Origin of the sequence: Labrys monachus (assembly GCF_030814655.1) — a bacterium.
GTDB lineage: Bacteria > Pseudomonadota > Alphaproteobacteria > Rhizobiales > Labraceae > Labrys > Labrys monacha.
The window spans coordinates 512,121-627,463 of record NZ_JAUSVK010000001.1 but is presented as its reverse complement, the minus strand read 5'-3'; the positions used below and the strand labels follow the sequence as shown (position 1 = coordinate 627,463).

Here is a 115,343-nt window from a genome sequence, read left to right as displayed (position 1 = left end):
CCTGCGTCCCGCCAGGCAGAAGATCAATGGCGGCCCCTCGGTGCTCTACGACGCCGTCGCGGTCCTTCTCTCGGCAGAGGGTGCGAAAACGCTTCTCAACGAGGCCACCGCCAAGGATTTCGTCAGCGACGCCTTCGCGCATGCCAAGTTCATCGCCTTCTCGGCTGCAGCCCAGCCGCTTTTGGACAAGGCCGGCGTCCTGCCCGACGGCGGCTGCCTCGCGCTGAAGACGCCCGACGACGCCAAGCGCTTCGTCGCCCTGTGCGGCGAACTGCGGTTCTGGGAACGCGAAGCCAAAGTCCACGCGGTGTGACGGCACCGCGAACGAGGAATGGAGCGGCGGACAGCGGCGCCGCTCCGGGCGAGACGAAGCCGGCGCTCGACGGGCGCCGGCGCGGCCTCGGCGCTACTGCATCAGCCGGGGCACGCTGCCGCTGAGGCCGGCGGCCTCCTTGATGAAGAAGCGCTTGGCCATCGGCAGCCGTTCGACCAGGCCGAGACCGACGTCGCGCACCAGGCGCAGCGGGTCGAGATCGTTCGAGAACAGGCGGTTGAGCCCGTCGGTGACGAGGCCCATCGACACGGTGTCGAAGCGGCGCCAGCGCTGGTAGCGTGCCAGCACGTCCGGCGCGCCGATATCGAGCCCGAGCGTCGCCGCGTCGATGATGCATTCGGCCAGCGCCGCGGCATCGCGTATGCCGAGATTGAGCCCCTGCCCGGCGATCGGATGCACGATATGGGCGGCGTCGCCGACGAGGACCAGCCGGTCGGCGACGAAGCTGCGCGCGATGCGCATCGCCAGCGGGAAGGCCGCACGCGCGCCGATCACCGAGATCTCGCCGAGCCTGAGCCCGAAGCGGCGCTCGAGTTCGGCATGGAAGCCCGCATCGTCCAGGGCGACGATGCGTTCGGCCTCGGCGGTGCGCTCCGTCCACACCAAGGAGGAGCGGCGCCCGGTCAGCGGCAGGATGGCGAACGGGCCGGCGGGCAGGAAATGCTCCTCCGCGCGGCCTTCGTGATCGCGCTCATGCGCCACGGTGGTGACGATGCCGGATTGCCCGTAGTCCCAGCCATACATGGCGATCCCCGCCTGTTCGCGCAGGCGGGAGCGGCCGCCGTCCGCGGCGGCGATCAGCCGGGCCGCGAGCGTCTCGCCGGTCGAGAGGAAGGCGGTGACCCCGCCGCCTTCGACGGCGTAACGGGCGACCGAGGCGCCGCTGCCGACCAGCCTCACCCCGAGCGCCGCCGCGCGCGTCGCCAGGGCGTCGAGCAGGAGGCGGTTCTCCACCATGTGGCCGAAGGGCTCGCCCGGCTCGACATCGCCGCCGAAGGTCAGGAAGGTCGGCCGGATCGGGTCGTCGACCCGTGAATCGGTCACCACCATGTCGAGGATCGGCTGGCTTTCCGCGCGCACGCTGTCCCAGACGCCCAGGCGCTCGAAGAAGCGGCGGGCTCCGGCAGCGATGGCCGAGGCGCGGGCGTCGTGCGGCGGGGCGCGGCCGAGAACGGGATCGACGACCGCCACCTCGAAATCAGCGCCGAGTTCCGCCTTGAGCGCGATCGCGAGGCCGAGGCCGGCAAAACCGCCGCCGGCAATGACGAGATCGAGCCGGCTGTTCATTGTGCCTCCTCACGCTTGACAATCCTTCGAAGCCGGGGCTCGTCTGACCCATCAAGGAAAGTCAAATGCCCGACCCCGTCGACAATCTCCTCTCGATACTCGATCTCGAACAGCTCGAACACAATCTTTATCGCGGCAGGAGCCCGCAGGTCGGCTGGCAGCGGGTCTTCGGCGGCCTGGTGATCAGCCAGGCGCTGGTGGCGGCGAGCCGTACCGTCGACCCGGAGCGCCGCGTCCATTCCCTGCACGGCTATTTCCTGCGGCCGGGCGATCCCTCCGTGCCGATCATCTACGAGGTCGACCGCCTGCGCGACGGCAAGAGCTTCACCACCCGCCGCGCCATCGGCATCCAGCACGGCGAGCCGATCTTCTCGCTGTCCTGCTCCTATCACCGGCCCGAGGAAGGCTGGCATCACCAGGCGCGCATGCCCGAAGTGCCCGGCCCCGAGCAATTGCCGAGCGACACCGAGCTCAAGGAGCGCTTCCTGGCGCTGATGCCCAAGAGCGTGCGCGACTATTGGGAGCGCGAGCGGCCGATCGAGCTGCGGCCGGTCGACCTCACGCGCTATGTCGCCCGCATTCCGCAGGAACCGCGCCAATATGTCTGGATCCGCGCGGCCGGCGCGCTGCCGGCCGACCGCGCCGTGCACGAGGCGGTGCTCGCCTACGCCTCGGACATGACGCTGCTCGACACCACCCTCGTCGCCCATGGCAGGAGCGTGTTCGACCTCGACGTGCAGGCCGCCTCGATCGACCATGCCCTCTGGTTCCACGGGCCCCTCAAGATGGACGAATGGCTGCTCTATGCCCAGGAGAGCCCGTTCACCGGCGGGGCCCGCGGCTTCGCGCGCGGGCAGATCTGGCAGGACGGCCGGCTCATCGCCTCCGTCGCGCAGGAAGGCCTGGTGCGGCCGCGGCGGGAGAAACCATGATCCGGCGCGCCGCCGACGGCCCTATTGCGCGGTGAAGAAGGTCAGCAGCACCTTGCCCTTTTCCCCGATGAGGCAGACGAAGCGGTCCGGCTTGCCGGTGCTCTGGCCGCGCTTGATATAGGCCTCGCCCATGATCACCGACTTGACCGGCACGTCCTCGATCTCGGTGTTGGCGGACGACACCGCGAGGCTCTCGGGATCGACGATGAGGTCGGTAATCTCCGGCGCCTTCTGCTTCAGCGCGATCAGCCCCGTCGACTTGCAGGCGGTGACGGCCGGATCCTCGGCGGCCTGGGCCGCGCTCGCGCCGGCCAGCCCGGCCACGCCGATCACCATGGACAAAAACAACTTCATGCCGGTTCTCCCGATTGTTCCAGGCAGGAAATTGCCTGAAATATTCGAGACTTAACGCGGGCGTGGCCGTTTATGTTCCTACGGGTCCCATCCCAAGGGCAAGGCGATCGCCTCCGGCCGACGATCCCGGATCTGCGATGCGTCACGGCGCGCCGCGTCGCGTCCGGGACGACATCGCGTCAGAGGCGATCGCCCTGTCCGACGAGCGAGGCCAGCATCCGCTCCGCCGCCCCGCCGTCGCCCTCGATCAGCACGGTCTTCACCCGACTGGAGGCACCATGGGCGATCGACACCCGTGAGGCCGGCACCTTCAGGGCCTTGGCGAGCAGCTTGGCCAGCGCCTGGTTGGCCTCGCCGTCCGTCGGTGCGGCGCGCACCCGGGCGGTGAGGACGGCCTTGCCGTCCGCCAGGACCTCGATGCCGCCGAGGGCATCCCTGCCGCCGCGCGGCGTCAGCCGCACGGTGACGAGCAGGCCTTCGGCGACGAGCCGCCAGGGAGGGCCGGCTGCGGCCGCGGCCGACACCGGGCCGCTCAGAACACGTTGGGATAGATGTAATAGACGATGACGCGCTCGATCAGCATCACCAGGAGGATGACGATGAACGGGGTGAAATCGAGCGCGCCGAAACTGGGCAGCCGGCGGCGTATGGGCGCGTAGACCGGTTCTGTCAGCCGATACAGCGCGTCGCCGATGGCGACCACCATGGCATTGCGCCGGCTGATGATGTTGAACGCGATCAGGTAGGAATACACCACGGACGCCAGCACGACATAGACGTACAACTGAAGAAGAATGAGGACGATGTCGAGAATGGCGCGCATCGAAGCCTTCCGGGCAGATCACACTGGCTATGATCTAACGACATACCCCGCATCCGGCAAGGGCGCCCGGAACGATTGCCTCGCGCGGCGATCTCTGCGAAACAATGGCCAGAGGACATATCGGCCATGAGCGCGCATCACGACCACGACGACGACGGGCACGACCATCACGGCGCGCCGCCTTCGGCCATGGCCGAGCGCGTCCGGAAGCTGGAAGCCGTGCTGGTCGAGAAAGGCTATGTCGATCCGGCGGCGCTGGACGTCTTCATCGACACCTATGAGACCAAGGTCGGTCCGCGCAACGGCGCCCATGTCGTCGCCCATGCCTGGCGCGACGAGGAATTCCGCCATTGGCTGCTGGAGGATGCCACCGCCGCCATCGCTTCCCTCGGCTATTCCGGCCGCCAGGGCGAGCATATGAAGGTGGTCGAGAACACGCCTTCCGTGCACAACATGATCGTGTGCACGCTGTGCTCCTGCTATCCCTGGTCGGTGCTCGGCCTGCCGCCGGTCTGGTACAAATCGGCGCCCTACCGCTCGCGTGCCGTGATCGACCCGCGCGGCGTGCTCGCCGAATTCGGCGTCACCCTGCCCGCCGGAACCGAGATCCGCGTCTGGGATTCGACGGCGGAGCTGCGCTATCTCGTGCTTCCGCTCCGCCCCGACGGCACCAAGGGTTGGAGCGAGATGGCGCTGGCCCAGCTCGTCACCCGCGATGCGATGATCGGCACCGGCCTCGCCATCCAGCCGGGCGGGCTGTGATGGCCGCCTTCATCGCCAATGCCCGCATGTATGCGGTGACGCCGGAGGTCGAGGAAGCCTGGAAGGCGCTGCTCGGCCACGTCTTCGCCATGGCCGGCACCGATTTCGACTATGTGCCCTACCCGGCGCCCCAGCCGCTGGAGGTGCTGTGGGAGCGCGAGGATCTCGGCTGCGTCTTCATGTGCGGCTATCCCATCGCCTTCCAGCTCTCGGCCGTGGTGCCGATCGCCGCGCCCATTCCCGCCGGGCCCTGGGCCGGCGGCAAGCCGCTCTACCGCTCGGACCTCATCGTGCGGGCCGACAGCCCGTTCCAAAGGATCGAGGACACCTTCGGCCATCGCATCGGCTGGACGGTGGAGCATTCCCATTCCGGCTTCAACGCGCTGCGCCACCATTTGCTGGCCTACCGCACGCCCGACCGTCCGACGCTCTATGCGCAGGTGCGCGGCAACCTCGTCACCGCGCGCGGCATCCTCGACAAGGTGCTGGCCGGCGAGATCGACGTCGGACCGCTCGACGCCTATTGGCACGACCTGATCCGCGCGCACCGCCCCGACCTCACCGACGGCATCCGCGTCATCGGCAGCACCGGCATGGCGCCGATCCCCTCCTTCGTCGCCGTGCCCGGCCTGCCGGCGGAAACCGTCCTGCGCCTCAAGGCCGCCTTCGCCGCGGCGCATCGCCAGCCCTGGTTCGCCGATCTCGCGGCGACCTTGCGCCTGCAGGGCTTCGCGGCAGTGGAGCAGGACGATTTCGCCACGACGCTGGCCTGGGATCGCGAAGCCCGCGACCGCGGCTATCCGACCATCGCCTGAGCAGCGTCGCACCGATCGACCTCTTCCCATCCGGCCAGCGCGGCGTCTCCAAGACGGGCGATCGGTGATCGCCCCTCCATCCGCGGCAGTCTGCGCCGGGATGGACGCGGGCCGGGTCGATCACCGATCGACCTCTTCCCATCCCGCCAGCATTGTCATCCCGTGCGCACCTTGCAAAGGTGCGGTGCAGACACGGGACCGCAGGCGGAAGCAGCGCCTTCCTGCAGTGTCCGGATTCAATATAGCGGCTGCGGCTCCAGCGCCGAGCGCGGCTTGGCCGGACGGGGGGCGGACAGGCCGCCCATATCCGCCTCGACCGGCACGCTCTCGATCCGCACCGTCGGCACGGCGCGCGACTGCGCCACCACGGCGCGCGGTCGCTGGACCTTCGCCGGCTCCCGGCCCGGGGAACGCGGCTCGATGCCGCGCGGGCCCTGCTCGAAGCGGAACTGGGCGCCGGCAGGCTGCGCCATCTCGGACTCCGCCATGCGGCTGTGCCGCGGCGGCTCGGCAAGGCGGACCTCGCCGACCGAACCGCGCGGCCGCAAGGGCGGCAGCGCTTCCGGCAGCCTGTCGGCGTCCTGGCGATCATTCTGGGCGACCTGCATGCCGGAGGCACGGGCCCGCTTGGCCGGCTGGCCATGGCCGCGGACCGGCGGCAGCGCCTCAGGCGCGAAATCGGCGTCGTCCTGCCGATCGATCCGCGCCATCTGGGCGGAATGCGGCCGAACATGCTTCGCCGTCGCCGCACGCATCGGCGGCAGCGCGTCGCGCTGCCCGTCGTCATCCATGGTGTCGGCGACGAGCCGCGGCAGCGGCTGGGCCGCCACCGGCCGCGCATATTTGCGCGTCTCGCGCACCGCCACCGGCGCCGGCTCGGGAGCCGGCATCGGATCGGCCTGGGCCAGCAGGGTCGGCGCCTCCACCGGCTGTCCGCCCGGCGAGCGGCGCTTCTCGTAGAAGGCGTTGCCGCCCGCCACCGCCACGTAATGCATGTTGGAATAGGGATAGGTGTAGCCGGCGGTGTGGAAGAAATAGACACCGTTCATGCCCGGATAGCGCTTGCCGGCCAGGACGGCATCGGCGACGCGGTAGGCGCGGCCCCGGCCGGCATCGTTCATCTGCCGCGACAGCACGCCGGGGGCGAACTGCACGCGCTGCCCGACGACGCCGCAGATCGACCGCGGATAGCGGCCGGAATCGCGACGGTTCATCACCACCGTGCCGACCGCGAGCATGCCGTCGTCGCTGCTGCGGTTGGACTCGAAATACATCGCCCGCGCCAGGCAATCACGCTCATTGGTGACCTGGGCCGTATGCACGGCGGGAAAGAGGGCGCAGCCGCCAAGGCCGGACGTCGCCAGCGCAATCGCGAAGAGGCGTACGGCAGATTTGATGGTGTCTGTTTTCATGCGCTCGTTTGTGACCGTGGAAGGTTAACGACGGGTAATCTTTTATGTGGCGAAAATACAACCGAACTGCAAAACTTCTTCACATCGGTGGCTTTTTAACAGAATGGTTAGCTCTTCGTTGCCGCCGCGCCACAGATGAGCCGCATTTCATCCGGGCGCAAAAAAGGCGAACCCAAAGGCTCGGCCGGGCAGCGAGGCGTCTTTCCACCACCAGGACGACGTCTGCCGAACTCTGGAGAAAAACCATGGATGCTCCCGCCTCGAAGGCGCGCGGTGCCAACCGCACGCAGACCGACGAACTCCTCGAACGGCGCGCCAATGCCTTTTCGCGCGGCATGAGCGCCGGCCAGCCCGTCTTCGCCGCCAAGGCGAAAAATTCCGAGATCTGGGACGTCGAGGGCCGGCGCTTCATCGATTTCGGCGGCGGCATCGCCGTGCTCAACACCGGCCACCGCCACCCCCTGGTGATGAAGCGCGTCTATGAGCAGCTCGAGCGCTTCACCCATACCTGCCTGATGGTGACGCCCTATGAGCCGGCCGTGATGCTGGCCGAGAAGCTCAATGCGATCGCGCCCATCGCCGGCCCGAAGAAGACCATGCTGGTGACCACCGGCGCCGAAGCCGTGGAGAACGCCATCAAGATCGCGCGGGCCGCCACCGGCCGCTCGGACGTGGTGGTGTTCAGCGGCGCCTTCCACGGCCGCACGCTGCTCACCATGGCGATGACCGGCAAGGTGGTGCCGTACAAGACCAGGTTCGGCCCCTTCCCGCCCGGCATCTGGCGCGTGCCCTACCCGATCGAGCACAAGGGCATCTCCGTCGACGACACGTTCGAAGCCTTCAAATGGCTGTTCAAGACCGATGTCGACCCCAAGGCCGTCGCCGCCATCGTGATCGAGCCCGTGCAGGGCGAGGGCGGCTTCTATGTCGCCTCGAAGGAGCTGCTCCAGCGCCTGCGGGCGCTGTGCGACGAGCACGGCATCCTGCTCATCGCCGACGAGATCCAGTCGGGCTTCGGGCGGACCGGGAAATGGTTCGCGATGGAGCATTCCGGCGTCGAGCCCGACCTCATCACCACGGCCAAGAGCCTCGCCGGCGGCTTTCCCCTCGCCGGCATCGTCGGCAAGGCCGCCGTCATGGACGCGCCGGAGCCGGGCGGCCTCGGCGGCACCTATGCCGGCAATCCCGTCGCCTGCGCCGCCGCGCTCGGCGTGATCGAGGCCTTCGAGACCGAGGACCTCCTCGAAAAATCGCTCCGCCAGGGCGAGGCGATCCTCAAGCGGCTGAAGGCGATCAGGCGCCGCAAGACCGGCCGGCCGATCGGCGACGTCCGCGGCCTCGGCGGCATGACGGCGTTCGAGCTCGTCACCGCCCATGGCGGCGGCGACCCCGATGCCGCTGCGGCGAAGGCCCTCGCCGCCGACTGCCTGGACCGCGGCCTGATGATCCTCACCTGCGGCGTGTTCGGCGAGACGGTGCGCCTGCTCGCCCCGCTCACCATCCAGCCGCGCGTACTCAAGGAAGGCCTCGACATCCTGGAAGAAGCGCTGGTCTCGCCGAAATGACGCCGGGAGCGGGCTTGCTGTCGCTCTTGAAACACCGCGCCTGCCGCATGGGAAGAGCGACTGGAAGTCCGTAGGCGCAGACATATGCGCGAGATGGAGGGGCGATCACCGATCGCCCTTCTTTTTTGTCGCAAGCTCTGCATTTCCAGGATGGGCGATCGGTGATCGCCCCTCCATCGTCGCGCCTCCCACGGCAAGCTTGGCGCCAACGGACTGGAAGTCCGCGCTCCCTACGGCGTCTCCCACCGGCCGCTCTTCTCCGAGCGGAACAGCGCGTCGATGATCTTCATGTTCTGCACGGCGTCGGCCGGGCCGTAGGGCAGGTCGATCTCGCCGCGCACCACGGCCGAGAACACGTCCGCCTGCTCGGCATACTGGTCGACGGGATCGATGCGGGTGGCGACGGCCGAGGCGTCGCCGAGCTCGGAGCCGTCGTCGGTGAAGACCGTCACCGCCTCGGCCTGCGGCGCGTTGAAGGGAATGGTAACCTCGAAGCGCTTCCTGGTGCCGACGATGTCGACCCGCTGCAGCGGCGTCAGCTGGGTCGAGACGGTGAAGTCGGCCCGGCGGCCGTCGCCATAGTCCAGGATCGCCGAAGCGATGCGGTCGACGCCCAACACCGGGTCGCGGTCGATGAGGGCGATCACCCGCTGCGGCTCGGCCTCGAAGATGAAGCGGCTGGTGACGATCGGATAGCAGCCGATGTCCATGATGCCGCCGCCGCCGATATCGGCCTGGTTGCGGATATTGGCGGGGTCGGTGTTGAAATAGGAAAAGAAGCACTGGATAGCCCGGACCTCGCCGAGCTCGCCGGAGCGCGCCGCCTCGCGCGCCCTGAGCCATTGCGGATGGAAGCGCACCATAAAGGCTTCCATCACATGGATCCCCTTCGGCACCGCCAGCAGCCTTTCGGCATCCGTTGCGTCGAGCCCGATCGGCTTTTCGCACAGCACATGCTTGCCGGCGGCAGCGGCCTGGAGCGTCACCGGCACATGCAGGTGGTTGGGCAGGGGATTATAGATCGCATCGATGTCGGGATCGGCCAGCAGCGCCTCGTAGGAGCCATAGGCCTTGGGAATGCCGAGCGCATCGGCGGCGGCCCTCGCCCGCCCCTGGTCGCGTGAGGCGATGGCCACCACCTCGGCCGTGCGCGCCCGCTGAATGCCGGGAATGACCTTGCCCGTGCCGATCAGCGCGGTGGAAATGATGCCCCAACGTGTCTTCGCCATGCCGGCTCTCCAGGGATGGGATGAAAGCCCATCCATGCCATGGCCGCCGGAAGGGGGAAAGAGCCTTTCCCTGGACGGCGGGCGTCTCGCCCATAGGCGCTGACCTTGCGGGGAAAAGCGCGACCGTGGCGGGGCGATCACCCGATCGCCCCTCTTGGAAACGCGGCGCCTGCAGGAGAGAGGAAAAGGTCGATCGGGGATCGACCCTCCATCGCGTGTCTACGTCAGCGCCCATGGACTGGAAGCCGACGCTCTAATCCTCGCCCATGGCGATCAGGCTGGCATTGCCGCCGGCCGCCGCGGTGTTGACGGCGACGACCTGCTCGGTGGCGAAGCGCTTGAGGTAGTTCGGGCCGCCCGCCTTGGGGCCGGTGCCGGAGAGGCCGGTGCCGCCGAAGGGCTGGGTGCCGACCACCGCGCCGATCATGTTGCGGTTCACATAGACATTGCCCGCCGGCATGCGCTCGGCCACCGTCTCGATCGTCGTATCGATGCGGCTGTGCACGCCGAGCGTCAGGCCGTAGCCGCTGGCGGCGATGGCGTCGAGCAGGGCGTCGAGGCCGCCGGCCTTCCAGCGCACCACATGCAGCACCGGGCCGAACACCTCGCGGGTGAGATCGCCGACCTTGCCGATCTCCAGGATATGCGGGCCGACGAAGCTGCCTTGATCGAGCGCCGGGGTGGCGAGGTGGATCTTCGCCGTCCCGGCCATCGCGGCGATATGCGCTTCCAGCCCGGCCTTGGCCTCGGCATCGATCACCGGGCCGATCTGGACGGAGAGGTCGCGGGGGTCGCCGAGCTTGAGCTCCTGCGCCGCCCCCTTGATCATGGTGACGATCTTGTCGGCGACGTCGTCCTGCACGCAGAGCAGGCGCAGCGCCGAGCAGCGCTGGCCGGCCGAGCGGAAGGCGGAAACCACGACGTCGTCCGCCACCTGCTCGGGGAGCGCCGTGGCGTCGACGATCATCGCATTGATGCCGCCGGTCTCGGCGATCAGCGGCACGATGGCGCCGTTGCGCGCCGCCAGCGCCCGGTTGATCGCCCAGGCCGTCTCGGTCGAGCCGGTGAAGGCAACCCCGGCCACCGCCGGATGGGCGACCAGCCCCGCGCCGATGCGCCCGTCGCCCGGCACATACTGCAGCGCCGAGCCGGGCACGCCGGCCTCGATCAGGATCTTCACCGCCTCATAGGCGATGAGCGGCGTCTGCTCGGCCGGCTTGGCGACGACGCTGTTGCCGGCGGCGAGCGCCGCCGCGACCTGGCCGAGGAAGATCGCCAGCGGGAAATTCCACGGGCTGATGCACACGAACACCCCGCGCCCGCGATGGAGGAGGCGGTTCTCTTCGCCGGTCGGGCCGGGCATGACCTCGCCGGCCCCGAAGATCCGCCGCGCCTGCGCCGCGTAATAGCGGCAGAAATCGACGGCTTCGCGCAGTTCCGCGACGGCGTCGTCGATGGTCTTGCCCGCCTCGGCCTGCAGCAAAGCGAGCAGAAGGCCGCGCCGCTGCTCCAGGAGATCGGCAGCCTTTTCCAGCGCGCCGGCCCGGCGCGCGACGTCGCTGCGGTCCCAGGCCCGGAAGCCCTCGGCCGCCGCCTGCATGGCGGCCCGCGCGCCGTCCTCGTCCGCCTCCGCCACGGTGCCGACCACCGTCGTGCCGTCGGCCGGGGCGCAGACCGGCCGGGCCTGCCCTGCCGCCGGCCTGCCGCCGATGAGCGGCGTCGCCGCCACCGGCCTCGCGCCGGCCGCAAGGTCGGCCTGGAGGGCGGCCACGGCCTCCCGCGAGCCGAGCTCGACCCCGGCCGAGTTGGCGCGCTCGGCGCCGTACAGCGCCTTCGGCAGCGGGATGCGCGCGTGCCGCGCCCGGGCGGCGCTGCCGATCTGGGCTGCCGGCCGGCGCAGGAGGTCGCTCACCGGCACCGCCGGATCGGCGGCGACGGAGACGAAGTTCGAATTCGCGCCGTTCTCCAGGAGGCGCCGCACCAGATAGGCGAGGAGATCGGCATGGCCGCCGACCGGCGCATAGACCCGGCAGGCCGTGCCCGGGCGCTCCTTCATCAGCGCCTTGTAGGCGAGGTCGCCCATGCCGTGCAGGCGCTGGAACTCGTAGCCGTCCACCCCGCCGGCGATCTCGATGATGGTGGCGATGCTGAGGGCGTTGTGGGTGGCGAATTGCGGGTAGAGATGCGGACGCGCCGCCAGCATGCGCCGGGCGCAGCGGATGTAGTTGAGATCGGTCACCGGCTTGCGGGTGAACACCGGATAGTCGTCGAGGCCGCGCTCCTGCGCCCGCTTGACCTCGGTGTCCCAATAGGCGCCCTTGACGAGGCGCACCATCAGCTGCCGGCCCAGGGCCTTCGCCAGCGCCTCGACATGCTCGATCACCGCGAAGGCGCGCTTCTGATAGGCCTGGATGGCGAGGCCGAAGCCGGTCCAGCCCTCGAGGGCGGGATCGGCGAGCACGGCCGCGATCACCTCCAGCGACAATTCCAGACGGTCGGCCTCCTCGGCGTCGACGGTGAAGTTGAGCTCATAGCCCCGCGCCTTGCGGGCGAGGTCGCGCACCAGCGGCACCAGCTCGGCCATCACGCGCTCGCGGCTCAAGGCCTCGTAGCGCGGATGCAGCGCCGAGAGCTTCACCGAGATGCCCGGCCGCGCGGGCAAGGGCTCGTTGCCGGCCGCCCGGCCGATAGCGTCGATCGCGTCCGCATAGCTCTTGAAATAGCGCCGGGCGTCCTCGGCGGTGCGGGCGCCCTCGCCCAGCATGTCGAAGGAATAGCGAAAGCCGCGGGCCCCGCCCGACGCCGACCGCTTCAGCGCCTCGCCGATGGTCTGCCCGAGCACGAAATGCGAGCCCAGCACCTTCATCGCCTGCCGCGTGGCGGTGCGGACCGCCGGCAGGCCGATGCGCTTGGCGAGCGAGGCGACGATGCCCTCCGGCGTCTCCCCCGGGTGGATCACCCGGGCGGTCATGCCGAGGGCCCAGGCCGAGGCGGAGACCAGGAAGGCGTCCGAGCGGGTCTCGCGATGGCGCCAGTCGCCCTGGCCGAGCTTGTCCTCGATGAGGGCATCGGCGGTCTCCTTGTCCGGCACGCGCAGCAGCGCCTCGGCCAGGATCATCAGCGCGAGGCCTTCCTTGGTCGACAGCGAATATTCGCGCAGGAAATCCTCGATGCCGCCGATCGAGCCGGCGCTGGCGCGGATGGCCTCGATCAGGCGCGTGGCGGCGGCGTCGATGCGCGCCTCGCCGGCCTGGTCGATGACGGGATCGGCCAGGAGGCGGGAGACGATGGCGCCGTCGTCCTCGGCATAGGGAGCGTGGAAGCTGGGCAGGGCGGACATGGGGGAATCCCTCGAAGGAGAACCTCAATGTGGCATCGATGTCCTAGTTTTTCGACGGTGATTTTTGCCATTTTTTAGCGCCTTTCACTATGATTTATGTATTTTATAGTGATAGTGGCGGAGACCTCCATCCGCCCGCCTGCCGGCCCCAAGACCGAGGATTTCCCATGACCGCGCCCTCCCCGATCGATCGCACCGACCGCAGGATCCTCGCTCTGCTGCAGGCCGACGGCCGGCTCGCAACGGTGGATCTCGCCGAGCGCATCGGCCTGTCGCCGACGGCGACCACCGAGCGGATCAAACGGCTGACGCGCGAGGGCTTCATCACCGGCTTCGGCGCGCGGCTCGACGCCGCCAAGCTCGGCCGTTCCTTCCTGGTCTTCGTCGAGGTCCTCCTCGACAAGACGACGCCGGACGTCTTCGACCGATTTTCGGACGCGGTTCGCCGCACACCGGACGTAATCGAGTGCCACATGGTCGCCGGCGGCTTCGACTATCTCCTCAAGGTGCGCGTCGCCGACATGGCCGCCTATCGCCGTTTTCTCGGCGAGGCGCTGTGGACCCTCGCGGGCGTGCGCGAGACGCGGACCTATACGGTGATGGAAGAGGTCAAGGCCGATCAGGGCCTGCCGGTCTGAAATCAAAGGCCCCCGGCCGCTTTCCGGCGACGCCATCCGCCGCGGAGCGCCGGTAACACCGTGCCGCAAATGCCGGTCCGGAGGCCGCGGATAGAAGGGTCTCCCAAGATTATACACGGCGTAAAGGAAATAGTTACCAACTTTCGTCAGTCTATCGGTCACGGGCGGGTGCGACGGAGCCTGGAGAGCAGGCATTCATCGGCCGACGCAGGCTGTCTGAGTACGAGGACAATGACGTATACGACCACCCTATCGAGCAACACCGCTTCCTTCGACAGTAGAACCTTGCGGCGCGGCAAGTCTCGTCTGGTCGTTTTCGCTGCGGTCCTCCTCGGTTCCGGTACCGTTGCCTCCGGCCTGGTGGTGGCGGCGACGGCGATCGGCTCCCTGGCGGCGTCTTCTCTCGGCTCGGTCCCCGATATCCGCACGCAGGACTTGTCCGCCCAGAAGGCGCTCGCCTTGGCCGCCCGGCGCCGGATGCAGGAGAGCGTGGCGGAACTCGGACGCGAGATCGCGGCCGAAAAGCCGCCGGCGCCCCAGAACCTCGCGGCCAGCGACGCGCGATCCGCGCCGACGCCGGCGCTCGCGGCGGCTTCCGTCGTGGCGGCCAACGACGAGCCGACGCCCGCCATCCTCGCCCCGGTCGAGATCCATGCGCAGGTCGCGACGCTCCCCGACCCAGCGCCGGCCGCGGCAACCGCGCCGGCTGCAACGGCCGCCGCCATCGTCCCGGCCGCAGCGCCCGCGCCGGCGCTGCCGATCCCCCTCCCGCCGAGGCGCGAGGTCGTCGCATCGGCGGACAGCCTTCCGCTGCCGCCGGTCCACGCCGCCGTCCTCACCGACACCGGATCCCGGCACGGCTCGACGCGGTCCTTCTCCCGCGGCGGCGACGAGCGCGCCAAGGCCGAGGCCGCCATGGCCAGCATCGGCGCTCCCCCGCGCGACGACCGCGGCCTCATTCCCAGGCTCTTCGATGCCTTGAAGCCGCCGACCGAAAGCGTGCTCGCCTATGCGCAGCCGGACGACGCGCCCGCGCCGCCCGCCAAGCCGAACTGGGCGCCGAGCCTGGGCAACCGCACCGCCTATTACGACATCGCCGCGCACACCGTCTATCTGCCGAACGGCGAGCGGCTCGAGGCCCATTCCGGCCTGGGCAGCAGCTTCGACAATCCCCGCCTGGTCACCCAGAAGAACCGCGGGGCGACGCCGCCCAATGTCTACGAACTCTCCCTGCGCCGGCAGCTCTTCCACGGCGTGCAGGCGCTCAGGCTCACCCCCGTCGGCAATGGCAGCATGTATGGCCGCGACGGCATTCTCGCCCACAGCTACATGCTCGGCCCGCAGGGCGCCTCCAATGGCTGCGTGTCCTTCAAGCACTATCCCCGCTTCCTGCAGGCCTATCTGAACGGCGAGGTCTCCCACCTGGTGGTGGTGCCGCATATGACCGGCGGCTGAGCGCCCGCCAGCGCTCGCGGCGCGGTAATGGAACTCGACGCCGGCCGCCCCTTCTCCCCGCTGGCGGGGAGAAGGTAAGGATGAGGGGCTGCGCAACCGAGATGCGGCAGATGTCTCGGCCGATCATTACGGTCCGGCCTCGGTGCTGCCCCTCTCCTCTATCCTCTCCCCGCTCCGCGGGGCGAGGGGACATCGGCGTCGCGGCAGGGACGGAGAGGCCGCCGTCTCGCAACGCGTTGATGGAACGTGGCGCCGCATCAATCGCCGAGCGGATGCAGGTCGCGCACCATCGCCTTCATGCGCTCGTCCAGCACATGGGTGTAGATCTGCGTCGTGGCGATGTCGGCATGGCCGAGCATCATCTGCACCGAGCGCAGGTCCGCGCCGTTCTGCAGGAGATGGCTCGCAAAGGCATGGCGCAGCACATGCGGGCTGATGCGGTCCGCCCGGATGCCGGCGGCGGCGGCGAGCAGCTTCAGGTCGCGGGCGAAATGCTGGCGGCTGAGATGCCCGCTCTGCCCGAAGGAGGGAAACAGCCAGGGTGAGGCCTTGTCGCGGCCGGCCTCGGCGAGGAGGTCGAGCCAGACCCGCATCGCCCGCCGTGCCGCCTCCGTCAGCGGCACCAGCCGCTCCTTCGAGCCCTTGCCGACCACCGACAGCATGGCGAGGTCGGGCCGGGCCGCGCCCCGCCGCAGGGCGACCAGCTCCGACACCCGCAGCCCCGACGCGTAGAGCGTCTCGAGCAGCGCGCTCATCCGGGCCGCCCGCAGCCTTTCGAGCACGGAGCGCCCGGCGTCGCCGATGCCTTCGGCCGCGGCGCCGAGCAGGCGGTCGACCTCCTCGACGCTCAGCACCTTCGGCAGGGTGCGCCCGCGCTTCGGCCCGTCCAGCACCGAGGTCGGATCGTCGCTGCGATAGCCTTCGGCATAGAGGAACTTGTGCAGCTGGCGGATCGCCGACAGGTGCCGCGCCATCGTCGTCGCCTTGAAGCCGAGCTCCGAGAGGGCGGCGAGATGGCCGCGCGCCTCCTCGGCCGTCGCGGCCGCGATCGAGCTGCCGCGGCCGGCGAGGAAATCGTGCCAGTCGGTGAGGTCGCGGCGATAGGCCTCGAGCGTGTTCTCGGCGCCGCCGCGTTCGGCGGAGACCATGTCGAGGAAGGCGTCGATCAGGCGGGCGTCGCTCGGGGGCTTCGGCATGGCGGCAGCCTAGTCCGAGGGGGTTAACGGGCGGAAAACAGGCCCGGCGGCGGCCATCGCGGGACCGTCCTCAGAAATAGAGGGGGTGGTCTTCCAGCACCGCCGCGATCACCCGCAGGGAAGCCGCGGCCTGCAGATGGCCCGAGGCATGTCCGTCGGCCATGCCTGCCGACAGCGTCCGAAGGGCGAGGATCATGTCGCGCAGGGCCTTGGCATGCGGGCCGCGCATCATCAGGAGATGGGCGAGCTGTCCCAGGGCGGTGGTGACGCTGCCGGCGTGGCGGTGCGACAGCTCGCCGGCGGCCGCGAGGCGGCGCAGGCGCAGGATCTCCAGCCCCATGCTCACCGCCGCCAGGCTGCCGTCGAGCGTGTATTGGCTCGCGCCGCCGACCCGCTCGAGCGGCGCCATCAGCTGGTTGATGCGGTCATAGGCGAGGCTCTCGAAGGCCGAGGCCTTGGGCAGGCGATCATGCAGGCACAGTCGCGTCAGGTCGGCGCGAAAGGCCTCGACCACCCGCTCGATGACGCGCTCCGGCCGCGGGGGCAACACCACCATGAAGACGAGCAGGCTGAGCAGGATGCCCCCGAGCACCGCCGCGACGGCGTTGACGAACAGCCCCGGCGCCGCGACCATCGGCTGGTGCGGATTGACGAAGAGCAGGAAATTGATGACCACCGACGTCGCGATGCTCGAGAAGCGCGGATTGGCCATCATCAGGGCGGCGGGCACCAGCACGGGCGTCACCGCCGCCAGCACCCAGCCGAAGCCCGGCAGGGCGGGCAGCACGAGCTGCCCGACGACGAAGGCCGGCAGGATGGAGATCACCCCGCCCTTGAAATAGTCGAAGGCCGAGCGCATCGGGTTCGGCATGGTGGCGAACAGGCTCGACACCACCGAGACCATGACGGCGGCGCCGCCGAGATCGGCCCAGCGCGTGGCGATCCAATAGGCGGTGACGATGGCCGTGGCGATCGCGGCGCGGGTGGCGTTGATGAGCGCGCCGCTCTTGTCGCGGTCGATCAGGAGGGCCGGCGGCCGCCAGTCCCGCTGGGGATCGGGCGCGCGCAGCCGGAGGGCGGCGAGCCCGTGGAGGACGGCCTTGACGGCGGCCAGGAACTCGACCAGCAAGGTCAGGCGCGCGGCGGCGCCCACCCGGTCCTCGTGCGCCGGCACCGGAGCCTCGCGCATGGCCTGCGCCTCCGCCGCCGCCGCCTCGATCCGCCGCAGCCAGGGACGGACGTCCTCGGTCTGCCAGGGGCGCTGCACCATCTCGTCGAGCATGGCGGCGATCCGTCCCAGCAGCGGGCGCCAGGTGCTGTCCGGCGCGCTGGCATGGGCCAGGAGGGTGTGGATGGCGGAAATCGAGGAGAGCATGTGGCCGATGGTGTGCCGGGCCATGCGCCCGTGGGTGACGAGGCCGGGCGCCTCCAGCCGCGCATAGGCGCGCATCGCCGCGAGGGCCTCGATATCGACGATCAGCCGCTGATAGGCCATGTCCAGATCCGCCGCCGGCGTGCCCTTCATGGCGCCGCTGGCATAGCGCGCGATGTCGCGCAGCCCCGCGCCGACGCGCTCGACGAGGAGGTCGCGCGCGAGCTGCGGCAGGAACAGCCGGCTGGCGATGCCCGCGCAGGCGATGCCGAGCATGATCTCGATGCAGCGGGCCGTGGCGAGATCGGTCACCAAGGCGGCATTGTCATAGGCCGGCAGGCCGATGATCGCGACGGTATAGCCCGCCAGCACGGCGCCGTAGGATTCCGGATTGCGCAGGATCGAGGCGACATAGGTGCACATCGCGATCCAGATCGCCAGCGTCGCCACGAAGGCCGGATGGAAAGCGCCGGTCAGCTTGACCATGGCAATGGAGGCGAGCGCCCCGGCCAGGGTTCCGCCCAGGCGGAACAGGCCCTTGGCGAGCACCATGCCCGCCACCGGCTGGCTGACGATGAACACCGTCATCATCGCCCATTGCGGCTGCTCCAGGCCGAGAGCCTGCGCGATCGCCAGCGCCACCAGCCCCGCCGCGGTGCTGCGCAGGGCGAAGATCCAGTCCGCCCGGGGCGGCATCGAGACGCGCGGGGCCAGAGCCGCGGCGCGCAGGCGGAGGGATATCCGGTCAGGCATCATCATGCCCATAACATCCGCCGTGCGAATTGGAACCGCGCTGCCCTCGAATTTTCGTCATGCCCCAACCCCGCCCATCCCGCGCCCGCCGTCATCGCCCGAGCCTCGTCAGCGGCACGTCGACGCTCATCGGCCGCGTCGCCGGCCTGACATAGGTCCCCAGCGCATAGACGAGGCCGAAAAGGACGAGGCCGATCACGGCGAGGACGATCAGGAAGCGGGTGAGGCTTGGCATCGCGGAACCTCGGACCAACGAAAATGGGGAGCCTGATGCGAAAGCATGAAGGAAACGTGTCACGCCGCACGCCGGGCGGGTTCGATTTCGCCGGCGCCCCGCAGATCGGAGCATGCGAAGGAAATCCGGTTGACTTTCAATATCTTGCCGCATGTCGCCGCTTCGGGCAATCCGCCCCGCGAGGCCGTCGCGGGGCGGCGCTGCGCGGCGTCGGCCTCGCGCGAAGGGGCGTCCGGCCCGCTGCGGGGGTCTTGCGCGCGGCGGGCTCTCCGGTTCAATAGAGCGATGACCTTGTTGATGCAGGACGAAATGGGCGAAGCGGCGACATCCCTTGCTCCGGCCGAGCGCGAAAGGAAGCTGGCCGCCGCGCTGGCGGGACGCTCCATCGTGCTCGTCGGCATGATGGGCGCAGGCAAGAGCGCCGTGGGAAAACGGCTGGCGATGCGGCTCGGCCTCGACTTTCGCGATGCGGACACCGAAATCGAGGAAGCGGCGCAGAAGTCCATTCCCGAGATCTTCGCCAGCGACGGCGAGGCCTTCTTCCGCGACAAGGAGCGGCGCGTCATCGCCCGCCTGCTCGCCTGCGACCGGCCGATCGTGCTCGCCACCGGCGGCGGCGCTTACATGAACGAGGAAACCCGCGCCCTCATCGCCGAGCGCGGCATCTCGATCTGGCTCAAGGCCGAACTCGACGTGCTGATGCGCCGCGTGCGCCGCAAGCCGACCCGGCCGCTCCTGCAGACGGCGGACCCCGAAGCGACGCTGAGGAAGCTGATCGAGCTGCGCTATCCGACCTATGCCCACGCCGATGTCACGGTCCTGTCACGGGACGTCGCGCATGACAGCGTGCTGGAGGAGGTCGTCGGGGCCCTCGAAGCCCATCTCCTGAAAGCCAAACCGGACGCCACGCCATGACTTCGCCGATTACCGTTCCCGTGGTCCTGGGCGAGCGCTCCTACGAGATCTCGATCGGGCCGGGGCTGCTGGCGGAAGCGGGGACGCGCATCGCCGCTTTGGCGCCGCAGGCGCGGCTCGCCATCGTCACCGACACCAATGTCGCCGGCCTTCACCTCGCAACCCTCGCCGAGAGCCTCGACCGGGCCGGCCTGGCGCACCAGACGGTGACGGTCGAGCCCGGCGAGGCCTCGAAGAGCTTCACCACCTTCGCCCGCGTCTGCGAGGACCTGATCGCCACCCGCGTCGAGCGCGGCGACCTCGTCGTCGCCTTCGGCGGCGGCGTCATCGGCGATCTCGCCGGCTTTGCCGCCGCGGTGATCCGGCGCGGCATGCGCTTCGTCCAGATCCCGACCAGCCTGCTGGCCCAGGTCGATTCCTCCGTCGGCGGCAAGACGGGCATCAATTCCCGCCATGGCAAGAACCTCGTCGGCGCCTTCCACCAGCCGAGCCTCGTGCTGGCCGACACCAGCGTGCTCGACACTCTGTCGAAGCGGGAATTCCGCGCCGGCTACGCCGAAGTCGCCAAATACGGCCTGATCAACGACGCCGCCTTCTTCGGCTGGCTCGAACGCCGCTGGCGCGACGTCATGGCCGGCGGCGCCGCGCGCGAGGAGGCGATCGCCATCTCCTGCCGGTCGAAGGCCGGCATCGTCGCGCGCGACGAGACCGAGACCGGCGAACGCGCGCTGCTCAATCTCGGCCATACCTTCGGCCATGCGCTGGAGGCGGTCACAGGCTATGATTCGCGCCGCCTGGTGCATGGCGAGGGCGTGGCGATCGGCATGGTGCTCGCCCATGAATTCTCCGCCCGCCTCGGCCTGTGCTCGCAGGAGACGCCCTCCCGCGTCGCCGCCCACCTCGCCGAGGTCGGCCTGCCCACGCGCATCGGACAGATCCCCGGCGGCGCCGGCTCGGCCGATGCGCTGATGACGGCCATCACCCAGGACAAGAAGGTGAAGCGCGGCCGGCTGACCTTCATCCTCACCCGCGGCATCGGCGAGAGCTTCATCGCCGACGACGTCGATCCCGCCGCGGTGAGACATTTCCTGGCCGAGAAGCTCGCCGACGGGCCCGACGCTGCCGCTCCTGTGACGGGACCCTGAAGGCCATGCACGCGCAGACGTGGATCTCCGCCTTCATCATCTTCCTGCTGCTGGCCGCCGGCTTCTTCTTCGCCGGGTCCGAGACCGCGCTGACGGCGGCCTCCCGCGCCCGGCTGCTCAGCCTGGAGCGAAGCGGCAGCCGCCGCGCGCGCGTCGTCAACGGCCTCCTCGACATCCGCGAGGCGATGATCGGCTCGCTGCTGATCGGCACCAGCATCGTCAACACCGCCGCCGCCGCGATGACGACCGGCGTGCTCCTGGAGATCTTCGGCGACGTCGGCATCTTCTATGCCACCATCGTCATCTCGGTGCTCAGCATCGTCTTCGTCGAGATCATGCCGAAGACCATCGCCATCAACTATCCCGAGCGCTTCGCGCTCGCGGTGGCCTGGCCGGTGCGCTTCGTCATCACCGTCTTCTCGCCGCTGACCGCGACGCTGAGCTGGGTGGTCCGCCTCATCCTGCGCATCTTCGGCCTGCGCATCGGCGAGCACACCTCGCTGCTTTCCGCCACGGAGGAGCTTCGCGGCACCGTCGACCTCCTGCACAAGGAAGGCTCCGTCGAGAAGACCGACCGCGACATGTTCGGCGGCCTGCTCGACCTGCAGGAACTGACGGTCGGGGACGTCATGGTCCACCGCACCACCATGTTCTCGGTCGACATCGACGAGGGCCCCTCGCAGATCGTGCAGGCCGTGCTGGCCGCGCCCTATACCCGCATCCCCGTCTGGAAGGACACGCCCGACAACATCGTCGGCATCCTCCATGCCAAGGACCTGCTGCGCGCCCTCGACGCCGTCGGCAACGACCCGGACAAGCTCGATATCGGCGACATCGCCCTGCCCGCCTGGTTCGTGCCGGACACCACGCCTCTGGTCGACCAGCTCCGGTCCTTCCGCCGCAAGAAGATGCATTTCGCCTTCGTCGTCGACGAATACGGCTCCGTGCTCGGCATCGTCACTCTCGAGGACATCATCGAGGAGATCGTCGGCGACATCTCCGACGAGCACGACCTCGTCGTCACCGGCGTCCGGCCGCAGGCCGACGGCGCCGTCAACGTCGACGGTTCGGTGCCGATCCGCGATCTCAACCGCGCCATGGACTGGCAATTGCCGGACGAGGAGGCGACGACGATTGCCGGGCTCGTCATCCACGAGGCCCGCACCATCCCGGAAGCCGGGCAGACCTTCACCTTCTACGGCTATCGCTTCCAGATCCTGCGCAAGCAGAAGAACCGCATCGCCTCCCTCCGGATCACGCCGGTCGAGCGGGACGGCGCCAAGGAGACGTGAGCGGGGCCGCCCCCCTGCGCCACGACAGGAAGGGACGCAATGTTGTCCTACCCGGGCTTGTCCCGGGGTATCCGGACTTCGTCCGGGATAAGGGCCAGCGGCCCGGCTGGCGTGCCGGGGCGAGCCCGGCAATGACAAATCCCGAACCGTCACGGTCCAAAACCCCTTGTCCCACCGCCTGGCAAGGGCGGCCTGCACAAGATGACCCCGAATTTGCCGGCTTGTCGCCTGATTTAACCCGGATGTAACTTGACTTTTTTATTTTATCCGGGTATTTATATCTGCATCCGTTGTGCAGGATGATGCCCATGATGAACGCTGCCCTCATTGCCTTCGCCGGCACCCGCCGCCTCGCCAGGGGTGAGGCCCTCGCGGTTGCGCTCGCCGTCAAGGATGCCCAGGACGCCGGCGAGGAAGCCCCCATCCTCATCTTCGACTGCGCCACCGGGCGGCCGGTCGATCTCGACCTGCGCGGCACGCCGGACGATATCCGCGCCCGCCTCGAAGAGGAGGCGCCCGAGCCGCCGCAGCCGCGCGGTCCCGGCCGTCCCAGGCTCGGGGTGGTCGCGCGCGAGGTGACGCTGCTGCCCCGCCATTGGGAGTGGCTGTCCTCCCAGCCGGGCGGCGCCTCGGTGATGCTGCGCAAGCTCGTCGACGAGGCCCGGCGCACGAGCGAGGCGCAGGACCGCATCCGCGAGGCCCGCGAGGCGACCTATCGCTTCATGGTGGCGACGGCCGGCAACGAGACGGATTTCGAGGAGGCGTCTCGCGCCCTCTTCGCCGGCGAGGCCGGGCGATTCGCCATGCTGGTGGAACCCTGGCCGGAGGATATACGCGAGCAGGTCATGGAACTGGCGGAAGACGCCTTTTAGGCAGGCGCCGCCCGCCGTTCTGCCTCGGACTCGGGATTTCACCGGCCGGGAGCCATTTTTTTCATCGGGGCCGCGATTTTTTCTTGCATATGACGGCCCGATTCCATATCTCCCGCCTTGCCCAATTTCGCACGTGCCTGTGGCCGCGTGCCGGTCGGTGGACATCCAGACAAGAGGCTGGACGGTCGCCAGGGGTGCACAAAGGTTGCGGCAGTGACCTTTGAGGTGGCGTAAGTCACCGAGCCCCGAACAACGATCGGCAGCCGGAGGCGACCGGTGAACCCCGTACTCCGCGGGGGACGCAGCTTGAAGCAACGACGAAGCGGGCTTTTTTGGTCTCGGCTGGATTCCAGATCCAGCGACTGAAGAGGCTTGTTTCTCATTGCCAGGCGTGCGGACCGGGTTTCCCGATCCAATCCAAGGCAGTTCCAACCATGCAGCGGTTTGCTCCGTTGCGTGGCGTTTTGCATCCCGTCGCGGTGAGGCTCTGGCCTGACCGGCGGTGGGCGGCGCGCCTTCATCTGTCTGCCGCGGCTCCACCCCGCGGCGGCAAGGAAGACGCTCCGGTCCATGACACCTTTGGATCTGGGGAGACCCATCATGACCGACCGCATCCGCGACTTCCTGCGCGCCAACCCCGCCGACGGCCCCCGCCTCGTCGTCGATCTCGACGTCGTCGAGCGGAACTATCATGCGTTCGCCCATGCGCTGCCGGACACGCGCGTCTTCTACGCCGTGAAGGCCAATCCGGCGCCGGAGATCCTCAACCTCCTGGCCGGGCTCGGCTCCTCCTTCGATTGCGCTTCCGTCGTCGAGATCGAGCAGGCGCTGGCGACCGGTGCCGGCGCGGACCGCGTCTCCTTCGGCAACACCATCAAGAAGGAGCGCGACATCGCGCGTGCCTTCGACTATGGCGTGCGCCTGTTCGCGGTCGACTGCGAGGCCGAGGTCGAGAAGATCGCCCGCGCCGCCCCCGGTTCCCGCGTGTTCTGCCGCATCCTGTGCGACGGCGCCGGTGCCGACTGGCCGCTCTCCAAGAAGTTCGGCTGCGCCCCCGAAATGGCGCCGCAGGTGCTCGAGCACGCCCAGCGTCTGGGCCTCGTCGCCCATGGCGTGTCGTTCCATGTCGGCTCGCAGCAGGGCAACGTCCAGGCCTGGGACAGCGCGCTGGCGATCGCCGCGGACATCTTCCGCGAGATGGCCGAGCGCGGCATCGTGCTGTCGATGGTCAATATGGGCGGCGGCTTCCCGGCGAAATATCTGCGGGCGATGCCGGGCGTGCCGGCCTATGGCGATGCGATCTTCGAATCGCTGCGCCAGCATTTCGGCAACCAGCTGCCCGAAACGATCATCGAGCCGGGCCGCGGCATGGTCGGCGATGCCGGCATGATCGAAGCCGAAGTCGTGCTGGTGTCGAAGAAGGCCGCAAACGACGAGATCCGATGGGTCTATCTCGACATCGGCAAGTTCCACGGCCTCGCCGAGACGATGGACGAGGCGATCCGCTATCCGATCCGCACCGAGCGGGACGGCGACGCCAGGGCGCCCTGCGTCCTGGCCGGACCGACCTGCGATTCGGTCGACGTGCTCTACGAGAAGACGCCCTATGATCTTCCCGTCAGCCTGTCGATCGGCGACAAGGTCCTGATCGAGGCCTGCGGCGCCTACACGACGACCTACTCGACCATCGGCTTCAACGGCTTCCCGCCGCTGGCCTCCGTCGTGATCTGAAGCCGGGCGGGCCTCCCGCCCGCGCCGTCCAAGCGCACCGGTTCCAGGGCGGACGCCTGTCCGCTCTCCCGGATCCCCTTTCATCGTCCCGTACGGCCGCTTTGTCGGTGCGAGGGCTGTCGCTCTACCCTCTGAGGAGCCACGGCCATGATCCGTATCGTTTCCGAAACCTTCTCCCACCTCGACGCTCGCGAGAAGCTGCTCGACGCCGCCTTCGGGCCGTCGCGCTTCGCCAAGACCTGCGAGCGCCTGCGCGAAGGCCGCCTGCCGGCCGCCGGCCTCGCCTTCGCCGCCGTCGACGACGGCCGGCTGATCGGCACGCTGCGCCTGTGGAACATCTCGGCCGGCCCGGGCCGTCCCGCGCTCCTGCTCGGGCCGCTGGCCGTCGACGGAGCCCGGCGCAGCGAAGGCCTCGGCGCGCGCATGATGTGGCATGCCCTCGGCCATGCCCAGGAGCTCGGCCACAAGGCGGTCCTGCTGGTGGGCGATGCGCCCTATTACAGCCGGTTCGGCTTTTCCACCGACCTCACCGAGCGCCTCTGGCTGCCCGGGCCGGTGGAGCGCAACCGCTTCCTCGGCATGGAGCTGGCGCCGGACGCGCTCGTCGGCGCCCATGGCCTCGTCAATGCCACCGGCGATTTCGTGGCCGCGCCGGACTTCGCCGCCCTCGTCGCGAATGTCGCCAATGACAGCGCGCTGCGCTTCGCAGCCTGATGCGAGGCCGGCCGCGCTGAGACGGGTCCACACCGCCCGCCGCAGGCCCGGGGCACCGTCCCGGGCCTGCCCTTTCCGATGCGCCGCGCATCCGGACGAGCCCGGGCGGGCGCTCCCGCGATCCCGTCATCGTGCTTTCACACAGGCAGACAAAGACTTGCAGCCTGCGGCGGCAGCCCGTAAACGCTGTGTATCGAGGATTTCTGGAGGATTTGATGGCTCAGTGGCCCGTCTATGGTACGATTTCAGGCCCCATCGTCATGATCGGCTTCGGCTCGATCGGGCGCGGCATGCTGCCGCTGATCGAACGTCATTTCACGTTCGACAGAAACCGTCTCGTCATCATCGACCCGGATCCGCTCGAGGGCGACCTCAAATTCCTCAAGGACCATGGCGTCCGCTTCATCCAGAAGGCGGTGACGCGTGACAATTACGTCGACCTCCTGCAGCCGCTGCTGACCGAGGGCGAGGGCCAGGGCTTCTGCGTCAACCTGTCGGTCGACACGTCCTCGCTCGACATCATGGAATTGTGCCGGAGCATCGGCGCGCTCTACATCGACACCGTGGTCGAGCCCTGGCTCGGCTTCTATTTCGACAAGAGCGCCGGGCCGGAGGTGCGCTCCAATTATGCGCTGCGCGAAACCGTGCTCGCGGCCCGGCGCCGGAATCCGGGTGGCACCACGGCGGTTTCCTGCTGCGGCGCCAATCCGGGCATGGTGTCCTGGTTCGTCAAGCAGGCGCTGATCGACATCAACCGGGATACCGGCCACCACGCCCCCGAGCCGAAGAGCCGCGAGGAATGGGCCGCCCTCGCCCAGGCCCTCGGCATCAAGGGCATCCATATCGCCGAACGCGACACCCAGCGCGCCCGCGACCCCAAGCCTTCCGGCGTCTTCGTCAACACCTGGTCGGTCGAGGGCTTCGTCTCCGAGGGCATGCAGCCGGCCGAGCTCGGCTGGGGCACGCATGAGAAATGGATGCCGGAGAACGGCCGCACCCACAGCGAGGGCTGCGGCGCGGCGATCTATCTCCTGCAGCCCGGCGCCAACACGCGCGTGCGCAGCTGGTGCCCGACGCCCGGCGCGCAATACGGCTTCCTCGTCACCCACAACGAATCGATCTCGATCGCCGACTTCCTCACCGTGCGCAAGGACGGCGAGGCGGTCTACCGGCCGACCTGCCACTACGCCTACCATCCCTGCAACGATGCCGTGCTCTCGCTGCACGAGATGTTCGGCCGCGGCGGCAAGCCCCAGGAAAAGCACGTCATCCTCGACGAGCGCGACATCGTCGACGGCAAGGACGAGCTCGGCGTGCTCCTCTACGGCCACAGGATGAACGCCTATTGGTACGGCTCGCAGCTGTCGATCGAGGAAACGCGGGACCTCGCCCCCCACCAGAACGCCACCGGCCTGCAGGTGACCTCCGCCGTGCTCGCCGGCATGGTCTGGGCGCTGGAAAATCCGAATGCCGGCATCGTCGAGGCCGACGACATGGATTACCGCCGCTGCCTCGAGGTCCAGCGTCCCTATCTCGGTCCGGTCAAGGGCTTCTACACCGACTGGAACCCGCTCGAGGACCTGCCGGGCTTCTTCCCCGAGGACATCGACACCTCCGATCCCTGGCAGTTCCGCAACGTCCTCGTGCGATAGCCCGGAGGGTCGATCACCGATCGACCTCTTCCTCTCCGGCATGCTCTGCGTTTCCAAGAAGGGCGATCGGTGATCGCCCCTCCCTACCCGCCTTTCGCGGCGAGGCCCTTGGCGGCCATCATCTTCTCCAGGGCCGACAGCCAGCGCTCGTAATAATGCGAGCCGTCGTCGGCGGGCGCGGCGCGAATCTCCGCGCCGAGGGCCTGCGCCCATTCGGGCCAGGTGAAGACGCCCTTCTCATGCAGCGAAACCGCCAGAGCGAAGGCCCGCGCCTCCCAGGGCTCGCGGAACACCGGCTCGCCGCGGTCGCGCGGAATGGAGGGAACGGCCTCAAGCGGGGTCAAGATAGCTCTCCCAGAGATCGAGCATGACGGTCAAGGCGGGGTCGGCCTGCGGCCCCCACAATTCGGTGCCGGCGAACTTCACGGTATAGAGCCATTCGGGGTTCTCGCCTTCGTCATGGGCATTGGTGTCGGGCAGGACGAACATCGTATGCGCCGCCACCACCGTGCCGAGGCGCCCGCGCGCATAGCGCGGCAGCCTCGTATGGGTGAGCTTGTGCTCGTTGCGGGCGCGGACGACATCGCCCCCGGCAAAGCGGGCGGGCCGCGTCGCCGGCCGGTCGCAGCGCGTGCCGGCGGCGAGCGCCGCGGGCACGTCGGCGGCCCGCAGGACGCGCTTGACCGGCGCCGGCGGCCCGACGGCGCGGCCTTCGGCCAGTTCCGCCTCGCTGGCGAGCCCGCGGGCGACGACCAGCTTGGCGAGCGCCTTGATCCAGATCTCGTAATAGGACGAGGTGAGATACTCCGCCGGCGGCAGCGTCTCGCGGGCATAGCGGCCGGCATCGAGCGGCCAGGCGCCCGTCGCCCCCATCGCCAGCGTCACCGCCAGCGCCCGCCGCTCCCACGGCGCGTGGAAGAGGGACTCGTCCTTTTCCGGCGCGATCGGCCCGAAGCCCATCATGCCGCCGAGATCCTGAGCACCGTTCATGAGGGCCTCCACCGATCCGATCGCCCTTCTTTAAGCCATCCGGACGCCGATGGGGAGAGGCGCCGCTCCCGCCGTCGCGCAGATCGGGAGGCTCCATTCACCGAGTCGGCATCCTGTCGAATGTCGGCACGGCCGGATCGAGGCGATCCCAGGGCTGGCCGACCGCCGTCCAGGACACCAGTTGCGGCCTGTAGCGGCTCGGGTCGTCGAGGCTGGCCGGGGTGACGATGAACACGTTGGGCATGGCGGGAAAGGTCAGGTAGACGGAGGAACCGCATGTCGGGCAGAAGGCGCGCCGCTTGACGGTGCCGCCGTCGCCGACGGTCTGCCAGTGCGACGCCTCGCCCTCCACCGTCACCGCCGCCGCGACGAAAGTCAGATGCGACTGATGCCCGGTGCCGCTGTCGCGCTGGCATTGCCGGCACTGGCAGTCGACCATGACGGCCGGCTCGCCGGCGATCTCGTAGCGGATCGCGCCGCAGGCGCAGCCGCCGGTATAAAGCGTGTTCATGGCGATCTCCTCTCGCTTCAATGCCGCGTCTGCGACGCCTCTTCGGCGGCCACGATGTCGAGCTTCCTGACCACCTTCTTCCAGCCTTCGCTCATGCTGCGATAGGCGGTGTCGTTCTTCGGGAGCACGAAGCCGGCATGGACGAGGCGCAGGCGCGTGCCCGTCCCGGTCCTGGAGAGGGTGAAGGTGACCACCGTCTCCAGTTTCGAGCCATAGCCGTCATTGCCCTCATGGCCGCCCTTCCACGCATAGGACAGCCGCTCCTGCGGCACGACTTCCAGCACCTCGCAATGAATGGTGCCGTCCCATGCGCCGGCCGGCGTGGTCTGAAAGGTGAAATGGCTGCCCGGCACGGGCTCGAAGCCCTTCGGCGCCATCAGCCAGCGGCCGACCAGATCGCCGCTGGTCAGGGCCTTCCAGATCACCGCCGGCGCATGCGGGAAGACCTCGTCGACCACGATGGCCTGCGTGTCCGGATTCACGGCTTGGTTCATGGATCGATTTCCTTCAGCAGGTTTCTCAGATCGGCGAAACGTTCGCGCCAGAAGACGCCGTAATGGCTCATCCAGTCGGCCAGCGGCGCCAGGCCGCCCGGCTGGGCGCGGTAATAGACGTTGCGCCCCTCGGGACGCTCGCAGACGAGGCCGGCCTGTTTCAGGGATTTGAGATGCTGGGAAATGGCGCCCTGCGTGACGTTGCTGCCGCGGGTCAGCTCGACGACGGTGATCTCGTCGGCCTTGACGATGCGCTCGAACACGGCCCGCCGCGTGGGATCGGCAAGGGCGCGCATGACGGCAGTGACGGTTTCGGCCTCGGTCATGGGGAATCAAATAGCGAATACTAATCAATTAGTCAATGCTATTTGATTTGGCTGTGCCCATGCATGGGAAACCGCCGCCCGCCATAGCGCCAAGATACGAGAACAAGGCGCCTTCTCCCGGGCCGGGAGAAGGTCCCGGCAGGGGGGATGAGGGCCTAAATTTTGACGCAGATAGCTCGACAAAAGTGCTTCAATCGTCGAAGTTGAGGCCCTCATCCGGCGCTGCGCGCCACCTTCTTCCGAATGGGAGAAGGAAAATCGGGCGCGTGAACGGTGCCCTCCCCTCAGCGTGTGCCGGGGACGAGCTCCTCTTCCGTCCGCCGCGCGATATAGGCGTCCACCGCCTCGCGCACGGCGGGGTCGAGCGGCGGCGGCACATAGGCGTCGCGGGTCTTCTTCCATATGTCGAGGGCGCGGTCGGTCGCGGTGCGCTCGCCGGCGTCGCGCCAGTTCTCGTAATTCGACCAGTCGGACAGGATGGGCCGGTAGAAGGCGTTTTCGTAGCGGGCGAGGGTGTGGGGCGAGCCGAAGAAATGGCCGCCGGGCGCCACGCCGCGGATGGCGTCGAGGGCGAGCTCGTCGTCGCCGAACTCGATCGGCTTCAGGATCTCGGCCCAGCCGCGCAGCAGTTCGGCGTCGATGACGATCTTTTCCAGGCTCGCCGACAGCCCGCCCTCCAGCCAGCCGGCCGCATGGTTGATGAGGTGGCTGTGGCTCATGATCGCCGCCCACAGCGAGAAGCTGGTCTCCCACGTCGCCTGCGCGTCCGGCGCCGGGCTGGCGTTGACGGCGCTGGTGCGCACGGGCACGCCGAGGCGGCGGGCGATCTGCGCGGTGGCGAGCGCCGCATTGACATATTCCGGCGTGCCGAAGGCGGGCGAGCCCGTCTTCATGTCGACATTGGAGGTGAAGCCGCCCATCACGCAGGGCGCGCCCGGCCGCAGCATCTGGCACAGCGCTATGATGGCGCAGGCCTCCGCCGTCTGCTGCACCAGCGCGCCGGCCAGCGTCACCGGCGCCATCGCACCCATCAGGGTGAAGGGGGTGATGACGACGCATTGGCCGTGGCCCGCCATCGTCATGATGTTGTCGAGGATCTCCTCGTCCACCACGCGCGGCGAGTTGACGTTGGTCACCGTCATCAGCGTCGGCCGTTCGGCGAGCGCTTCCACGCTGGTGCCGTGCTCGATGGCCGAGAGCGCCAGCGCGTCGCGCGCCTGCACGCCGCCGACGCCGCGCGCCGCCCAGACGAGGTCGGACAGCTCGATATGGGCGCGGTACATTTCGAGATGGCGCACCGGCACCGGCACGTCCACCGGCTCGACCACCACCCCGCCCTGCCAATGCAGCAGGCCGAGCCCGTTGGTGATGCGGAGGATGTCGCGGAAGCCCTCGATGTCGCCGTAGCGGCGGCCGCGATCGAGGTCGCGGATGTTCGGCGCGCCGTTGACGGGGCCGAAATTCACGACATGGCCGCCGACATGCAGGTCGCGCGCCGGGTTGCGGGCATGCAGCACGAAGCTCGACGGCGCCGTGGCGAGCATCGCCTCGACGATGTCGCGCCCGAGGCGCACGATGCGGCTCTCCTCGTCGACCATCGCCCCGTGGCGGCGGTAGGCCTCGCGGGCCCGCGGGCTGAGGATCTTCATGCCGTCGGTCTCGAGCAGGGTGAAGGCTGCATCGAGGATGCGCTCGACCTGCTCCGGCGAGAGGATGTCGACGGGATTGAAACGGTTGACGAGGCGCGGCATCGGCGGCGTCGCGGCCCCGGTGTTGCGGGTGCCGCGCTCGCGCCGCCCGCCTCGGCCGCCATGGCCGGGAGGTGCGTTCTCGCCCGCCGCGCGATCCCCGCTCATCCGCGCAGCCTTCCCCCGTTCGGATCGTGCAGCGGCGCCTTGCGCAGGATCGCCGGCCGGTCCTGCCCGAAGATGTCGATGGTGAATTCCGCGCCGTCCTCGGCATGCTCGGCCTTGACGTAGCCGATGGCGAGGCTCTTGCCGACATAATGGCCGTAGCCGCCGGAAGTGACGTGGCCGACCACCTCGCCGCCCTTGAGGATCGGCTCATAGCCGATCACCTCGGTGTCGCTGTCGACCTCCAGCACGGCGAAGCGCTTCTTCGGCCCCTTCTCGCGCTCGGCCAGCACCGCGTCGCGGCCGGTGAAGCCGGGCTTGGCAAAATCGACGAAGAGGTCGAGGCCGGTCCCGGCGGGCGTATAATCGGGCCGGAAGTCCTTGTTGAAGGAGCCATAGGCCTTTTCGAGCCGGAGCGAGGACAGCGCGCGGCCGCCGAACAGCGTCAGGCCGAGATCCCCGCCCGCCTCCATGATCTCGTCATAGAGCGTCGCCTGATAGTCCGGCGTCACCCAGATCTCATAGCCGAGCTCGCCGGTGAAGCCGGCGCGCGTGAAGATGGCGGGGGACATGCCGACAGCGGTCTCCTTCACCGCGAACAGCCTGAACGCGTCGGGGGCGAGGTCCTCGCGCACCAGCCGCTGCATCAGCGTGCGGGCATTGGGGCCGGCGACGGAAAAGCCGGTCAGCGTCGAGGCGGCGGAGCGCACATGCACGTCGGCCGGCGGCTTGCGCTGCCAGAACCAGCGCAGGTGGAAGGCCTCGGCGAAGCCCGAGCCGATCAGGAGGTAGCGATCGAAGGCGAGGCAGGCGATGGAGAGATCGCCGACGATGCGGCCGGCCTCGTTGAGCATCGGCGCGATCGCCATGCGGCCGGGCTTCGGCAGCCGGCAGGCGAGCAGCGTGTCGAGCCAGGCGCGGGCGCCCGCGCCCGATATCTCGTATTTGCCGTAGTTCGAGGTCTCGTAGAGGCCGACGGCCTCGCGTACCGCCAGGCACTCCGCCTTGACATGGGCGAAGGCGTTGGAGCGCCGATAGGTCGGCTCCTCCCGGGGCTCGACACCGGCGGGGGCGAACCAGAGCGCATGTTCGAGGCCGAAATTGGCGCCGAACACCGCGCCGGCCGCCTTCAGGCGGTCATAGACCGGGGTGCGGCGCAGGGGGCGCGCATCCGGCAGCTCCTCGTTGGGATAAGCGAGGCGGAAGCGGCGGCGATAATTCTCGATCACCTTGGCCTTGGTGTAGCGCGGCGTGGCGAAGGTGCCGAAGCGGGCGACGTCCATGGCGATGACGTCCTGGCCCGGATCGTTCTCCGCCATCCAGCGCGACAGGATGAGGCCGATGCCGCCGCCCTGGCTGAAGCCGGCCATGACAGCGCAGGCGACCCAGAAATTCGGCAGGCCCTTGACCGGCCCGACCAGCGGATTGCCGTCGGGCGCGAAGGTGAAGGGGCCGTTGACCGACTTCCTGACGCCGGCCCGGCCGACGGCGGGGAAATGCTCGAAGCCGACCTCGAGCTCGGGCGCGATGCGGTCGAAGGCGTCGGGCAGGAGCTGCGTGGCGAAGTCGTCCGGCGTGCGGTCGACCGACCAGGGCGTGCAATTGTGCTCATAGGTGCCGAGCAGCGCGCCCTTGCCCTCCTGGCGCACATAGATCTCGCCGGAAAAATCGGTGGTGTTGATGATCTCGCGTTCGAGGCCTTCGAGCTCGGGGATCGCCTCGGTGACGATGTAGTGATGCTCCATCGCCAGCACCGGCAATTCGATGCCGACCATGCGGCCGACCTCGCGCGCCCACAGGCCGCCGGCATTCACCACATGCTCGGCGTGGATCGTGCCCTTGTCGGTGGCGACGTCCCAGGAGCCGTCGAGGCGCTGGCTGAGCCCGGTGACGCGGGTGAAGCGGTGGATCTCGGCCCCGAGCTTGCGCGCCGCCGCCGCATAGGCATGCGTCGTGCTCCACGGATCGACATGGCCGCCATCGGCCCGCCACAGCGCGCCGGTGAAGAACCGCTCCTCGATCAGCACGTTGCGCCGCTTGGCCTCGGCCACCGGGATGATCTCGGTGTCCATGCCGAGATAGCGCGCGCGGCTGGCGACGAGGCGCAGATAGTCCATCTCGCCCTCGTTGGCGGCCAGCATCAGGCCGCCATTGGCGTGGATGCCGCAGGACTGGCCGGTGAGCGCCTCCAGCTCGCGATAGAGGTCGATGGTGTATTTCTGCAGCCGGGAGACGTTGGCGTCGCCGTTGAAGGTGTGCATGCCGCCGGCGGCGTGCCAGGTCGAGCCCGAGGTCAGCTCGTTCTTCTCGATGAGGGCGACGTCGGTCCAGCCGATCTTGGCGAGATGGTAGAGGATGGAGCATCCCACGACACCCCCGCCGATCACGACGGCCCTCACGTCAGTCTTCATCAGTCGCATTCCCTATCGCGAGCCCCGGCGGCTATGGCGTCTCGTTCCCCTGGCTGTCGCTGAAGGCGAGGCCGTATTCCGCCGCGCTTTCGACCAGAAAGTCGGCGAAGGACTGCGCCAGTGTCGAGGGAGCGAACAGGTCATAGCTCGGCTGGTCGTCCACCTGATACACGAGCACCGGCACTTGCGCGACGATGCTACGCGCAACGCTCTGTTGACCGAACGAACGGGGATGCAGGTCCAGCCGGCAGCCTTTCGACAGCGCCGCCCGCGCCCTGGGGCCGGAGAGGCGCAGCACGCCATAGCCGAAGGACTGGTCCACCACCGAGCCGGCCTCGCCCACCGCATGCTTGAGGCTGACGGCGAGGCCGCCCGGCGCGGCATGCATGTCGATCACCAGCCAGCTCCGCGGCGCGACCGACAGGGCGCGCAACGGCCCTGCGGTCGTCGCCCGCCCGGGGCCCGGCAGCGCCAGCCCGAACTCGGCCAGCAAAGCGCGGCGCAGGGCCCCCTCGCTGCCGCGGCGCGCCGTCAGTTCGGCGATGTCGGGGCTGTATTCGGCGAGGCGGACCTGCGCGCTGCGGTCGGACGCCCGATCGGGGATCAGGGATCGCAGGCCGGGCGACGGCGCGCGCCAGGGCACGGCCGCCGCCTTCGGCGCCGGCGAGGCGTCGCGCACGCGCAGATTGCCGGGATCGACGAAATGCGGGGCGACGATGGTGACGTCGCATGCCTCGCCGCGGACCGGATCGGCGGCGCGGAGCCTCGCGCCGATGCGCCCGGCGCCGGCGGCCAGCAGCGCCAGCCCGATGAAGCCGCCATCCTCCGTCGCCGGACAGGCGGCGGTGACGAAGCCGAGGCTTTCCCTGGCCTCGGCATCGGGGAGCAGGAGCGCGCCGGCGCGCAGCCGCTTGTGCGGATCCTCGACCTTGACGCCGACCAGCACCGGGCGGTCGGGATCGGCGAGGCCCGGCCGGGCCGACAGCGCGCGGCCGATGAAATCGCCCTGCTTCTTCGCCATGCGGCCGAGGCCGAGATCGGCCGCCGTGGTCTGGCCGTTCAGCTCGCTGCCGGCGACATGGCCCTTCTCGATGCGCAAGAGGTTGAGCGCGTCGAGTGCATAGGGCGCGATGCCGAAGGGCTCGCCCGCCGCCAGGATCGCCTCCCACACCGGTTCGGCATAGCCGGCGGGCACCGAGACCTCATAGGCGAGCTCGCCGGAGAAGCTGATGCGGAAGAGCCGGCCGGCGACGCCGGCGATGCGCGTCTCCGCCACCGCCATGAAGGGAAAGGCGGCGTCGTCGAGATCGAGGCCGACGAGGCCCGCCAGCACCGCCCGCGCCATCGGCCCGGCTACGGCGAACTGCGCCCATTGGTCGGCGACATTGGCGATCTGCACGTCGAGGTCCGGCCAGGCGGTCTGGTGGTGGAATTCGAGATGCTCGATCGCCGCGCCGGCATTGGCGGTGGTGGTGGTGAGGAAGAAATGGTCCGCCGCCAGGCGCGACACGGTGCCGTCGTCGAAGACGATGCCGTCCTCGCGCAGCATCAGCCCGTAGCGCGCGCGGCCGACCGGCAGGGTCGAGACGGTGTTGGCGTAGATGCGGTCGAGGAAGACGGCCGCGTCGGCCCCCTGCACGTCGATCTTGCCGAGGGAGGAGGTGTCGGTGAGGCCGGCCGAGCCGCGCACCGCCCGCGCCTCGGCGAGGACCGGCGCCCAGCTGGTGTCGCGGGCCGCCGAATAGACGAGCGGCCGCAGCCACAGGCCGAGCCTGACGAACACCGCCCCGCGCCGGGCGTGCCAGTCATGCAGCGGCAGGCGGCGCTTCGGCCTGAAATGATCGCCGGTCTCGGCGCCGGCGAGCGCGCCGAAGGACACCGGCGCGGCATAGGGCCGGAAGGTCGGCAGGCCGACGGCGGCGACGCTCTCGCCGCGCGCCTCGGCCAGGATGGCGCTGGCGACGAGGCCGCCGCTGCGGCCCTGGTCGGTCGCCATGCCCGCCGTGGTGTAGCGCTTGGCGTGCTCGACGTGGCGATAGCCCTCGCGGTGGGCGAGGCGCAGGTCCTCCGCGGTGACGTCGTGCTGCAGGTCGACGAAGGCCTTGCCGCTGCGCCCGGCCGGCCGCACCTCCCACAAGGGCTGGAGCGGCGTCGCAGGCGCGGCAAGCCCGGCCGCGTCGCCCGCGAGTTCGATGCCGGCGCCGCCGGCGGCGAGGAAGGTCGCGCTCGCCGCGTCCCACTGCAGCGGCAGGCGGGCCTGGCTGGCGAGCTGGATCTGCGGATTGTAGCCGCCGGAGACGCACAGGAGGTCGGCGAGCACCATATGCGGGCGCCCGCCCGCCGCCGGCGCGACGGTGACGACATGCAGCGGCGCGCCTTCGGTGCCGACGACCTGCGAGCCGAACCAGACGGGGACGCCGGCGTCCGCCGCCACCCGGCCGGCGGCCGAATCGGGGCGGATGTCGACGATGCCGGCGATCTCGACCCCGGCCTCCCGCAGCTGCATCGCCGGCCGGTAGGCCTGGTCGTTGTTGACGAAGAACACCGCCCGGCGCCCGGGCGCGACGCCGAAGCGCGCGACATAGGCGGCGGCGGCCGAGGCGAGCATCACCCCGGGCCTGTCATTGCCGGGAAAGGCGATCAGGCGCTCCAGCGCGCCGGTGGCGAGCACGATCCGTCCGGGCCGGATGATCCATTGGCGCTGGCGCACCATGCGCGGGCCGGGCGCGGCGAGATGGTCGGAGACGCGCTCGACCGCCCCGACCACGAGGCCGTCATAGAGGCCGAAGGCGGTGGTGCGGTTGAGGAGCGTCACATCCGGCAGGGTGGAGAGCTCGCCCAGCGCCGCCGTCAGCCCGTCCCGGCCGGCGGGATCGACCAGCGCGGAGCCGCCGAAGGCGAAATCCTGTTCGAGCAGCATCACCCGCGCGCCGCCGCGCGCCGCCTCCAGCGCCTTGGCGAGCCCGGCCGGGCCGGAGCCGACCACCAGCACGTCGCAATGGGCGTGCAGGGTGTCGTAACGGTCGGGATCGGGCGCCGCCGCGGCGCGTCCGAGGCCGGCGGCGCGGCGGATCAGCGGCTCGTACAGCCTTTCCCACAGCGCCGGCGGCCACATGAAGGTCTTGTAGTAGAAGCCGGCCGGCAGGAAGCGCGACAGGAGGTTGTTGACCGCGCCGACATCGAAGCCGAGGCAGGGCCAGCGGTTCTGGCTGCGGGCCTCCAGCCCCTCGAACAATTCGATCGTCGTCGCCGGAATATTGGGCTCGCGGCGCGCCCCGCTGCGCAGTTCGACCAGCGCCGAGGGCTCCTCGGGGCCGGCGGTGAACAGGCCGCGCGGGCGGTGATATTTGAACGAGCGGCCGAACAGCCGCACCCCGCCGGCGAGCAGCGCCGAGGCGAGCGTATCGCCGGGATGGCCGTGATGGATGCGGCCGTCGAAGCGGAAGGACAGGGTCTCGGCGCGGTCGACATGGCCGCCCTGCGGCAAGCGGAACGGCCCCCTCATGCCGAGGCCTCCGGCAGCGGGAGATCGTCGCCGGGCAGGCCGACGGCGCCGATCTCATGCGTCACCGTGTGGCGCCGCACCTTCAGCACCTGCCGGCAGCCGGCGGCATGCTGCCACCATTCGAGATGCCAGCCGGCCGGATTGGCCCGCTCATAGACATGCGCGAGGAAGGCCTCCATGCCGGCCTCGCCCGCCGGCCGGCGCACCGACGCGTCGCCGCGATAGCGGAACTCGATCTCGTCGCGGACGCCGCAATGCGGACAGGGGATCCTCAGCATGGCCGGCTCGAATCAAAACGCACGGTCATCCCGTGCGCGATGCGGCATCCCTGCCGCATCGCAGACACGGGACCGTTCGACCGCAGGAGCGGCTTTTCGCCTGCGGCCCCGTATCCGCGCCGCATCGCGTCGGGGCCGACGGGTGCCTGTGCCATCCTCACCATCCTAATGCGCCCACGCATAGGGGCCGACGCCGCGCTCGTCGATGACCCGCCCGTCGCGGAAGCGCTCCAGGCCGAAATGCGCGATGAGCGGATGCGGCGCGCCGGTGGCGACGAGATAAGCGGTGGTGAAGCCGCCGGCCGGAATCGCCTTGAAGCCGCCATAGCACCAGCCGCCGTTGAGATAGAGGTTGGTCACCGGCGTCGCCGCGATGATCGGGTTGCCGTCGAGCGACATGTCCATCGCCCCGCCCCATTGGCGCAGCACGCGCAGCCGGCCGAGGCCCGGCATCAGCGTCACCCCCGCCGCGAGCACGTCCTCCACCATCGGCAGGCTGCCGCGCCGCGCATAGGTGTTGTAGCCGTCGAGCGCGCCGCCGAAGACGAGGCCGCCCTTGTCCGACTGGCTGATGTAGAAATGGCCGGCGCCATAGGTGACGACGAGATCGATCAGCGGCTTGACGCCCTCGGAGACGAAGGCCTGCAGCACATGCGTCTCGATCGGCAGGCGGAACCCCGCCATCTCGGCGAGGCGCGAGGAATGGCCGGCCACCGCCAGCACCACCTTGCGGGCGCCGACGAAGCCGCGCGTCGTCTCGACGCCGGCGACCGCCCCGCCTTCGCGCCGGATGCCGGTGACCTCGCATTGCTCGACGATGTCGACGCCCCGCGCATCGGCCGCCCGCGCATAGCCCCAGGCGACGGCATCGTGACGCACCGTGCCGCCGCGCCGCTGCAGGAAGCCGCCGAGGACGGGGAAGCGGCCGTTCTCGGTGTCGATCAGCGGCACCAGCCTCTTCACGGCCACCTTGTCGAGCAGTTCGGTGTCCACCCCTTCGAGCCGCATCATGTTGGCGCGCCGGGCCAGCAGGTCGCGCTGGCCGTCGGCATGGACGAGATTGAGCGCGCCGCGCTGGGAGACCATGGCGTTGTAGTTGAGATCGGCCTCCAGCCCTTCCCACAATTTCAGCGAGAAATCGTAGAAGCGGATGTTCTCGCGCGAGAAATAATTGGAGCGGATGATGGTGGTGTTGCGCCCGACATTGCCGAGCCCGATGCCGCCGCGCTCGATCACCGCGACATCGGTGATGCCGTGGTTCTTCGCCAAATAGTAGGCCGTGGCGAGGCCGTGGCCCCCGCCGCCGACGATGACGACATCGTAGGAGGCCTTGGGCGCCGCCTTGCGCCAGGCGGGGCCCCACCCGCGGTGGCCGCGCAGCGCCTCATAGGCGAGACGAAATCCGGAATAGCGAAGCATACCAACGAAGGCCCGGGCCGGAAAGGCACTGCGCCCCTTCTAGAAGAGTTTGGCGCCGGACGAAACCGCCAAGCAATCGAATTCCAACGACCGGATTCGAGCCGCATCCGCCTCGGCGGCCCCGCCGAACCCGCCCGGCCGATTTTATGGCGCGCCGGCGCAAATCCGATCTTGTCTCGCGCGGCGCATATCTATATGAAGCGCCGGACCCGCTGCGGAGAGGTGGCAGAGTGGTCGAATGCACCGCACTCGAAATGCGGCATGGGGGCAACTCCATCGGGGGTTCGAATCCCTCCCTCTCCGCCAATTAGCCTCTACAGCGCGGTAGTTCCGCCGAGCGCTATATGACACCAAGCGGCATAGCGAGCCGTCGATTCCGCCGTGACGTTAAACGCATGTTCACGGGAATCACGCTTCCTAGAGGGTGAGGCTGGCCAGATTGCGGCCCTTGACATTTCCAATCTATTAAGCACCGGTATGTTATCGTACACTGGGTTAGTGTCCGGCCGGGCCGAGACGATCATCGTCCCGATGCTCACTTGCGCGCGAATCGGCCAAAGGTGAGTGATTTGCGTGGATCAAGGTGTAGCATCGAAGGCAAAAGTTCTATCGAACTTTGTTTGGCAGATTGCCGAGACCCTTCGCGGTGACTTCAAGCAATCAGAATATGGCAAGGTTATCTTGCCTTTTGTGGTACTGCGTCGTCTAGATTGCATCCTTGAACCCACAAAAGATGCCGTTCTGAAAGCCTATGCCGGATTGCCGCCCGGCATAGATGAGCTAACCCGCGATATGATGCTGTGTGGCGTTATCGGCGGCGGCATCCGCGTTTACAACACCAGCTCGCTGACGTTCACCAAAATCGGGGCGCAGAACCCGTCCGACATTCATAAGAATCTTATCGCCTACATCACGGCCTTCTCGGACTCCGTTCGGGATGTATTTCTCGACAAGTTCCTTTTCACGGATCAGCTGAAGCGCCTCGCCGACGCCAGCCTCTTGTGGAAGGTGTTCGAGCAATTCGCCTCGCTCAACCTTCGGCCGGAAGCCGTCTCGACACTGACGATGGGTTATCTGTTTGAAGACCTGATCCGCCGCTTCTCGGAGATCTCCAACGAAACCGCCGGCGAGCACTTCACGCCGCGCGAAGTGATCCGGCTGATCGTGGACCTCATCATCGTCAACGATGACGAAAAGCTCCGGGGTCGGGGGATCATCCGGCAGATTTATGATCCGGCGTGCGGCACGGGCGGGATGCTCGCGCTCGCCGAGGAAGCGCTGAAAGAGTTCAATCCCGATATCCGCGTCGAGCTTTTCGGCCAGGAGCTGAACGGGGAGTCCTTCGGCATCTGCAAATCCGACATGCTGGTGACGGGCCATGACCCGGAAAACATCACCTTCGGCAACACGCTGACCCAGGACGCCCACAAGGACCGGCGCTTCCACTACATGCTGTCCAATCCGCCCTATGGCGTGGATTGGAAAAAGTATCAGGAGCCGATCCGGGAGGAAGCGGCGACCCAGGGCAAGGACGGCCGCTTCGGCGCGGGCCTACCGCGCATCTCGGACGGCCAGCTTCTCTTTCTCCAGCACATGATTTCCAAGATGCGGACCGATGAAGTCGGTTCGCGCATCGGCATCGTCATGAACGGCTCGCCGCTCTTCACCGGCGGTGCCGGATCGGGCGAAAGCGAAATCCGCCGCTGGATGCTGGAAAACGACTGGGTCGAGGCCATCGTCGCGCTGCCGACCGACCTTTTCTACAACACCGGCATCCAAACCTATGTCTGGCTGTTGACCAACCGCAAGGAGCGGAAACGGCGCGGCAAGGTCCAGCTCATCGACGCATCGGGCGAACGCTTCTGGGCGCCCATGCGCAAAAGCCTTGGCTCGAAGCGCCGGGAAATACGCGATGATGGGCGCGAGACCATCACGCATATCTTCCACGAGATGGCGAACGGCGGCGGGCCGTGGAGCGCGGTGTCGAAGATTTCCGATGCCACCGATTTCGGCTTCCGCGAGATCAGGGTGGAGCGCCCGCTCCGGCTGAATTTCCAATCCGGTCCCGAACGCATCGAGCGGCTGAAGCTCGCCAAGCCTTTCCTGAAGCTGGACCCCGCCGACCAGGATGACGTGTTGAACGTCATCGCCAATCGTCTGCCGACCACTCTGTTCAAGGAACGCCCCGCATTCGAGGCCGCCCTGACCAAGGCGCTCAAGGGCGCGGGTGTGAAGATCGGCGCACCGGTCAGAAAAGCGATCCTTTCCGCACTGTCAGAGCGGGACGAGTCCGCCGCCATCTGTCTCGATGGGGATGGCCGGCCGGAGCCGGACCCCGAACTGCGCGACCATGAGCTTGTGCCGCTCAAGGAGGATTGGAAAGATCATGTCGCCCGCGAGGTGACACCCTTCGTGCCGGACGCATGGGTGGATGAGACTTACCGGGATGACGCTGACAAGGGCGTCGGCCGCGTCGGCTACGAGATCAATTTCAACCGCTACTTCTATCGCTATGTCGCGCCGCGCCCGCTGGCCGAGATCGACACCGAGTTGAAGACGCTGGAGGCGGACATCGCGAACCTCCTGAAAGAGGTGGCGGGATGACGCGCCTGCGTTTTTTAACACGCCTCAACCCGTCGAAAACAGAAGCGGGCGAACTCGCCGGATACGGGAACGTGACTTTCGCTCCCATGGATGCGCTCGCCGACGGCCTTGGCGGTCTCGATACGAGCTTGGAGCGGCCTGCCGATGAACTCGGGGACGGTAGCTACAGCTATTTCGCCGAAGGGGACCTGCTACTCGCCAAGGTCACACCTTGTTTCGAGAACGGCAAGAAAGCTCTGGTGACGAATCTCCCCAACCGGATCGGTTTCGCGACATCCGAGGTCCATGTAATCCGGCCTGATCGCCGGAAGGTCGATCCAAACTATCTCAGATACCTGCTCTCATCCGAGGCATTTCGGGCCGCTGGGATCGCCAGCATGACCGGAGCTGGCGGGCTCCGACGCATCTCAGACGATGCGATCAAGGATTTCCAGCTTCCGATTACAGATCTGGCAACTCAAAAGGCCATCGCCGCCTTCCTCGACCGCGAAACCGCCCGCATCGAAAAGCTGATCGCGAAGAAGGAGCGGCAGGCTGCCGTTCTGGCAGAGCGCGAGGAGGCAACATTTCTGGGTGTCGTTACGGCACAGAGCCCAGAGGGATCGAGGAAAAATTCAGGCGTCGAGTGGATTGGGTCGATCCCAGCGCACTGGTCCGCTCCCAAGTTCACCCATGTCGCACGCCAAGAAACCGGGCATACGCCTAGTCGTAAGGAAGAAAGCTATTGGGTGCCGGAGGAGTGTGTAATCCCATGGTTCTCTCTGGCTGACGTCTGGCAAATACGGGATGGCGGTCGGATTTACGTTCACGAGACCGCCGAGAAGATCAGTGCGCTCGGCATGGAGAACTCAGCCGCTCGCTTGCTTCCAGCGGACACCGTCATCCTTTCGCGAACTGCGTCAGTCGGATTCCCCGCAATCCTGTCTGTCCCGATGGCGACCACGCAGGATTTTGCGGGGTGGATTTGCGGCCATCGCGTCCGACCGAAGTTTCTCTACTACGTACTGCGTTCCATGAAGCCTGTTTTCCGGCGACTCATGATGGGGTCAACACACCAGACGATCTACATGCCAGATATCCGGACCTTTCGTCTGCCGCTTCCGCCCCTGGACCAGCAGGACGCGATTGTTCAGCAACTTGACCAACTCACCGGTGCGTTTCGTGGTGCAGCAAGAAAGATCACCGAGTCTGTGGAGAGATTGCGGGAGTATCGTGCCGCCCTTATCACCGCAGCCGTCGCGGGCCAGATCGACATCCACGAGAAGCTGCAGGCCGTTACATCCACATTAGATAGGGGTAGGGCCCGCCTCGTCGTTGGAGCGGAGATCATCCACCGACTACCCGACGATCCAAAGCGCGCACGAGTGAAGATGCATAAGATCACTTACCTTGCCGAAACTCATCTCGGCATCGACGCGCTTCGGGGGAACTATCTCCGCGAGGCAGCGGGGCCGCTCGACCGTGCCTTGAGAGAGGAAACGGAGCGTAGCCTTGAAGCCGCAGGTTACTATCGTGCCAATCAGACGGACGGGACTGGCACCGCCGTTACCTATACACCACTCGCGAAGGCTGGGCAGCACAAGACCGAACTTGCCACATTGTTAGGTCCCAAGGCCGAGGCGCTGCGTAACCTTATCGCCATGCTCGCCGACCTTGACCGCCGCGCAACCGAAGCTGTCACCACGCTCTACGCTGTCTGGAACGACGCTTTGATTGACGGCGAAACACCTGACGACGCTGCGATCATCAACGGTGTGCTGCACGAGTGGCACACAGAGAAGGGCGAGAAGTTCACTGCCGCCGACCTGACGACTTGGCTTGAGTGGATCAGGCGCCACAACCTCATTCCGCGAGGCCAGGGTCCGAGAACAACACCCACCATGACGCCGAGGCTTTTATGATGGATATGGCTTCCAACACCCACAGCAAAGACGCGATGACCCGTCCGCTCTTCGAGCCGATGAACGAAAAGCATGAGCGGCCCGACGAGTGGAGCGGTCCGCTTGGTTTCGTGATTGGCGGCTTTGCGCGTCCATCGATGCAAGCTGAACGCGACGGCGCCCTTGCCGAGCAGTATTTTGCGGCGGCGGAAGCGCTGATCGACTCCATCCTTGACCGGCGCGTCGCGGATTATCAGGTCGCGAACGCGGCGCTGTTTCTCTATCGGCATTCTTTCGAGCTTCTTCTGAAGTCAGGACTTCCGCCCAAAGCCCGCGCCGAGAAGGACATCCATGACCTCGGCAAACTCGCTCGCAGCTACGCGCATCACAAGCGGCAAGCCGATGAAACAGTGCCGCCTTGGATCATCAAGCGCTGCGACGAGTTGGCGGCAATCGATCCGGGATCGGAGGCGTTTCGCTATGGCGAGTACGGTACGCCGAAGGCCAAGGATGGCAAGCCGATCACCGACGAGATACATGTCGATCTACTGCATCTGAAGGCTGCAATGGCGGCGTTAAACGCCGCGCTTGTGGAGAGAAATTGGCTGATCCGCATGGCAAGGGGAGATCGGCCATGAATTACGAACAGCCATCGACCTCTCATCCCTATGCCAAGGGCTTTTCCGAAGACACCGTCCACCGGGAAGAGGTGCTGGAGATCCATCTGTGCAAAGCGTTGGTGGAATGCCAGGGCTATCGTCCCCGCCGGCCCGAGGACTATGACCGCGCCTCCGCGCTCGACAAAACCCTGGTGATCGAGTTCGTCAAAGCGACGCAACCCGACGAATGGGCGAAGCTGGAAGGCCATTACGGTCCTTCCGCCGAAGCCGAGTTCTTCAAGCAGTTTGAGCAGGGATTGAAGCAGCGCGGCACGCTGGATGTGCTGCGCAACGGGCTGAAGCTGGTTCCGAACCTGAAATTCTTCCTCGCCGCCTTCAAGCCGGCGTCCGGCGTCAACCCGGCTTTGGTGACGCTGTTCGAGGGCAATATCCTCAGCGTCATCAGTCAGCTTCGCTACAGCGCGAAGAACGAGAATGCCATCGACGTGGGATTGTTCGTCAACGGCTTACCCGTGGCGACGCTGGAACTGAAGAACACCCTGACCGGCCAGAATTTCCGTCATGCCGAGCGTCAGTATCGCCATGACCGGGCGCCCGCCAATGAACCGCTGCTGACGTTCAAGCGAGGGGCCCTGGTCCATTTCGCGGTGGATCAGGACAACGTGTCGATGACCACCCGCCTCCATAACGGTAAGACTCGGTTCCTTCCCTTCAATCGCGGGCATGACGGCGGCGCGGGAAACCCGGATATCGAAGGGGAGTTTCGTGTCGCCTATCTCTGGGCAAATCAACCCGAAGGACAGGCGGTTTTCTCCCGCGATATCCTTCTCGACATCATCGGGCGGTTCCTCCACCTCGACGGCACGAACGGCAAGGAAGCGCTTATCTTTCCGCGTTTCCATCAGATCGACGCGGTTCTGAAGATGCTGGCCCATGCTCGCGCCAACGGCAGCGGCAACAATTATCTGATCCAACATTCGGCGGGATCGGGAAAATCCAACACGATCGCCTGGACGGCGCATCGGCTGGTGACGTTGCACGATCCTTTCGACCAGCCGATATTCGACACCGCGATCGTGGTGACGGATCGCGTCGTTCTCGATCGCCAGCTTCAGAACACCATTGCCCAGTTCGAGCAGACGCCCGGCGTCGTTCGCAAGATCGACGGAACCTCACGGCAATTGAAGGCGGCGATCGAGGGGCAGGCGAAGATCATCATCACCACGATCCAGAAGTTTTCGACCGATCATCTTCGTGTCATCAGCGGACAGGGAACGCGGCGCTTCGCCGTGCTGATCGACGAGGCGCATGGCTCTCAGTCCGGCAAGAGCGCCCAAGCCTTGAGCGACGCCCTCAGCCGCGACGAAGAGGCCGCGACGACCGACGAGATCGAAGACCTGATCGCGGAATACCAGCGCCAGCGCGGCCCGCAAGTGAACATCAGCTACTTCGCCTTCACGGCGACGCCCCGCAATGTCACACTTGAGCGTTTCGGCACGATCGGCGCAAATGGGCTGCCGCATCCGTTTCATCTCTATTCCATGCGGCAGGCGATCGAGGAGGGTTTCATCCTCGACGTGCTTCAAAACTACATGACCTACAAGGCGTATTACGCCCTGGAAAAGACAATCGACGATGACCCGGAACTAGATACGCGGCGTACGCAACGGAAGGTCGCGCGCTTCGCGGCCCTGCATCCGACCGCTCTGAGCCAGAAGGTCGAGGTGATGGTCGAGCATTTCCAGCGCCATGTCAGACCGGAACTGGATGGCCAGGCGAAGGCCATGATCGTGACATCAAGCCGGGAAAGCGCCCTTCGCTATTATTTCGCGCTCAAGACCTATATCGAGGACAAGGGGTATCGCGACGTTAAGGCGCTCGTCGCTTTTTCCGGCGAGCTGCACGTCGATGGCAATACCTACACCGAGGCCGAGTTGAATGGGTTCGGCGAAAGCGAGTTGCCCAAGCGCTTCGATACCGCAGAATATCAAATTCTCATCGTCGCGGAAAAATATCAGACCGGCTTTGACCAGCCGAAATTGTCCGGGATGTATATCGACAAGAAGCTGGCGGGGTTGCAGGCCGTCCAGACCCTGTCCCGGCTGAACAGGATTTACCAGGGCAAGGAACGAACCTTCATCCTCGATTTTCAGAACACGATGGATGATATCAAGGAAGCGTTCCGCCCCTTCTACGAGGTGTCCAGCCTCGAAGCGGTTTCCGACAAGAACCAGATCTATCAGTTGGAGACGCGCATCCGCACGTTCGGCTATCTCGACAGCAGCGAGATCGAGCGATTTGCCACGACCTTCTTCAAGGGAACGCTGTCCACTCAGGATCGTGTGACGCTGGAATCTCTGGTCCGCAACGCCGTGGCGCGGTTTGAAGCCGAGGATGACGAAGGCCGGCAGGAAGAGTTCCGGCAGCTTTTGAGAAGCTACAAGCGGTTCTACAGTTTCGTCGCACAAATTGTCCGGCTGGGAGATACCAGCTTGGAAAAGCTCTATGCCTACACCGATTGGCTGGACCGGATGTTGCCCAACCGCGAACAGCCGCCGGAAGTCGAGATCACGGACGAAATGCTGCGCCTGCGCGCCGTCCGCGTTCAACAGAAAGAAGCTGGCTCCGCGTCGCTTGTGGCGGGCGACACCGTGCCGCTTACCGGGATCAGTGAATTTGGGGCCAAGCCCTATACCGAGGACGAGGCGAAGGCACTTTCAGAGATTGTCCGCTCATTCAATGAGCGGCACGGGACGCAGTTTACGGAAGAGGACTTCATCCGTCTCGAACAGGTAAAGCGCAAGGCGCTCGATGAGGAAATGGCGGCAGTGCTGCGGAACAATCCGCCGGATGTCTCTCGCCCGACCTTCGTGCGCCGTCTCCTTGAAGAGACGATCAAGCAATATCAGCGCGACAGCAGCCTTCAAAGCATCATTATGACCAACGCGGAAGATCGCGATCGTATCTTCAACCACCTCTTCAGTCGGGCCTTGCGCGAGGTGCGCGAAACAGGGGCCTCCTGATCTAAGTCGCTCCTGCACGGCAAGCCGCACGATGGCGGGCGGCGGCGTAAATTTAGTAGTGCCCACGCATTTGGGCTCACTCCAACGGTTTTTCTGCTTTTCTGTTCAAAACGGGCCTGCTTGGGAAAACAGGGTGGCCACAGAACTCCGGATGGCCTTCGATTCACCAGACCAACAAAAGATATCCGAAGAGCTTGCCGGCAAGGAAGTTGTTTGCCACGGCAGCGTCACGCAAGAAGGCTGGAGCATGCTGGGGGTTGGCCAGAAATATTTGATGATCGTCAACCCGGTTTGCGAGCCCAAGTGATGCCGACCATGGGCGTAGAGGACATTTCAAGCCAAGATGGGCGTGGACGCGGCTCGTTGTACCTTTCGAGGCGCTTGAATTGGGCCAGTCTTCTCTCTCCGCCATTTCACTCCCCGAACGGGCACTGCGCTCGCGCCGCCGTTCGCCGCAAGCGTCCTGAAGCGACGCTCCTCGTCATTCCCCTTTCCGGCTCGTTCTCGGCGACACCGCCAGGCCGAGGAGCAGCATGAGGGCCTGATTGAGCCGCATCAGGTCCCTCGTTCTCCAGCCGCCCGATCCGCTCGCCGAGCTTGGACTTCGGCACGGTGGTGATCCTTTCCACCATCAACCGGGAGGAGGAACGCAGCCCGTTGCGCCCGTTCGGCTCCGCCGGCAGCCGGAACAGACGTCACCCGCTCTCGGGCAGCGCGATCACCGATGTCGCATCGAGGATGTTTTCCGGGCCGCCCTTCGGTGGCCAGGTTCCCGCGGCGTAGGCGGCGCTGCGCAGCGAGGCGCGCTGGGCGAGGCTGTCGAAGCCCCAGATGTGGGTGATCCGGGGCGGCCCGTCGAGCGCATGCATGTTGATCATCAGATGCGCCGTGTAGTCCCGGGCCGGCGCGATCGCGGCTTGCCAGCCGGCGAGCGTCGGCGGCAGGCCGCCCGGCTTCAGCCGGTAGGTCCGGACTTCGTAGACCGCGTCGTCGGCGCCGGCGCGCGCCGGCGGCAGGAAGAGAAAGGGGCTGTAGCTGTCCATCTCCAGCGCCGTGATCACGCCGCCGGCGTTGAACGGATTGGCGCTCGACAGCGCGCGGTGGCGCTCCCGCTGCAGGGCGCCGGCGTCGTCGAAGCGGCGCAGGATCAGCAGGCGGCCGAGCGGGCCGATCTCCGTGCGCCAGCAGCCCAGCAGGGTGCCGGCGGCGTCGGGCATCGAGGCCCAGGCCCGCGCCGCCTTCGCGACCTGCGATACGCAGAGAAGCGGGAACGCCAGCGTCGTGAGTTCGTAGAGTTCGCGCATCGCTCAGGCCTCCGCCGCGGCGGGGCGCCCGGGAGGGGCCTCCGGATGCGCCATGGTTGCGTGCAAGAAAGGCATTTTCATCTCCTGGTCCGTGTTGCCGTCTGCGGCTGGGAGACAGATGGGTTGACGCAGCAGGGTTATTAGGGGAGGAAATCCTTCATGATTTGAAACCAGCCGTTTGGAATGATGGATCGCCTCACCAGCATGGCCGTCTTCGTGAAGGCCGCCGATCTCGGCTCCTTCACCGCGGCGGGGGCGGCGCTCGGCCTCTCGTCCCAGATGGTCGGCAAGCATGTGAGCTTCCTGGAGGAACGGCTCGGCGCGCGGCTCCTCCATCGGTCGACCCGGCGCCAGAGCCTCACCGCGATCGGACGGGCCTTCCATGAACGCTGCCGCCTGGTGCTCGGCGAGGTCGAGGCGGCCGAAGCCGTCGCCCGCGAATCCGCCACCGCCCCGCGCGGACGCTTGCGCGTCAGCGCGCCGGTGACCTTCGGCAGCATCGCCCTCGCGCCCCTGATCGCGGACTTCCTGCGCATCCACCCGCAGGTCGAGATCGCCCTCGACCTGACCGACCGCTATGTCGATGTCGTCGGAGAAGGCTATGACGCCGTCATCCGCCTCGGGCCGCTCAGGGATTCCGGGCTCACCGCCCGCGCGCTCCTGCCCTACCGCCTGATCGCATGCGCCTCGCCCGGCTATCTCGCCGCCCGGGGCATGCCGCGAACGCCGGCGGACCTCGCGGCGCATGATTGCCTCGGCTTCGTCTTCGCCTCCGGGCAGCCTTTCGCCGAGTGGCGCTTCGGCCGGGAGGGAGAGATTCACAAGGTCCAGCCGCGCAGCAGGTTTCAGGTGAACGACGCGCGTGTGCTGCGGGCGGCGGCGCTGGACGGGCACGGCATCGTCCTGCAGGCGGACCTGATCCTGGCGGACGACCTCGCCGCAGGCCGGCTGGTGCAGGTCCTGCCCGAGTATGAAACGCCCGCGCGCCCCCTGCATCTTCTGTTCGCTGCGGCCCGCCCGCCGACGCAGACGTTGCGCCGGTTCATCGATCACGTCGCGGACCGCTTCGGAAGACAGCCGGGCGCCGGCAAGCATTGATCCTGCATGGCAGGCGCGCCGGCGCGATATCCGCGCGGCCGGGTTAGACCGGCAAGGCGTATGTCCGTTTGACCGTCTGGCTCGGAAGGTCCGTCTTCACCGATTGAATGCCGTTGGTCCGGGTCAGGTATCGCGACTGGAACTGGCGATACGCGTCGAGATCCGCCACCACGACGCGCAGAAGAGCGTCGCTGTCGCCCAGAATGATGTAGCACTCCATCACCTGCGGAAGCTTTTCCATCGCGGCCACGAAGCGCTCGATCGTTTCGGCATCCTGGGCCGTGAGGGACACGCGCGCGAACAAGGTGAGCGCCAGGCCGGCCTTCGCCGGGTCGAGAACCGCGACATAGCGCTCGATCATCCCGGACTCCTCCAGGAGCTTCACGCGGCGCAGGCACGGCGATGGCGAGAGCCCGACTTCCCTGGCCAGGTCCACATTCGAGATCCGGCCATCCCGCTGCAGGACGCGGAGAATGCGTCTGTCGATGGCATCCATCATGCTTGGCATATTCTGCTTCAATTCGGCCCGTACCTTCAAATTTATGCCGGCAATAGGCCTTTGGCCAGCAATTTTCGAAACCGAATGGCGCGGCGTTTCGCATAGGCTGAGGCGATGGAACAGGGAAGGCCGATCGCGCAGCCCGGCCGCGCTTCCACGCCGCTTGCCGGGCATGGCCTGACCGCTGCGGATCATCCTCGAAACAACGGGCCCCGGAATCCCTCATGCTTCCTCAAGACCCCATCACCGCCATCACGCCCGAAGTCGTCGGCTGGCGCCACCATCTCCACGCCCATCCCGAACTGGGTTTCCAGGAGCATGAAACCGCCCGCTTCGTGGCGGAAAAGCTCCGATCGTTCGGGCTCGAGGTCCACCAAGGCATCGCCGGAACCGGCGTCGTCGGCGTGCTGAAGGCCGGATCGGGCTCTCGCGCCGTCGGCCTTCGGGCGGAACTCGACGCACTTCCGGTTCTCGAACGTGCGAATGTCGCCTACGCCTCCGCCAACCCGGGCGTGATGCACGCCTGCGGCCATGACGGCCACACCGCCATGCTGCTGGGGGCGGCGAAGCTGCTCAGCCGGAGACCGGACTTCGACGGCACCGCCGTCTTCATGTTTCAGCCCGCCGAGGAGAATGAGGGCGGGGGGCGGCGCATGATCGAGGAGGGCATGCTGGAGCGGTTCCCGGTCGAGGCGGTCTATGCCGTGCACAATTGGCCAGGGGTCCGGGTCGGTGCCATCGCTGCCCGTGTCGGGCCGCAGATGGCCGCCGTCGACGGCTTCGAGGTGAGCTTCGAGGGGACAGGCGCGCATGTCGCCATGCCGCATCTCGGCGACGATCCCGTGCTGGCGTCAGGAGCCTTCATCCAGGCGATCCAGCGCATCGTCAGCCGTTCGGTGGATCCCTTGTCGGCGCTCGTCGTCAGCCTGACGCAGATCCACGGCGGCAATGTCGGGAACATCGTGCCGAAGCGGGTATGGCTGCAAGGCACCTGCCGCTTCTTCGATCCGATGCTGTCGGACCATTGCGCCAACACCCTCGACGATATCTGCCGCGGTGTCGCGGCAGCCTATGGCGTGACGGCGACCCTCCGATACGCCAGGGGCTACCCCGCCGTGATCAACACGGCCGACGCGACCGCCCGGGCCATCGCCGCCGCCGAAAAGGCCGTCGGCCTTCACAACGTCATCACCGACTTCGCCCCCAGCCTCGGCTGCGAGGACTTTGCCTATATGATCCGCGCGGCCGGAGGCACCTATGCCTGGCTCGGTGCCGGCGATGTCGGTCCGGGCGAAGGACTGCACGGCGACCGATATGTCTTCAACGATGCGATCATTCCGGCCGGCCTGCGCTATTGGGTCCATCTCGTCGAGCACATTCTCGCGCCGTCAGCGGCCCGGGAGGGGATCCGATGATCGTCGGTGCAGTGCGCTTTGCCGCACCGCCTTGAGCCGGGCGCGCCTTGCCCGGTCATCCGGATCATGCGCTCGGAGCGAAGCGCGCCACGCCCTGCAAAAAAGCCCCGGCATAGCGCCGGGGCTCTCGTTCAATAGGGCGGCGGCGGAGCATCCCCCGGAGGCGGCGGCGCACCCCACGGAGGCGGCGGCGGGGGACGGTGCCGCGGCGGCGGCGGCGCCCACGGCGGCGGGGGGGGAGGCGCATGGCCGTAGACGCGCCGGTTGGGCACGCAGCGCCCCCACGGATTGGGATGCCAGCCTGGGCCGCAGCCGCCGGCCACCTTGATCACCAGATCCTGTCCCTGCACCGAGACCGCCGGCATGGCCTGTGCGGATGCCGCGAGCCCGAGAAGGGCCGCGCCAGACACTATCGCAGCGAGAACTTTCATTGCGGCTCCCTCCTGAAGAGCAGTGCCATGAAACGCTCCAGCCCCTGAACGGTTCCTGAACGGGAATTGCAGTCTTGCGACAGCATTATCCCCAGGTTGTGTCGGAGGCAGTCGATGGGGAATACTCCGCCGACACCGACAGGAGCTCGGACCATTGTCAGAGCAACCCGTTGAACGATTCTTTTCCCTGAATAAAACCTTGGGTCGCGCCGGCACGGGCGCCTGTCGACCGCGCCGACCGGTATCGGCCGCAGGCAGATGGGTACGCGCGAGCCGGTGCCGAGACGACACCGCCGCCGCATCCCGGCTCGGCCCGTGCCGAAAAAGAACGCACCGGCCGGGCTCATGGGGTTGGGCAATATACCGGCCGGTGCGGGCCAGGAGGTCTCTTGGGGAAATCTGCACTGACCGAGCGGATGGTAACAGCTTCGTGATGAAGGTGCGAACTGTCCTGTTTGGAACGCCGGCGTTGGCCACAGGGGCGCACTCTGGTGTAAGGATTTGAGTCTCCTCGGGATTTTCGGGGAAAGCGGGCGCCGGGCCAGCGCCTTTCCTGTCAAGTTCCTGTCAAAGCAGGCAGGACACGGCGCTGCCGCCAAGGGCGCCGGAGCGGGCCGGGAAGCGGTGCCTGCACCGATCCGTGGGAAGATGGCTTGGCGAACAGCAGAGAAGATGCCGAGATGGCCGCGCCGGAACCACACCCGGCCTTCAAGGCGAAAGCAGCGCTGGCTGCCAAGGAGGCGAGAAGACGCTCGCCGCTCACCGGCCGCCGATCGGCGGAGCTGCCGTCGCCCCTTGGCCTGTCGTCTCGTCCGTCAGTCGGCAGCGGCTGGGAAGACGGGAAGTTTTGCGACGGAAGCCGGGTCGTGCTCGGTCACCAGCGTTGCGTGTGTCGCGCGCATGATTCCGATCATCCGGTCGATCGACGCGAGGGAGTCGGATCGGCTCGCATTGAAGGGCGACACGGCGCGGGTCTTCAATTGTGCCGCCGAATGAATGGCATCTCCCGAGATGAGAACGGGTCTGCGGTGAGCGAGGCGAACCAGCAGGCCATGGTTGCCAGCCGTGTGCCCCGGAAGCGCCACCATCACGACGGTGCCATCGCCGAAGACGTCGTGGTCGCCCGAGACAAGCTCCTTCCTGCCGTCGCCGGCAAGCCAGGGAGAGAGCGAAGCCGGATCGGTGAAAAACGGCGGAGGCGTATGCGTCAACGCCTCGAAGTCGACGCCGGCCATCAGCAGGCGGGCGTTCGGGAAATCGGCCGCCTGTCCGGTGTGATCGGAATGATTGTGGCTGATGCCGAGGACAGTGACGTCGGACGGCTTCAGGCCGAGCGCGGCGAGTTGATCCGTCACGGAGCGGATCAACGTCATGCGGATCGGCAGGGAGGGATCAGCCCGTCGGCCGATAAGGGCACGCGGCAGACCCGCGTCCCACAACATCACATCCTTCCCATGACGGACGAGATAGCAGCTGTCGACATACGCGCCCCGCTGCCCCGGATGCCCGAAGATATCCGAGAAATTGTCGGTTGGAGCCGTAAAGGAACCGCAGTCCAGCCGCCACAGCTTGACGGCTGCCGCCGGCGTGGCAGGTCGGGCTTGCGCGCTGCCGGCGGCGATCAAGCCCGCCGTGAGGATCAGAGCAGCAGTTTTCAGGGCGTGGAACATCGGAAGCTCTCCTTTTGTCGGCACTCGTCGGCTTGCCGAGGCTCCGGACAGCGGCGCTTGCACAGCGGGGATCGCGCCTCTCGGACCAAGCCGGCGCTTGTTCTGGCGGCATTGCGCCATGGCGTCTATCCGCTATAATCCGACGAGTTTATGAGGGTATTGGAGTATAATGCGCGGATCCGACTATGCCGAACTTGCCGCGTTCGTCGCCGTTGTCGAAAAGCGGAGTTTTGCACGCGCCGCAAAGCATTTGAGGATCGCGCCATCGTCGCTCAGCCAGACCGTCAAGAAGCTGGAAGAACGGCTCGGGGTCCAACTGCTGCACCGAACCACGCGCAGCGTCGCCATGACGGGCGCCGGCGTGCGTCTCTTCAACAAATTCAAGCCGGCGATGGACGAGATGGAGGCCGCGGTGGTCGACCTCCATGAGCTGAGCGCACAGCCATCGGGCCTGGTCCGCCTGCATGTGCCTCGGCCGGCCTATACGAGCTTGCTGGAAATGCGGCTTGGAGAGCTGAATCGGGTCTACCCGGATATTCACCTCGATATCGTGGTCGATGACGCCATCATCGACATCGTGCGCAGCGGCTTCGATCTGGATATCAGGCTGACGGAAGCGGTCGATCCCTCGACATGCGCCTTGCCGGTCGGCAATCCTGTCCGGCACGTCGTCGTCGCTTCACCAGACTACCTTGCTCGGCACGGACGACCCGCAACACCGTCGGACCTCCTCCGGCACCGATGTATCCAGTGGCGGCAGCCCAACACGGAGCATCCGTACAGGTGGGCCTTCCAGATCGATGGCTGCACCACCCTGGTCGATGTTGCCGGACCGTTGACCGTCTCCCACTGCGACATAGCCGTGAATGCCGCGCGGCAGTCGATCGGGATCGCCTTCGTGCTGGAACCGAACGCGATGGCTTACCAGGGCGAGCTCGAGTTCCTGTTGACGGAATATCTGCCGGTGTTCCCCGGCTGGTCGGTTTGCTACCCGCGCCACAGCCGCTTGTCGGTGGCAACCCAGACCATCGTCGACATGCTCGAACGTGATGCGTTCGGATCGAATGGCGACCGTCATTCCGGGGCGGCCGAAAAGCGAGCCCGGCAATATCCCTGACAGCCGCCTTTGCAGCTCGACGATCCCCAAGCTATCGTGCTGCCATGATGCGTTCCCCGATCGTCACCCGGCTGGCGCCGCCCGAACAAAGCCGCATGGCTGGCTGGTACGAGGACGCGGATCTGCTCGATTCCTTCGTGGCGGCGCTTCCTGCTGGCTCGAACGCCGATATTCGCACCATCGCCCACGCCGTTCTCGGCCAGCCGGCGCTCTGGTTCAAAGCCCTCCTATCGATCCGGGACGGCATTGTCCGCTGTTTCGGACTGAGGACCACGGGCGATCTGCGCCGGTCCTCCGAAGGCGGCGACCGCATCGACTTCTTCCGGGTGCTCTCATCCCATGATGACGAATTGATCCTCGGGGAGGACGACCGGCATTTGGATTTCCGGATTTCCCTGATGGTGCAAAGGCCGATCGGCGGCCCCGATCTCGTTTTCGCCACCACTGCCGTTCGGTGCCACAACCGCATCGGCCGCATCTACCTCACGGCCATTGCGCCCTTTCATCGGCTGGTGGTCCGCTCGCATCTCCGCCGCGCTGCCAGGGCCGGCTTCGTTCCGTTGGACGGCAGCCATGATGTGCCGGGCGATCACAGGCCGCCGGTCCGCTGACCCCACTCTTGCCGAAGGGGAAGAGCGCCGCCTCGGCCGGCGGACGGTGCGCCGTGATCGGCTGCACAGGCAGCCGATCGGGCCGGAGCGGGGCCCCTATCAGGCCTTCAGCAGCGAGGCATTGTCGGTGGCATAGGTCCGCAGCGAGCGCGGCGGCCTGCCGGTCAGCGTCTCGACATCGCCGGTGACGGCCGCCGTCCAGCCGGCGCGAACCGGATGGAAGATCGAGGCGAGGAAGGCGGCGTAGTCGGCCGGAACCCCCGCACCGGTCAGAATGCCGATGAAGGTGGCGTCGTCGATGGCGTTGTAGGCGATCGGCCTGCCGATGACCTCCGAGAGGATGAGCGCCGCCTCCGCATAGGACAGAGCCTCCGGCCCGGTCAGGTTGAACGCCCGGCCGTCGAAATCGGACGAGGTCAGTGCGGCCACGGCGCCGGCGGCGATATCGCGAGCGTCGATGAAGCTCGACTTGCCGTCGGCGGCCGGCAGTGCGATCTGCCCGTGATCGATGCCGGGCTTCCAGAAGGTGTGGAAATTGTCGGCGAACCAGTTGGGACGCAGGATGACATAGGGCGTGCCCGACGTCTCCAGGGCGATTTCCACCTGTCGGTAGGGGATGGCATCATCGGCATCGACGCCCAGCACGCTCTGCAGGACCACCTTGACCTTGCGCGCCGCGGCGGCCGCGATGAGCGGCAGCAGCAGGCCTTTCGCATCCACATGGCCCGAGGCCAGCAGCACATAGGCCCGGTCGACGCCTTCGAAGGCAGCCTCGAAGGTCTCCGGCTTGCCGTATTCGAACACGACGCGCTCGGCGTCCCCGACCGGCTTTCCGGTGCGCGAGGCCGCCTTGACCGCCTCGCCCTTCGCCAGCAGCCCCTCGACGACATGCTTGCCGACCGTGCCGGTCGCCCCGATCACAAGAACCTTCGCCATGACATCTCTCCTCGGTTTCCATTTGAAACCATCTATCGAAACGATAGATACCATTTGCATGGAAACTTAAAAGAGGGCACTTTTTGCTCACATGGTTTCCGATTGGAAACCGATGCGGACCGATGACGATGGCCATGATGCAGCACGCCTATGATGTCTATGAGAACCGCTGTCCCACGCGGCTGGTGCTGGACCGCCTCGCCGACAAATGGGCGGTGCTCATCCTCGACCGTCTGGACGAGGGCCCGGTGCGCTTCAACCACATCCGGCGCGACATCAAGGGCATCTCGCAGAAAGTCCTGTCGCAGACCCTGAAGAAGCTGGAGCGCGACGGGCTCGTCTCGCGCGCGGTGTTCGCGACGGTTCCCGTCACCGTCGAATATGCGCTGACCCCGCTCGGCCGGACATTGACCGAGACGGTATCGGCCCTCGCGCACTGGGCGGAACGCAATATGGACGCCGTGCTGGCGGCCCAGCGCGCCTATGACGAGGCCTCGCCGGCTTGAGCGCGATGAGAAGACGGCGCGGCGCCCCATGCGGGCGGCGCCGCGCTCGAACACATCCGCTTCAAACCTGATTCATGCCACCGTCGATGACGATCTCGGCGCCGGCTATGAAGCTGCTTTCATCCGTCGCGAGGAACAGCGCAGCGGCGGCGACTTCCTCGGGTTTGCCCATGCGGCCGAGCGGGATCCTGTCCGTCACGAATTTCCGGAACGCGTCGCTCACCGCGTCGAACATCGGCGTGTCGATGGGCCCGGGGCTGAGCACATTGACGCGAATGCCGCGTTCGGCGAGTTCGTTGGTCCATGTGCGCGCATAGGCGCGGACCGCGGCCTTGCTGGCGCCATAGGTCCCATATGCCGGCGTGCCGATCGCACCGGCAATCGATCCGATGAGCACGATCGCGCCGCCCGGCGGCATCAGCGGCAGCGCCTTCTGCACGGTGAACACCATGCCCCTCACATTGAGGTCGAAAATCCCGTCGAAGTGATCCTCGGTGATGTCATGGATGCTTGCCGGCTCGGCGCGTCCCGAGGAGGTGACGAGAATATCGAGCTTGCCGGCGCGCTCCGCGATGGTGGCGAACAGCCGGTCGAGATCGGATGCGCTGGTGACGTCGCCCTGAATCGCCACGGCGTCGCCGCCGATGACGCGAACCGCCTCGTCGAGCTCGGCCTGGCGCCGACCCGTCACGAAGACGCGCGCTCCCTCTGCGGCGAAACGCCTGGCGACCGCCAAGCCGATGCCGCTGTTTCCGCCGGTCACCAAGGCGGTCTTTCCAGTCAATTGGGCCAAGATCTCTGCTCCCGTCAATGTACGAGAACTCAAGATAAGTCCTTCATTCCAAAGCACAATTACGCACCGTGCGGTGCCTAGATATACGGGCGGAGCCTTGGGCGCCCATACGACATCGGCCGCCGCGGGTGGCGACCCGCCCCCGGCATATTGAAATCGTGGACCAAATATATATCGTATATCTCCTCTGTTCGGACAGGAGCCGCCATTGCCTCAACCTTCCATCATGGAGCACCAGCCCTTCGCCGAGGTGCAGTCGGCGCGGCCGGTCCTCGATCAGATCGCCAATAAATGGTCGGTGCTGATTCTGACGGTCCTCTGCCCGAGGCCCTCGCGGTTCAACGCGATCATGCGGCGGCTCGACGGCATCACGCACAAGGCGCTGACCGAAGCGCTCCGGCGCCTCGAGCGCAACGGGCTGGTCAACAGGCGCGTGATCGCAAGCTCGCCGGTGGCGGTGGAATATTCCATTACCCCTCTCGGCCTCTCGCTTCGAGCGCCGTTCGAAGCCCTCTACGCCTGGGCCTCCGATCATTCACCGGAAATCCTGGCGGCGCAGCGCAGCTACGACGAGCGCGGAGGCGCCGAGCATCCCGCGCGGGAGGTTGGGCAAACGGCGGCATGCGCCCCTGTCGGCGCGCGATGATCTCAACAGGTCAGGGCCTCTGCCCTCAACAACGCTCCGCTCTTCGCTTCGGCGCCATAGCAGGTGCGAGCCCCCGTTTCCCGACGCGAACAGCGCGGCGAGCCGCGTCGGGTTCGGGGCCAGGTTCCACGTGTCGGACCTGGCCGATGTCCCCGAGCCGCCGCCATGCCAAGGAGGGGGCGCCGTCTTCCCCCTCCCCCCGAACGTCACGCTGACTTCGGTCGGCGGCGCCGGCGCCATCGCCCCGAAGGGCGCCAGGGCAGCAGCAGGGGATAATACCGTGCCGGCAGAGGGCCGGCGAAGGCCTCTTTCAGGAGCGCGAGGCTGTCGCGCAGGCCGAAGCGGGAGCGGATGTTCCGAATGAGGCGCACCGGCCCGAAGGCCTCCAGAAGCTCGGCCGCCGAGCGCCGGAAGAGCAATACGAGAGGCAGCCGAGGCAAAACATGCCCGATCCCGACGTCGCGCTCCGTTCCGCCGCCTTGGAAAGGAGTCCGTTTCGCCCTAGACGTAATCTGGCTGCCTTGGGGGAGGCGGCAGGGGGCCGGACGAGCCGCTCGGCCGTCGGTGGGGCCGGCGACGCCGCTGCCCCCGCTTGTCTCGGCTCGCGCATCTGTCACGGTGGTTCATTGCGGGACTCCCCCGCACGATTTCGGAGGCGAGGCGGTATGGAGCGATTCACCGGCGGCTGCCTGTGCGGCAATGTCCGGCTTGTGGCGTCGGGACGTCCCTACCGGGTCGGGCTCTGTCATTGTCTCGACTGCCGCAAGCATCACGGCGCCCTCTTTCACGCGTCCGCCATCTTCCCGCAGGACGCGGTGGCGATCGAGGGCGAGACGCGCGACTATGCCGGGCGGTTCTTCTGTCCCCGCTGCGGCTCCTCGGTCTTCGCACGCAGCGGCGACGAAATCGAAGTGAACCTGGGATCGCTGGATGCCCCCGACCAGCTGATGCCGACCTATGAGAGCTGGATCCTGCGCCGCGAATCCTGGCTGCCGCCCTTCCCGCTGGCGCGGCGATACGACCGCGATCGCGACCCGACGAGCCGCTTCGAGACGTAGCCGCGCGGGACCACCCCGGTCGCAACCCGCTAGAGGCCGGGCGACAGACCGCCGTCGATCCGCAGGTTGATGCCGGTGATGTAGCCCGCGCTCGGACTGGCGAGGAAGGCGACGGCAGCCGCGATCTCCTCCAGCCGGCCGACCCGGCCGACGGGAACCTGGGCGAAGATCGGCAGGACGGCACGCTCGATCGCCTCCCACGGTGCGTCTGCCTCGGCCAGGCCACGCTCCGCCGCCACTTCACGGAAGCGGATATCGAGGGCGGGGCTGTGGATGGTGCCGGGAGAGACGGCGTTGACGGTGACCCCCTCCGCCGCCACCGCCTTCGCCATCGAAACCGTCATGGCGTTCATGGCTGCTTTGGCGGCCGAATAGTCGGGCGCCGTGGGCGGCGGCATCGTCGCCGCCAGGCTCGAAATATTGATCACGCGTCCCCATCCGGCCTGCCGCATCGCAGGCAGGAGGCGCGTGGAGACCCGCAGCGCGGCCAGGACGTTGCGGTCGAAGGCGGCCGCCCACGCGGCCGGCCGGGTATCGGCCCAGCCCTCCCTGGCGCCACCCGAGCCGCCGGCATTGTTGACCAGGATGTCGATGCCGCCGGCGAGATCTTCCGCCTCCCCGACCAGGCGCTGCACCGCGCCGTCGTCGGTGAGATCCCCGATGACGGCATGGGCGCGTCCGCCCTGCGCGACGATGTCATGGGCGACCCGTTCCGCCTGCGCCCTGTCCCGGCCATGGACGATGACGATCGCCTTCTCCAGGGCGAGCTTCCTCGCCACGGCTTCGCCGATCCCCTTGCTGCTGCCGGTGACCAGCGCCTTCCTGCCGTCCAATTGCAAATCCATCGTCGAAAACCCACTCTCTGCCGCTGATCCCTGCTAGGTTGAGCGCGATGACGGGCGAGACAAGTACGCACTTAAAAGTGCCTGCGACCGATGAGGAACGCAGCGCCTGCCTCGGGCCCGAGGGGTCGGCCGCGCATGTGATCCGGGTGGTGCGGATGATGCAGGGCCGCTGGAAGCTGCCGATCCTCTTCCGCCTCTACGCCGATCCCGTGCTGCGCAGCTCGCAATTGCGGCGGGATATGCCCGGCATCTCGCAGAAAATGCTGACGCAGCACCTTCGCGAATTGGAGCAGGATCGCCTGATCGAGCGCACCGACTTTGGGGAAAAGCCGCTGCGCGTCGAATATCGCCTCTCGGAGAGGGGAAGGCGCCTGCTGCCCGTCCTGATGGCGGCGCGTGCATTTTCGGCCGAACATCCAGGCTAGAGAGGCGGCGATATCGAGCCTGGCTGAGGCTACGGCCGCTCAGTCCCCGCGCCCAGAAGCGGGCCGAGGGAGAGCAGCGGTCGAAGCGCACGCCCTGTCGCCACCTGACGACGCCGAAGCCTTTTTGCAAGTGGCGGGCCGCTCCACGCCTTCGCTTACAGATTGACCCGCCGCCGAGCCCGTCGCGCAACTGCGCCGTCCCGCAAGGATGTCGCTCAGATCGCGTTCAATATATATAAAAATTTATATGATTTAAAACATTTAAGTTTCGATAAAAATTTGGCACGTTTGCCGGGTGTTACATTGATATAAGCGGGCGAATGAAATCTCTTGCTTCCGTCCCTCGTCTTTTGCCGGTCTCGGCAGCGATTCTCGTCGCAGATGACGAGCTCCAGGCGCTGCTTTCGACTCGCAACGCCTCGCGCCGTGTCCGGCGCCCCTCCGCTGCCGGACGGAACCGGATATCGCGGCGGCTTGGCTTCCATCGACATCCTCCGCCGCGGCCCTGTCGGCCGCCCGGCGTCGCTACCAATGCAGGCCGGAGACCGACGATCGGGCCGAGCCTCGACCGGCGATGACGATCATGCCGCGGACGAAGGTATCCATCGCCGACGGAAAGCAGACCGGCCGACACGACTGAGACGGAATCGAGACAGGTGTACACTCGGCAGACCCCGCAGCTTGCGTTCAGCAACGGCAATCATACCGCCTTCAAGAATCCGGACCGGATGTCGGAGGCCTTGTCGGACATGTCGATCGTGTCGTACCGGCAGGCGAACGGCTCGGCGCAATTCTTCAGCAAGGCGGCCGTCGTCAGAACCCGGAACGCCCGGTTCGTGGCGAGCGCATCGTCCGCCCTGACGGCGGACGCAGGCCAGACCCCCCTCGGCATCCTGCTCGTTCCGCTGCACGGCGCCACCGTGACCCAGAGCGGCGGCCGAACGCTCGAATGGGAAAAGGGCAGATCCGGCGTATTCCTGCCCCCCATCGGATGCAGGGCCTCCTCGACCGCGCGCTCCGTCATCGGCATCGATATCGACCCTGCCGTGCTGGAGCCGATGGTGGCGACCATGATCGGCGGGCGGCCCCGGTCCGCCTCCTTCGAAGCGCTCGACTTCGCCGCGCCTCGCACCCTGAAGTTGAAGGCGCAAGGCGTGGATTTGGGCCGCCTCCTGATTCAGCACTGCGCCCTCCTCGACACCCTCAATTGCGACGCGGCCCTTATCGAGCGGGCTGGCTTCGATGATGCCATTCTCCGGGCTGCCCTCTATGTCATGTGTCCGCAATTGCTGCTGGCGGACACAGGCCCGGTGGAGAAGTCGCGGACGGCCATCGACACGGCATGCGACTATATCGACGCCAATCTGGCGCGCCGGATTACGCTGACCGATCTCGAGGCCGTCACCGGTCTGTCGTCTCGTCGTCTGCAATATGCGTTTCGGGCGGCTTTCGACAGGACGCCCATGCAATGGGTGACGCTCCGGCGCCTTGAAGCGGTGCACCGGCGTCTGCAATTTGCGAGGGACGGCGAAAATCTGACCGGCGTCGCGGGCGCGTATTTTACGAATCTGGGTGATTTCGCCCGCCTCTACAAACGGCGCTACGGCCAATTGCCGTCCCAGACCCTGAAGAGCGCGTTGAACAACCGAACTTTCGCCCGCTAGACCAGAGCAAATCGCGCTTCCATCGAAGCGCGATTTTTTGCCACGCCGCGTCCCTCAGGCCAGGACGAAGGGCGTCACGGGCAATGCCGGTCGCTTCGCCACTGCGCCAGGCAATGGACCAGCCAGACGATGGAGATAAACGTCGAGCTGTACACTTGCAGCCCGGTGGAAATGCCCGCCATTATAAACAGGGACGAAAATATGAACGTCATCAGCCAGGCGTCCTGAGCGTCCTTTACAAATAACTTTGTGGCATCGTAGGACGCCCTGTCGAATAAATAGGTCTTATCCACCTCCATCGAAAGCATGAGAATCATATTCTCCTTCTTTCGAATTTCGTTCAGCAGATCCTCTTTCGACAATTCTTCATAGCGACACATGAACGGCTCCATGTCATGCCTCCATTGTGACGTTTGCTGGATGAAAAAATAGGTATAACCAGACGAAAATTCCGAAAAAGAGCAAGATCAGAACAATGACGGCTCCCATGAGAGCGGCCGGGCCGGGTTCGTTCAGCCGCACGCAGGCCCTTCCCTTTCTTGCGAGTTATCGTTGCCTGGGATCGATTATTGCCATCGCTTGCCACCAGACCCTTTGTCCGCAGATGATCACCGAGACGGAAAGCGCCTCCCGAAAGGGGCGCGCAATCCGCCGCAGTGACCGTCCCAATCCCCGATCCGCCGGAATTCGCTTGCACGCCCGGCAGGATCACCACTGATAGCGCAGGCCGGCCTTGACGCTGGCGGCGACGTATTTTTCGCCGAACAGGGCGCTGGCATCGGTAAAGCCGCTCCAGCCATTGTCCTTCCCGAACACCTTGAGGCCGACGCCCGCCTCGCCGAACAGGCCTTTCAACTTGTCGGTCGCCACGAAAGGATCGCCGGGATTGAGCAGCGTGACCGCATTGTCGCCCTCGAACTCATACCACAGGCGGCCGGTCAGGCTCGCTTCCACCCCATAGGCCGCCGTGTCGTAGGCCCGAAGGCCGAGCCGGGCGCCGACGCCGCCCCGCAGGCTGTCATTGCCGCCGAAATCGGCCGTGGTCCCGTCTCCGAAGGCGATCTTGTCGATAGTGGTATTGACGTAATTCAGCGTTGCCGACGGCTCGATGAAGCCGCTCGTGCCCATCTGCATGCGGTAGCCGGCATCGAGGACGAAGCCGAGGTTGCGTGCATTGGTGGACTGCCCCGAATACCCCATGGAAACCAGGGTCGGCGCCTTATACGTCAGGGACAGAAAATCCGCCTTGAACAGGGAGTCCACGAACCAGCCTGAATTGAGGTAGGAGGCGTAGGCACCGACACTCTCGCCGGTATAGTCGGCCGAGTTGGGGCTTGAATGGAAGTCGAGGTTGGAGGTGACATATCCTCCCAGCATGCCGAAAAGCAGCGTGCCGTCGGTAGAGCCGACCCCCTCCTTGGCGAAATCGATGCCCGCCATGAAGCCGTATTGGTCCTGACGGTATCCGGTATCGTAATGATAGGTGTGGCCATAGGCGGTGAAGGAATTCGACGCATTTCTCGAACTCCAGCTGCCGATCATCTTCACCCACACACCCGGCATGGCGGATGCGGGCTGGCGGGGATCGGCACCGGTGGCCTTGGAGGCGGGCGTGCCGCGCTGCGAACCGTCCAGATAGGATCTGAGGTCGGCTTGACGGCCGAGCCACAGGCTGGAAGTCTCCTGCCAGATGCTCTGCGCGCCCGTGACCAGCTTCGGGAGCTGGAACGCTTCGGTATCGGGAAGGCCTACGAGATATTGGTCGTTGCCGATGACGGCGAGGTCGTAGAAGAAAAGCCCCTTGTCGATGACGCCGCCGAATTCGGTGGAATAATCGTCCGACTCCGGTGAGATCACAAAGCTCGCAGTGTGGCTCGAATCATATTTTCCATAGGTGACCCCGGAGGAATCCTCGACATCGACCACCTCGATGCCGGCAAGATTGAAGGCGCCGGCGCCGCTGTTCACGTCATGGATGAGCAAGGCGGTCTGCCCGAGCGTGACCGCCCCGTCGATGAGATTGCCGTCCTCGTCCAGGCCGCCGATGGCGAGCACGTCCGACGTCGAACCGGCCTTGCCCAGATAGGTGTCGAGGCCGACGGTGCTGTTGCCGACACCGTCGAAAACGCCGCTGACATAGGTGACGTCGCGGGCGCCGTCGAAAGCGATCTGCCCGGATGTCTCGTCGATCATCGTGAGGAGACCGGCCGCCTCCGAATCCGGATCGCCGTTGACGAAGGTTTCGAGGCCGTAGAAGTTGGTGGTTTCCGCTACCGCCCCCTGCACCGCCGTCTCCGTCCGGCCGACATTGTTCACCGTGTCGTTGCCGGCGCCGAACTGGTTGTCGCCGACGGTGATCCAGGTGTTGGAGGAGTTGTTGTTGAACGTGTCGTTGCTGTCGGTGAGGCTGACGCGGCCGATGATGGTGCCATCATTGTCGATCGTCGTCGCCCCGCCGCTGGTGGCGATGGCGATGTCGCCGGCCGCGGTGGCCAGCCCCGCCGAATCCCCCTCGCCTGTGTAATGCCACGAGCTCACCAGCGCACCGGCGCCGACGGTGATGGTCGAGGAGCCGCTGCTCGTGATGGAGATGACCGCATCGTCCAGGCTTTGCCCCGAGCCGGTCACGGTGGAGCCGGCACCGACGGTGACCTGCGCCGTGGTCGCATTGGAAATGCGGATGCCGCTGCCCACGCCGTCCTGGTCGGCATCGCCGGTGACGGTGGCGTTGGTGAAAGTCAGTTGCACATTCGCGCCGGACGCTGCGACGCCGTCCGTGCCGCCCGAGAACGATGTGTCCGTGGCGTCGAGCGTCACGGTCGGCCCGGCGAGATAGGCGCCGGCATCGGCGGTTCCGCTGAACGAGCCGCCGGTGGTGGTGATGCTCACGATGCCCGATGACAGGCTGCTGCTGGCCGCCCACAGGCCATAGTCGCCGCCGCTGGCGCTCGCGGAAGCATTGGACGTGAAGGTGATGTTTTCGCCCGCTTCCAGGCGGATGCCGGAGGCGTTCGCGCTGGTGCCCGTGCCGCCGAAATTGGTGGCGGTGATGCTGCCGCCCGCCACGAAGTGAACGCCGTTGCCGTTCCCGCCGGTGTTGATGCCCGAGCCGGAGAAGTCGTTCGCGGTCACGTCGCCATCGGCGTCGAACCGCACGCCGGCGCCGGTGTCGCTCGTGCCCGTGCCGCTGAAGCTGTTGGCGGTGATGTCGCCGCCCGCATTGAGGCGAAGGCCGGAATTGCCGTAACCGGTGGCCGAACCACTGAAATAATTGGCCTCGATATCGCCGTTCGGGGCGTTGACGATAATGCCGAAGCCGTCATTGCCGGTCGCGCTTGCCGAGAAATAATCGAGCGTGACGGAACCGTCCGACGAGCCGAGCCGGATACCGTCCTCCGACCCGGTGACGCTGTTGGTGCCGGTGGTGGTCAGGGTGACGCCGTTCTTGCCGCTGCCCTGGATCCCCACGCCGCCGCTGTTGGTGTAGGTGCCGCCGTTGAGATTGACCGTCGCCGTGCCCGAACTCGCATAGACGGATCCGCCTCCGGAGACCGTGCCGGAGCAATTCATCGTCTTGTCGTGGCTCACGGTCGTCGTCGTGCATGCGGCCTCCGCCGCTCCCGGCGACACCAGCGTCGCCACAATGGCGGCCAATGCCGTGGTGAGGGACAGAGACGTCAGGCGGGCCGCATGGCTCGACGTCCTGCCGGGCGGCGCAAACCAGGCCGCTGCCGAACCCGCTTCACATCGTCTGCCCGAGGATGCCGCCGCACTCGAAGTCTTCCTATGCCCCATGGTCCCGCCTCATGCCCGAAATCGCCTCCCCCCGGCGCGACCGGCGGCGCGGCCGTGGCGGGCCGAGCTGCGACGCAGCAGGAGGGAATGGCGTATTGTGAGCTGGCGGGGAGAACGCCCGATACCGGCATTGCGAAGCCTCTATCGGCAAAACGAAAATGCCGGGCACAATGGAAACATTGTGGCATTTTGGCCACAGTTTCGCCGATGTCTACGCGGGAGGCGTTGGGGGTACCGATTTCTTTCCGGCTCTATGCGGGTCTCCCGGCTGCGCACCTCGCCATCGAGACGGAATATGCCTGGCATTCGCAGAAGAAGCCGACGCAGCACCTTCGCGAATTGGCGCAGGACCGCCTGACCGAGCGAGCGGATCGTTACCTGATGAAGCGCACGGGGATAGAGGCGATCTACCCGCGCGCGAATACCTCGAGACCGACGCGGGGCCACAAGATCTATCCCTATATCCTGCGCAAGCTGGCGGTGACCAAACCGAACCAGGTCTGGGCCACGGACCTCGCCTATATCCCCATGCGCCGGAGTTTTGTCTATCCCTTGGCCCGTCAGGCAGTTGCTCCTGCAATTGCCGTAAGGCTGGCAGCCGCGGTCGATTGGTTCGGTCGCCGGGTTTGCTTCCCGCCACCTCGACCAAAACCCTGAGCGGGTATTGTTGCAGAGATTCCCACGGCGCCCCGAAATGGTGGTAATTGCCGGCGGTCAAGCCGCCAGCAACCCTTCACAACAAAGCAGACAGCGTTTCCTCGAGTTTCTTCTCGCCCTCACGCGTCTGAGCTCCGGCCTCCAGTGCGGCCAGAGTGAGTGCAGTCGCCATCGGCGCAGCAAAAGTCTGGCCGAGCAGTTCGTTGTTGATCTGCAGTGCTTTCGTCAAATCTTTGGAACTTGCATCGATCGCTTGCTTGGCGGCACGTACCATTCCCGGCGCTCGTGACGCGATTGCCTTGGCGAGGCCGTCAACAAACGCGTCAAGCTCTTCCGAAGGGAGTGCCCGGTTTATCCAGCCGTAACGCTCAGCCAGGTCGGCATCGAACAATGTCGCACCCACGGCAATTTCCAAGCCGCGCGCCCGCCCGACAAGCTGTGGAAGATACGCCGTTCCACCTGCACCAGGAATAATGCCAATCAAAGCCTCCATTTGGGCAATGCCGCCAATGCCTCTGGCGGCGAAACGCATATCGAGCGCCGACAGGAACTCTGCGCCGCCGCCCCGTGCGTAGCCGGCGAGCTTGCCGATCGTAATCTGGGGCAGAGCGCGAAGCCTCTCGTGCAGTCGCATCATCGGGTTGAGCCCCTCGGTACCTGCATCACCAAGCTGAAGCGACATGAGCGCCTCCGGCTGTTTCACGAAGTTCATGTCGCCATGGATTATGAAAAAGTCTGGATCGGCACTCTGGAAGACAATCACACTCAGAGTGTCGTCCTTGGCAGCATGTCCGGCAAAATCGTTGATCTCCGTCATGAGGCGCGCATCGAGGATGTTGAGCGGGGGATTGTTGATCGTTACCCAGGCGGCGGCGCCTTCGCGGTGCACAAGGATGGTCTCATATTTCTGGGCGGACATTTGAACTCCTTTTCATGTCAGGCGCCCTTAAGTATAATCTGTATACCAGCAGTCAATTACGCACCTTGATGCTACCTGGTAGCCTGGAGTATCCCATGCAAAGCATCCCTCCTGACTCTGCGAATGAGAACCTCGTCGAGGATCGGTTGTTGCTCGATGAGATCGCGAGCAAATGGTCTATCTTGGTGTTGGGTGCGCTGTGCGATGGCCCGCTGCGTTTCAATGCGTTGAGACGGCAGTTGGACGGCGTCACGCAAAAGGCGCTGACACAGTGCCTCAGGCGCCTGGAGGCCAATGGAATTATTGAACGGCGCATCGTCAGCCTTTCGCCGATCGCCGTCGCTTATGAAATTTCCGCGTTGGGTCGCACCCTGGAAGCACCCCTTCGGGCGCTACACGCCTGGACCGTACAATATCGCGCCGAGGTAATGCGCGCTCGTGAACGCTACAAAGCCAGCTGAATATCGCTTGGAAGACGCTATCGTGATCACCCGTGTTTTTCCGAATAGCGCGAATAACGGTGGCACCGCACTTTATTCGTCCCCTGTCCTTGCCTTCCATGGGCGCCTCACGCTTTGGCGTCCAATTCCGGTGACAGCCAATTCCGGTGACAGTGCACAAATTATATTGTTCATGGATATAGACTCGGCGAGTAGAAATTAGGTATTGGATTGTCACGAGAGATATGATTGGCGATTGACTATATGGAATGTACGTGAGCTGAATGGCATTAAGCGTCTCGTTGCTAAATTCCGGTGACAGCGCAATGGATCAAAGTGACATGAATGCAGTACACGATCATTTGGGTATTGAACGGATCCGCTTCGAGACCGCCAAGAACGAGCTTGGTCTCGACCACAACGAGACCCGCTCCTGGCACGGTTAGCATCGCCAAGCGTAGTGACGGCGGGTTGTAACTGGGAGGCTGTCTTGAGACTCAATTTAACAGGATCGGTCCAGGGGAATAAATACAAAAACTACTGACGTTGATATAGAGGAATTTGAGCCCGTGGACAGCTTAAAGCAGCAGGCACTATGTACAAAGATGGGCGTCCCGTTTGTCCCAGTTTCAGAATGGCTGAAGGTAGGGATCGCCTCTAACGCGAGAACTGGCCTTCAGCCACTTAATGGACTGCGCCATCCGCCTCAAGGTGACACAACCGGTTGGTATATCTGGGCAGGCGAAATACTATCAGATGCCGATGATTTCTTTCAACCCGTGCATGTTGCGCATCTATCAGAAATATACCCGGCAGTTCTTCCTTATCTTGGATTGCCACCTGGTTGGCGTTTCTTGATCGCCGATGGGTACGAAGACATTTGGTTCGACTCGAAATTAATCGATATTTTAGATGATAAGCTCTAGATTCCGAATAACGGTGACAGTGCATGTTATTTTCAAACTCGCATGATGGGTGAATAAAATGCACTGTTACCGTTATTCTAAAATGCACTGTCACCGTTATTCGTTATTCCCGATCGTAAATATGATTCGTCAAAAGATTCATCGCCTGATTCAAATGGAAATTCGAAAAGCAATCCCGATAATAGTGGCGCCAATTAGTGGAGACACCAGACGTGTTTACTCTCCAGGAAATATCGAAACTTTCCGCGTCGAATAGAGAGTGGTTTCGCACATCCATCCTTAGTTCAAAGATAATACCAGGAGAGGAGGGGATATTTTTCTTGTATAAACTGACCAGTTATTATGATTGGGGCCGTCTATTTAGTTTTTATTTTAATTCCAATTCGAAGCGATATTATTCCGACTGTTCAATTGGATTAACTACATTGATAGAGGATTTTTACATGATAGATGGTTGTTTCGAGTCAACCGAACTCGTTTTGGATGATTCAATTTCCATACGTCCATCTTCGACCTCGTCCTCTAACAGCATCTCCGTTTTTTTGACAGACCCAGAAAATGGAGAGGACGAAGAAATTTCTTTTCAAAGAGAAATACTAATTTTAAACGCTCAATCAATTGTCGGAAAATTTCTTATCTCTGGGAAATTTATGCTAAATGAAGACGAATACATTTCTCTTGAGAAATATATACAAAAGATATAAAATTTAATTTGTTAAATTAAAAAATCCGAATTGTAGAGTCGAGGAAGGGCGCGGTAGCTTGGGCCGTTCGGCAACGCCCCGTTTCCCTTCCCCGCTCATCAAACCGGACGTGCGGATTTCCCGCATCCGGCTTTCCAACAGACTTCATTGCAGGCTCACGGCGGTTGCCTTCGGCGTCGTGGTGAGTTACCTGACCCCGAGTGTCCCGAAGATTTCTCTCCAGGGGAAGGGCCGCGTTCCTCGTCCACCTTCCTTGTGCCGCTTGGCGAGGAAGCGTCTGACGCGATCACAGATGTGCCGATCGATGGCCCGATAGGCCGCAGTCCGAGTGCGGCAGCCAATATATGCCGACGGGCCAGTCGGAAAATTATTCAGTTCGTCACGCGCGTCTGGCCTGGTTCCCTGGCTGCAGCGGACGCAGTCTGGCGATCGTCGGTGTTTGGAGAGACACATGAATATTCTGGTGTCGGCGGCTCTCCTATTGCTGATCATGGGCGTCTATGACGGTGCCGTGTATCGCCTTCCCGATTTCCTGACATTGCCCTTTCTACTGCTGACGGCGGTCTTCGCACCTCCTGAGCCTGACCTGCGGATCGCCGGCATGGTGCTCGCTTGTTCGATCCTGTGGATCACGGCCTCGCTGTTCCGGCGCGTGCGCGGTTTCCCCGGGCTCGGCTTCGGTGACGTCAAGCTCGCGGCCGGATGTGGCGCTTTGATCGGCGTCCAGCAGGTCGGCCTGATGTTGCTTCTGGCCTCGTCCCTTGCTCTGGTGATCCTTCTCGATTTGGCAGGGAGCCGCCGTCTCGCCGATGCCACGGTTTCCTGGGGGCAGGTTGCGAAGCGGCCGATCGCCCTCGGTCCCTTCCTCGCCGGCAGTACCCTGCTGATCGCCTATGCCCAGGTGAAGGGACTTCTGTCATGACGCATCGCGAGCCGCTCTCCGACAGGGCCGAGATGTCGCCGATCGACAGGCTCGTGGAATTCTGGCTCAAGCGGGGCGCGCTTCGGGAAGACAGCCTGGAGCGGGGCCGAGGCACCGCGCAAGCAAGCGGCGAACGCCTCGACCGGGCGCTCAACAAGCTCGGCCTGATCTCCGATGCGGATTTTGCCGAGGGATGGGCCGCGATCCTAGGATGGCCCGTCGCCGATACCTATCCGGAGACGCCGCTTGCGCTGCCGAACGTGCCGAGCCGCTTCCTGGTGGGGGCAGGCCTGGTGCCGCTGCGGTGCGACGACACCACCCTGACGCTGGCCGTCGGCGATCCTCTCGACACCTTCTCGCTGGCAGCCCTCAGCGCCAAGACCGGCCTTGCGCTCGTGCCGCAGGCTGAATGCCATGGAGATTCACCGACCGCGCGTTTGATTTCCGTTGCCCTGCACAGGTCTTCCATTCGCAACGGTCACCCGGATTTACAGCCCCCCTGCTCCGTCGAACAAAACACGTACAAATCTTGACATCCGCCCTGTCCCGTGGCCTACTTTGCCTCGGAACGAAGCGCGGCGGGGCCAAGGTTCGCGATACGGCCCCGTTGCATCCACCCACCCTGGCCGATCCCGGCCTTTGCCTGCGGCGCGCTGGCCGCATCGAGGCGCTTGTCCATATTGCCCTGGCCTGGAAACCGGGATGGGCGAGCGCCAAAGAGGGATCGCTGCAGACCGCCTGTTGCCCGCGTGACGTTTGCGCGGGCAATGCCGGGCCCGCCGACCTCCGGTGGCGCCGGGTGTGCGATCGTCCGGCCGTAAGGCCTGCAGACGGGGCTTGATGAGGAACCCTTGCCGGGATCGGGGCCGCCTTCGGGCCTGCCGCAGATCCCGCGCGGGACAGGAGAGGCGCCGGCCTTCCAGGCCGGATCGCCTTGCCGGACGCCGGCGGCCGGGCCAAACCCGGCCCGCAGCGTCCGCGGCCGATGCAGCGCGGGAACGGCTGCACGGCCGGCGCCAGCGGCGAAGATATAAGCCGCCCGCCAGGGCCCCTGTTCTGCCGGTTCCGTGGGTGAGGTCCTGCCTCATCAGCGGCTTCCCTGGCCCGGAAGCCGCCCACGATGCAGGCCTGTCCGGCGTGGCCGGCAAGGGAGGGAACCGTGCCCTCCGGCGCCGGCGATGCCTCCCGTCCGGCGCAATCCGGGCCGGGCTTTCGGGAGACCGGAGGCCTAGCGGGAACGACGGGAGAACTGGAATGAAGCCGGGCGTCGGCGCGTTGCTGTTGGCGCGCCAAACCCGGCGGGACAGGGGCGACGGCGGCCTTGCACAACATGCGAGGCCACGATTCCTCACGACCACCGATACACTGCACCACGGCTGACACCAGACCAGCCGTCGTCGCCCCGATCTTCCCTTGCACAATCCGGCCCGTTCAGGGCGCGGCGACGAAGACGTATGTCCGCAGAGCCATCACCGTCATCCCGTGCGCACGGCACCCCGCAGGGGTGCGGTGCAGACACGGGACCGCGTGCAGGATGAGGTTCCTTCCGCACGCGATCCCGGATCTGCGATGCGTCACTGACGTGCCGCATCGCGTCCGGGATGACACACCCGCACTGTCGCCGCCGGTTCGGCGTTCTTCCCTGGGAGCGCGGGCGTCTCGCCCGCTCTTGCCACCCCCAAGCGCAACGTTTCAACCTTCGAGCGAAGCGTTTCCAGGGCGGACGGGACGTCCGCGGTCCCAGGAGAGATTCCCACCCCAAGCGCAACGCTTCAACCTTCGAGCCGCGGCGTTTCCAGGGCGGGCGAGACGCCCGCGCTTCCAGGGAAGAGATCCGCGTCTCCATCGGCAAGGTTTCAAAGGATGTGGCCGCACGGGATGGCGGGGATTTACCGCATTGAAATCGGACGGGCCTCTGGTAATCAGGACCATGCGGATCCCGGCCGGTGCAGACGGGAGATCCGGCGGTCCCGACGGCGAGCCGACCGTTCCCGCGAGGTGCGCAGGGCATCGTGCTGCACAATGGATGCGCCGATTGCGACCCTGGGTCCGACATCGATCCGCCCGGCCCGGCCGAAGCCTCTTCCCGGCTGCCACGAGGGTCGCTCGCCCGAAGCCGTGCCTGCGGGGCTGCCGGTGAACGCCGAACCAGGCGAGGCCGACGACGCGGAAGTGCTCGGCGCGGAGGCGCTCGATGCCGCCGTGCTCGGACCTCTCGGCGCCGACGGCACTGCCGGCGGCCGGCCCGGCCGCATCCTGGACGCCGAGGGTTTGCCGGCCCATGGCCGCGGGTGGTGGGCAGTCGTGCTGGCCGCCCTCGCCGTGCATCTGGCGATCGCTGCGCTGGTGATGTTCCGGCAGCCCGAAGCGCAGCCGCAGCAGGAGGAGGGCATCACGGTGGATCTGGTGCCAGAGCCCAAGCCCAAGCCCAAGCCCGAGGCCAAAGCGCAGGCCCAGGCGCCGCCGCCGGCCCCGGCTGCCGGCGCCGACAAGCCGAAGGCGCCTCCGGCCGGCCAGCCGCCGGCGCGCGGCGATGCGGCCCGGCAGGAGAACCGGCGGGCGATCAAGCCCGTCTTCCGCTATGGCGACAAGGACGCCGGGCCCCGGCTGTCTCGGGACGGCAACAGCCCGCAGGCCGGTTCGGCGCCCGCGGCGGCGCCCGACGCGCCGGCCACCACGCCCCAGGACGCCGCGGTCCTGCCCAAGCCCGCCAAGCTCCGGGAAGCCAAGACCCTGTTCTCGCAAAGCGCGACCTCCGATCTGTCGGCGATGACCGCGATGGCGCAGATGCCGCGCGGCGAGCGGGCCGGCGGGCTCTGCTTCACCGAGCTGCGCGAGCAGCTGCTGCACGCCTCCCCGCCCTATGCGCCCGACGTCCTGCCGCTCTTGCCGCTGAAGGAAGGCACGGTCCTCGATATCCCCGGAGAGGCATTCCGCGCCGGCGGGCAATGGTACGACCTGAGCTATCGCTGCGAGGTCGACGCCAACGCGACCAAAGTCGTGAGCTTCGCCTTCCGCGTCGGCGAGCCGATCCCGCGCAGCGATTGGCAACGCCGCCACCTGTCCGCCGACTAGCGCGTTCTCCCATCGGATCGAATCGCCAGGAATCGCAAAATTCTTTTGATGCCAATGGGCTGAAGGGGTGAACCGCTCCTGCTTGAACGCATTTTGCTCCAGCGGACGGGCACGATGAAAGGGCCGCTTTGTCAACAGGCGCGACTTTGTCAACAGCGCGAAAAAACAGGCTCGAGAGCGGCCTGGAGGCGGTTTCGGGCCGCCGCCGACACGAATTTCGCGAAACGCCCGATGGCGCAGGCCGTCAGCGCAGCCGCGCGCCGTCGGCGGTGAACAGCCGCGCCTTGCGCATGTCGAAGCGCAGCGTCAGGTCCTCCCCCGGCCGTGCCGCCGCCTCGCGCCTTTCCGCCACGATCGCCTCGCCGGTCGCCAGCCTGCCATGGACGAAGGCGGTGCTTCCCAGCCTCTCCACCACTTCGGCCCGGGCCGGCAGCGCGATGCCGGCGGCCTCGTCGAGATGCTCGGGGCGGATGCCGAGCCGGAGGCTGTCGCCGGGATCGAGCGCGCGGACGAGCGGCGGCGCCTCGGCCTCGACCCCGCCGAAGCGCAGCATGCGGCCGTCGGCGCCGACGCTCGCCGTCAAGAAATTCATGCGCGGCGAGCCGATGAAGCCGGCGACGAAGGCATTGTCCGGATCGTCATAGAGCGCCATCGGCGGCCCGACCTGCTCGACGCGGCCGGCCCGCAGCACCACGATCTTCTGGGCGAGCGTCATCGCCTCCGTCTGGTCGTGGGTGACGTAGACGATGGTGTTGCCGAGCGACTGGTGCAGCTTGGCGATCTCGACGCGGGTCTGCACCCGCAGTTCCGCATCGAGGTTGGAGAGGGGCTCGTCGAACAGGAAGACGTCGGGGTTGCGCACGATGGCGCGGCCGATGGCGACGCGCTGGCGCTGGCCGCCGGACAGGGCCGCCGGCTTGCGGTCGAGCAGGGCATCGAGCTGCAGGATGGAGGCGGCGTGCCGGACCTTGCCGTCGATCTCCGCCTTGGGCCGGTGGGCCATGCGCAGGCCGAAGCTCATATTCTCGGCGACGGTCATATGCGGGTAGAGTGCATAGGACTGGAAGACCATGGCGACGCCGCGCTGCGAAGGCTCGGTGTCGTTCATGCGCTTGCCGCCGATATGGAGGTCGCCGGAGGAGATCGCCTCCAGCCCGGCTATGCTGCGCAGCAGCGTCGATTTTCCGCAGCCGGACGGACCGACGAACACGGTGAACTCGCCGCGCTCGATCGTCAGCGAGATGTCGTGGAGGACCTCGACGGCGCCGTATTTCTTGCCGACACGGTCCAATCGGATTTGCGACATGTCAGGGTTCCGCTTCAGCCTTTGACGGCGCCGACGGCGATGCCGTTGACGATCTGCCTCTGGAAAAACACATAGATGATGACGATGGGCGCGGCGGCCAGCACGATGCCGGCGGTGAGCAGCGGCACGTTGGTGGTGTATTCGCCGCGCAGCGCCGCGATGCCGACCATGACGGTGCGCTCCTTCTGCAGGACGAGCAGCGAGATGAGCACGTCGTTCCAGCAATAGAGCGTGTTGAGGATGCCGAGGGTGATCAGCGCCGGCTTGCCCATCGGCAGCATGACGTTCCACCAGATCTGCAGGATCGAGGCGCCGTCCATGCGCGCGGCCTCCACCAGCTCGCGCGGCAGGCGCGAATAGAAGGCGGTCATCATGTAGACGCTGAACGGCAGGAAGAACGCGGTGTAGGAGATGATCAGCCCGATGCGGGTGTTGACGAGATCCAGCGCGATGATGGTGCGGTAGAACGGCACCAGCACCACCTGCACCGGGATCATCAGCGAGGCGAGGATCACCAGGAACAAGAAGCGCCGGAAGGGAAAGCGCAGCATCGCCAGCGCGAAGCCGGCAAGCGAGGACACCGCCAGCAGCAGCAGCACCGCCCCGGCGGTGGTGATGACGGAATTGACGAAATACTCGCCCAGCCGGGCCCGCTGCCAGGCGGTGACGAAATTGTCGAGGGTCGGCGCGGTGACCAGACCGAAGCGGTCGAGGATATAGCCCTTGTTGGTCTTCAGCGCATTGTTGAGGGCAAAGAAGACCGGATAGACGCAGGAGAGCGCCAGCACCGCCATCGGCACCGCCGCGACCCACAGCAGCCTTCTTTCCCTCTTCGCCAGGACAGCCATGTCCCCCCTCACAGATTGGCGTTGCGCGACATGATGCGGATCTGCACATAGGCGAGGCCGCCCAGGATGACGAAGAGCACCATGGAGATGGCGGCGGCATAGCCGGGCTGGTTCATCTTGCCCTGCTCCAGCCAGATCAGGAATTCGGGCAGGGTCGTCGCCGTGCCGGGGCCGCCGGCGGTCAGCACATAGATCAGGCCGAACATCGAGGTCAGCACGCCGATGGTGGTGACCACGGCCACGAATTCGATGATCGGCCGCAGCGCCGGCACGATGACGTGGATCCAGATCTGCAGCGGCCTGGCGCCGTCGAGCCGGGCCGCCTCGATCAGCTCCGTGGACACCGTCGAAAGGCCGGCCATGAAGATCAGCAGGCTCATGCCGAACGTCGCCCACAACTGCACGGCGATCAGGCTGGCGAGCGCCGTGGCGCCGTTGCCGAGCCAGTCGACGGGGACGAGGCCGACGGCCTTCAGGAAGGCGTTGAGGCTGCCGTCGAAGCGCAGGACGACGTTGAAGATCGAGCCGATGATCACCGTCGACAGCACCGCGGGAAAGAAATAGACGGCGCGGAAGATCCGCCCGCCCGGCACTCCCTGGTGGATCAGGATGGCCAGCAGCAGCGGCAGCATCACCCAGACCGGCAGGGTCGCGATCAGGATCAGCGTGTTCTCGATGCTGTCGCGGAAGACGGGGTCATGGGCGATGGCGACGTAATTGTCGAAGCCCACGAAGGAGGACCGGCCGAAGCCGTTGGAATCGGTGAAGGACAGGACGAAGCCCCAGGCGAGCGGAAAAAGGCGGAACAGCCCGACCAGCATGATGGCCGGCAGCACGAACAGCAGCCCGATCCGTCTTTCCGCCTTGCTGCCCACCCTTGCCTCCTCCTCCGGCGACCGCGCCTATTTGCGCGCGTCCGCCTGCACGGCGTCCAGGCGCGCGGCGGCCGCATCGACCGTGGCCTCGCCGTTGAGGAGAAGCTGGCTCTGGCGGTGCCATTCCTCCAGCTCCTTGGCGGTCGCGTTGGCATGGGCCGTCGGCACGCCTTTCGTCTTCAGCCAGGCCAGGATGGCCTTGGCGGCCGGGCTGTCGACCTTGCTGGTATCGACGCCGGTGTTCGAGGCGATCGCCCCGGTATCGGTGAAGAAGACCTGCATCGCCGCCGGCGCGGCCAGCGCCTTGGCCAGTTCCACGGCGAGATCGGCATGGACCGACGCCTTGTTGACGCCGTAGCCGATGCCGCCCGCCACCGGCATCATCGGATCGCCCTCCGTCTTGTCGGCGGCGAGGGTCGGCGAGGGCATGCGGAAGACGCCGTCGTCGGCGCCGAGGAAATCGTCGAACTGCTTCCAATGCGCCACGTCCGAGATGAGGCCGATGGTGTTGGCGTCCTCGCCCCGCATGAAGCCTTCATACTCGTCCATGAACTTGGTGGTCGAGTTCGGCCCGTCCTGGAACCAGCCGGCCTTGCCGGCGTCGACCCAGCTCTGCAGGATGGCCTTGACCTGCGGGCTCGACCATTTCAGCCGGCCGGCGGCGAAATCCTGCTGCTCGCCGGCGGTCCATTCGTTCGCCGCCATCGTCGAGAACCAGAATTCGGCGCCGTAGCCTTCCTTGTTGCCCATCGAGAAGCAGGGCACGGCGCCCTTCGCCTTGATGGCGGCGCAGACCCGGGCGAGGTCGGCCCATGTCCTCGGCGGCTTGTCCGGATCGAGGCCGGCATCCCGGTAGAGCTTCTTGTCGTAGTAGACGACGAAGCCCTGGATCGACAGCGGCACGGCATAGACGCCGCCGTCGGCGCCGGTGAATTCCGGCCAGCCGATCACCGTCTTCCTGAGGTCCGCCACCTTGTCGTCGAGCCTCAGCAGCGCGGGAATGCGGGCCTTGGCCTGCGCCCCGCCATTCATGAGGAACAGGTCGGGCCCGGCATGGGAGGACAGCGCCGTGCCGAGCAGCGTGTAATACTGGTCGAGCGGCTGCATCACGTAATTGACGGTGACGCCGGGATGGGCCGCCTCGAAATCGCCCTTGACCTTTTCGTAATAGGAGGCGGCGGCCGGATCGCCGGACTTCCAGTCCCAGACAGTGATCTCCTGCGCCTTGGCGGGAGCGGCTGCCAGGATCGTGCCGGCGAGAAGCAGGGCGGACAGTTTGGCTTGCATATCGGTTCCTCCCAGGGGCTGATGCCGTGCATTGCGGCTCAGATGTTCATTTTAGGGTCCGTATCGGGCCGGCCGGCGCCTCGCCCAGCTGGTCGCGCCGCAGGACCGCCGGCCGCGCCCAGTCGCGCCGCGCCGCCTCGCTCAGCACCAAGCCGTGGCCGGGTCGGTCGGGCGCATAGGCATACCCGTCCCGGATCTCGACCGGCTCCTCGACGAGATGGCCGAAATTCTGGAAGGAATATTCCAGCCATTCGACCTCGGGCAACGCGACGGCCATGTGGACGCCGATCTCCAGAAAGGTGTTGCCGAGGGTTACCGGCACGCCCATCTCGGCTGCCAGCCAGCCGATGCGCATGACGTCGGAGACCTGGCCGTGGACGTTGAGCATGTCGGCGGCGCTGGCCTCCAGCAGCAGGCGCTTGCCCTGCAGATCGAGATATTCGCCGGAATTGATCTGCGTCCACGGCGCCGCGTGCCGGAGCGTCCGCAGGCCCTCGTGATCATGCCGCAGGATCGGATCCTCGACCCACAGGAGATCATGCCCGGCGCGGCGGATCGCCTCGATCTTCATCAGGGCTTCCTTGGACGACCAGCCTTCGTTGGCGTCGATCATGATCTGCGAACCGGCGGGCACGACCTGCCTGAGCAGGTCGAGGCGGTGGAGATCGCGCTCGAATTCGGGATGGCCGACCTTGATCTTGAAGGCGCGATACCCGATCTCGGCCGCGCGGGCGAACAGGGCCTGGAAGGCGTCGTCGGACAGATGATAGTCGAGGCCGCTGGCATAGGCCTTGACCCGGCTGCGGCGGCTGCCGAGCAGGACATGCAGCGGCAGGCCGGCCTCCTTGGCGGCGAGGTCCCACAGGGCGACCTGGAGCGCCTCGTGGAAGGGCAGCGAGAACGCCCGCTGATTGCCGCCGCGCGGCCGGTTGACGCGATGCACCAGCCCGATCGCCCTCTGCCCCTCCAGGCCGGGCCAGGCCTCGGCCGCGAAGATCCTCTCGATCTCCGCCTGGTCGGGGAGCGTCGAGAAGAGCGCCTGGATGAAGCCGAGGCCGATCTGCCCGCTGTCGGAAACCAGCTCCAGCGCCGCCACGTTCGCCTCGTCGGCGCGGACCTGGCAGTCGCCGATGACGCGATCGCGCGCGAACTGGAAGCGGGTGATGCGGAAGGAGGCAAGAGGCATGGCCATCGCTTTCTGATGGATTAAAATGACCAACTGATCTATCAGATGCAGGTATGGTGTATTGCAGGAGCGAAGGCGGCGCAAGTGGCGAAACGTGCGAAAGGCCGTGAGCGGGGTGGGGCGCCCGCGCCCGCCCGTCGTCTCAGCGACGAGGCCTATGACCGTATCCTCGAGGCGCTGTTCGACCGGCGGGTGCCCGCCGGCGCCTTCGTATCGCAGAACGAGCTCTGCGCGATCGTGGACGTGCCCGTCGCCCCGCTGCGCGACGCCTTGCGGCTGCTGGAGGCGGAGGGGATCCTGCGGATCCACCCGCGCTCGGGCATCGAATTCGTGCGTCCGGGCCTGGAACTGACGCGCGCCACCTTCCAGTTCCGCGCCATCGTCGAGCGCGCGGCCATCCGCATGTTCGCCGAGCAGGCCGAGGAGGCCGAGATCGAGGCCATCCGCGCCCGCCACGCGGCGCTCATCGGCCGGATCGAGAAGAAGGGTCTGGCGCCGGACGATCTCGCCGAGGTCGACCAGATGGAGCGCCTGTTCCACAACGCCGTGATCGCCAGCCTGCGCAACCCGCTGATCGATGCCAACTACCGGCGCATGCACAATTATCTGCGCCTGCTTCGCCTCGACCGCAAGCTGACGGCGCCGGTGGTCCTGCGCACGCTGCGGGAGCATCTGGACATCCTCGTCGCCTGCAGGGCCCGCGACGCCAAGGCGGCCGAAGCCGCGCTCGACGCGCATTTCCGCGCCGCCATCCAGCGCAATCTCGGCCTCGCCTGAAAGGGGCAGGCGCATTCGGCCTGCTGCCCGAGCCAGCCCACGATCAGCGGCTAAAGCGCCCTGGCCCTGTTCCGGTCGAGGGCCGCCAGCGCCCAGGGGTCCCACACCGCCCGGGGCGGCAGCCATATCCACCCGCCCGCCGCGTCGCCGACGGCCTCCGCCTTTCCGGCCGCGGCGCAGGCGGCCGTCAGGAGGCACAGGAAGGCCGCCCGCCTCTCATGGTCCCCTTCTGTTTCGATGCGTCGCAGGAGATCCGGCGCGTCCCACCCGATCGCCGCCATCAGATCGGCCAACCGGCCGGCCTCGACCGCGCGTTCATACATCCAGTCGAACTTCCTGCCCCGCCGGATCGGGCCCGCGGCGAAGGCCTGTTCCGGCAGCAGGACACCCAGGAAGGCATTGGGAAAGGCCTCGACGATCGCCGCGTCGCGGAAAATGGCGGTCTCGAACATCGGCGCGGATGTCAGATGCCGGATCTGGCTGGCGGTTTCGAGCGCGGCCCGCTTCAGTTGAAGGCCGGTGCCGAAATGGCTCGAACCCGGCTTGCAGCGTCTCTGAAAGGCACCGCGCGCCAGCAGCTGCTCGCAGCTGCGCACCAGCCGATCCGGCGATCCCGCCGGCACGAGCGGCCCGTCGATGGCGATCACGCGGAAGCTCGCCGCCGCCGGCAGATGCAGCCGCCTCCGTTCCCAGTCGGTATGCGTCCGCGCCGCGCCGAACGCGCCGCCGACGCTCCAGGCGAGACCCGTGGTCGGGCGGGAGCCGGAAAAGCCGACATCGATGCCGAGCAGGTTGATGTCCGCCAGGGTCACCGCTCAGCCCGCCGCGCTCTCGTTGAGGCCGCGGATCACCGCCACCAGCCTCTTCGTCTTCTCGAAGTCGAACACCTGCTGCGGCCCTTCCGGCGCCACGTCGATGAAGGGGCTTTCATAGAGCAGGCCGGGATCCATGACGCCCTTCTCGGTGAGGTGCTCGATCACCATGTCGATGAACTCGATCTGGTCGGCGCTCGCGCTGCCGTCGGCGATAAAATCGGAAAACGCCTGCGCCACGGCGGCGCGGTCGAGCCCGACCAGCGAGCGGACGAAGGCGCCGAAGCCATGCGCCATGGCGGCGGCCTTCTCCAGATGTCTGGCATCGCCGATGCCGGCGGCGAGCAGCATGGCCTGCAGCTCCGCGATGTCGGTCGCCGTCAGCGGCTTGCCGTGCCGCAGCTTGGCGATGGCGATGTGATCCTCGTGCTCGCGCAGGAAATGCCGCGCCTTTCGCTTGAAGCGGGCGAAATCAACCTCGCCCACCTCCGGCAGGTCGATGTCGGCGCCCTCGCCGAGTTCGTCCTCGAAATCGGTGTAGACGACCCGGCGCTTGCCCTTCTCGATGTGCTGCACCACGCCCCGAAGCCGCAGCCGGACGAGTTCCAGCAGCGGCACGGTGATCCCCTCCCACCAGGCGTCGGAGAGGATGTCGAGGATCAGCGCGTGCCGGGCGGCGATGACGGGTATGGCGACCTGTTCGTCCAGCGCCGAGGCGATCTCGATCAGTTGCTTCCTGTCGCGATGGAAGCGCCGGGAGCCCTGGAGCAGCGCAAGCTCGAGCCCGAACATCAGGAGATCGAAGCGCTTGGCTTCCTCCGGCTCGCCCTTGACCATGCTCGGCAAGGGCGCGATTTCGTCCAGAAGTTCGCCCCGCATCGCATCGGTCAGCGCGTTCCAGGCATCCGGCGACTGGTATTTCTCGACAAGCCGGCGCTTGCCGCGTACGATGAAGTTGTCGGGATTCATGCTGGCGACGTAAGCCTTGAGGGCGTCCAGCGCCGCGTGGCGGATCGTCGTCTCGTCGAGCGCCCCGGTACCGGCCGCATCGTAAGGCGCCTGCGGCGCTTCGGCCAGTCCACCCGCCTCGCTTATGCCCGTCGCCTCCAGCCTGTGCTTCTCGTCGAGAGCGCGCACGAGGTCGAAGCGGGCGGCGAACAGGCGCTCGCTCAGGCTCTTCGGGTTGCGCCCTTCGTCCGGCTCGGGGTTCTGGCGGAAGAATTCGAGATTCTGGCAATAGTCGAAGACGCGGAAGAATTCCTTGTCCTCGCCGGGGCCGAAGAGATCGGGGCACAGGCGCGTGCCGCGCCCCATGATCTGCCAGAATTTGGTCTTGGAGCGGATCAGCTTGAACAGCACGAGGTTGACGATCTCGGGCACGTCGATGCCGGTGTCCAGCATGTCGACGGAGATGGCGATATGCGGATTGGCGTCCTTCTTCGAGAAGCCGTCGATCAGCGACTGCGCGTACTCCGTCTTGAAGGTGATGATCCGCGCGAAATGGCCGCCCAGATGCGGATAGGCGAGGTTGAAGCGCTCCTCGATGAATTCGGCATGGGCCTGGTTCTTGGCGAAGATGATGGTCTTGCCCAGCCGGTCGCCGCCGGCGACCTTGAGGCCCTCGGTCATCACATGCGCCAGCACCTTGTCGACGGTATCGGCGTTGAACAGCCATTTGTTGACGGCTTCGGCATTGACGCTGTCGGGCGGGTCTCCGTCCGCCTCGTCCCATTCCAGCATGTCCCACTGCTCCTTCTCCGGCTCGGAGAGGTCGTCGTAGCGAATGCCTTCGCGCTGGAACTTCAGCGGCACGGAGACCGAATGCGGCGGCACCAGCCAGTCGTCGGCGATGGCCTGGTCGAGCGAATAGGCGTCGGTGGGCACGCCGTCCTCGAGGTCGAACAGGCCGTAGGTGTTGCGGTCGATCTCGTCCTTGGGCGTCGCGGTGAGGCCGACGAGCAGGCTGTCGAAATAGTCGAAGATCGCGCCGTAGCGCTGGTAGACCGAGCGATGCGCCTCGTCGATGACGACGAGATCGAAATGGCCGGTGCCGAAGCGGAGGCTGCCGCCCTGCCGCTCGTCGATCAGGTTCATCATCGTCGGATAGGTCGAGAGGAAGACGCGGCCCTCCGCGTGCTTCTCCGTCACCAGATTGACCGGCGAGGCATCCGGCAGATGGGCCTTGAACGCCCGGACCGCCTGGTTGACCAGCGCCAGCCGGTCGGCGAGAAAGAGCACGCGCTTGACCCAGCCGGCGCGCATCAGCACGTCGACAAGGGCGATCACGGTGCGCGTCTTGCCCGAGCCGGTGGCCATCACCAGCAGGGCCTTGCGGCTCCGGTCCTTTTCGAAAGCTTCCGCCACCCGCCGGATCGCCTTGTGCTGGTAGGCGCGCTCGACGATCTTCCTGTCGATCGGGAAGCTGCCGGTGGCCTTGCGGCCGGTGCGCCGCTGGACCAGCAGCTGCAATTCGTCCTTCTTGTAGAAGCCGGAGACGGTCCGCTGCGGAGAGGCGGCATCGTCCCAGATCCAATGCTCGTAGCCGTTGGAGGTGAAGATCACCGGCCGCTGGCCGAACCGCCTTTCGAGGCAGTCGGCATAGAGCTTGGCCTGCTGCTGGCCGGCGCGCGGATCGCGGCGGCTGCGCTTGGCCTCGATCAGCGCCAGCGGCTTGCCGTCGTCGCCCCACAGCACATAGTCGACGAAGCCCCTGCCCTCGGCGGTCGGCATGCCCTCGACGGGAAATTCGCGGTCGCGGGGCTGGTCGAGCCTCCAGCCGGCTTCGCGCAGGAGCAGGTCGATGGTGAGATCGCGGGTCTCGGCCTCCGAATAATCATGCGTGTCGGGCCGGGCCTCGCTGGCGCGGCGCGCGGCGGCGATCTCGGCGCGCAGGCGCTGGAGCTCGGCATCGAGATCGGCCCTGTCGCGCAGCATCGCCGCGAACTCGGCGTCCTTGGCCTCCATCTCGCCCTTCAGGCGGGTGAGTTCGGCGAAGGCACGCTTGACCACGTCGGTCCTGCGGCTGAGCTGGGCGGGGTCGAAGGCGAGCCCGTCGGCCGGGCGTGCCTGCCGCGCATAGGTGCGGGCCAGCCAGAAGCAGAGATGGAAGAGTTCGCGCACGGCGTTGGCGGCCTCGGCCGGCTTGGTCTCGCGGCTCTCATGGACGGCCTGGTTGCCGATCCTGACGATCACCCGCGCCTTGGCGAACACCGCCGGCCCGGCGACCGCCTGGAAGCTCGGCTCGTGGATCAGCGCGGAAATGTTGCTGTCATAGGGGAATTTCAGCCCGGGATCGTGCCGGTAGGCCCATTGCACCGCCAGTTCCACCGTGCGCCTGGCATAGAAGGCCGCCGCGCGCGGATCGCCCTCGGCCAGGGATTCCGCCCGCTTCGCGCTGTCGAAGATCTCGGGGAATTCGGCGGCGAGGAAGGCGAAATTGGACATGAAGCCTCAGAGCTGGCCGGTGAAGGCGCGATGCTGGAGGGAGGAGAAGAGTGTTTCGTCAGCGAACGCTGCGATTAGAAGCAGGCGTCGCCTATCAAGCGCCGCCTCCAATGTTGCACGAAAACGTTTCTGAAGCTCAAGAGGCGGAATCGGAATAGAAAGTGATTTGACTATGCCCATGTTCAGGCCTGGCATTACAGCACCTTTCGCCTGCACCCCCAATTGCCGCAGGACGCTTGGCGCATTTAAAAGGCACCCGTGTAGGTACTCCGGGATAATATTCCGTTTATCCAGCGTTATACAGCACAAATGCTTGGTATTAATAGAAGTAGGTATGTCATCTGGAACGATGGCGCATCGCCCACAAGTTCCCATGATGGTGATTAACACGTCACCGGGTCTGACGGTGTAACGCGCAAGATCGCTGTACTTTTTGGGACTAATGTACCGGGGCTTCCCCCATTCAAATCGATTATTCACCGCGTTGTCGATGCCAAGCACCGCAATGCCCTCGTCGACAAATTCCGAGTGAAGCAGCTGGCTTCCAAACGGACCGGTCCGAATATCAAGGGCAACCTCGCCAACGGTGGCCGTAGGCCAACCGCTTGATCGTTCTTCACCGAACATCTCCAGAAAGATCGACTGGGTGAGGCTTTCGAGCAGCGCGATGGCCTGGCGGCGCTTCTGCCGCAGTTGATCGGCCTTATCCAGGATCGCCGCAATCCGCTTCTGCTCATCGAGCGGCGGAAGGGGGATTTCGAGATTGGAAACCTGATCTCGTGTGATGGAGGCTTGATTGACCCAGCTGCGGCACATCGCCTTAAAGCTGCCGAGTTCGAATTGACGGCGCAACCAACGAGCAACGTAAGACGGTTCCGCCGCCTGGGCCCTTATCCGCAAGCGAAGAAAATGATTGCTGAAGGTGACCGGCTCGTCCGCACCTACAAATAATGCCGTCTTACCGACGAGATCGGGACTATTGGTCGCATTTAATAGGATGTCGTTAGGCTGAAGGCTGAGACCCTTCTTTAACATTTTCACGGGGACACGGCGCGTTTTCGTCCAATTCAACGCTCCATCCCGTTCAACGTTGTTCATCCTAAACTGAACAATGCCTTCTGGATCGTCGATCCCACATGCAAACCCGCTTCGAAGATCATCTACGACATCGCCGAGCCTTACCATGCGAACACTCACAGCATCGCCTCCAGCTCTTTCAGCCCCCTGGCGATCTCGTCCTCCAGGTCCAGCAATTCCGCGATGATCGCCTTCGGCGGGCGATGCTCGGCGGCTTCGTGCACCACTTCCTTGTAGCGGTTGAGCGAGAGATCGTAATCGGCCGCCGCGATCTCCTCGCGCGGCACCGTGAAGCTCTGGGCGGTGCGCGGATTGTCGCGTTCCTCGGCCTCCCGTTTGAGCCACCCCGCCAGAACGGCCGGCAGGTTGTTCTTCGTATGCTCTTCTTCGTTCAGCCGGTACTCCGGCACCGGGCCGAACCTGTCCGCCGGCACCAGCATCTGGCGCTTGTCGTCGAGGCTCATGCCGTCGGCCTGCACATCGTAGAACCAGACATGGTCGGTGCCGCCGGAATTGGTCTTGGTGAACAGCACGATGGCGGTGGACACGCCGGCATAGGGCCGGAACACGCCGGAGGGCAATTTCACGATGGCGTCGAGCTTGTGGTCCTCCACCAGCATGCGGCGGATCGCCTTGTGCGCCGTCGACGAGCCGAACAGCACGCCGTCCGGCACGATCACCGCCGCGCGCCCGCCGGGCTTCAAGAGCTTGAGGAACAGCGCCATGAACAGGAGCTCGGTCTTCCTGGTCTTGACGATGGCGAGCAGGTCGGCGGCCGTCGTCTCATAGTCGAGCGAGCCGGCGAAGGGCGGATTGGCGAGGATCAGCGAATATTTGTCGGAGTCGTCGCCATGGCCGGAGGAGAGCGAATCCCGGTAGCGGATGTCGGCACCCTCGACGCCGTGCAGCTGCATGTTCATCGAGCCGATGCGCAGCATGGTCTGGTCGAAATCATAGCCGTGGAACAGGCCGTGGTGGAAATGCCAGTTGAGCGCCTCGTTGCGGAACAGGCCCTTGTGATGCTCGCGCAGATATTCGCCGGCGGCGACGAGGAAGCCGCAGGTGCCGCTGGCCGGATCGCAGATCACGTCGTTCGGCGTCGGCGCCGTCATCTCCACCATCAGCTTGATGATGTGGCGCGGCGTGCGGAACTGGCCGTTCTGGCCGGCGCTGGCGATCTTGCCGAGCATGTATTCGTAGAGGTCGCCCTTGGTGTCGCGGTCCTCCAGCGGGAGTTCGGCCAGCATGTCGACCACCTTGGCGAGCAGGCCGGGCGTCGGGATGGTGAAGCGCGCCCCCTTCATGTGCTCCGAATGGGCGGTGCCTTCCTCGGCCATCTCGCGCAGGAAGGGGAAGACGAAGTCCGACACCAGCAGGAACATGCGCTGGGGATCGGCATTCTTCAGCCGCGACCAGCGCAGCTCCTGATAGGTCACGTCCGCGCCGTCGCGGTCCTTGCGGTAGACGCCATCGCCGAAGATCACGCGCTCCATCGGCCGGCCGAGCATGGCGGCCTTGTTCTCCTCGCGCGTCTGGATGTCGTCGAGCCCGCGCATGAAGAGCAGATAGGTGATCTGCTCGATCACTTCGAGCGGGTTGGCGATGCCGCCCGCCCAGAAGGCGTTCCAGACCTGATCGACCTTGGAACGGATTTCGCCTGTGAGCATGTCTTCCCCGAATCGCGCTGTTCATCCGGGGCGACCGTAAGCTACGGCGTCGGAGTTCCAAAGGTGGGGCGATCGCGAGAGTGACCTGCTTTCTCCCGGGCAGGGGATGAGGGTCCAGACTTCGATGCCGAGAGTTCGACATCGCGCTTCAGTGGTCGAAGTTTAGACCCTCATCCGGCGCTTCGCGCCACCTTCTCCCAGATGGGAGAAGGAAAATCGCGCTATTTCGGGAAAGTCAGCGCTCATGGGAGGCCCGCGCCTACACCAGCACGGCCGCGACGGGGCGGCGCGGCGACAGCGGCAAAGTGGGGCCGTAGCCGAGGCGGAGGACGATGTCGGGCCGCCTGCCGGGCTCGCCGATCAGCGCGGCGAGGGCCGGCCGCAGCCCGGCGACCTCGACGGGCTGGTTGACGAAGGCGTGCTTCAGCCCGCGCGCCGTGGCGGCGAGCATGAGGCGCTGGCAGGCGCGGCCGACCCTGATCCAATGGGCGGGGTCCGCCTGCTCGCCGACGAACACCGCCAGCGCCGCCGAGGAAGCGAGCTGCCGGGCAACTTTCGGGCTCTCGCTCCCGGCCGTGACGAAAGCGGAAAAGGCGCTGCGGCCGAGGACGTCCGGCAGCGACGGGCTGCCGCTCGCCGCCGAGAACAGGCCGTCGCCGCTCCGCATGGCGCTGCGCGGATTGAAGCGGATCCAGCGCTCGAGCTCGGTCCTGAAGGCGGGGTCGGCCATCTGCGCGTCGTTGCCGGCGGCGACGAGGTCGCGCGCCTGGCTGATCCGCGCGCGGTCGGTCAGCAGCACGAGCCCGACGCCGGGTTCGGCGGCGATGCGTTCCAGCGCCGCGAGATCCTCGGACGGGATCGGGCGGCCGTCATAGTCGGCGCGCGTCGACTGGCGCCGGGGAATGGCGTCGAAGAGCGGATCGGCGACGGCCGGCCCCTCGGAGAAGCTCCAGGCGAGGGCGCTGCCGTCGCCGGGGAGAATCGCGATCTCGCCGGGCCGCCCCGTCGCGCGGCCGGCGACGGCGAGGTTCTCGGCCGCGCAGCCCAGGCTCACGAACAGATGGTGGTCGTCGGGATCGACGACGGGCGTGCGGCGGGATTCGTCCGGGAACAGGCGGACGGCGCCCGCCGCGACCGCGAACCGCCAGGGTTGCGTGTTGTGGCCGCTGGCGGCGAGTGTCGCATAGCGGACGAGGTCGCGCAGGTCCGGCTCTGCGGCGAGCGGCATGCGAAGGCCCTTCGCATAGGCCTCGTAGCCGGCCATCGATCCGGTCGCCCGCGACCAGGCGAAGGCGCCTGCGCCGGCCGCCGCCAGCGCGCTCGCGCCCGTGATGAGAAGGTTGCGCCTGTTCATGCCGTCCGCCCTGTCCATGGCCCGGGGACGACCGATACAGCAACGGCGCGGCGCCGGATTGATCCGGCTCAAGCGAGGGGGCTCCCTGCGCGGCCCCGCGGCCGCCCCTGCGGTCGCGCCACCTCGACGACATCGCACCGGCGGAGGTAGCCAGTTGAGGTAGATCAACACGCCCTGCGTACCGGCGCCGTAAGGTCGGGGCCTCGGTCCTCGCGATCGGGAACGAGGCCCTCCGAAGATCGCATCGCTACAGGAGATGATCTCATGTTGAAACTGCTGGCTACCACCGCGCTCTGCCTCGGCATGATGGCGGCGGCCCCCGCCTTCGCGCAGACGACGACGGATCCGGCCCCGGCCGCCCCGAAGGCCGAGGCGGCCAAACCCGTCGCGAAGAAGGTCCTGCCGCTCTGCACGGCCAAGCGCACCCATCATTGCCGGCATGCGGTGCATCATACCCACAAGAAGATGAAATAACGGCACGCGTGCCGACGAGCCCCGGGGGTGAAGCCGCGCCGCATCGGCCCGGTCTCCCCCCGGACTTGCAGGCATGCCGCCTCCTCAGGCGCCGATCAGCCCCAGCGTGTCGTTCTCGTGCAGGATGACGAGGCCGATGGCGATGAGGATCCAGGGCAGCAGCCTGTGGCCGTGGCGCCGGATCGGCGCACCGAGCGCGCGGTGGTTGACGAGGTAGTGCGCCCCGCAGCACCAGAGCGCCGTCATCGCCGCGAAGACCGCGACGATCACCGCCTGCTGAAGGGCCGGCCGGTGGGCGAACATCGGCACGGACACGCCGATATTGTCGCCGCCGCTGGCGATCGTCACCATCGCGACGGCGAGGATCTTGTGGACACCGGCCGCGGGATGGCTCTCCTCGTCGCGGCCGCCGGGTGCGCGCCAAGCCCACCACAGCTTGCGGATGCCGATGGCGATCGGCAGCACGCCGAGCAGCCCGATATAGGCGGGCGGGACCATGAGGGTGGCGAGCGCACCCGCCAGGCTGGCCGCGATTAAAGCGGCGATGCCGAGATACTGCCCGAGGACGACCTGCCTCGCGCGGAAGGCCGGATCGGCGAAGAAGCCGACCAGGACGAACAGGTCGTCAATGTTCGTCGCGGCGAAGGCGAGCACCGCGACCATGAGAACAGCCAGCACGAGATATCCCGGAGAATCGACGAAGCCGGGCTCCCTTTACCCTGCACGGGCGCGGAAAGCTCGCCCGATATGCCGGCGAGATCGAAACCGCGGTCGGGTCCCGCAGGGCGCTTCCCGTATCGGGCGCGCCCGGTCCCCGGAGCGTCCTGCCGATGCGCCAAAACCCCTGTTCGCCTCGGAACAAAGGGAGGCGGCGATCGTGGAGCGCCCGCCCTCATTTGTTGTGGACCGGCTCCCTCGCGATCGAAAAGCAACGATCGGGCCCGGCGATGCATTTTAAAGTAGGATTTTCCTCTTCCTGGCGGCCATATCCGGCACGGGTGTGTATTTTTCGTGCCCCGGCAATATTAGCGTTTCATAGCGGCCCTGATTTTCATGCATACGACGATCCGGGTCCCGATTGTTCGCTCCCGCCGCACCGAGACGGCCGACGGGATTTCCGGTGGCGGATGCAGCGACGCCGTTCATGCGAAATTGAACTATGCAGGCGCACGCCCTTGAAGATGCTTCGGGAATCGACCCGCATGAACCCGCTTCGCGCGGCGCCCATATCGGGCTATAGGATCAATGATGTGATTCGTCCGGCCGCGCGGGTCCCCTGCGTAATGGCGGGCCCGCGATGACCGCCGCTGTCGAGTGCACGCCGCGTAAGGCCTGCGCTCGACAGCCCACCAGTGCGTAGAAGTGTATAAAATTTTTCATCGTCCCTTGGTCTCGGACTGATCCACGGGAACCCTTGACTGTCGCTCTATTTGCCGGGTCGAAATGGTATACGCATGATTCAGCGTACGCGTCCTGTATATCTCTACCCTGCCGCACCGAAACGATCTCGGACCGGAGGGGCGGCCGGCGCGTGCCCCGCATTGCGTGCAGCGCCGCCCCGGGGATGGGCAGCGGGCGCTTGCCTGGCGGTGGCGGCGCTCGCCGTCAGCGGATGTTCGGGGCAGCGCGCGATCGTTTCGGGCTCCACCACCACGGTCGTGACGCCGGATCTCGCCTTCGTCTCGCTCGGTCCGGGCTCTCCCCCGCCTCTGTCGGTCGTGCAGACCTCCTATGTCAACGCGACGCGGCAGACCATCGCGCTGGCGACGTCGGGCGCGACGCCGGGGCAGAACGAGCTGCGCGTCGATATCTTCGGGATCAGCAACGATACGGCCGGCCCCGAATCGACGCTCGACAACAAGCCGCTCGGGCAGGCCAATCTCCCGGCGGAAGCGCAGACCGTCCTTCCCGGCGTCCCGCTGCACCTTTCGCTCAACTACGTCCAGAACCGCTACGGGCCCTTCGGCTATGCGGCGGGCCAGTCGGCCCAGGGCGACACCTGCCTCTATGCCTGGCAGCGCGTCTCCACCCCCGAGAGCCAGGTTTCGGTGTTCAACCGCCGCGCGACGATCTCGATCCGCCTCCGGCTGTGCGAGCCCGGCGCGACGGAAGCGATGCTGGTCGCCGCCATGATGAACCTGCAGGTCAACGCATCGCTTTCCGACGGCACCTGGACGTCCGATCCGAAGCCGCTGTCGGCCGATTTCGGCGCTCCCGGCGTCACCATGGGGCCGGCCCCCATCCTGTCGGCGGCGGAGAACCCATCGGCGGCCGCGGCATCCGCGGCGCAGCTCCCGACTGCGGCGGCCCCGTCGAAACCGGCCGGCCGGCGCGTGCGCCGGGCCGGGCCGCGCGCCGAGCCCGCCCCCGCGCTGCCGCCCGCACCCACGGCGCCGATCTTGAACGGCCCTGTCGTGCCGCCGCCGCCCGCGGCTGCGATCCCGGCCCCAGCCCGCACGAAGGGCGCCATCCCGGTCGCGCCGGCGACAGACACCGCCCCCGCTGCGCCGACGGCGGGCGATGCCGTGATACCTCTGCCACCCGCCGCGGGAGCCCAGCCATGACGCGATTCCTCGCCGTTCTCCTCTGGGCCTGCGCCTCTCTCCTCGTCTTCGTCGTGGTCACCCTGCCGATCAGCCAGCAGACGCATCTGATCGCCGGCACGGCGGTGGTGATCGCCATGGCCCTCCTGAAAGCCTTCAAGCCGACCGGCGTATGGCGGCTGATCGCGCTGGCGCTCGGCACCTCGATCGTGCTGCGCTATGTCTATTGGCGGACCACCAGCACGCTGCCGCCCATCAACCAGCCCGAGAACTTCGTCTTCGGCCTGCTCGTCTACCTCGCCGAGATGTATTGCGTCGGCATGCTGGCGCTGTCGCTCTTCGTGGTGGCCACGCCCCTGCCCTCCCGCCGGGCGCCGCGGCTCGCCGATGACGAACTGCCGACCGTCGACGTGTTCGTGCCCAGCTACAACGAGCCGCCCGACATGCTGGCCCGCACGCTCGCCGCGGCACGCGGCATCGACTATCCGGCCGACAAGATCAACGTCTTCCTCCTCGACGACGGCAGCACCGATCAGAAGAGGAGCGACGAGCGCATCGAACTCGCCGCCGAGGCCGAACGTCGGCACGCCGATCTGCAGGATCTGTGCGCCAAGCTGGGCGTCCACTATCTGACGCGGGCGCGCAACGAGCACGCCAAGGCCGGCAACCTCAACAACGGCCTGGCGCATTCGACCGGCGAGATCGTCGTGGTGTTCGACGCCGACCATGCCCCTGCCCGGGATTTCCTGCACAGCACCATCGGATTCTTCCGCGACGAGCCGCTGCTCTTCATGGTGCAGACGCCGCATTTCTTCCTCAACCCGGATCCGGTGGAGCGCAATCTGCGCACCTTCCTGAAGATGCCGTCGGAGAACGAGATGTTCTACGGCATCATCCAGCGCGGCCTCGACAAGTGGAACGCCTCCTTCTTCTGCGGGTCGGCCGCCGCGCTCCGCCGTTCGGCCCTGGCCGAGACCGACGGGTTCAAGGGCCGCAGCATCACCGAGGACTGCGAGACGGCGATGGAGCTCCACTCCAGGGGCTGGCACAGCATCTATATCGACAAGCCGCTGATCGCCGGCCTTCAGCCCGCCACCTTCGCCAGCTTCATCGTCCAGCGTTCGCGCTGGGCCCAGGGCATGATGCAGATCCTGCTGTTCCAGCGCCCCTTCATGAAGCGCGGCCTCAGCATCCCGCAGCGGCTATGCTATATGTCGAGCATCATGTTCTGGTTCTTTCCTCTTGCCAGAATAATGTTCCTCATTGCCCCGCTGTTCTATCTGTTCTTCGATCTGCAGATATTCGTCGCGTCGGGCGCGGAGTTTCTTTCCTACACGCTTTCATACATGTTCGTGAATCTGATGATGCAGAACTACCTCTATGGCTCCTATCGCTGGCCATGGGTTTCCGAACTCTATGAATATGCCCAGTCGCTCTACCTGCTGCCGGCACTGGTGTCGGTGCTGCTTCATCCCAGCAAGCCGACCTTCCGCGTCACCGCCAAGGACGAGTCGGTCCAGACGAGCCGGCTGTCCGAGATCGCCTGGCCGCTTTTCGCCTTCTTCGTGGTGCTGCTCTTCGGCATCGTCATGACCGTCCTCAAGCTGATCGCCGAGCCCGGCAAGGCCGACGTGACGCTGGTGGTCGGCATGTGGAACCTGCTCAACGTCCTGCTGGCGGGCTGCGCCCTCGGCGTGGTGGCCGAGCGCGGGGAAGCCCAATCCAGCCAGCGCGTGTCGGTGGAGCGGCGATGCGAATTGCTGGTCGGCGACCGCATCCTGCCGGCGACGATCCAGAACGTCTCGGCGAACGGCGCCGCCATTCGCCTGCCAGGATCCGCGGAGGGAATCATCAAGGACGGGCAGATCTCGATCCGCTTCGCGACGCTGACCCCGCTCGAAGGCGACCCGCTGCTTCCGAGCCACGTCAGACGCGTGGCGATGCATCAGGGCACCACCACCATCGGCGTGCGCTTCCTCACGACCGAGCCGATGCATTACAGGCTGGTGGCCGATCTCCTCTACGCCAATTCGGATCGCTGGACGGCGTTCCAGAAGGCGCGACGCTACAATCCCGGCCTGCTGCGCGGCACGATCTGGTTCTATGCGCTTGCGATCCGGCAGACGGTGCGCGGCATCTTCTATCTGTTCCGCTCGACACGGCCGGTGCGCCCTGTCGAGGTGGTGCGCCGGCCGGCGGTGGGAGACAGCCGATGAGGCGGCGGACATTTGCCCTCCTCTTCTCGGTCTTCCTGGCCGGCTCCGCACCCGGCCTCCAGGCGGACGAAGCCCAGCCGTTCGACATGACCCCCGAGCGCGGCAACAGGCCCGCGCCTCTGCCCTCCCCGATTCCCCTGCCGCTGCCGCCCGCCGCGGTCGCCCCGGCGCCTGCGCCCGACCAGACGGCCGCTCCGGCGCCTGCACCCGTCCCCCCCGCCGCCGCGGCGACGCCGGCTGCGGCGCCTCAGAGCCCCGCGACGCTGCCGAACAGCAAGGCGAAGAGCCAGCCGACGTCCCTGGACCGGCCCATCCTTCCCTATAAGCACCTGATCCTGGAAGGGGAGATCGATTCCAAGACCTGGAACGTCGTCCTGACGCGAGACCAGGCCGCGAGCCCGGTGACGCTGACGTTGGGCTACAAGGCGGCGGTGTTCGTCGCTCCGGAATCCTCGCGCCTGAGCCTGCGCATCAACAATCGCCCGATCTTCGACACGCCCATCGAGGCATCCGACCGTCTCGGCCAGCTCACCGCCCAACTGCCCGCCGGCCTCCTGCGCCCCGGCCCGAATCTCTTCCGCCTCGAGGCCACCCAGCGTCACCGTACGGACTGCACCATCGCCTCGACCTATGAGCTGCGCACGGAAATCGACAGCGCCAGCACGGCCCTGCATTTCCAATCGCCCACCGCACCCCGCCTGGCGCGCGTCGAGGATCTGGCAGCCGTCAGTCCGGACGTCGACGGCGAGACGCGCCTGCGGATCGTCACCCCCAAGCTCGGACAGAAGGTCGGCATCGCTCCGGTCCTGCGCTTCGCCCAGGCGGCATCCATCCTGATCGGCATGCCGAACCAGGACATCTCGGTCATGGACGGGCCGAACGGCCCTCCCAGGCCCGGCGTGATGACGGCCGCGATCGGCACCGCCGAGGACCTGAAGACGGTCATGCGGACGGTTCCGCCGGAAGCCGCGTCCCAGCCGATCGTGACGTTCGTCGACGATCCCGCACTCGGTCCTTCGACGCTGGTCATCTCCGGGCCGTCGCCGACGGCGGTGTCCCACGCCGTCGATGCGGTCGCCGCCCTGGTGGCACGGCCGCGGGGCGTGCCGCGGGCGGTGCTGGACACCAGCCGCTGGGCCGCCCCCAATCCCCCCCTCCTGCTCGGGGCCGGCCATGCCAGATTGTCGAATCTCGGCGTCGTCACCCAGGAGTTCTCCGGCCGCCGCTTCAAGGCGGAGTTCCAGATCGGCATCCCCTCGGACTTCTACGCGGGCGCGTCGGGCGAAGCGCTGCTGATGCTCGACGCGGCCTATTCGAACGCCGTGCTGCCCGGCAGCCATCTCGACATCTACGTCAACGACGACATTGCGGCGACGACGCCGCTGAGCGCGAATGGCGGGGAGATCCTGCGGCATCTGCCGATCCGCATTCCCATGGCGCATTTCAGGCCGGGGCCGAACCGCATCACCTTCGAGGCGCAATTGCACACCGCCGCCGACATGGAGTGCGCCGCCGGCCCCACGAAGGGTGACGCCCGCTTCGTGCTGTTCGACACCAGCGAATTCGTGCTGCCCGATTTTGCGCGCATCGCGCGGCTGCCCAATCTCGCCGCCCTGCAAGGAACGGGCTTTCCCTACAACATCTCGGAGACGCCGGTCGCGGTCGTCCTCGGCGAGTTCAGTCCCGATGCCGTCTCGGCCGCCGCCACGCTGCTGGGACGGATGGCTGTCTCGGCCGGACGGGTCATCGATGTCGACCTCGACGCTTCGCCGAGCACGCTGCGGGACCGCAACGCGATCTTCGTCGCGACGGCTTCTCAGATCCCGAGCGGCGTTGCGGACCAGCTCGACCTCGACGGCAGGATCGGCTCTCTGTGGAAAGCTCCGGAGGACAGCCTCGATCCCGGCGCGACACCGCTCGCCGCCAATGCGATGACGGGTATCGCGGGAAATGCCCTTGCGGTCACGAAGGCCCCGGATGCGCTCTCCGATCCCGCGGACACCCAGGAAACGTTCGACCGCTGGCGGGAGAGGCTGTCGACCAGCGGGAGTTGGCGCGGCGATGTCAGTTCCTTTCAGGACTGGCTCCAGCAGACGTTTCAGGTTTCCACCGCCAGCCTGCGTTTCCTGCCGAGCCGGGACGCCGCTTTCGAGCCTTCCCGCAACAACACAGCGCTCATCGCGCAAGGACCGAGTGTGAGCGGCGACAAGGCGTGGACGCTGCTCACCGCCCCCTCGCCGCGCCTCCTCCGGGAGGGGGCGGATGATCTCACGGACGGCTCGCAATGGCTGCGGCTCAGCGGCCGCCTTGTGAGCTACAGCGCCAAGACGAACGCCACCCAGACCCTCCCGGTCGCCACCTTCTCCTTCATCCCGACAGCGCCGTTCTCGCTTGCCAATCTGCGCCTGATCGCCGCAAATTGGCTGTCCGAGAACATTTTCGCGTTTTCGCTCCTGCTCTTTGCGGCCTGTCTGCTGCTTGGCCTCGCAACAGCGCTGTTCCTGTCTCACATAGGCCGTCGGAGCTCCCTATGATTCGGCGCCGCCATGCCCTGCGCGGAATCGCCCCGTTCCTGGCTGCGATCGCCATGGCCGTGATGCCGGCAGGTCCGGGCCGTGCCGCGCCGCTCAGCCAGTCGGCCCGCCCCGGTACGCTGACCACGCGCCAATGGCTGCCATGGCGCGATCGGTTCGTCACGCTCGACGGCCGCGTCGTCGACAACGCCAACAAGAATGTCAGCCACAGCGAGGGCCAGGGCTATGGCCTGCTGCTCGCGGTCCTGGCCGAGGACCGCGAGGCCTTCACCCGCATCTGGACCTTCACCCGCAGCGAACTGCTCCTGCGCGACGACGGGCTGGCGGTCTGGCGCTGGGATCCGAACAGCAATCCGCATGTGGCCGACATCAACGACGCGTCGGACGGAGACGTCCTCATCGCCTATTCGCTCGCCTTGGCCGGCAGTTTCTGGAAGGTGCCGGCCTGGTCCGAAATGGCGCGCGAGATGGCGACGGTCATCGGGGAGAAGCTCGTCAGACGCGTCGGGGATCGGACGGTGCTGCTGCCGGGCGTCGAGGGATTCGGGGCCGAGGACCGCAGCGACGGCCCCGTCGTCAATCTCTCCTACTGGATCTTCGAAGCAATGCCGGTGCTGGCGCATCTCGCCCCCGGGACGAATTGGGACGAGCTGTCCGCGGACGGACGCAGCCTCGTCGAGGAGGCCCGGTTCGGCCCTTCGAAGCTGCCGGCGGACTGGATTTCGCTGCGTGGCGCCAAGCCCGCCCCGGCAATCGGATTCAACGCCCAGTTCGGCTATGACGCCATCCGGATTCCGCTCTACCTTCTCCGGGCCGGCATCACGGACAAGGGCCTGCTCGCTCCGTTCTCCCGCGCCTGGGAGCAGGAGGATGGCGCACCCGCCGTGATCGCCTTGGCGGACGGCAGAGCGATCGAGGCCTTGAACGATCCCGGCTACAGGATGGTCGCAGCCGCGCTGCGATGCGCCCTGGACCACAGGCCCATCCCGGCCTCGCTCCGCGAGCCCACCCTCGATCTCTATTATCCCTCGACGCTCTACCTGCTGGCTCTTTCCGCCGTGGCGCAACGTTTCCCGGAGTGCCTGTGAAAATCCCGACTCCTCTCATCATCGGCGCCTTGGCCGTTGCCCTGATGGCAGTCACGCTGTGGCACAATATCGGCTCGTGGAACGGGGCGGGCGGCACCGCCTTTTCCTCCGCCCTGCCGGGCAGCGACGACCCGGCTCCGGGCATCGGCTCGACCGGGAGCATCATCGTGCCGCGGGCGAGCGTCGATGCCGAGCCGGTCCTTCAGCCGTCCGCGCCGCAACCGTCCACCTCGCCGGCGAGCCAGCTCGCCGCATCCGAGCCTGTCGCCGCAGCGGACCCCGTCGCCGCTGCCGACACGGCCCCGGCCGCCGCCCGGCCGGCGCCGGCGGCCGTGTTCACGATGCAGGCGAATGCCGCGCAGCCGGCGGCCGCAGCCAAACCGCAGGCCGCACCCGCCCAGAGCCAACCCGCGGCGCAGCCGCCGCCTGTCCCGGCGGCATCGCCATCCTCCGCGCCCGTCCCTCCGGCCGTCGATGAAACCGCCTTGCGCTACTTCGCCCGGCAGGGCGACACCCGCCGGCTCAATGCCGAGATCGCGCGGCTGCGGTCGCTCTATCCCGACTGGGTGCCGCCCGACGATCCGCTGAAGACGCCGCCGGTCACCGACATCCAGCTCGACAACATGTGGCAGCTCTATTCGCAAGGCCAGTTCGCCGCAGCCTATGCGGCGATCGCCGCACGCCAGAGCAGCCAGCCGGGATGGACGCCGCCCAAGGATCTGCTGGACAGGCTCGCGGTCGCCGAGACGCGCGAGCGCCTCGTCAACGCGTCCAATGCCAAGCAGTACAACATGGTGATCCAGCTCGCCACCCAGACGCCGTCGCTGCTCACCTGCGGCGACGTCGACGTCCTGTGGCGGGTGGCCGAGGCCTTCGCCCGCACCGACCGCAAGGGGAGGACGCAGGACACCTATCGCTATATCCTGACGAGTTGCACCGATGTGCATGACCGGCTGGCGACGATGCAGAAGGCGATGGAACTGCTGCCGCGCGCCGACCTCGATCCGCTGCTCGCGCTCGGCCATTCCGGCGCCGACGGCGACGAGTTCCGCGCGGTCCGCGAGGATCTCGCCCGCAACGCCCTCGCGGCGGGAGCCGCCGACCCCAAGGCGGTCGCCGAGCCGGGCGACATCAAGCTGGTCGAGGACGCGGCCGACGGCAATCATTCCGCCTCCGATGCCTTGCTGCTCGGCGAATATCTGCGGCAGCATGGCGACTCGACGCAAGCCGAACACTGGTTCCGCATTTCCTTCGAACGCAAGAATACGGCCAGGGCCGCCGAAGGGCTCGCCCTCGCATTGACCGACCTCAAGCGCTCGGCGGAAGCGGAGGCGATGCTGGCACCCTGGCGCGACACCGACGAGGGAACGCGGAAGAGCTATGTGGCGGTCATCGCCAATCTGCTCGGGCAGCAGCCGCCTCCGCCCCTTTCCGCCGATGTACTGGCCCGGATCGTGCCGGCCGTGGCGGCCGCGCGCGACGCCGCCTCGGCCCAGCAGCTGGGCTGGTATTCGCATGCCTATGGCCAGGACGAGACGGCCGCGCGCTGGTTTGCCACCGCGCTCGGCTGGCGGCCGGACGACGAGGCCTCCGCCTATGGCCTGGCTTTGGTGGACCAGACCCTGAACCGCCGCGATGCCCTCCGCTCGCTCATCCGTGTCTGGGCGTCGCGCTCGCTGCGCATCCGCGCCCTCGTCGATCCCGCCGCGGCCAAAGCCCTTGCCGAGCAGCAGGGCAGCGGAGCCAGCGTGCCGGCGCCGGCGGTCCAGCCGGGAGTCGAGGGCGTCGGGGCGCCGCGGTCGGGCCCGCAGGCCTATCAGGCCCAGGCGGTGGGGCAGCCGATGGCGGCCAGCCAGCCGCCGGCGACGGGGCAGCCGATCCCCTACGCGCAACCGCCGGCCGCCGCCCTCCCCTATCGGGCGCCGATGTCCTCCATCCCCGACCCCTACCGTTCCGTCGCAACGGCCGAGCCGGATCCCTATCGAACGGCAACCGGGCCCGCGCGGCGCCAGCCGGCAGCACCGCGGGCGCCCCGCCGGCGCCAGACCGCCAGCGTCTCCGCCTCGGCGGGCCCCGGCGTTTGCGCAGGCTCGCTGGCGGGCGGCTGGTGCCTGATGAAACTCAACCGGCCGGCTGAGGCGGTGACGGCGTTCCGCGCCGTGCTGGCGAGCGGCTCGGCCCGGGATCGTCAGGATGCAGCCTATGGCCTGTCGCTGGCCTATCTGCGCCTGGGGTTGACCTCCGAGGCGGCCGCCGCTTCCGCGCAGGCGCCGCAGCCCGGCCCGCGCATCAATGAATTGAGCACCGCCATCCTGACGCAGCGCGTCGCCACCGACTATCAGGCGGGGCGCTATGCGCAGACGCTGATCGGCCTCGACGCCCGGGCGCGGCTCGCGCCCGAACAGACGGACCTGCTGATGATGCGCGGCTGGTCCTATTATCATCTGCAGCGCTATGGCGAGGCCCAGCAGGTGTTCGAGGCGCTCGCCGCCGCCGGCAACCCCGACGCGGCTGCGGCGCTGGTCGCCGTGAGAGAGGCCCGGAGACAGCGCTGACGTCATCCGGCCCGGAGAATGAAGGCAAGCGACATGGCGAAATCAACGGCAGCCGGACCAGGGCCGGAGCCCGAAACGTTCCGCACCACGGAGGAGCGGATCGAGGATGCGGTTCTGGCCCTGCTCTATCTCGGCCTTCACGACGGCCGACGCGCGTGGAAGGGCTTCGATTGGGGCGCCCTGGACCGCCTTCACGGGAAGGACATGATCTCCAACCCCGTCGGCCAGGCGAAATCGGTCGTCTTCACCGAAAAAGGCCTGGAGCGGGCGAAGGCGCTCTTCGATAGCCTGTTCGTCGACGGGAGCGGCGCGGGGGCCTGAGGCTCCGCCGGAGCCGTCAGCCCCGTTCGAGGAACTTGTTGAAGCGGCTCGTCTTGCCGTCGGCCGTCTTGTCCTGATGCAGGAAGGCCAGGCGGTTCTCGTCGAAGATCTTGAAGAATTCGTCCCATCCGATCTCTTCGAAGTCCTCCTCCGGCTCCCCGAAATCGATACGGAGAATGCCGCCCTTGCGGCCCTTGGCGCCGATCTTCGAGGGCCGGCCCTCCCGCTGCTCGACCCATTTGCGGATCTGGTCGTGATCGGTGGTCGAGGTGGCCTCGGACATGGGTGCCTCCCGTCTGTGATGCTGCGCATGCGCGGGAAACGAGCGTGCCGTGGCCCTGTTCCCGCGCCGGCGGCCGCCACGGGCGATTCATGCGGCGATGCCGGAACCGATGACCCCCGCCATCCATTCTGGGAAGGCACGAGGAGCACCGGACATGGCAGAGGATCGTTTACGGGCCGGCGGCGGGCGCCCCGGCGCATGGATATGGATTTCCGCCATCGTCGTCATGCTTATCGGCGTCGCGCTCGCCGTCGGCGGGGTATGGCTGATCACGCTCGGCGGCTCCTGGTATTATGTCGCCGCGGCCATCGGCTTCATCGTGACCGGCGTGCTGCTGGTGATGCGCCGTCCCCTGGCACTCTGGCTCTACGCCCTGGTGGTGCTCGGAACCCTCGCCTGGGCGGTCTGGGAAATCGGGTTCGACTGGTGGCCGCTCGCCGCCCGCGGCGACATCATCTTCCTCGTCGGCCTGTGGCTGCTGATGCCCTGGATCACCCGGCGGCTGACGGCGGCAGGCAGGCCGCCGGCGGCCTGGCGCGGAGCCGGCCTCGCCCTCAGCGCCAGCCTCGCCGTCGCGGCCGTGGCCGGCGTCGTGGCGCTGGCGAGCGATCTGCACGACCAGGCAGGTTCCCTTCCCGGTGCACAGGCTGCTGCCGGGCAGACAGGCGGCGGCGGGGTCCCGGTCGACGACTGGCAGGCCTATGGCCACTCCTCGCTCGGCGACCGCTATTCGCCGCTGACCCAGATCACGCCGGACAATGCCGACACGCTGAAGGTCGCCTGGACCTACCATACCGGCGACATTCGCGGTCCCGGCGATCCCGTCGAGACGACCTATGAATTGACGCCGCTGAAGATCGGCCAGACCGTCTATATCTGCACGCCCCATGATTGGGCGATCGCGCTCGACGCCGATACGGGCGCCCAGAAATGGAAGTTCGATCCCAGGATCGAGGAACGCAAGAACCTGCAGCACCTCACCTGCCGGGGCGTGTCCTATCATGAGCAGGCGCCGGGAGAGGCCGCCGCGCCGAACGGCGAGTGTCCCCAGCGCATCTTCCTGCCGACCGCCGATGCGCGATTGATCGCGCTCGACGCCAAGACCGGGCAGCCCTGTCCCGGCTTCGGCCAGAACGGCACCGTCAATCTCTGGGAAGGCATGGCCGATCCCAAGGCCCATGCCGGCATGTATTATTCCACCTCGCCGCCAGTGGTGACGCGCGATCTCGTCATCATCGCCGGCGAGGTGACCGACAATTATTCGACGGACGAACCCTCGGGCGTCATCCGCGCCTATGACGTCAACACCGGGAAGCTGGTGTGGAACTTCGATCCGGGCAATCCCGACCAGACGGCGCCGATCGGCCCGGGACAGAGCTATACCAAGAACTCGCCCAACAGCTGGATCGTATCCAGCGCCGACGAGCAGCTCGGCCTCGTCTATATTCCGCTCGGCAACCAGACACCCGACCAATGGGGCGCCGACCGGCCGCCGAACACCGAGCGCTTCTCCAGCTCGATCATCGCGCTCGATATCGCCACCGGCAAGCTGCGCTGGGTCTACCAGACCGTGCATCATGACCTCTGGGACATGGACGTGCCCTCGCAGCCGAGCCTCGTGGACCTCGATACCGCCCAGGGCAAGGTGCCAGCCCTCGTCCAGTCGACCAAGCGCGGCGACATCTACGTGCTCGACCGCAGGACGGGCACGCCGATCATCCCGGCGCCGGAGAGGCCCGTGCCGCAGGGCGCCGTCCCTCCCGACCATTCGGCCCCGACCCAGCCCTTCTCCGAACTGACCTTCCTGCAGCCGCCGCTGCAGGAGAGCGACATGTGGGGCGCCACCCCGTTCGACCAGCTCGCCTGCCGCGTGCGGTTCAGGAGCCTGCGCTATGACGGAATCTTCACGCCGCCTTCCCTGCAGGGCAGCATCGTCTATCCCGGCAATTTCGGCATCATCGACTGGGGCGGGCTGGCCGTGGACCCGGTGCGCCAGATCGCTTTCGCCAATCCGGATTACTTCGCCTTCTATTCGAAGCTCAGTCCGCGCAAGCAGACGGGACAGGCCGAGCAAGGCGGCGCGCCGACGTCGAACGGCGGAGCGGAGCAGCAGAAGGCCGACGAACTCGGCGGCAATCCGATGTTCGGCACGCCCTATTCGGTCGACATGGGGCCCCTGGTCTCGCCTCTCGGCCTTCCCTGCCAGCGCCCGCCCTGGGGCTACGTCGCCGGCGTCGACCTGAAATCCGGCAAGATCGCATGGATGCATCGGAACGGCACCATCCGCGACTCCGCTCCCGTGCCGCTGCCGTTCAGGATGGGCGTGCCGAGCCTCGGCGGGCCGATCGTCACCGCCGGCGGCGTCGCCTTCCTGACGTCGACGCTCGATTACTATGTCCGCGCCTATGACGTGACGACGGGACGTCAGCTCTGGGAGGACCGCCTGCCCGCCGGTGCCCAGGCCACGCCGATCACCTATCGCTCGGCGGCGACGGGGCGGCAATATCTGGTCGTCGTCGCCGGCGGCCACGGCTCGCTCGGCACCAAGCCCGGCGATTCGATCATCGCCTACGACCTGCCCGGACGGGGGTAACGCCCCGCCTGGAAGACCGAAGAATGTCCCCGGACGGCGGCGGCGAACTCATCCGCCTCAAATGCCAGGCACTTCCGCGGGCGACGAAGGCAGGCCGGCTTCGGCCGGCTCCAGCCTGCGAATATGTCGATGCCGGTGCCGCTTCGACGCATGCGGCTCGTCTGTCGGAAGCACCCTCAGAGCCTGCGGCACGGGCGTCAGGAGGGCGCAGCACACGGCCATCAACGACATCAGCGCCGTCGTGCGCAGCGGATAGTCGACGATCGAGTGCACGCCCAGGAGCCCCACGGCGATCGTCGTCGCCCGCATCAGCAGGATGTCGATCGGCATGTTCCAGGGATCGCGGCTCCTCCAGACCTTGCTCGAACGCCACACGATCCAGAAGGCGAGCGCCGCCAGGGCCAGGATGCCGGCCAGGCCGCTTTCGAGCCAGACTTCGAGGAAGTCGTCATGCGCGTGGTTGGCGTAGATATTCGCCAGCAGCTGGGCAGGCTTCTCGAACATGGGATAGACGCTCGGAAATGTGCCGACGCCGGATCCGAACGGAAAATAGGCCTTCGCCGCTTCGATCGTCGTGTGCGCAAACACGATGCGGGCATCCGCCAGCGGATCCGACGCAAAGCGGTTGGCGAACCGCGAAAATCCGAATTGCGCCGTGAACACGACCACCGCGGCGATCGCTACCAGGAAAAGCACCAGGCTGGTCCTGCGCCGCCTGTTCCTGTCGTCGAGCAGGGTCAGGACGACGATGCCGAGCAGCGCCACGATGGTCAGACCCACGCCCGCGCGCGAGCGGGTCATGATCTGGGCCGTGGCGAGCAGGAACATCAGCGTCACGCTGGCCATGAGGACGAGGACGCGGGGTCCCGTCAACCGGCTGCGCCGCCTGGCGTTGGAAATCGTCAGCCCCGTGTCGATGGCCCAGGCCGACACGAACAGCAGGGAGACATAGAGCAGCGCCGCAAAATGATTCCTGTTGGCAAAGAAACCGACGGCATCGTCGGCGTTGGTGTTCTCGAACAATCGCAGCCTGCTGTGCTGGCCTCCCGCCAGCTGCGCCATGCCGAAGAACACGCTGAAAGCCGCGAACACCAGGATGGCGATGATCAGGGAGCGGCGATGCGCGGTGCCGAGCAGCCTTGTCCCCCAGAACAGGGCGAAGGGCGGAATCAGCGACAGGGCGGCCGAGGCCGTCGCCTCCGGCAGGACGCTCGATGGCATCCAGCCAGGCTTCTGACCCGTCAGCGTGAAGGCCTGGATCACCGTCTCGCGAGCGGGCAGATGCATCCATACCGATGGAGGCAGGGGGATGGTCTGGGAAATCGGTATGGCGGCAAGGCAGGCACAAAAGGCGAGATCCAGCCAGCCGGCTCCTCCGGCCTTACCCGCCAGGCAGTCGCGCAGCGAGACCAGGAACAAGGGAAGCGCGACGAGCTGCAGAATGGCATCGCTCAGGAAGCCGCCATGTGTGCCGCCTCCGAGACCGAGGCTGGCGATCGCGGTCAGGACGCACAGATAGAAACGAAGGTCCCGCCGGCCGTGAAGCAGTACGGTGGAGAATATGTTCGCGGGAAAACCCGATTCTCTGTTTTGGCCGCTGATCAAAAAAATCTCGCAGTCCCCTGAGGAACCAGGGCGATCCCCTTCCGTTCGGGGCTCGCGGGATGGCCGGACGGAGTCTGCCGTGCCCTCACGGGCTCGCGGAATTCTCCTGGGATACGACGACGGCGGCGGTGACGCCCCCCACAACCGCGAGGCCCCCGAGGCCGGCTGCAACCATGGCCGTCGTCGACATGGAAGAGGCGGCTCCGGCGGAAGCAGCTCCGGCGGAAGAGGTGGAAGTCGTGCTCGTGGTCGTCGTCGTTGCAGGGTCCGGCGTCTCCGCGGTTGCGTCCTCGGGTCCTGCAATGGCGAGGAAGGCGCAGGGCGAGACGTTCTCGACGGTGAGGACCGTGCCGGCGATGATGTCGACCTTGCAGCCGTCGGCATAGTTCAGCGTGGCGCGGGCGCCGGGGCGGGCCATGACGGTATCGCCGATGGCGAGCGGGCCGGCGGCGGCCATGAGGACGAACCCATTGCCATGGTTGACGAGCACGCTGCCCCTCATATTATCGATGCTCTGGGCGGACGCTGCGCCCGCGAACAGGACGGGTATCAGCGCCAGCATGGATTTTGCGAACATCTCGACGGCCTTTCGCGGCTCATGAACCCCAGGCGAGGGACGATGCCTACATACCGCAATGCGGCGGGAAGGTGCAACCGCCCCGTCCGGGCAACCGGGAGGCCGGCTGCCTTTCGCGCCTCTCCGATCGGCCTTTTCCGGCCTATGCGTGCCGGCAGGCCGGCCTGCGGACCTCGGCACGCCGAAGAGGGCATTTTGACGCAGGGCTGGCCTTGAGCGAGGCTGTGGCGTGCAGGGGCTCGTCTGCGAGGTGTAGGGGAAGGGCAGATCAGGTCTGTGGAGGCGGGTTCGCATGTTCGATGTTCACAGCCATATTCTGCCCGGCATCGACGACGGCTCGCCGGACCTGTCGGTGTCGCTGGCGATGGCACGCCTGGCGGTCGCCGGCGGGGTGACGGTGCAGGCCTGTACGCCGCACATCCTGCCCGGGGTCTACAACAACCGCGGCGAGGCGATCCGCGCGGCGGTGGCGGCCCTGCAGGCCGAGTTCGACCGGGAGGAGATCGGACTTCGTCTGGTGCCGGGGGCCGACGTGCATCTGATGCCCGGCTTGGTGGAGGGACTGCAGTCGGGACGGGTCCTGTCCCTGGCGGATAGCCGCTACGTCCTGGTGGAGCCGCCGGACCGGGTGCCGCCGGCGCGCCTGGCCGACCAGTTCTTCGGGCTGATGCTGGAAGGTTACCACCCGATCCTCACCCATCCGGAGCGTCTGGGGTGGGTTTCCTCGCATTATGCGTTGATCGAACATCTGGCGCAGGCCGGGGTCTGGATGCAAGTGACGGCGAGTTCGCTGACGGGGGGATTCGGACGTCGGGCGCAGTATTGGGCGGAGCGGATGATGGATGAGGGCAAGGTTCATCTGATCGCGTCGGACGCCCACGATGCTAGACGGCGCCCGCCCGACCTGTTACAAGGTAGAGAGGCTGCGGCTAAGCGGGTGGGCGATGGTGAAGCGACCCATATGGTCGTCACCAGACCTCTATGCATTCTCGCGAATGACGTGCCGTCCAGCGTGCCGGATCCTTGTGTTGCTGGTGCGAACGCAGAGTTGTCGAATGAGAAGCTGGCCAGCCCCCCGCCGCGCCCACCGAGTCCCGGCCCGGTGTCCGACGCGCGGTCCGGTGAGGGCGGGAATGCTGGCGCTGGTTTGCGGTCTTTCTTTGACGGGGTGCGCCGGCTCTTCCGGCACCGGGACTGAAGGCGGCCTGGCGACCGGCGCTGCGGCGCCGGTGGACGGGGCGGCGCTGTCCAGCGCTGCGGCGACCTTCGTGTCGGCCTCGACCCCAGGCAACACCGCCTACAAGATCGGCCCGCTCGACGTGCTCGACATCTCGGTGTTCCAGGTGCCGGAACTGACGCGCAGCGTGCAGGTCGCCGACAACGGCACCGTCAACCTGCCGCTCGTCGGCATCGTGCCGACCACCGGCAAGACGCCCCAGGATCTGGAGCGCGACCTCACCCAGCGCCTCGGCGTACGCTATCTGCAATCGCCGCAGGTGTCGGTGTTCGTGCGCGAATACAACAGTCAGCGCGTGACGGTCGAGGGCGCGGTGAAGAGCCCGGGCATCTATCCGCTGCGGGGCAAGACCTCGCTGCTGCAGTTCATCGCGCAGGCGGGCGGCCCGAACACGGACACGGCCTCGGACACGGTGCTGGTGTTCCGTCAGGAAGGCGGCCGGCGCTCGGTGGCGCGCTTCGACATCGACGCCATCCGGAGCGGCAAGGCGGCCGATCCGGCGATGCAGGCGGGGGACGTGATCGTCGCCGGCACCTCGCAGACGAAGACGGCGTTCTCGCTCCTCCTCAGGGCCCTGCCGGCGGCCGCCATGTTCGCGGCGTTCTAGAATGACGGGTTGGGTGCCGGGAAGAATGACATATCGCATGAAGGAGCTTCCGAGGGAGCCGGTGGCGGCGGATCGGTCCGCCGAGGCCGCGTGCCGGGCTGAGACGTTCCTTCCTTGCGCCGCGGAGCCGGCCGCGTGAGCGCCGCCGACGACAGGCTCCTGGAGGGAGATGCGGCGCGCCAGCTGATCGCGGCCTCCGGCCTGCCGGCCTCGCGGGGCTACGGACAGGGCGGCTATGCGAATGCGGCGCCGAGCGGCACCGAATCCTTCTTCGTCACCGTGCACGACTATCTGCGCATCCTGCGCAAGTACAAATGGGTGATCCTGTGCGTCGTCCTGGGCTTCACCGCCATCGGGGCGGTGCGCACGCTGATGACGACGCCGCTCTATACCGCGACTGTGCGGCTGCAGATCGACCGCAACGTCGCCCGGATCCTGGACAGCGGCAGCATCACGCCGGTGGAGGCGGGCGACAACGAGTTCCTGCGCACCCAATATGTCCTGCTCGAGAGCCGCAGCATCGCCGAGCGCACGGCGGCGGCGCTGAAGCTGGCCGACGATACGGACTTCCTGCAGACGAACGGCTTCTCGATGATGGCGATGATCGGGCGCCTGTTCGCCGGCGCCGGCGCGGTGGCCGCCCCCGAGACGGTGGTCAACCGGCGCGCGCTCGACCGGGCAGCGGCCTCGCGCATCCTGGGCAACCGCAAGGTGGTGCCGGTGACCGGCTCGCGCATGGTCGACATCACCTATACCGATCCGCAGCCCGCCCGGGCGCAGTCGATCGCCATGGGGCTCGCCAACGGCTTCATCGCCGCCAATCTCGACAAGCGCTTCCAGGCCAATGCCTATGCCAAGACCTTCCTGGAAGACCAGCTGCAACAGGCCCAGGCCCGCCTGCAGGAATCGGAGAAGGTGCTGCTCGACTTCGGCCAGAAGGAGCAGATCATCAACACGGCCGACAAGTCCTCGATCGCCGAGAGCAATCTGGCGGCTGCCAACGACGCCCTGACCAAGCTGGTCTCCGACCGCATCCACAACGAGCAGATCTACAAGCAGGCCCAGTCGGTCGACGCCGCCACCCTGCCGCAATTCCTCGGCGACAGCACGATCCAGACCCTGCGCGACAAGCGCAACGGCCTGGTGACCGACTACCAGGACAAGATCGCCACCTTCAAGCCGAGCTATCCGGCGATGGTGCAGATCAACAACCAGATCAAGGAAGTCGACCGCCAGCTCGCCGCCCAGATCACCACGATCAAGTCCTCGCTCAAGGGCGCCTACGAGGCATCGCTGAGCCAGGAGGGGGAGATGAAGCGGCAGATCGACATCCTGCGGGGGCAGGTGCTCGACCTGCAGAAGCGCTCGATCCAGTACAACATCCTCAAGCGCGAGGCGGACAGCAACCGCGCCCTCTATGACGGGCTGCTGCAACGCTACAAGGAAGTCGACGTCGCCGGCGGCATCGGCGCCAACAACGTGTTCATCGTCGACCGGGCGGAAGTGCCGGGCAGCCCGTCCTCGCCGCAGGTGACCAAGGACATCCTGTTCTCGCTGGCGCTCGGCCTGGTGGCCGGGCTCGGCGCCGCCATCCTCCTGGAGCGGCTCGACAACACCGTCACCACGCTGGAGGAGATGGAGCGCCTGACCGGCATCGCCACGCTCGGGGTGATCCCGCGCCTGGGCACCGGACGGGTCCTGGAAGACGAACTGGCGGACGGGCGCTCGGAATTGTCCGAGGGATACCGGACGCTGTGCACCTCGCTGCATTTTGCCACCGACAACGGCCTGCCGAAATCGCTGCTGTTCACCAGCGCGCAGCCGGCGGAGGGCAAGTCGACCTCGGCGCTGACGGTGTCGCGCCACTTCGCCGCGATGGGGCTGCGCGTGCTGCTGATCGACGGCGACCTGCGCAAGCCCTCGCTGCACACCAAGATCGGGCTGAGCAACCTCAAGGGGCTGACCAACTACCTGACCGGCGCCACCACGCTGCCCGCCTCGCTGCAGAAGACCAAGATCGACAATCTCGTGTTCATGGCCTCCGGGCCGCTGCCGCCGAACGCCGCCGACCTCCTGGCCTCGCCGCGCCTCCTGTCGCTGCTGACCGCCAGCGACGAGATCTTCGACCTCGTCGTCCTCGACGGCCCGCCGATCATGGGCCTGGCCGACGCCCAGTTGCTGTCCAACGCCGTGGCCGCCACCGTGTTCATCGTCCGCGCCGGCCATACCTCCAAGCACGCGGTCCGCAGCGGCCTCAAGCGCCTCCAATTCGCCCGCAGCACCATCATCGGCGCCGTCCTCACCCGCTACGATTCCCGCCATGAGAGCTATGCCTATGGCTATGGATACGGCTATGGTTACGGCTACGGATATGGCCTCGGCCCGGACGAAGCCGAAAACACCCGCATCGAGAGCCAGCCCGCCACCCCGAAGATCCCGTCATGACAGTGCCGACCGCCCTCCAATCGGCCATCGCCCTCTTCCGCGAGCCCACACGCGTCAAGCACGGCAGAAGTCGCGACCTGCCGGACGCGCCTCCCTTGCAACGGATGCTCCGACCATGACCGCCGAGCAGCAGGTCCCGCCCTGCGGCCGCAAGCCGAATCGCCGCTCCGTCCGTCCCTGCCTGCGGAGATGACCGGGATGTCGATGCCGGCACCGTCGAGACCACGGCCGTCTTTCCTGTCGGCGACGACGACATTGCTGATGGCGCTGGTCGGCCTGGCGCTGGCCTGGCAGGTCATGACCAAGAGCCTTGCCGGCTATCTCGCCGGCCTCGAGCCGCGATGGGCCCTCGTCCTTTCACCCGGCAATCCCGATGCCCTGCTCGGCCTGGCCGCGGAGAAGCTCGGCCAGTCCCCGCCCGGAGACGACGATGCGTCCGGCCAGGACGCCCCGCCCTTGTCGCCGCAGGCCCAGGCCGCCTTCGATGCGATCCGGGCGAAGGGCGTCTTCCTGCCGCTGCTGCCGCCGGACCTCGCCGCCGAAGACCGCGCCGAGGTGCGTCGGCTTGCGCAGACCGCGTTGTTGAGGGACCCGCTCGACTCGCGGGCGCTGCGTATCCTCGGCCAGGTCGCCGATTCGGACGACCATACCGCGACCTTCATGCAGGCCTCCAAGGCCCGGTCGCTGCATGAAACTCTCGCCTTGTACTGGCTGGTGCAAAAATCGTTTCTCGACGGCGATTTTGCCCGGGCGATCACCTTGGCCGATACCCTGCTGCGCTCGCAGCCTCAATTTTCGACCGTTATCGTGCCTCTCTTCGCCAGCATCGCCGCGACAAAGGACGGCCTCGAACAGATCAAGTCCCTGTTGCGGAGCGATCCACCGTGGCGTCCGCTGTTCTTTCGTGCCTTCATCGGCAGCGTTTCGGATCCTCGGCTTCCCCTGACATTGATGCTCGACCTTCAAGCCGCCGGCGCCCCGCCGGATATGAAGGATTTGAAATTCTACATCAATTACCTCATGAAGCGCCGCTTGTATGACGTCGCCTATTACACGTGGCTGCAATTTCTTCCTCCCGAACAACTTCGCAACGTCGGCCTGTTGTTCAATGGAAACTTCGCCCTCAATCCCTCGGGACTGCCGTTCGACTGGACGATCACCTACAACAATGGCGTCGAGATCGACATCGTCGACGACCAGGACCGGCCTGGCCGACGCTCGCTCTACTGGGAATTCACCGAGGGAAGGGTCGATACCAACGGCGTCTCCCAGGTTATCACCCTCGCCCCCGGCACCTATTCCCTGCAGGGTTTCGAAAAGGGCGAAATTCAGGCCCGGCGCGGCCTGCACTGGCAGGTCGCCTGCTACGGCACGCCGAACGGCGCCTTGGCGGAAAGCCAGCCCTTCATCGGTTCCGCCTCCGACTGGAAGGCGTTTTCCATGGATTTCACGGTACCGCCAAGGAATTGCCCGGCCCAGCGCCTCTGGCTTTCCGTCGACGCTGTATCCGATTCGGACCGTCTCGTATCCGGTGCAGCCTGGTTTGCCGATATTGCTCTGTCGGCGAAGCCGAAAGGGTAATTGCGTACCAAGGCAAAGAGAGATCCTCGCCGGGGAACCGCATCCCAAAGCCGGATACAAACATTGCACTCCGCCATTTCTGCATCCGGAATTGACAATTCTTATCGCAGTGTCTATCGAGAACATATTAAGCTTAGTCTGGCTTGGCTTGGCAATGTCGTAATCGTTGGATGGGAGAGCGTCCAGTTTTCGAGGCTCTCCGCCTGAAACCGATTTGGCCGGCCCAATTATAGAAAAAGTCATTCGTTTCTATAGATCGGGCCATTTCAAATTATATCGGGTCTTCTACAGCTTTTACGCAGGACTGAGGGTTACAATGCGTGGTATGCTTCGGGTTTTTCTGGACCTGCTACTTATTGGTCTGGCCTCAATCCTTGCGGCATTCGCACGCGATAATCTAGACATGACGCTGACGGGGCTGTCGGGAGCCGGCATTTACATTGGTGTAACACTGGGCGTCGCTGCCGTCGTCGATGTCGTATTCGGCCTCAATCGCGGCATCTGGCGGTTCACGGCGATGGCGGACTTCCTGCGCCTGCTGCTCGCGTCCTGCGCCATCGTGGCGGTGACGATCGTCCTCGTATTCTGGATCAACAGGCTGGACGGAGTTTCGCGCTCGCTGCCCATTCTCCAGGGTTTCTTCGTGCTGGGCGCTCTCGCCGGTGCCCGCCTGATCGCCAGGCTGTATCACACGTACGGCCAGCGGCGCGGGAGGCGCGAAGACCCCGCCTCCCACGACGAGACCTCGACGATCCTGGTCGTCGGCCTGAACACCCTGACGGATTTCTACCTGCGCTCGGTGGAGGACATGGCGGGGCCGAACGTGTCGGTCGCGGGCCTCCTGGGGGTGCGCAACCAGCAGGGCGGACGCTTCATCCGCCAATATCCGGTCCTCGGCGCGGCGGAGGACATTCGTCGCATCCTGCTCGACCTCGATGTCCACGGGGTTACGGTCGACCGTATCGTCGTCACCGAAACGATGGCTCGTTTGTCGCCGCAGGCGGTGAGCGAATTGCTGGCCGTGGAGAACTCGAGCGATATCCGTCTCGACTTCATGGCCCGGCAACTGGGGTTCGAGAAGACGGGTGACAGCGCCCAGGAGGCGAAGAGCTGTCCGGCCGCCGAGCCCGAGCCGCCGGTGCCCTCGCGGGGCATCTATCGCGCGGTGAAGCGGAGCATGGACTTCGCGGCCGCGCTGCTGCTGCTGGCCATCCTGTCGCCGCTCATCGCCTTGGTGACCGTCGTCGTCGCCGTCAATATCGGCACGCCCGTGCTGTTCTGGCAGCGCCGTCCCGGCCTGCGGGGCCGGAATTTCAAATTGTACAAGTTCAGGACGATGGGGTCCGGCCATGCTCCGGACGGCCGCAAGCTGTCCGATGCGGAACGCACCTCCGCCGTCGGTTCGTTCCTGCGCAACACCCGCCTCGACGAACTGCCGCAACTGTTCAACATACTCGTCGGCGAGATGTCGCTGGTGGGGCCGCGCCCCCTTCTTCCGGTCGATCAGCCCAAGATGTTCGCGGCACGGGCGTCGGTGCGCCCCGGCCTGACGGGTTGGGCGCAGATCAATGGCGGGCGCCTGGTGTCACCGGAAGACAAGGGAGCGATGGACGTCTACTACGTCCACAACATTTCGTTCCTGCTCGACCTGAAGATCCTGTGCCGGACAGTGCCGATGATCCTGTTCCGCGAGAAATCGGACGCATCGGCGGTCAGGCAGGCGTGGGACGAGATGAAGGCGAAGGCCCAGACTTGAGCGTTTGGCGCCGGCGGCTTCGGTCCTGCCTTCGCGCCGCGGGAACCGGCGGCGAATTCGGGCCAGGGCGAAGGGCCCGCGACCGGCGAAAGTGCATCCCGCTTGCGGCAAAGGCGAGGCGCGGCAGGGACCTGCGACGTCGGGCTCCGTGCGGACGCCGGCCCGACGCCGAGCGGCTCTGCTATCCGATCGAATGCCGGAAACCGGCCAGCTTCGTCATGCGCGCCTCGGCCAGGTCCGATTCCATCATTTCCTTCACGAGAGCTTCGAAAGAGGTCGTATGCTTCCAGCCCAGCCGCTGCTGTGCCTTCGAAGGATCCCCCAGAAGGAGTTCGACTTCCGCCGGCCGGTAATAACGCGGGTCGACACGCACGAGAACGGTGCCCGTCCCGGCATCGACACCGGTTTCCTCCACCCCTGACCCGCTCCAGACGATCGTCCGGCCGACGCATTGGAAGGCGCGCTCGACAAATTCGCGCACGCTGTGCATCTCGCCGGTGGCGAGGACATAGTCGTCGGGGACGTCCTGCTGCAGCATGAGCCACATGCCCTGCACATAGTCGCGCGCATGTCCCCAATCGCGCTTGGCGTCGAGATTGCCCAGGAAGAGGCAGGGCTGCAGCCCCTGCTCGATCGCCGCGACCGCGCGGGTGATCTTGCGGGTGACGAAGGTCTCGCCCCGCGTCGGCCCCTCATGGTTGAACAGGATGCCGTTCGATGCGTGGAATCCGTAGCTTTCCCGATAGTTGACGGTGATCCAATAGGCGTAGAGCTTTGCGGCCCCGTAGGGACTGCGGGGATAGAAGGGGGTCGTCTCGTTCTGCGGGATCGCCTGCACCTTGCCGTACATCTCCGAGGTCGAGGCCTGGTAGAATCGGCAGGATTTATCGAGCTTCAGGATGCGAATGGCCTCGAGCAGCCGCAAGGTCCCCATCCCGTCCGAGTTGGCGGTATATTCGGGGGTTTCGAAGCTGACGGCAACGTGGCTCTGGGCGCCGAGATTGTAGATCTCGTCGGGTGTCGTCTCCTGCACGATACGGATGAGATTGGTCGAATCCGTCAAGTCGCCGTAATGCATGAAGAAGCGGGGATGGTCGGCATGCGGGTCCTCGTAGAGATGATCGACGCGCGCCGTGTTGAACGAGGACGACCGGCGCTTGATGCCGTGAACCTCATAGCCCTTGCCCAGGAGCAGTTCGGCGAGCAACGCGCCATCCTGCCCCGTTACGCCCGTGATGAGAGCCCGCTTCTGAGTCATTGGTCAAAACTTCTCTGCATGATGCGACGCTGTGGCGTCAGGTGCCGATACAGCGTCAGGTCTTGGCGATGTTTTCACAGAACCATCGATAGGTGCCTTCGATACCCTGTTCGAGGCCGATGCGCGCCCGCCATCCCAGGACGTCGAGTTCGGAGGTGTCGAGCAGTTTCCGCGGCGTGCCGTCCGGCTTGCTCGCATCGAAACGGAAATGCCCACGATAGCCGATGACGTCCGCCAGCACCCCCGCGAGCGCGGCGATGGTGAGTTCGTGACCGGACCCGACATTGATCGGGCCCTCCCTGTCGAAATGCTTCAGCAGATGGATGCAGGCATCGGCCAGGTCATCGACATGGAGAAATTCCCGCAGCGGCGTGCCCGACCCCCAGATCTCGACCTCGGGCGCATCGGCGAGCTTCGCGGCATGGATCTTTCGCATCAGCGCCGGAAGCACATGGCTGCTCTGCAGGTCGAAATTGTCGCCGGGGCCGTAGAGATTGGTCGGCATCGCCGAGATGAACCGGCTGCCATATTGCCGCCGATAGGCATCGCACAGCTTGACGCCGGCGATCTTCGCGATGGCATACCATTCATTGGTCGGTTCCAGTGCGCCCGTCAGCAGGGCGTCCTCGCGCAGGGGCTGCGGCGCGAATTTCGGATAGATGCAGGATGAGCCGAGGAAGAGGAGCTTTTCCACGCCGCTCTCATACGCGGCATGGATGATGTTCGCCTCGATCATCAAATTGTCATAGAGAAACTGCGCGGGGAAATCGCGATTGGCGAGGATGCCGCCGACCTTGGCCGCGGCAATGACGATCGCCTGCGGCTTCTCCTGCGCCAGGAAGGCGCGCACGCCCTCCTGCGAACGCAGGTCGAGCGCGCTGCGGTCGGAGACCACGATGTCGCAGGATTCGGCACCGAGCCGGCGCGTCACGGCCGACCCGACCATGCCGCGGTGACCCGCAACCCATACTTTCCTGCCCTTGAGATCGTAAGAACCGCTCACGCCGGATCCCTCTCGTTCACTGCCTCAGACGGTCCGGATCCGTAGCAGACCGGCCATGAAATTTCTCCCCCGCTGTGCTCGCCGACAAACCTGGCCGCCGCAGAGCGGCATGCAGGCGCCGGACGCCGCGCGGCTGGAGAAAATGACGATGTCATCGAGCCGCAACGCTTCGAACGCATGCCCTGTCGCATTGTCCGACCGCAATCTTTCCCACTCTTCCCACAGAGGCTCTCGAACGTTTTTCGATCTGACGCAATCCGCATGAGCCGCCGAGATGCGTCGAAAGAAGGAGAGTAAAAAAGGCGTCGCGGCGAAAATCCGTTCGCTTCCAGGCCGGCAAGGCTCGCCTCTCCGCTCCTGGCCGCCGCGGCATCAGGGCCGCTCGCCTCTTTCGCCGCCGATCCGCAGGACATCGAACCAGCGCTGCAGGGCGGCGCCGCGCGAGAAATCCCGCTCCAGCATCGCCCGGGCGTTTGCGCCCCATGTCCGGGCCAGAGCCGGATCCGCCGTCATCGCTGCGATCGCCGAGACGAGGGCATCGATGTCGCCGGGCTGGACGTGCACGCCGCAACGATGCGCCCGCACCAGCTCGGCGATTTCGCCGTCCTTGTCGGTGATGGCGATGACCGGGCGCCCGACGGCGGCGATGCCGTAGAACTTGCTCGGCACGATGAGGCCTTCGAGCTCCGGGCGCAGGGAAATCCAATGGACGTCCGGCACGCTCAGGGATTGGGACAGCCGCGCCTCGCTCTGATAGGGCCGAAACTGGAAAAGATCGGCCACGCCTCGGCTTTGGGCCTCCTCCTTCAGGCGCGTCAGGTTGAACCCCCCGCCGATGAAC

Annotated in this window: 94 protein-coding genes, 1 tRNA gene and 2 pseudogenes (2 of these 97 cut by a window edge); 49 read left to right on the top strand and 48 right to left on the bottom strand. The window is 66.5% G+C overall.

Annotated features, from left to right (window positions below):
* Nucleotides 1-313, top strand: partial view of a catalase gene (katE, locus tag J3R73_RS02725; protein WP_307422147.1) — the 3' portion only. Its footprint begins 1,805 nt before the window's first position; 313 of the gene's 2,118 nt are visible here — the last part of the coding sequence; its start codon lies beyond the left edge, outside the window; it ends in the stop codon at nt 311-313.
* A gap of 93 nt (nt 314-406) precedes the next feature.
* Here katE and J3R73_RS02720 read toward each other — a convergent pair whose 3' ends face one another.
* A complete protein-coding gene (locus J3R73_RS02720) occupies nt 407-1,621 on the bottom strand; it encodes a ubiquinone biosynthesis hydroxylase (RefSeq protein ID WP_307422144.1) in 1,215 nt (404 codons plus the stop codon).
* Nucleotides 1,622-1,686: 65 nt separating this feature from the next.
* On the opposite strand from J3R73_RS02720, the gene tesB reads away from it, so the two are divergent.
* Nucleotides 1,687-2,553 carry an acyl-CoA thioesterase II gene (gene tesB / locus J3R73_RS02715; protein WP_307422143.1) on the top strand — a complete coding sequence of 289 codons (867 nt, stop codon included), beginning with the start codon at nt 1,687-1,689 and terminating at the stop codon, nt 2,551-2,553.
* A gap of 21 nt (nt 2,554-2,574) precedes the next feature.
* On the opposite strand, the gene J3R73_RS02710 is transcribed toward tesB, so the two are convergent.
* From J3R73_RS02710 to J3R73_RS02700, 3 genes are all read right to left on the bottom strand, one after another.
* A complete protein-coding gene (locus J3R73_RS02710; RefSeq protein WP_307422141.1) occupies nt 2,575-2,907 on the bottom strand; it encodes a hypothetical protein in 333 nt (110 codons plus the stop codon).
* A gap of 179 nt (nt 2,908-3,086) precedes the next feature.
* Entirely contained in the window at nt 3,087-3,431 is a 345-nt protein-coding gene (locus J3R73_RS02705) for a DUF167 family protein (protein WP_307422139.1), read from the bottom strand.
* A gap of 8 nt (nt 3,432-3,439) precedes the next feature.
* The gene (locus J3R73_RS02700; RefSeq protein WP_307422137.1) at nt 3,440-3,730 is read right to left on the bottom strand and encodes a YggT family protein; all 291 of its coding nucleotides are present in this window, start codon (nt 3,728-3,730) and stop codon (nt 3,440-3,442) included.
* Between the two features lie 126 nt (nt 3,731-3,856).
* On the opposite strand from J3R73_RS02700, the gene nthA reads away from it, so the two are divergent.
* Together nthA and J3R73_RS02690 are read left to right on the top strand one after the other, a co-directional pair.
* Complete coding sequence (gene nthA / locus J3R73_RS02695; RefSeq protein ID WP_370879837.1) at nt 3,857-4,492, top strand: nitrile hydratase subunit alpha; 636 nt, start codon at nt 3,857-3,859, stop codon at nt 4,490-4,492.
* Nucleotides 4,492-5,307: a phosphate/phosphite/phosphonate ABC transporter substrate-binding protein gene (locus J3R73_RS02690; RefSeq protein ID WP_307422135.1), complete on the top strand. Its 816-nt coding sequence runs from the start codon at nt 4,492-4,494 to the stop codon at nt 5,305-5,307. Before nthA ends, J3R73_RS02690 begins: the two co-directional genes overlap by 1 nt.
* A gap of 236 nt (nt 5,308-5,543) precedes the next feature.
* On the opposite strand, the gene J3R73_RS02685 is transcribed toward J3R73_RS02690, so the two are convergent.
* On the bottom strand, nt 5,544-6,719 hold the full coding sequence (locus tag J3R73_RS02685) for a cell wall hydrolase (protein ID WP_307422133.1): 1,176 nt from the start codon (nt 6,717-6,719) through the stop codon (nt 5,544-5,546).
* Nucleotides 6,720-6,964: 245 nt separating this feature from the next.
* On the opposite strand from J3R73_RS02685, the gene gabT reads away from it, so the two are divergent.
* Nucleotides 6,965-8,284, top strand: a complete 1,320-nt coding sequence (gene gabT, locus J3R73_RS02680; protein ID WP_307422131.1) for a 4-aminobutyrate--2-oxoglutarate transaminase — start codon at nt 6,965-6,967, stop codon at nt 8,282-8,284.
* A 230-nt stretch (nt 8,285-8,514) separates the two neighbouring features.
* Here the strand turns inward: gabT and J3R73_RS02675 are convergent, their stop codons facing one another.
* Together J3R73_RS02675 and putA are read right to left on the bottom strand one after the other, a co-directional pair.
* The gene (locus J3R73_RS02675; RefSeq protein ID WP_307422129.1) at nt 8,515-9,513 is read right to left on the bottom strand and encodes a Gfo/Idh/MocA family protein; all 999 of its coding nucleotides are present in this window, start codon (nt 9,511-9,513) and stop codon (nt 8,515-8,517) included.
* A 253-nt stretch (nt 9,514-9,766) separates the two neighbouring features.
* The gene (gene putA, locus J3R73_RS02670) at nt 9,767-12,853 is read right to left on the bottom strand and encodes a bifunctional proline dehydrogenase/L-glutamate gamma-semialdehyde dehydrogenase PutA (protein ID WP_307422126.1); all 3,087 of its coding nucleotides are present in this window, start codon (nt 12,851-12,853) and stop codon (nt 9,767-9,769) included.
* Nucleotides 12,854-13,020: 167 nt separating this feature from the next.
* On the opposite strand from putA, the gene J3R73_RS02665 reads away from it, so the two are divergent.
* Both J3R73_RS02665 and J3R73_RS02660 read left to right on the top strand, forming a co-directional pair.
* Nucleotides 13,021-13,491: an Lrp/AsnC ligand binding domain-containing protein gene (locus tag J3R73_RS02665; protein ID WP_307422124.1), complete on the top strand. Its 471-nt coding sequence runs from the start codon at nt 13,021-13,023 to the stop codon at nt 13,489-13,491.
* A 231-nt stretch (nt 13,492-13,722) separates the two neighbouring features.
* Nucleotides 13,723-14,946 carry a DUF2778 domain-containing protein gene (locus tag J3R73_RS02660; protein ID WP_307422123.1) on the top strand — a complete coding sequence of 408 codons (1,224 nt, stop codon included), beginning with the start codon at nt 13,723-13,725 and terminating at the stop codon, nt 14,944-14,946.
* Nucleotides 14,947-15,203: 257 nt separating this feature from the next.
* Here J3R73_RS02660 and J3R73_RS02655 read toward each other — a convergent pair whose 3' ends face one another.
* From J3R73_RS02655 to J3R73_RS02645, 3 genes are all read right to left on the bottom strand, one after another.
* Nucleotides 15,204-16,142: a site-specific tyrosine recombinase XerD gene (locus J3R73_RS02655; protein WP_307422121.1), complete on the bottom strand. Its 939-nt coding sequence runs from the start codon at nt 16,140-16,142 to the stop codon at nt 15,204-15,206.
* 70 nt (nt 16,143-16,212) lie between these two features.
* Entirely contained in the window at nt 16,213-18,273 is a 2,061-nt protein-coding gene (locus tag J3R73_RS02650) for an FUSC family protein (RefSeq protein ID WP_307422119.1), read from the bottom strand.
* A gap of 85 nt (nt 18,274-18,358) precedes the next feature.
* The gene (locus tag J3R73_RS02645) at nt 18,359-18,502 is read right to left on the bottom strand and encodes a hypothetical protein (RefSeq protein WP_307422117.1); all 144 of its coding nucleotides are present in this window, start codon (nt 18,500-18,502) and stop codon (nt 18,359-18,361) included.
* Nucleotides 18,503-18,787: 285 nt separating this feature from the next.
* Here J3R73_RS02645 and J3R73_RS02640 point away from each other — a divergent pair, with 285 nt between their 5' ends.
* The 7 genes from J3R73_RS02640 to J3R73_RS02610 all read left to right on the top strand — a co-directional run bounded on the left by J3R73_RS02640 (nt 18,788) and on the right by J3R73_RS02610 (nt 26,823).
* On the top strand, nt 18,788-19,417 hold the full coding sequence (locus tag J3R73_RS02640; protein WP_307422115.1) for a shikimate kinase: 630 nt from the start codon (nt 18,788-18,790) through the stop codon (nt 19,415-19,417).
* Nucleotides 19,414-20,562, top strand: a complete 1,149-nt coding sequence (gene aroB, locus J3R73_RS02635) for a 3-dehydroquinate synthase (RefSeq protein ID WP_307422113.1) — start codon at nt 19,414-19,416, stop codon at nt 20,560-20,562. Before J3R73_RS02640 ends, aroB begins: the two co-directional genes overlap by 4 nt.
* A 5-nt stretch (nt 20,563-20,567) precedes the next feature.
* A complete protein-coding gene (locus J3R73_RS02630; RefSeq protein ID WP_307422111.1) occupies nt 20,568-21,854 on the top strand; it encodes an HlyC/CorC family transporter in 1,287 nt (428 codons plus the stop codon).
* 311 nt (nt 21,855-22,165) lie between these two features.
* Entirely contained in the window at nt 22,166-22,726 is a 561-nt protein-coding gene (locus J3R73_RS02625) for a DUF2239 family protein (RefSeq protein WP_307437037.1), read from the top strand.
* 600 nt (nt 22,727-23,326) lie between these two features.
* Nucleotides 23,327-24,457 carry a type III PLP-dependent enzyme gene (locus tag J3R73_RS02620; protein WP_307422109.1) on the top strand — a complete coding sequence of 377 codons (1,131 nt, stop codon included), beginning with the start codon at nt 23,327-23,329 and terminating at the stop codon, nt 24,455-24,457.
* A gap of 147 nt (nt 24,458-24,604) precedes the next feature.
* Nucleotides 24,605-25,171, top strand: coding sequence for a GNAT family N-acetyltransferase (locus J3R73_RS02615; RefSeq protein WP_307422107.1), 567 nt, complete (start codon nt 24,605-24,607; stop codon nt 25,169-25,171).
* A 215-nt stretch (nt 25,172-25,386) separates the two neighbouring features.
* The gene (locus tag J3R73_RS02610; RefSeq protein ID WP_307422105.1) at nt 25,387-26,823 is read left to right on the top strand and encodes a homospermidine synthase; all 1,437 of its coding nucleotides are present in this window, start codon (nt 25,387-25,389) and stop codon (nt 26,821-26,823) included.
* An 83-nt stretch (nt 26,824-26,906) separates the two neighbouring features.
* Here J3R73_RS02610 and J3R73_RS02605 read toward each other — a convergent pair whose 3' ends face one another.
* The 10 genes from J3R73_RS02605 to J3R73_RS02560 form a co-directional block, all read right to left on the bottom strand.
* Nucleotides 26,907-27,167 (bottom strand): nitrile hydratase accessory protein, encoded by a 261-nt coding sequence (locus J3R73_RS02605; protein WP_370879836.1) that lies wholly within the window; start codon nt 27,165-27,167, stop codon nt 26,907-26,909.
* A complete protein-coding gene (gene nthB, locus J3R73_RS02600) occupies nt 27,154-27,813 on the bottom strand; it encodes a nitrile hydratase subunit beta (protein WP_307422104.1) in 660 nt (219 codons plus the stop codon). The genes J3R73_RS02605 and nthB overlap by 14 nt, the downstream gene beginning before the upstream one ends.
* Nucleotides 27,814-27,910: 97 nt before the next feature.
* Nucleotides 27,911-28,324, bottom strand: coding sequence for a GFA family protein (locus tag J3R73_RS02595; protein WP_307422103.1), 414 nt, complete (start codon nt 28,322-28,324; stop codon nt 27,911-27,913).
* A 17-nt stretch (nt 28,325-28,341) separates the two neighbouring features.
* On the bottom strand, nt 28,342-28,818 hold the full coding sequence (locus J3R73_RS02590) for an SRPBCC family protein (RefSeq protein WP_307422101.1): 477 nt from the start codon (nt 28,816-28,818) through the stop codon (nt 28,342-28,344).
* On the bottom strand, nt 28,815-29,144 hold the full coding sequence (locus tag J3R73_RS02585) for an ArsR/SmtB family transcription factor (RefSeq protein ID WP_307422099.1): 330 nt from the start codon (nt 29,142-29,144) through the stop codon (nt 28,815-28,817). Before J3R73_RS02585 ends, J3R73_RS02590 begins: the two co-directional genes overlap by 4 nt.
* Nucleotides 29,145-29,428: 284 nt before the next feature.
* Nucleotides 29,429-31,000, bottom strand: a complete 1,572-nt coding sequence (locus J3R73_RS02580) for a trimethylamine methyltransferase family protein (RefSeq protein WP_307422098.1) — start codon at nt 30,998-31,000, stop codon at nt 29,429-29,431.
* The gene (locus J3R73_RS02575; RefSeq protein ID WP_307422097.1) at nt 30,997-33,408 is read right to left on the bottom strand and encodes a GcvT family protein; all 2,412 of its coding nucleotides are present in this window, start codon (nt 33,406-33,408) and stop codon (nt 30,997-30,999) included. The genes J3R73_RS02580 and J3R73_RS02575 overlap by 4 nt, the downstream gene beginning before the upstream one ends.
* Before the next feature lie 31 nt (nt 33,409-33,439).
* The gene (locus J3R73_RS02570) at nt 33,440-36,913 is read right to left on the bottom strand and encodes a 2Fe-2S iron-sulfur cluster-binding protein (protein ID WP_307422094.1); all 3,474 of its coding nucleotides are present in this window, start codon (nt 36,911-36,913) and stop codon (nt 33,440-33,442) included.
* Complete coding sequence (locus J3R73_RS02565; RefSeq protein ID WP_370879835.1) at nt 36,910-37,191, bottom strand: sarcosine oxidase subunit delta; 282 nt, start codon at nt 37,189-37,191, stop codon at nt 36,910-36,912. The genes J3R73_RS02570 and J3R73_RS02565 overlap by 4 nt, the downstream gene beginning before the upstream one ends.
* A gap of 165 nt (nt 37,192-37,356) precedes the next feature.
* On the bottom strand, nt 37,357-38,610 hold the full coding sequence (locus J3R73_RS02560) for a sarcosine oxidase subunit beta family protein (RefSeq protein WP_307422093.1): 1,254 nt from the start codon (nt 38,608-38,610) through the stop codon (nt 37,357-37,359).
* Nucleotides 38,611-38,826: 216 nt separating this feature from the next.
* On the opposite strand from J3R73_RS02560, the gene J3R73_RS02555 reads away from it, so the two are divergent.
* The 6 genes from J3R73_RS02555 (at nt 38,827) to J3R73_RS02530 (ending at nt 47,044) form a co-directional block, all read left to right on the top strand.
* Nucleotides 38,827-38,916: transfer RNA gene (locus tag J3R73_RS02555), tRNA-Ser, on the top strand.
* A gap of 267 nt (nt 38,917-39,183) precedes the next feature.
* Nucleotides 39,184-41,214, top strand: a complete 2,031-nt coding sequence (locus tag J3R73_RS02550) for a type I restriction-modification system subunit M (RefSeq protein ID WP_307422091.1) — start codon at nt 39,184-39,186, stop codon at nt 41,212-41,214.
* Nucleotides 41,211-43,115: a restriction endonuclease subunit S gene (locus J3R73_RS02545; RefSeq protein WP_307422088.1), complete on the top strand. Its 1,905-nt coding sequence runs from the start codon at nt 41,211-41,213 to the stop codon at nt 43,113-43,115. Before J3R73_RS02550 ends, J3R73_RS02545 begins: the two co-directional genes overlap by 4 nt.
* 5 nt (nt 43,116-43,120) lie before the next feature.
* Nucleotides 43,121-43,732: a hypothetical protein gene (locus J3R73_RS02540; RefSeq protein WP_307422086.1), complete on the top strand. Its 612-nt coding sequence runs from the start codon at nt 43,121-43,123 to the stop codon at nt 43,730-43,732.
* Nucleotides 43,696-46,737 (top strand): type I restriction endonuclease subunit R, encoded by a 3,042-nt coding sequence (locus J3R73_RS02535; RefSeq protein ID WP_307422084.1) that lies wholly within the window; start codon nt 43,696-43,698, stop codon nt 46,735-46,737. The genes J3R73_RS02540 and J3R73_RS02535 overlap by 37 nt, the downstream gene beginning before the upstream one ends.
* Before the next feature lie 133 nt (nt 46,738-46,870).
* On the top strand, nt 46,871-47,044 hold the full coding sequence (locus J3R73_RS02530) for a hypothetical protein (protein WP_307422083.1): 174 nt from the start codon (nt 46,871-46,873) through the stop codon (nt 47,042-47,044).
* 268 nt (nt 47,045-47,312) lie between these two features.
* Here the strand turns inward: J3R73_RS02530 and J3R73_RS02525 are convergent.
* Nucleotides 47,313-47,429, bottom strand: a pseudogene (locus J3R73_RS02525) (type II toxin-antitoxin system PemK/MazF family toxin); the annotation flags it as partial.
* 3 nt (nt 47,430-47,432) lie between these two features.
* Nucleotides 47,433-48,041, bottom strand: coding sequence for an NIPSNAP family protein (locus J3R73_RS02520; protein ID WP_307422082.1), 609 nt, complete (start codon nt 48,039-48,041; stop codon nt 47,433-47,435).
* Nucleotides 48,042-48,224: 183 nt separating this feature from the next.
* On the opposite strand from J3R73_RS02520, the gene J3R73_RS02515 reads away from it, so the two are divergent.
* Nucleotides 48,225-49,139 (top strand): LysR family transcriptional regulator, encoded by a 915-nt coding sequence (locus J3R73_RS02515; RefSeq protein ID WP_307422081.1) that lies wholly within the window; start codon nt 48,225-48,227, stop codon nt 49,137-49,139.
* Between the two features lie 43 nt (nt 49,140-49,182).
* On the opposite strand, the gene J3R73_RS02510 is transcribed toward J3R73_RS02515, so the two are convergent.
* On the bottom strand, nt 49,183-49,647 hold the full coding sequence (locus J3R73_RS02510; RefSeq protein ID WP_307437032.1) for an Lrp/AsnC family transcriptional regulator: 465 nt from the start codon (nt 49,645-49,647) through the stop codon (nt 49,183-49,185).
* Nucleotides 49,648-49,862: 215 nt separating this feature from the next.
* On the opposite strand from J3R73_RS02510, the gene J3R73_RS02505 reads away from it, so the two are divergent.
* The gene (locus tag J3R73_RS02505; protein ID WP_307422079.1) at nt 49,863-51,053 is read left to right on the top strand and encodes a M20 aminoacylase family protein; all 1,191 of its coding nucleotides are present in this window, start codon (nt 49,863-49,865) and stop codon (nt 51,051-51,053) included.
* A 131-nt stretch (nt 51,054-51,184) separates the two neighbouring features.
* On the opposite strand, the gene J3R73_RS31505 is transcribed toward J3R73_RS02505, so the two are convergent.
* Entirely contained in the window at nt 51,185-51,418 is a 234-nt protein-coding gene (locus J3R73_RS31505; RefSeq protein WP_370880064.1) for a GCG_CRPN prefix-to-repeats domain-containing protein, read from the bottom strand.
* Nucleotides 51,419-52,299: 881 nt separating this feature from the next.
* Nucleotides 52,300-53,154: an N-acyl homoserine lactonase family protein gene (locus J3R73_RS02500; protein ID WP_307422078.1), complete on the bottom strand. Its 855-nt coding sequence runs from the start codon at nt 53,152-53,154 to the stop codon at nt 52,300-52,302.
* 169 nt (nt 53,155-53,323) lie between these two features.
* On the opposite strand from J3R73_RS02500, the gene J3R73_RS02495 reads away from it, so the two are divergent.
* Together J3R73_RS02495 and J3R73_RS02490 are read left to right on the top strand one after the other, a co-directional pair.
* Entirely contained in the window at nt 53,324-54,271 is a 948-nt protein-coding gene (locus J3R73_RS02495) for a LysR family transcriptional regulator (RefSeq protein WP_307422076.1), read from the top strand.
* Between the two features lie 44 nt (nt 54,272-54,315).
* A complete protein-coding gene (locus J3R73_RS02490) occupies nt 54,316-54,882 on the top strand; it encodes a DUF2867 domain-containing protein (protein WP_307422075.1) in 567 nt (188 codons plus the stop codon).
* Between the two features lie 99 nt (nt 54,883-54,981).
* On the opposite strand, the gene J3R73_RS02485 is transcribed toward J3R73_RS02490, so the two are convergent.
* Complete coding sequence (locus J3R73_RS02485; RefSeq protein WP_307422073.1) at nt 54,982-55,818, bottom strand: SDR family oxidoreductase; 837 nt, start codon at nt 55,816-55,818, stop codon at nt 54,982-54,984.
* 128 nt (nt 55,819-55,946) lie between these two features.
* On the opposite strand from J3R73_RS02485, the gene J3R73_RS02480 reads away from it, so the two are divergent.
* A complete protein-coding gene (locus J3R73_RS02480) occupies nt 55,947-56,324 on the top strand; it encodes a winged helix-turn-helix transcriptional regulator (protein ID WP_307437028.1) in 378 nt (125 codons plus the stop codon).
* A 61-nt stretch (nt 56,325-56,385) separates the two neighbouring features.
* On the opposite strand, the gene J3R73_RS02475 is transcribed toward J3R73_RS02480, so the two are convergent.
* Complete coding sequence (locus tag J3R73_RS02475; protein WP_307422071.1) at nt 56,386-57,117, bottom strand: SDR family NAD(P)-dependent oxidoreductase; 732 nt, start codon at nt 57,115-57,117, stop codon at nt 56,386-56,388.
* Between the two features lie 226 nt (nt 57,118-57,343).
* Between J3R73_RS02475 and J3R73_RS02470 the strand changes: the two genes are divergently transcribed.
* Nucleotides 57,344-57,763, top strand: coding sequence for a winged helix-turn-helix transcriptional regulator (locus tag J3R73_RS02470; RefSeq protein ID WP_307437025.1), 420 nt, complete (start codon nt 57,344-57,346; stop codon nt 57,761-57,763).
* A 665-nt stretch (nt 57,764-58,428) separates the two neighbouring features.
* Nucleotides 58,429-58,821 (top strand): GFA family protein, encoded by a 393-nt coding sequence (locus J3R73_RS02465; RefSeq protein WP_307422068.1) that lies wholly within the window; start codon nt 58,429-58,431, stop codon nt 58,819-58,821.
* 29 nt (nt 58,822-58,850) lie between these two features.
* Here J3R73_RS02465 and J3R73_RS02460 read toward each other — a convergent pair whose 3' ends face one another.
* Nucleotides 58,851-59,666, bottom strand: coding sequence for an SDR family NAD(P)-dependent oxidoreductase (locus J3R73_RS02460; RefSeq protein ID WP_307422067.1), 816 nt, complete (start codon nt 59,664-59,666; stop codon nt 58,851-58,853).
* Nucleotides 59,667-59,713: 47 nt separating this feature from the next.
* Between J3R73_RS02460 and J3R73_RS02455 the strand changes: the two genes are divergently transcribed.
* Together J3R73_RS02455 and J3R73_RS02450 are read left to right on the top strand one after the other, a co-directional pair.
* The gene (locus tag J3R73_RS02455) at nt 59,714-60,091 is read left to right on the top strand and encodes a winged helix-turn-helix transcriptional regulator (RefSeq protein ID WP_307422065.1); all 378 of its coding nucleotides are present in this window, start codon (nt 59,714-59,716) and stop codon (nt 60,089-60,091) included.
* Between the two features lie 749 nt (nt 60,092-60,840).
* A complete protein-coding gene (locus J3R73_RS02450) occupies nt 60,841-61,755 on the top strand; it encodes a helix-turn-helix domain-containing protein (RefSeq protein ID WP_307422063.1) in 915 nt (304 codons plus the stop codon).
* A gap of 74 nt (nt 61,756-61,829) precedes the next feature.
* On the opposite strand, the gene J3R73_RS02445 is transcribed toward J3R73_RS02450, so the two are convergent.
* Both J3R73_RS02445 and J3R73_RS02440 read right to left on the bottom strand, forming a co-directional pair.
* Nucleotides 61,830-62,147 (bottom strand): hypothetical protein, encoded by a 318-nt coding sequence (locus J3R73_RS02445; RefSeq protein ID WP_307422062.1) that lies wholly within the window; start codon nt 62,145-62,147, stop codon nt 61,830-61,832.
* 316 nt (nt 62,148-62,463) lie between these two features.
* Complete coding sequence (locus J3R73_RS02440) at nt 62,464-65,550, bottom strand: autotransporter domain-containing protein (RefSeq protein WP_307422061.1); 3,087 nt, start codon at nt 65,548-65,550, stop codon at nt 62,464-62,466.
* A 378-nt stretch (nt 65,551-65,928) separates the two neighbouring features.
* Between J3R73_RS02440 and J3R73_RS02435 the strand changes: the two are divergent.
* A pseudogene (locus J3R73_RS02435) lies at nt 65,929-66,177 on the top strand (hypothetical protein); the annotation flags it as partial.
* A gap of 106 nt (nt 66,178-66,283) precedes the next feature.
* Here the strand turns inward: J3R73_RS02435 and J3R73_RS02430 are convergent.
* A complete protein-coding gene (locus tag J3R73_RS02430; protein ID WP_307422060.1) occupies nt 66,284-67,126 on the bottom strand; it encodes an enoyl-CoA hydratase/isomerase family protein in 843 nt (280 codons plus the stop codon).
* Between the two features lie 95 nt (nt 67,127-67,221).
* On the opposite strand from J3R73_RS02430, the gene J3R73_RS02425 reads away from it, so the two are divergent.
* The 5 genes from J3R73_RS02425 (at nt 67,222) to J3R73_RS02405 (ending at nt 73,193) form a co-directional block, all read left to right on the top strand.
* Entirely contained in the window at nt 67,222-67,587 is a 366-nt protein-coding gene (locus J3R73_RS02425; protein ID WP_307422058.1) for a winged helix-turn-helix transcriptional regulator, read from the top strand.
* Between the two features lie 548 nt (nt 67,588-68,135).
* Nucleotides 68,136-68,492 carry an immunity protein Imm33 domain-containing protein gene (locus J3R73_RS02420; RefSeq protein ID WP_370879834.1) on the top strand — a complete coding sequence of 119 codons (357 nt, stop codon included), beginning with the start codon at nt 68,136-68,138 and terminating at the stop codon, nt 68,490-68,492.
* A 1,155-nt stretch (nt 68,493-69,647) separates the two neighbouring features.
* Nucleotides 69,648-70,118, top strand: coding sequence for a prepilin peptidase (locus J3R73_RS02415; protein ID WP_307422056.1), 471 nt, complete (start codon nt 69,648-69,650; stop codon nt 70,116-70,118).
* Entirely contained in the window at nt 70,115-70,651 is a 537-nt protein-coding gene (locus J3R73_RS02410; RefSeq protein ID WP_307422055.1) for a GspE/PulE/PilB domain-containing protein, read from the top strand. Before J3R73_RS02415 ends, J3R73_RS02410 begins: the two co-directional genes overlap by 4 nt.
* 1,603 nt (nt 70,652-72,254) lie before the next feature.
* Nucleotides 72,255-73,193 carry a DUF930 domain-containing protein gene (locus tag J3R73_RS02405; protein WP_307422054.1) on the top strand — a complete coding sequence of 313 codons (939 nt, stop codon included), beginning with the start codon at nt 72,255-72,257 and terminating at the stop codon, nt 73,191-73,193.
* 244 nt (nt 73,194-73,437) lie between these two features.
* On the opposite strand, the gene J3R73_RS02400 is transcribed toward J3R73_RS02405, so the two are convergent.
* The 5 genes from J3R73_RS02400 to J3R73_RS02380 are packed head-to-tail and all read right to left on the bottom strand — an operon-like array spanning nt 73,438 to nt 78,695.
* A complete protein-coding gene (locus J3R73_RS02400; RefSeq protein ID WP_307422053.1) occupies nt 73,438-74,499 on the bottom strand; it encodes an ABC transporter ATP-binding protein in 1,062 nt (353 codons plus the stop codon).
* Between the two features lie 14 nt (nt 74,500-74,513).
* On the bottom strand, nt 74,514-75,347 hold the full coding sequence (locus J3R73_RS02395; protein ID WP_307422051.1) for a carbohydrate ABC transporter permease: 834 nt from the start codon (nt 75,345-75,347) through the stop codon (nt 74,514-74,516).
* 8 nt (nt 75,348-75,355) lie between these two features.
* Nucleotides 75,356-76,222, bottom strand: coding sequence for a carbohydrate ABC transporter permease (locus tag J3R73_RS02390; RefSeq protein WP_307422049.1), 867 nt, complete (start codon nt 76,220-76,222; stop codon nt 75,356-75,358).
* Between the two features lie 27 nt (nt 76,223-76,249).
* The gene (locus J3R73_RS02385; RefSeq protein ID WP_307422048.1) at nt 76,250-77,509 is read right to left on the bottom strand and encodes an ABC transporter substrate-binding protein; all 1,260 of its coding nucleotides are present in this window, start codon (nt 77,507-77,509) and stop codon (nt 76,250-76,252) included.
* A 46-nt stretch (nt 77,510-77,555) separates the two neighbouring features.
* Entirely contained in the window at nt 77,556-78,695 is a 1,140-nt protein-coding gene (locus J3R73_RS02380; RefSeq protein WP_370880063.1) for a mandelate racemase/muconate lactonizing enzyme family protein, read from the bottom strand.
* Between the two features lie 84 nt (nt 78,696-78,779).
* Between J3R73_RS02380 and J3R73_RS02375 the strand changes: the two genes are divergently transcribed.
* Nucleotides 78,780-79,472, top strand: a complete 693-nt coding sequence (locus J3R73_RS02375) for a GntR family transcriptional regulator (RefSeq protein ID WP_307422044.1) — start codon at nt 78,780-78,782, stop codon at nt 79,470-79,472.
* A gap of 50 nt (nt 79,473-79,522) precedes the next feature.
* On the opposite strand, the gene J3R73_RS02370 is transcribed toward J3R73_RS02375, so the two are convergent.
* The 5 genes from J3R73_RS02370 to J3R73_RS02350 form a co-directional block, all read right to left on the bottom strand.
* A complete protein-coding gene (locus J3R73_RS02370; RefSeq protein WP_307422042.1) occupies nt 79,523-80,284 on the bottom strand; it encodes a DUF429 domain-containing protein in 762 nt (253 codons plus the stop codon).
* Nucleotides 80,285-80,287: 3 nt separating this feature from the next.
* Nucleotides 80,288-83,728 carry a DEAD/DEAH box helicase family protein gene (locus tag J3R73_RS02365; RefSeq protein ID WP_307422039.1) on the bottom strand — a complete coding sequence of 1,147 codons (3,441 nt, stop codon included), beginning with the start codon at nt 83,726-83,728 and terminating at the stop codon, nt 80,288-80,290.
* Between the two features lie 6 nt (nt 83,729-83,734).
* Entirely contained in the window at nt 83,735-84,913 is a 1,179-nt protein-coding gene (locus J3R73_RS02360; RefSeq protein WP_307422038.1) for a restriction endonuclease subunit S, read from the bottom strand.
* 8 nt (nt 84,914-84,921) lie between these two features.
* On the bottom strand, nt 84,922-86,472 hold the full coding sequence (locus J3R73_RS02355) for a type I restriction-modification system subunit M (RefSeq protein WP_307422036.1): 1,551 nt from the start codon (nt 86,470-86,472) through the stop codon (nt 84,922-84,924).
* A gap of 259 nt (nt 86,473-86,731) precedes the next feature.
* Nucleotides 86,732-87,826 carry an Acg family FMN-binding oxidoreductase gene (locus tag J3R73_RS02350; protein ID WP_307422034.1) on the bottom strand — a complete coding sequence of 365 codons (1,095 nt, stop codon included), beginning with the start codon at nt 87,824-87,826 and terminating at the stop codon, nt 86,732-86,734.
* A 264-nt stretch (nt 87,827-88,090) separates the two neighbouring features.
* On the opposite strand from J3R73_RS02350, the gene J3R73_RS02345 reads away from it, so the two are divergent.
* Complete coding sequence (locus tag J3R73_RS02345; protein ID WP_307422032.1) at nt 88,091-88,300, top strand: hypothetical protein; 210 nt, start codon at nt 88,091-88,093, stop codon at nt 88,298-88,300.
* An 84-nt stretch (nt 88,301-88,384) separates the two neighbouring features.
* On the opposite strand, the gene J3R73_RS02340 is transcribed toward J3R73_RS02345, so the two are convergent.
* Nucleotides 88,385-88,978, bottom strand: coding sequence for a cadmium resistance transporter (locus J3R73_RS02340; protein WP_307422030.1), 594 nt, complete (start codon nt 88,976-88,978; stop codon nt 88,385-88,387).
* Nucleotides 88,979-89,889: 911 nt separating this feature from the next.
* On the opposite strand from J3R73_RS02340, the gene bcsN reads away from it, so the two are divergent.
* From bcsN to J3R73_RS02310, 6 genes are read left to right on the top strand one after another with little or no spacing between them, the layout of a single operon-like run.
* Nucleotides 89,890-90,864, top strand: coding sequence for a cellulose biosynthesis protein BcsN (gene bcsN, locus J3R73_RS02335; RefSeq protein ID WP_307422028.1), 975 nt, complete (start codon nt 89,890-89,892; stop codon nt 90,862-90,864).
* The gene (gene bcsA / locus J3R73_RS02330; protein WP_307422026.1) at nt 90,861-93,059 is read left to right on the top strand and encodes a UDP-forming cellulose synthase catalytic subunit; all 2,199 of its coding nucleotides are present in this window, start codon (nt 90,861-90,863) and stop codon (nt 93,057-93,059) included. Before bcsN ends, bcsA begins: the two co-directional genes overlap by 4 nt.
* Nucleotides 93,056-95,593, top strand: coding sequence for a cellulose biosynthesis cyclic di-GMP-binding regulatory protein BcsB (locus tag J3R73_RS02325; RefSeq protein ID WP_307422024.1), 2,538 nt, complete (start codon nt 93,056-93,058; stop codon nt 95,591-95,593). Before bcsA ends, J3R73_RS02325 begins: the two co-directional genes overlap by 4 nt.
* A 17-nt stretch (nt 95,594-95,610) precedes the next feature.
* Entirely contained in the window at nt 95,611-96,681 is a 1,071-nt protein-coding gene (locus J3R73_RS02320; RefSeq protein WP_370880062.1) for a family 8 glycosyl hydrolase, read from the top strand.
* A complete protein-coding gene (locus J3R73_RS02315) occupies nt 96,678-99,236 on the top strand; it encodes a cellulose synthase (RefSeq protein ID WP_307422022.1) in 2,559 nt (852 codons plus the stop codon). The genes J3R73_RS02320 and J3R73_RS02315 overlap by 4 nt, the downstream gene beginning before the upstream one ends.
* 33 nt (nt 99,237-99,269) lie before the next feature.
* Nucleotides 99,270-99,557 carry a DUF6429 family protein gene (locus tag J3R73_RS02310; RefSeq protein ID WP_307422019.1) on the top strand — a complete coding sequence of 96 codons (288 nt, stop codon included), beginning with the start codon at nt 99,270-99,272 and terminating at the stop codon, nt 99,555-99,557.
* 16 nt (nt 99,558-99,573) lie between these two features.
* Here J3R73_RS02310 and J3R73_RS02305 read toward each other — a convergent pair whose 3' ends face one another.
* The gene (locus J3R73_RS02305; RefSeq protein ID WP_307422016.1) at nt 99,574-99,840 is read right to left on the bottom strand and encodes a hypothetical protein; all 267 of its coding nucleotides are present in this window, start codon (nt 99,838-99,840) and stop codon (nt 99,574-99,576) included.
* 154 nt (nt 99,841-99,994) lie between these two features.
* Here J3R73_RS02305 and J3R73_RS02300 point away from each other — a divergent pair, with 154 nt between their 5' ends.
* Nucleotides 99,995-102,433, top strand: coding sequence for a glucose/quinate/shikimate family membrane-bound PQQ-dependent dehydrogenase (locus J3R73_RS02300; RefSeq protein ID WP_307422013.1), 2,439 nt, complete (start codon nt 99,995-99,997; stop codon nt 102,431-102,433).
* A gap of 57 nt (nt 102,434-102,490) precedes the next feature.
* Here J3R73_RS02300 and J3R73_RS02295 read toward each other — a convergent pair whose 3' ends face one another.
* Complete coding sequence (locus J3R73_RS02295) at nt 102,491-104,038, bottom strand: O-antigen ligase family protein (protein ID WP_307422011.1); 1,548 nt, start codon at nt 104,036-104,038, stop codon at nt 102,491-102,493.
* 85 nt (nt 104,039-104,123) lie between these two features.
* Nucleotides 104,124-104,615, bottom strand: a complete 492-nt coding sequence (locus tag J3R73_RS02290; protein WP_307422009.1) for a hypothetical protein — start codon at nt 104,613-104,615, stop codon at nt 104,124-104,126.
* Nucleotides 104,616-104,907: 292 nt separating this feature from the next.
* On the opposite strand from J3R73_RS02290, the gene J3R73_RS02285 reads away from it, so the two are divergent.
* The 5 genes from J3R73_RS02285 to J3R73_RS02265 all read left to right on the top strand — a co-directional run bounded on the left by J3R73_RS02285 (nt 104,908) and on the right by J3R73_RS02265 (nt 112,241).
* Entirely contained in the window at nt 104,908-105,813 is a 906-nt protein-coding gene (locus J3R73_RS02285; RefSeq protein WP_307422007.1) for a tyrosine-protein phosphatase, read from the top strand.
* Nucleotides 105,749-106,459, top strand: a complete 711-nt coding sequence (locus J3R73_RS02280; protein WP_307422004.1) for a polysaccharide biosynthesis/export family protein — start codon at nt 105,749-105,751, stop codon at nt 106,457-106,459. Before J3R73_RS02285 ends, J3R73_RS02280 begins: the two co-directional genes overlap by 65 nt.
* A gap of 135 nt (nt 106,460-106,594) precedes the next feature.
* Nucleotides 106,595-108,904 carry a GumC family protein gene (locus tag J3R73_RS02275; protein WP_307422002.1) on the top strand — a complete coding sequence of 770 codons (2,310 nt, stop codon included), beginning with the start codon at nt 106,595-106,597 and terminating at the stop codon, nt 108,902-108,904.
* 456 nt (nt 108,905-109,360) lie between these two features.
* Nucleotides 109,361-110,485 carry a hypothetical protein gene (locus J3R73_RS02270; RefSeq protein ID WP_307422000.1) on the top strand — a complete coding sequence of 375 codons (1,125 nt, stop codon included), beginning with the start codon at nt 109,361-109,363 and terminating at the stop codon, nt 110,483-110,485.
* A gap of 403 nt (nt 110,486-110,888) precedes the next feature.
* The gene (locus tag J3R73_RS02265) at nt 110,889-112,241 is read left to right on the top strand and encodes a sugar transferase (protein ID WP_307421998.1); all 1,353 of its coding nucleotides are present in this window, start codon (nt 110,889-110,891) and stop codon (nt 112,239-112,241) included.
* 181 nt (nt 112,242-112,422) lie between these two features.
* Here the strand turns inward: J3R73_RS02265 and gmd are convergent, their stop codons facing one another.
* From gmd to J3R73_RS02250, 3 genes are all read right to left on the bottom strand, one after another.
* Nucleotides 112,423-113,499 (bottom strand): GDP-mannose 4,6-dehydratase, encoded by a 1,077-nt coding sequence (gene gmd / locus J3R73_RS02260; protein WP_307421996.1) that lies wholly within the window; start codon nt 113,497-113,499, stop codon nt 112,423-112,425.
* Between the two features lie 55 nt (nt 113,500-113,554).
* The gene (gene fcl / locus J3R73_RS02255) at nt 113,555-114,502 is read right to left on the bottom strand and encodes a GDP-L-fucose synthase (RefSeq protein ID WP_307421995.1); all 948 of its coding nucleotides are present in this window, start codon (nt 114,500-114,502) and stop codon (nt 113,555-113,557) included.
* Nucleotides 114,503-114,874: 372 nt separating this feature from the next.
* On the bottom strand, nt 114,875-115,343 hold the 3' portion of the coding sequence (locus tag J3R73_RS02250) for a glycosyltransferase family 4 protein (protein ID WP_307421993.1). The gene runs 767 nt beyond the window's last position; only the last 469 of its 1,236 coding nucleotides appear in the window; the start codon falls outside the window, past its right edge; its stop codon occupies nt 114,875-114,877.

Excerpts from the sequence above, each read along its gene's own strand:
- J3R73_RS02495 (WP_307422076.1), top strand. The coding sequence starts at position 53,324 with ATGCGCGGATCCGACTATGCCGAACTTGCCGCGTTCGTCGCCGTTGTC.
- J3R73_RS02380 (WP_370880063.1), bottom strand. The coding sequence starts at position 78,695 with ATGCCTCTTGCCTCCTTCCGCATCACCCGCTTCCAGTTCGCGCGCGAT.
- J3R73_RS02455 (WP_307422065.1), top strand. The coding sequence starts at position 59,714 with ATGACGGGCGAGACAAGTACGCACTTAAAAGTGCCTGCGACCGATGAG.
- J3R73_RS02500 (WP_307422078.1), bottom strand. The coding sequence starts at position 53,154 with ATGTTCCACGCCCTGAAAACTGCTGCTCTGATCCTCACGGCGGGCTTG.
- nthA (WP_370879837.1), top strand. The coding sequence starts at position 3,857 with ATGAGCGCGCATCACGACCACGACGACGACGGGCACGACCATCACGGC.
- J3R73_RS02345 (WP_307422032.1), top strand. The coding sequence starts at position 88,091 with ATGTTGAAACTGCTGGCTACCACCGCGCTCTGCCTCGGCATGATGGCG.
- J3R73_RS02410 (WP_307422055.1), top strand. The coding sequence starts at position 70,115 with ATGACGCATCGCGAGCCGCTCTCCGACAGGGCCGAGATGTCGCCGATC.
- J3R73_RS02515 (WP_307422081.1), top strand. The coding sequence starts at position 48,225 with ATGATGGATCGCCTCACCAGCATGGCCGTCTTCGTGAAGGCCGCCGAT.
- J3R73_RS02620 (WP_307422109.1), top strand. The coding sequence starts at position 23,327 with ATGACCGACCGCATCCGCGACTTCCTGCGCGCCAACCCCGCCGACGGC.
- J3R73_RS02710 (WP_307422141.1), bottom strand. The coding sequence starts at position 2,907 with ATGAAGTTGTTTTTGTCCATGGTGATCGGCGTGGCCGGGCTGGCCGGC.
- J3R73_RS02365 (WP_307422039.1), bottom strand. The coding sequence starts at position 83,728 with ATGTCCAATTTCGCCTTCCTCGCCGCCGAATTCCCCGAGATCTTCGAC.
- bcsA (WP_307422026.1), top strand. The coding sequence starts at position 90,861 with ATGACGCGATTCCTCGCCGTTCTCCTCTGGGCCTGCGCCTCTCTCCTC.
- J3R73_RS02325 (WP_307422024.1), top strand. The coding sequence starts at position 93,056 with ATGAGGCGGCGGACATTTGCCCTCCTCTTCTCGGTCTTCCTGGCCGGC.
- J3R73_RS02305 (WP_307422016.1), bottom strand. The coding sequence starts at position 99,840 with ATGTCCGAGGCCACCTCGACCACCGATCACGACCAGATCCGCAAATGG.
- J3R73_RS02355 (WP_307422036.1), bottom strand. The coding sequence starts at position 86,472 with ATGCTCACAGGCGAAATCCGTTCCAAGGTCGATCAGGTCTGGAACGCC.
- J3R73_RS02400 (WP_307422053.1), bottom strand. The coding sequence starts at position 74,499 with ATGTCGCAAATCCGATTGGACCGTGTCGGCAAGAAATACGGCGCCGTC.
- tesB (WP_307422143.1), top strand. The coding sequence starts at position 1,687 with ATGCCCGACCCCGTCGACAATCTCCTCTCGATACTCGATCTCGAACAG.
- gabT (WP_307422131.1), top strand. The coding sequence starts at position 6,965 with ATGGATGCTCCCGCCTCGAAGGCGCGCGGTGCCAACCGCACGCAGACC.
- J3R73_RS02460 (WP_307422067.1), bottom strand. The coding sequence starts at position 59,666 with ATGGATTTGCAATTGGACGGCAGGAAGGCGCTGGTCACCGGCAGCAGC.
- J3R73_RS02625 (WP_307437037.1), top strand. The coding sequence starts at position 22,166 with ATGAACGCTGCCCTCATTGCCTTCGCCGGCACCCGCCGCCTCGCCAGG.
- J3R73_RS02590 (WP_307422101.1), bottom strand. The coding sequence starts at position 28,818 with ATGAACCAAGCCGTGAATCCGGACACGCAGGCCATCGTGGTCGACGAG.
- J3R73_RS02440 (WP_307422061.1), bottom strand. The coding sequence starts at position 65,550 with ATGGGGCATAGGAAGACTTCGAGTGCGGCGGCATCCTCGGGCAGACGA.
- J3R73_RS02485 (WP_307422073.1), bottom strand. The coding sequence starts at position 55,818 with ATGGCGAAGGTTCTTGTGATCGGGGCGACCGGCACGGTCGGCAAGCAT.
- J3R73_RS02570 (WP_307422094.1), bottom strand. The coding sequence starts at position 36,913 with ATGAGGGGGCCGTTCCGCTTGCCGCAGGGCGGCCATGTCGACCGCGCC.
- J3R73_RS02685 (WP_307422133.1), bottom strand. The coding sequence starts at position 6,719 with ATGAAAACAGACACCATCAAATCTGCCGTACGCCTCTTCGCGATTGCG.
- J3R73_RS02565 (WP_370879835.1), bottom strand. The coding sequence starts at position 37,191 with ATGCTGAGGATCCCCTGTCCGCATTGCGGCGTCCGCGACGAGATCGAG.
- J3R73_RS02470 (WP_307437025.1), top strand. The coding sequence starts at position 57,344 with ATGGAGCACCAGCCCTTCGCCGAGGTGCAGTCGGCGCGGCCGGTCCTC.
- J3R73_RS02450 (WP_307422063.1), top strand. The coding sequence starts at position 60,841 with ATGTCGATCGTGTCGTACCGGCAGGCGAACGGCTCGGCGCAATTCTTC.
- J3R73_RS02290 (WP_307422009.1), bottom strand. The coding sequence starts at position 104,615 with ATGTTCGCAAAATCCATGCTGGCGCTGATACCCGTCCTGTTCGCGGGC.
- J3R73_RS02655 (WP_307422121.1), bottom strand. The coding sequence starts at position 16,142 with ATGCCGAAGCCCCCGAGCGACGCCCGCCTGATCGACGCCTTCCTCGAC.
- J3R73_RS02650 (WP_307422119.1), bottom strand. The coding sequence starts at position 18,273 with ATGATGATGCCTGACCGGATATCCCTCCGCCTGCGCGCCGCGGCTCTG.
- J3R73_RS02445 (WP_307422062.1), bottom strand. The coding sequence starts at position 62,147 with ATGGAGCCGTTCATGTGTCGCTATGAAGAATTGTCGAAAGAGGATCTG.
- J3R73_RS02415 (WP_307422056.1), top strand. The coding sequence starts at position 69,648 with ATGAATATTCTGGTGTCGGCGGCTCTCCTATTGCTGATCATGGGCGTC.
- J3R73_RS02520 (WP_307422082.1), bottom strand. The coding sequence starts at position 48,041 with ATGCGCGAACTCTACGAACTCACGACGCTGGCGTTCCCGCTTCTCTGC.
- putA (WP_307422126.1), bottom strand. The coding sequence starts at position 12,853 with ATGTCCGCCCTGCCCAGCTTCCACGCTCCCTATGCCGAGGACGACGGC.
- J3R73_RS02660 (WP_307422123.1), top strand. The coding sequence starts at position 13,723 with ATGACGTATACGACCACCCTATCGAGCAACACCGCTTCCTTCGACAGT.
- aroB (WP_307422113.1), top strand. The coding sequence starts at position 19,414 with ATGACTTCGCCGATTACCGTTCCCGTGGTCCTGGGCGAGCGCTCCTAC.
- gmd (WP_307421996.1), bottom strand. The coding sequence starts at position 113,499 with ATGACTCAGAAGCGGGCTCTCATCACGGGCGTAACGGGGCAGGATGGC.
- J3R73_RS02310 (WP_307422019.1), top strand. The coding sequence starts at position 99,270 with ATGGCGAAATCAACGGCAGCCGGACCAGGGCCGGAGCCCGAAACGTTC.
- J3R73_RS02630 (WP_307422111.1), top strand. The coding sequence starts at position 20,568 with ATGCACGCGCAGACGTGGATCTCCGCCTTCATCATCTTCCTGCTGCTG.
- nthB (WP_307422104.1), bottom strand. The coding sequence starts at position 27,813 with ATGAACGGTGCTCAGGATCTCGGCGGCATGATGGGCTTCGGGCCGATC.
- J3R73_RS02265 (WP_307421998.1), top strand. The coding sequence starts at position 110,889 with ATGACGCTGACGGGGCTGTCGGGAGCCGGCATTTACATTGGTGTAACA.
- J3R73_RS02430 (WP_307422060.1), bottom strand. The coding sequence starts at position 67,126 with ATGTCCGCCCAGAAATATGAGACCATCCTTGTGCACCGCGAAGGCGCC.
- J3R73_RS02720 (WP_307422144.1), bottom strand. The coding sequence starts at position 1,621 with ATGAACAGCCGGCTCGATCTCGTCATTGCCGGCGGCGGTTTTGCCGGC.
- J3R73_RS02465 (WP_307422068.1), top strand. The coding sequence starts at position 58,429 with ATGGAGCGATTCACCGGCGGCTGCCTGTGCGGCAATGTCCGGCTTGTG.
- J3R73_RS02360 (WP_307422038.1), bottom strand. The coding sequence starts at position 84,913 with ATGGTAAGGCTCGGCGATGTCGTAGATGATCTTCGAAGCGGGTTTGCA.
- J3R73_RS02510 (WP_307437032.1), bottom strand. The coding sequence starts at position 49,647 with ATGCCAAGCATGATGGATGCCATCGACAGACGCATTCTCCGCGTCCTG.
- J3R73_RS02545 (WP_307422088.1), top strand. The coding sequence starts at position 41,211 with ATGACGCGCCTGCGTTTTTTAACACGCCTCAACCCGTCGAAAACAGAA.
- J3R73_RS02575 (WP_307422097.1), bottom strand. The coding sequence starts at position 33,408 with ATGAAGACTGACGTGAGGGCCGTCGTGATCGGCGGGGGTGTCGTGGGA.
- J3R73_RS02580 (WP_307422098.1), bottom strand. The coding sequence starts at position 31,000 with ATGAGCGGGGATCGCGCGGCGGGCGAGAACGCACCTCCCGGCCATGGC.
- J3R73_RS02480 (WP_307437028.1), top strand. The coding sequence starts at position 55,947 with ATGGCCATGATGCAGCACGCCTATGATGTCTATGAGAACCGCTGTCCC.
- J3R73_RS02300 (WP_307422013.1), top strand. The coding sequence starts at position 99,995 with ATGGCAGAGGATCGTTTACGGGCCGGCGGCGGGCGCCCCGGCGCATGG.
- J3R73_RS02645 (WP_307422117.1), bottom strand. The coding sequence starts at position 18,502 with ATGCCAAGCCTCACCCGCTTCCTGATCGTCCTCGCCGTGATCGGCCTC.
- J3R73_RS02280 (WP_307422004.1), top strand. The coding sequence starts at position 105,749 with ATGCTGGCGCTGGTTTGCGGTCTTTCTTTGACGGGGTGCGCCGGCTCT.
- J3R73_RS02490 (WP_307422075.1), top strand. The coding sequence starts at position 54,316 with ATGATGCGTTCCCCGATCGTCACCCGGCTGGCGCCGCCCGAACAAAGC.
- J3R73_RS02560 (WP_307422093.1), bottom strand. The coding sequence starts at position 38,610 with ATGCTTCGCTATTCCGGATTTCGTCTCGCCTATGAGGCGCTGCGCGGC.
- J3R73_RS02690 (WP_307422135.1), top strand. The coding sequence starts at position 4,492 with ATGGCCGCCTTCATCGCCAATGCCCGCATGTATGCGGTGACGCCGGAG.
- J3R73_RS02285 (WP_307422007.1), top strand. The coding sequence starts at position 104,908 with ATGTTCGATGTTCACAGCCATATTCTGCCCGGCATCGACGACGGCTCG.
- J3R73_RS02665 (WP_307422124.1), top strand. The coding sequence starts at position 13,021 with ATGACCGCGCCCTCCCCGATCGATCGCACCGACCGCAGGATCCTCGCT.
- J3R73_RS02505 (WP_307422079.1), top strand. The coding sequence starts at position 49,863 with ATGCTTCCTCAAGACCCCATCACCGCCATCACGCCCGAAGTCGTCGGC.
- J3R73_RS02350 (WP_307422034.1), bottom strand. The coding sequence starts at position 87,826 with ATGAACAGGCGCAACCTTCTCATCACGGGCGCGAGCGCGCTGGCGGCG.
- J3R73_RS02585 (WP_307422099.1), bottom strand. The coding sequence starts at position 29,144 with ATGACCGAGGCCGAAACCGTCACTGCCGTCATGCGCGCCCTTGCCGAT.
- J3R73_RS02610 (WP_307422105.1), top strand. The coding sequence starts at position 25,387 with ATGGCTCAGTGGCCCGTCTATGGTACGATTTCAGGCCCCATCGTCATG.
- J3R73_RS02615 (WP_307422107.1), top strand. The coding sequence starts at position 24,605 with ATGATCCGTATCGTTTCCGAAACCTTCTCCCACCTCGACGCTCGCGAG.
- J3R73_RS31505 (WP_370880064.1), bottom strand. The coding sequence starts at position 51,418 with ATGCCGGCGGTCTCGGTGCAGGGACAGGATCTGGTGATCAAGGTGGCC.
- J3R73_RS02640 (WP_307422115.1), top strand. The coding sequence starts at position 18,788 with ATGACCTTGTTGATGCAGGACGAAATGGGCGAAGCGGCGACATCCCTT.
- J3R73_RS02385 (WP_307422048.1), bottom strand. The coding sequence starts at position 77,509 with ATGCAAGCCAAACTGTCCGCCCTGCTTCTCGCCGGCACGATCCTGGCA.
- J3R73_RS02540 (WP_307422086.1), top strand. The coding sequence starts at position 43,121 with ATGGCTTCCAACACCCACAGCAAAGACGCGATGACCCGTCCGCTCTTC.
- J3R73_RS02425 (WP_307422058.1), top strand. The coding sequence starts at position 67,222 with ATGCAAAGCATCCCTCCTGACTCTGCGAATGAGAACCTCGTCGAGGAT.
- J3R73_RS02675 (WP_307422129.1), bottom strand. The coding sequence starts at position 9,513 with ATGGCGAAGACACGTTGGGGCATCATTTCCACCGCGCTGATCGGCACG.
- J3R73_RS02700 (WP_307422137.1), bottom strand. The coding sequence starts at position 3,730 with ATGCGCGCCATTCTCGACATCGTCCTCATTCTTCTTCAGTTGTACGTC.
- J3R73_RS02595 (WP_307422103.1), bottom strand. The coding sequence starts at position 28,324 with ATGAACACGCTTTATACCGGCGGCTGCGCCTGCGGCGCGATCCGCTAC.
- J3R73_RS02395 (WP_307422051.1), bottom strand. The coding sequence starts at position 75,347 with ATGGCTGTCCTGGCGAAGAGGGAAAGAAGGCTGCTGTGGGTCGCGGCG.